This is a genomic window from Pedobacter heparinus DSM 2366 (genome assembly GCF_000023825.1).
Lineage (GTDB): Bacteria > Bacteroidota > Bacteroidia > Sphingobacteriales > Sphingobacteriaceae > Pedobacter > Pedobacter heparinus.
Genome location: NC_013061.1, coordinates 4,210,022 through 4,325,364 on the forward strand (window position 1 = coordinate 4,210,022; position 115,343 = coordinate 4,325,364).

Annotated in this window: 79 protein-coding genes, 5 tRNA genes and 6 rRNA genes (2 of these 90 running past the window's edge); 28 read left to right on the plus strand and 62 right to left on the minus strand. The window is 42.4% G+C overall.

The features are described from left to right. From leuS to PHEP_RS17615, 4 genes are all read right to left on the minus strand, one after another. Positions 1–2,245: the 5' portion of a leucine--tRNA ligase gene (gene leuS, locus PHEP_RS17600; protein ID WP_015809338.1), read on the minus strand. 566 nt of this gene lie to the left of the window's left edge; only the first 2,245 of its 2,811 coding nucleotides appear in the window; its start codon is at positions 2,243–2,245; its stop codon lies beyond the left edge, outside the window. 87 nt (positions 2,246–2,332) lie between these two features. Beyond that, positions 2,333–3,580: a chloride channel protein gene (locus tag PHEP_RS17605; protein ID WP_015809339.1), complete on the minus strand. Its 1,248-nt coding sequence runs from the start codon at positions 3,578–3,580 to the stop codon at positions 2,333–2,335. A 67-nt stretch (positions 3,581–3,647) separates the two neighbouring features. Then, entirely contained in the window at positions 3,648–4,055 is a 408-nt protein-coding gene (locus PHEP_RS17610) for a lipocalin family protein (RefSeq protein WP_015809340.1), read from the minus strand. A 123-nt stretch (positions 4,056–4,178) separates the two neighbouring features. Continuing rightward, a complete protein-coding gene (locus PHEP_RS17615) occupies positions 4,179–5,408 on the minus strand; it encodes an exo-beta-N-acetylmuramidase NamZ family protein (protein WP_015809341.1) in 1,230 nt (409 codons plus the stop codon). A 328-nt stretch (positions 5,409–5,736) separates the two neighbouring features. Between PHEP_RS17615 and PHEP_RS21760 the strand changes: the two genes are divergently transcribed. Then, a complete protein-coding gene (locus tag PHEP_RS21760) occupies positions 5,737–7,707 on the plus strand; it encodes an ATP-binding protein (RefSeq protein WP_015809342.1) in 1,971 nt (656 codons plus the stop codon). A gap of 140 nt (positions 7,708–7,847) precedes the next feature. On the opposite strand, the gene PHEP_RS17625 is transcribed toward PHEP_RS21760, so the two are convergent. After that, entirely contained in the window at positions 7,848–8,744 is an 897-nt protein-coding gene (locus tag PHEP_RS17625) for a DUF4886 domain-containing protein (protein WP_015809343.1), read from the minus strand. Between the two features lie 263 nt (positions 8,745–9,007). Between PHEP_RS17625 and PHEP_RS17630 the strand changes: the two genes are divergently transcribed. From PHEP_RS17630 to PHEP_RS17665, 7 genes are all read left to right on the plus strand, one after another. Beyond that, positions 9,008–9,886 (plus strand): cell division protein FtsX, encoded by an 879-nt coding sequence (locus tag PHEP_RS17630; RefSeq protein WP_015809344.1) that lies wholly within the window; start codon positions 9,008–9,010, stop codon positions 9,884–9,886. Further along, on the plus strand, positions 9,886–10,110 hold the full coding sequence (locus PHEP_RS17635; RefSeq protein WP_015809345.1) for a DUF3098 domain-containing protein: 225 nt from the start codon (positions 9,886–9,888) through the stop codon (positions 10,108–10,110). Before PHEP_RS17630 ends, PHEP_RS17635 begins: the two co-directional genes overlap by 1 nt. Before the next feature lie 9 nt (positions 10,111–10,119). Continuing rightward, complete coding sequence (locus PHEP_RS17640) at positions 10,120–10,914, plus strand: undecaprenyl-diphosphate phosphatase (protein ID WP_015809346.1); 795 nt, start codon at positions 10,120–10,122, stop codon at positions 10,912–10,914. Next, positions 10,911–11,597 carry a tRNA pseudouridine(55) synthase TruB gene (gene truB, locus PHEP_RS17645; protein WP_015809347.1) on the plus strand — a complete coding sequence of 229 codons (687 nt, stop codon included), beginning with the start codon at positions 10,911–10,913 and terminating at the stop codon, positions 11,595–11,597. The genes PHEP_RS17640 and truB overlap by 4 nt, the downstream gene beginning before the upstream one ends. Before the next feature lie 47 nt (positions 11,598–11,644). Next, complete coding sequence (locus PHEP_RS17650) at positions 11,645–12,463, plus strand: YitT family protein (protein WP_238326498.1); 819 nt, start codon at positions 11,645–11,647, stop codon at positions 12,461–12,463. Between the two features lie 15 nt (positions 12,464–12,478). Beyond that, on the plus strand, positions 12,479–13,414 hold the full coding sequence (locus tag PHEP_RS17655; protein ID WP_015809349.1) for a bifunctional riboflavin kinase/FAD synthetase: 936 nt from the start codon (positions 12,479–12,481) through the stop codon (positions 13,412–13,414). Between the two features lie 485 nt (positions 13,415–13,899). Beyond that, on the plus strand, positions 13,900–16,125 hold the full coding sequence (locus tag PHEP_RS17665; RefSeq protein WP_015809351.1) for a cation:proton antiporter domain-containing protein: 2,226 nt from the start codon (positions 13,900–13,902) through the stop codon (positions 16,123–16,125). Between the two features lie 6 nt (positions 16,126–16,131). Here PHEP_RS17665 and PHEP_RS17670 read toward each other — a convergent pair whose 3' ends face one another. Together PHEP_RS17670 and uvrA are read right to left on the minus strand one after the other, a co-directional pair. Beyond that, a complete protein-coding gene (locus tag PHEP_RS17670) occupies positions 16,132–16,752 on the minus strand; it encodes a LysE family transporter (RefSeq protein ID WP_015809352.1) in 621 nt (206 codons plus the stop codon). A gap of 46 nt (positions 16,753–16,798) precedes the next feature. Next, entirely contained in the window at positions 16,799–19,606 is a 2,808-nt protein-coding gene (uvrA, locus tag PHEP_RS17675; RefSeq protein ID WP_015809353.1) for an excinuclease ABC subunit UvrA, read from the minus strand. A gap of 265 nt (positions 19,607–19,871) precedes the next feature. Here uvrA and PHEP_RS17680 point away from each other — a divergent pair, with 265 nt between their 5' ends. The 4 genes from PHEP_RS17680 (at position 19,872) to recA (ending at position 22,675) form a co-directional block, all read left to right on the plus strand. Next, positions 19,872–20,447 (plus strand): RNA polymerase sigma factor, encoded by a 576-nt coding sequence (locus tag PHEP_RS17680; RefSeq protein ID WP_015809354.1) that lies wholly within the window; start codon positions 19,872–19,874, stop codon positions 20,445–20,447. Between the two features lie 133 nt (positions 20,448–20,580). Further along, a complete protein-coding gene (locus PHEP_RS17685) occupies positions 20,581–20,772 on the plus strand; it encodes a hypothetical protein (protein WP_015809355.1) in 192 nt (63 codons plus the stop codon). A gap of 102 nt (positions 20,773–20,874) precedes the next feature. Beyond that, positions 20,875–21,552, plus strand: a complete 678-nt coding sequence (gene nth / locus PHEP_RS17690) for an endonuclease III (protein WP_015809356.1) — start codon at positions 20,875–20,877, stop codon at positions 21,550–21,552. A 109-nt stretch (positions 21,553–21,661) separates the two neighbouring features. Then, on the plus strand, positions 21,662–22,675 hold the full coding sequence (gene recA / locus PHEP_RS17695) for a recombinase RecA (protein WP_015809357.1): 1,014 nt from the start codon (positions 21,662–21,664) through the stop codon (positions 22,673–22,675). A gap of 56 nt (positions 22,676–22,731) precedes the next feature. Here recA and PHEP_RS17700 read toward each other — a convergent pair whose 3' ends face one another. Next, entirely contained in the window at positions 22,732–22,953 is a 222-nt protein-coding gene (locus PHEP_RS17700; RefSeq protein WP_015809358.1) for a hypothetical protein, read from the minus strand. 11 nt (positions 22,954–22,964) lie between these two features. Next, positions 22,965–23,966 (minus strand): tRNA (adenosine(37)-N6)-threonylcarbamoyltransferase complex transferase subunit TsaD, encoded by a 1,002-nt coding sequence (gene tsaD / locus PHEP_RS17705; protein WP_015809359.1) that lies wholly within the window; start codon positions 23,964–23,966, stop codon positions 22,965–22,967. A gap of 153 nt (positions 23,967–24,119) precedes the next feature. Between tsaD and PHEP_RS17710 the strand changes: the two genes are divergently transcribed. Continuing rightward, the gene (locus PHEP_RS17710) at positions 24,120–28,484 is read left to right on the plus strand and encodes a translocation/assembly module TamB domain-containing protein (protein WP_238326500.1); all 4,365 of its coding nucleotides are present in this window, start codon (positions 24,120–24,122) and stop codon (positions 28,482–28,484) included. Here PHEP_RS17710 and PHEP_RS17715 read toward each other — a convergent pair whose 3' ends face one another. From PHEP_RS17715 to PHEP_RS17725, 3 genes are all read right to left on the minus strand, one after another. Then, on the minus strand, positions 28,485–29,696 hold the full coding sequence (locus PHEP_RS17715; protein WP_015809361.1) for a bifunctional 3,4-dihydroxy-2-butanone-4-phosphate synthase/GTP cyclohydrolase II: 1,212 nt from the start codon (positions 29,694–29,696) through the stop codon (positions 28,485–28,487). A 129-nt stretch (positions 29,697–29,825) separates the two neighbouring features. Beyond that, positions 29,826–31,268: an LptF/LptG family permease gene (locus PHEP_RS17720; protein WP_015809362.1), complete on the minus strand. Its 1,443-nt coding sequence runs from the start codon at positions 31,266–31,268 to the stop codon at positions 29,826–29,828. A 30-nt stretch (positions 31,269–31,298) separates the two neighbouring features. Continuing rightward, positions 31,299–31,679 carry an START-like domain-containing protein gene (locus tag PHEP_RS17725; protein WP_015809363.1) on the minus strand — a complete coding sequence of 127 codons (381 nt, stop codon included), beginning with the start codon at positions 31,677–31,679 and terminating at the stop codon, positions 31,299–31,301. 104 nt (positions 31,680–31,783) lie between these two features. Between PHEP_RS17725 and PHEP_RS17730 the strand changes: the two genes are divergently transcribed. After that, positions 31,784–31,857, plus strand: a tRNA-Met gene (locus PHEP_RS17730). A 283-nt stretch (positions 31,858–32,140) separates the two neighbouring features. Here the strand turns inward: PHEP_RS17730 and PHEP_RS17735 are convergent. The 16 genes from PHEP_RS17735 to PHEP_RS17810 all read right to left on the minus strand — a co-directional run bounded on the left by PHEP_RS17735 (position 32,141) and on the right by PHEP_RS17810 (position 50,814). Then, positions 32,141–33,019, minus strand: a complete 879-nt coding sequence (locus tag PHEP_RS17735; protein WP_015809364.1) for an aldo/keto reductase — start codon at positions 33,017–33,019, stop codon at positions 32,141–32,143. A gap of 12 nt (positions 33,020–33,031) precedes the next feature. Continuing rightward, a complete protein-coding gene (locus tag PHEP_RS17740) occupies positions 33,032–34,339 on the minus strand; it encodes an aspartate aminotransferase family protein (RefSeq protein ID WP_015809365.1) in 1,308 nt (435 codons plus the stop codon). A gap of 33 nt (positions 34,340–34,372) precedes the next feature. After that, positions 34,373–35,641 carry a spinster family MFS transporter gene (locus PHEP_RS17745; RefSeq protein ID WP_015809366.1) on the minus strand — a complete coding sequence of 423 codons (1,269 nt, stop codon included), beginning with the start codon at positions 35,639–35,641 and terminating at the stop codon, positions 34,373–34,375. Positions 35,642–35,668: 27 nt separating this feature from the next. After that, the gene (locus tag PHEP_RS17750) at positions 35,669–36,457 is read right to left on the minus strand and encodes an SDR family oxidoreductase (RefSeq protein ID WP_015809367.1); all 789 of its coding nucleotides are present in this window, start codon (positions 36,455–36,457) and stop codon (positions 35,669–35,671) included. 12 nt (positions 36,458–36,469) lie between these two features. After that, positions 36,470–37,411, minus strand: coding sequence for an aldo/keto reductase (locus PHEP_RS17755; protein ID WP_015809368.1), 942 nt, complete (start codon positions 37,409–37,411; stop codon positions 36,470–36,472). Between the two features lie 10 nt (positions 37,412–37,421). Next, positions 37,422–38,450, minus strand: a complete 1,029-nt coding sequence (locus PHEP_RS17760) for a hypothetical protein (protein WP_041534523.1) — start codon at positions 38,448–38,450, stop codon at positions 37,422–37,424. A gap of 66 nt (positions 38,451–38,516) precedes the next feature. After that, a complete protein-coding gene (locus tag PHEP_RS17765; RefSeq protein WP_015809370.1) occupies positions 38,517–39,323 on the minus strand; it encodes an SMP-30/gluconolactonase/LRE family protein in 807 nt (268 codons plus the stop codon). 19 nt (positions 39,324–39,342) lie between these two features. Continuing rightward, positions 39,343–40,809, minus strand: a complete 1,467-nt coding sequence (locus tag PHEP_RS17770; protein ID WP_015809371.1) for a M81 family metallopeptidase — start codon at positions 40,807–40,809, stop codon at positions 39,343–39,345. Positions 40,810–40,812: 3 nt separating this feature from the next. Next, the gene (locus PHEP_RS17775; RefSeq protein WP_015809372.1) at positions 40,813–41,193 is read right to left on the minus strand and encodes a RidA family protein; all 381 of its coding nucleotides are present in this window, start codon (positions 41,191–41,193) and stop codon (positions 40,813–40,815) included. Between the two features lie 9 nt (positions 41,194–41,202). Continuing rightward, positions 41,203–42,129, minus strand: a complete 927-nt coding sequence (locus PHEP_RS17780) for a dihydrodipicolinate synthase family protein (protein ID WP_015809373.1) — start codon at positions 42,127–42,129, stop codon at positions 41,203–41,205. Beyond that, positions 42,129–43,229: a pyridoxal-phosphate dependent enzyme gene (locus PHEP_RS17785; protein ID WP_162141668.1), complete on the minus strand. Its 1,101-nt coding sequence runs from the start codon at positions 43,227–43,229 to the stop codon at positions 42,129–42,131. Before PHEP_RS17785 ends, PHEP_RS17780 begins: the two co-directional genes overlap by 1 nt. A 1-nt stretch (position 43,230) precedes the next feature. Beyond that, positions 43,231–44,046 carry an SDR family NAD(P)-dependent oxidoreductase gene (locus PHEP_RS17790; protein ID WP_015809375.1) on the minus strand — a complete coding sequence of 272 codons (816 nt, stop codon included), beginning with the start codon at positions 44,044–44,046 and terminating at the stop codon, positions 43,231–43,233. Continuing rightward, positions 44,036–44,971: a succinylglutamate desuccinylase/aspartoacylase family protein gene (locus tag PHEP_RS17795; RefSeq protein WP_015809376.1), complete on the minus strand. Its 936-nt coding sequence runs from the start codon at positions 44,969–44,971 to the stop codon at positions 44,036–44,038. The genes PHEP_RS17790 and PHEP_RS17795 overlap by 11 nt, the downstream gene beginning before the upstream one ends. After that, positions 44,961–46,112: a sialidase family protein gene (locus tag PHEP_RS17800; RefSeq protein WP_015809377.1), complete on the minus strand. Its 1,152-nt coding sequence runs from the start codon at positions 46,110–46,112 to the stop codon at positions 44,961–44,963. The genes PHEP_RS17795 and PHEP_RS17800 overlap by 11 nt, the downstream gene beginning before the upstream one ends. A gap of 29 nt (positions 46,113–46,141) precedes the next feature. Next, positions 46,142–47,611: a RagB/SusD family nutrient uptake outer membrane protein gene (locus PHEP_RS17805; protein WP_036674241.1), complete on the minus strand. Its 1,470-nt coding sequence runs from the start codon at positions 47,609–47,611 to the stop codon at positions 46,142–46,144. Positions 47,612–47,634: 23 nt separating this feature from the next. After that, a complete protein-coding gene (locus PHEP_RS17810; RefSeq protein WP_015809379.1) occupies positions 47,635–50,814 on the minus strand; it encodes a SusC/RagA family TonB-linked outer membrane protein in 3,180 nt (1,059 codons plus the stop codon). A 122-nt stretch (positions 50,815–50,936) separates the two neighbouring features. Here PHEP_RS17810 and PHEP_RS17815 point away from each other — a divergent pair, with 122 nt between their 5' ends. From PHEP_RS17815 to PHEP_RS17835, 5 genes are all read left to right on the plus strand, one after another. Then, positions 50,937–51,659: a FadR/GntR family transcriptional regulator gene (locus PHEP_RS17815; protein ID WP_015809380.1), complete on the plus strand. Its 723-nt coding sequence runs from the start codon at positions 50,937–50,939 to the stop codon at positions 51,657–51,659. A 244-nt stretch (positions 51,660–51,903) separates the two neighbouring features. Continuing rightward, positions 51,904–52,764: a dihydrodipicolinate synthase family protein gene (locus tag PHEP_RS17820; protein WP_015809381.1), complete on the plus strand. Its 861-nt coding sequence runs from the start codon at positions 51,904–51,906 to the stop codon at positions 52,762–52,764. A 17-nt stretch (positions 52,765–52,781) separates the two neighbouring features. Further along, positions 52,782–53,507, plus strand: a complete 726-nt coding sequence (locus PHEP_RS17825) for an SGNH/GDSL hydrolase family protein (protein ID WP_015809382.1) — start codon at positions 52,782–52,784, stop codon at positions 53,505–53,507. A gap of 6 nt (positions 53,508–53,513) precedes the next feature. Continuing rightward, positions 53,514–54,683 carry a sialidase family protein gene (locus PHEP_RS17830; RefSeq protein ID WP_015809383.1) on the plus strand — a complete coding sequence of 390 codons (1,170 nt, stop codon included), beginning with the start codon at positions 53,514–53,516 and terminating at the stop codon, positions 54,681–54,683. Then, the gene (locus tag PHEP_RS17835; RefSeq protein WP_015809384.1) at positions 54,655–56,406 is read left to right on the plus strand and encodes a sialidase family protein; all 1,752 of its coding nucleotides are present in this window, start codon (positions 54,655–54,657) and stop codon (positions 56,404–56,406) included. The genes PHEP_RS17830 and PHEP_RS17835 overlap by 29 nt, the downstream gene beginning before the upstream one ends. A 9-nt stretch (positions 56,407–56,415) precedes the next feature. Here the strand turns inward: PHEP_RS17835 and ppsA are convergent, their stop codons facing one another. After that, positions 56,416–58,854, minus strand: coding sequence for a phosphoenolpyruvate synthase (gene ppsA, locus PHEP_RS17840; protein WP_015809385.1), 2,439 nt, complete (start codon positions 58,852–58,854; stop codon positions 56,416–56,418). A gap of 126 nt (positions 58,855–58,980) precedes the next feature. Between ppsA and PHEP_RS17845 the strand changes: the two genes are divergently transcribed. Next, the gene (locus PHEP_RS17845; RefSeq protein ID WP_015809386.1) at positions 58,981–59,865 is read left to right on the plus strand and encodes an AraC family transcriptional regulator; all 885 of its coding nucleotides are present in this window, start codon (positions 58,981–58,983) and stop codon (positions 59,863–59,865) included. Between the two features lie 36 nt (positions 59,866–59,901). On the opposite strand, the gene PHEP_RS17850 is transcribed toward PHEP_RS17845, so the two are convergent. The 10 genes from PHEP_RS17850 to PHEP_RS17895 form a co-directional block, all read right to left on the minus strand. After that, positions 59,902–61,572, minus strand: a complete 1,671-nt coding sequence (locus tag PHEP_RS17850; protein ID WP_015809387.1) for a sodium:solute symporter family protein — start codon at positions 61,570–61,572, stop codon at positions 59,902–59,904. A 2-nt stretch (positions 61,573–61,574) separates the two neighbouring features. After that, complete coding sequence (locus PHEP_RS17855; RefSeq protein ID WP_015809388.1) at positions 61,575–63,869, minus strand: FAD-dependent oxidoreductase; 2,295 nt, start codon at positions 63,867–63,869, stop codon at positions 61,575–61,577. Between the two features lie 15 nt (positions 63,870–63,884). After that, positions 63,885–66,614, minus strand: coding sequence for a hypothetical protein (locus tag PHEP_RS17860; protein ID WP_202901254.1), 2,730 nt, complete (start codon positions 66,612–66,614; stop codon positions 63,885–63,887). A gap of 124 nt (positions 66,615–66,738) precedes the next feature. Then, positions 66,739–68,565: a glycoside hydrolase family 97 protein gene (locus PHEP_RS17865; RefSeq protein ID WP_143715772.1), complete on the minus strand. Its 1,827-nt coding sequence runs from the start codon at positions 68,563–68,565 to the stop codon at positions 66,739–66,741. Between the two features lie 62 nt (positions 68,566–68,627). Continuing rightward, positions 68,628–69,989, minus strand: a complete 1,362-nt coding sequence (locus tag PHEP_RS17870) for an SGNH/GDSL hydrolase family protein (protein ID WP_202901255.1) — start codon at positions 69,987–69,989, stop codon at positions 68,628–68,630. Beyond that, positions 69,976–73,386, minus strand: coding sequence for a hypothetical protein (locus tag PHEP_RS17875; RefSeq protein ID WP_015809392.1), 3,411 nt, complete (start codon positions 73,384–73,386; stop codon positions 69,976–69,978). Before PHEP_RS17875 ends, PHEP_RS17870 begins: the two co-directional genes overlap by 14 nt. A 12-nt stretch (positions 73,387–73,398) precedes the next feature. Further along, positions 73,399–75,978 (minus strand): hypothetical protein, encoded by a 2,580-nt coding sequence (locus PHEP_RS17880; RefSeq protein ID WP_015809393.1) that lies wholly within the window; start codon positions 75,976–75,978, stop codon positions 73,399–73,401. Beyond that, the gene (locus PHEP_RS17885) at positions 75,975–76,874 is read right to left on the minus strand and encodes a DUF5017 domain-containing protein (RefSeq protein ID WP_143715773.1); all 900 of its coding nucleotides are present in this window, start codon (positions 76,872–76,874) and stop codon (positions 75,975–75,977) included. The genes PHEP_RS17880 and PHEP_RS17885 overlap by 4 nt, the downstream gene beginning before the upstream one ends. A 17-nt stretch (positions 76,875–76,891) precedes the next feature. Beyond that, entirely contained in the window at positions 76,892–78,463 is a 1,572-nt protein-coding gene (locus tag PHEP_RS17890) for a RagB/SusD family nutrient uptake outer membrane protein (RefSeq protein ID WP_036674243.1), read from the minus strand. 18 nt (positions 78,464–78,481) lie between these two features. Beyond that, positions 78,482–81,661 carry a SusC/RagA family TonB-linked outer membrane protein gene (locus PHEP_RS17895; protein ID WP_015809396.1) on the minus strand — a complete coding sequence of 1,060 codons (3,180 nt, stop codon included), beginning with the start codon at positions 81,659–81,661 and terminating at the stop codon, positions 78,482–78,484. A 282-nt stretch (positions 81,662–81,943) separates the two neighbouring features. Between PHEP_RS17895 and PHEP_RS17900 the strand changes: the two genes are divergently transcribed. Continuing rightward, positions 81,944–82,969 (plus strand): GntR family transcriptional regulator, encoded by a 1,026-nt coding sequence (locus tag PHEP_RS17900; RefSeq protein WP_015809397.1) that lies wholly within the window; start codon positions 81,944–81,946, stop codon positions 82,967–82,969. 83 nt (positions 82,970–83,052) lie between these two features. Here the strand turns inward: PHEP_RS17900 and PHEP_RS17905 are convergent, their stop codons facing one another. The 14 genes from PHEP_RS17905 to PHEP_RS17970 all read right to left on the minus strand — a co-directional run bounded on the left by PHEP_RS17905 (position 83,053) and on the right by PHEP_RS17970 (position 100,434). Continuing rightward, complete coding sequence (locus PHEP_RS17905; RefSeq protein ID WP_015809398.1) at positions 83,053–84,813, minus strand: S8 family peptidase; 1,761 nt, start codon at positions 84,811–84,813, stop codon at positions 83,053–83,055. A 181-nt stretch (positions 84,814–84,994) separates the two neighbouring features. Continuing rightward, positions 84,995–85,106, minus strand: a 5S ribosomal RNA gene (gene rrf / locus PHEP_RS17910). A 139-nt stretch (positions 85,107–85,245) separates the two neighbouring features. Beyond that, positions 85,246–88,124 (minus strand): 23S ribosomal RNA (locus PHEP_RS17915). A 224-nt stretch (positions 88,125–88,348) separates the two neighbouring features. Further along, positions 88,349–88,425, minus strand: a tRNA-Ala gene (locus PHEP_RS17920). Positions 88,426–88,443: 18 nt separating this feature from the next. After that, positions 88,444–88,518 (minus strand) — tRNA-Ile (locus PHEP_RS17925). Between the two features lie 176 nt (positions 88,519–88,694). After that, positions 88,695–90,216, minus strand: a 16S ribosomal RNA gene (locus PHEP_RS17930). The 16S, 23S and 5S rRNA genes sit together here with 2 tRNA genes alongside, the layout of an rRNA operon. A gap of 715 nt (positions 90,217–90,931) precedes the next feature. Next, the gene (locus PHEP_RS17935; RefSeq protein ID WP_015809399.1) at positions 90,932–92,053 is read right to left on the minus strand and encodes a Fic family protein; all 1,122 of its coding nucleotides are present in this window, start codon (positions 92,051–92,053) and stop codon (positions 90,932–90,934) included. 262 nt (positions 92,054–92,315) lie between these two features. Next, a 5S ribosomal RNA gene (gene rrf, locus PHEP_RS17940) occupies positions 92,316–92,427 on the minus strand. 139 nt (positions 92,428–92,566) lie between these two features. Then, positions 92,567–95,445: ribosomal RNA gene (locus PHEP_RS17945) — 23S ribosomal RNA — on the minus strand. Positions 95,446–95,669: 224 nt separating this feature from the next. Continuing rightward, positions 95,670–95,746 (minus strand) — tRNA-Ala (locus PHEP_RS17950). An 18-nt stretch (positions 95,747–95,764) separates the two neighbouring features. Next, positions 95,765–95,839, minus strand: a tRNA-Ile gene (locus PHEP_RS17955). A gap of 176 nt (positions 95,840–96,015) precedes the next feature. Further along, positions 96,016–97,537: ribosomal RNA gene (locus tag PHEP_RS17960) — 16S ribosomal RNA — on the minus strand. A 902-nt stretch (positions 97,538–98,439) separates the two neighbouring features. Further along, positions 98,440–98,799 carry a CoA-binding protein gene (locus tag PHEP_RS17965; RefSeq protein ID WP_015809400.1) on the minus strand — a complete coding sequence of 120 codons (360 nt, stop codon included), beginning with the start codon at positions 98,797–98,799 and terminating at the stop codon, positions 98,440–98,442. Positions 98,800–98,892: 93 nt separating this feature from the next. Continuing rightward, complete coding sequence (locus PHEP_RS17970) at positions 98,893–100,434, minus strand: NAD(P)/FAD-dependent oxidoreductase (RefSeq protein ID WP_015809401.1); 1,542 nt, start codon at positions 100,432–100,434, stop codon at positions 98,893–98,895. Between the two features lie 129 nt (positions 100,435–100,563). Here PHEP_RS17970 and PHEP_RS17975 point away from each other — a divergent pair, with 129 nt between their 5' ends. The 4 genes from PHEP_RS17975 to PHEP_RS17990 all read left to right on the plus strand — a co-directional run bounded on the left by PHEP_RS17975 (position 100,564) and on the right by PHEP_RS17990 (position 103,008). Then, the gene (locus PHEP_RS17975; protein ID WP_036675215.1) at positions 100,564–101,145 is read left to right on the plus strand and encodes a LemA family protein; all 582 of its coding nucleotides are present in this window, start codon (positions 100,564–100,566) and stop codon (positions 101,143–101,145) included. A 73-nt stretch (positions 101,146–101,218) separates the two neighbouring features. Further along, complete coding sequence (locus PHEP_RS17980) at positions 101,219–101,662, plus strand: TPM domain-containing protein (RefSeq protein WP_015809403.1); 444 nt, start codon at positions 101,219–101,221, stop codon at positions 101,660–101,662. Positions 101,663–101,665: 3 nt separating this feature from the next. Next, positions 101,666–102,445 carry a TPM domain-containing protein gene (locus PHEP_RS17985; RefSeq protein WP_015809404.1) on the plus strand — a complete coding sequence of 260 codons (780 nt, stop codon included), beginning with the start codon at positions 101,666–101,668 and terminating at the stop codon, positions 102,443–102,445. Between the two features lie 17 nt (positions 102,446–102,462). Beyond that, complete coding sequence (locus PHEP_RS17990) at positions 102,463–103,008, plus strand: NUDIX hydrolase (protein WP_015809405.1); 546 nt, start codon at positions 102,463–102,465, stop codon at positions 103,006–103,008. Here PHEP_RS17990 and dnaA read toward each other — a convergent pair. From dnaA to PHEP_RS18005, 3 genes are all read right to left on the minus strand, one after another. After that, on the minus strand, positions 103,005–104,435 hold the full coding sequence (gene dnaA, locus PHEP_RS17995; protein WP_015809406.1) for a chromosomal replication initiator protein DnaA: 1,431 nt from the start codon (positions 104,433–104,435) through the stop codon (positions 103,005–103,007). The genes PHEP_RS17990 and dnaA overlap by 4 nt on opposite strands. A gap of 193 nt (positions 104,436–104,628) precedes the next feature. Continuing rightward, positions 104,629–106,176 (minus strand): acyl-CoA mutase large subunit family protein, encoded by a 1,548-nt coding sequence (locus PHEP_RS18000; protein ID WP_015809407.1) that lies wholly within the window; start codon positions 106,174–106,176, stop codon positions 104,629–104,631. Positions 106,177–106,178: 2 nt separating this feature from the next. Further along, positions 106,179–106,709 carry a DUF7935 family protein gene (locus PHEP_RS18005; protein WP_015809408.1) on the minus strand — a complete coding sequence of 177 codons (531 nt, stop codon included), beginning with the start codon at positions 106,707–106,709 and terminating at the stop codon, positions 106,179–106,181. Between the two features lie 184 nt (positions 106,710–106,893). On the opposite strand from PHEP_RS18005, the gene PHEP_RS18010 reads away from it, so the two are divergent. Further along, positions 106,894–107,244, plus strand: a complete 351-nt coding sequence (locus PHEP_RS18010) for a HesB/IscA family protein (RefSeq protein WP_015809409.1) — start codon at positions 106,894–106,896, stop codon at positions 107,242–107,244. A gap of 105 nt (positions 107,245–107,349) precedes the next feature. Further along, positions 107,350–108,582 (plus strand): ABC transporter permease, encoded by a 1,233-nt coding sequence (locus PHEP_RS18015; protein ID WP_015809410.1) that lies wholly within the window; start codon positions 107,350–107,352, stop codon positions 108,580–108,582. A gap of 40 nt (positions 108,583–108,622) precedes the next feature. Here PHEP_RS18015 and rfbB read toward each other — a convergent pair whose 3' ends face one another. From rfbB to PHEP_RS18040, 5 genes are read right to left on the minus strand one after another with little or no spacing between them, the layout of a single operon-like run. Next, on the minus strand, positions 108,623–109,675 hold the full coding sequence (rfbB, locus tag PHEP_RS18020) for a dTDP-glucose 4,6-dehydratase (RefSeq protein WP_015809411.1): 1,053 nt from the start codon (positions 109,673–109,675) through the stop codon (positions 108,623–108,625). A 15-nt stretch (positions 109,676–109,690) separates the two neighbouring features. Then, a complete protein-coding gene (locus tag PHEP_RS18025; protein ID WP_015809412.1) occupies positions 109,691–110,257 on the minus strand; it encodes a hypothetical protein in 567 nt (188 codons plus the stop codon). Then, positions 110,258–111,280 carry a UDP-glucose 4-epimerase GalE gene (gene galE / locus PHEP_RS18030; RefSeq protein WP_015809413.1) on the minus strand — a complete coding sequence of 341 codons (1,023 nt, stop codon included), beginning with the start codon at positions 111,278–111,280 and terminating at the stop codon, positions 110,258–110,260. A gap of 8 nt (positions 111,281–111,288) precedes the next feature. Continuing rightward, positions 111,289–112,278, minus strand: coding sequence for a UDP-glucuronic acid decarboxylase family protein (locus PHEP_RS18035; protein WP_015809414.1), 990 nt, complete (start codon positions 112,276–112,278; stop codon positions 111,289–111,291). Beyond that, a complete protein-coding gene (locus PHEP_RS18040) occupies positions 112,278–113,591 on the minus strand; it encodes a UDP-glucose dehydrogenase family protein (protein ID WP_015809415.1) in 1,314 nt (437 codons plus the stop codon). Before PHEP_RS18040 ends, PHEP_RS18035 begins: the two co-directional genes overlap by 1 nt. A 156-nt stretch (positions 113,592–113,747) precedes the next feature. Here PHEP_RS18040 and PHEP_RS18045 point away from each other — a divergent pair, with 156 nt between their 5' ends. Next, positions 113,748–114,977 carry a 3-deoxy-D-manno-octulosonic acid transferase gene (locus PHEP_RS18045; protein WP_015809416.1) on the plus strand — a complete coding sequence of 410 codons (1,230 nt, stop codon included), beginning with the start codon at positions 113,748–113,750 and terminating at the stop codon, positions 114,975–114,977. Here the strand turns inward: PHEP_RS18045 and hemH are convergent. Continuing rightward, positions 114,967–115,343 carry the 3' end of a ferrochelatase gene (gene hemH, locus PHEP_RS18050; RefSeq protein WP_036675219.1) on the minus strand. The gene runs 637 nt beyond the window's last position, so only the last 377 of its 1,014 coding nucleotides appear in the window; the start codon falls outside the window, past its right edge — the gene reads right to left on this strand; its stop codon occupies positions 114,967–114,969. The genes PHEP_RS18045 and hemH overlap by 11 nt on opposite strands.

Below are 115,343 nucleotides of genomic sequence, written 5' to 3' on the forward strand. Positions count from 1 at the left end.
TCCATGGTTTGCTCTGTTCAAGCGGCCCCAGAAACATTTCATACATGCGCAAGGTATCAGCACCGTAACTCTCTATCAGCACATCGGGATTTACCACGTTAAACTTGGATTTGGACATCTTCTCTACTTCAACACCACAGATGTATCTGCCATTCTCCAAAATAAATTCTGCATCTGCAAATTCGGGTCTAAACAGCTTAAACTGCTCAATGTTCAGGACCTCATTGTCTACAATATTCACATCTACATGCAATGCCGATGTTTTATAATCTTTTCTTAAGCCATAGGAAACCAGCTTATTTGTACCCCTTCCCTCTTCATCAATTACCCGGTATACAAAGTTGCTCCTGCCCTGGATCATACCCTGGTTAATCAGCTTTTTGAAAGGCTCTTCTTCCTGCACGTAGCCCAGATCTTTTAAAAACTTGTTCCAGAAACGACTGTACAGCAGGTGGCCTGTAGCATGTTCAGCTCCGCCGATATACAGGTCTACATCCTTCCAGTATTTAATGGCTTCTGCTGAAGCAAAATCCGAATCATTTTTTGCATCCATATAACGGTACCAATACCAGCTGGAACCAGCCCAGCCAGGCATGGTGCTCAGCTCGTACTCGTATTCATCCTCATATTTCCAGTCCTCAGCTCTGCCCAATGGCGGCTCGCCTGTCTCTGTAGGCAAATACTTATCAATTTCGGGCAGCAGTAAAGGCAATTCTTCTGCTTTAATTAAATAGGGCAGGCCATCTTTAAAATATACCGGGATTGGCTCGCCCCAATAGCGCTGGCGACCAAATATCGCGTCGCGCATGCGGTAATTTATTTTCGCTTTACCTTGCCCCTGCTCTTCCAGCCAGGCATTTAAAGTAGCCGTAGCCTCCGTATAATTCATTCCGTTAATGAAACCGGAATTGATGTATTTTCCGTCTTTAGTAGCATCGGCCTGATGCTCAATATCCTGTTGTGCATCCAGGATCTGCACAATTGGCAGGTTAAAATGCGTAGCAAACAACCAGTCGCGCTGGTCGCCGCTCGGCACACCCATTACCGCACCGGTTCCATAACCAGCAAGCACATAATCGGCAATCCACAGCTGGATGCGCTCACCGCTTACCGGGTTAATCACATAACTTCCTGTAAAAGCACCCGATACGGTTTTGGTATCGGCCATACGGTCCAGTTCAGATTTCTTTTTGGTCTGGGCGATATAACTGTTCACCGCATCAAGTTGTCCGGGCGTAGTTAAGGCCGTCACCAGCTCATGTTCAGGCGCCAGTACCAGGTACGAAACTCCGAAAATGGTATCTACGCGGGTAGTAAAAACTTCAATGGCATCTACACCAGCAGGCAATGCTTTGCTGACTGCAGCTTCAATTTTAAACTTCACAGCGGCACCGATACTTTTACCTATCCAGTTGCGCTGCATCTCTTTAACCGGCTCAGGCCAGTCTATCGTATTTAAACCCTGCAGCAAACGCTCTGCATAAGCAGAGATCCGCATGCTCCATTGCATCATCTTTTTCTGTTCTACCGGATGCCCTCCACGCTCAGAAAAACCATCTTTTACTTCGTCATTGGCCAGCACTGTACCCAATGCAGCACACCAGTTTACAGTGCTTTCCTTTAAATAAGTGAGTCGGTATTTTAACAGTTCTTCCTGTTTTTCCTCATCAGTCATAACAGCCCAGTCGCTCGGCATAAAGGTCTTTGTGTCTTCATCACAAACGGCTTTTACGTCGGCACTGCCCGAGGCATTAAATTTTTCTATCAGCGTGGTTATATCTTCTGCCCTGTCCGTTTCCAGGTTATACCAGGAGTTAAACAATTGCATAAAAATCCACTGTGTCCATTTATAATATTCCGGATCACTGGTACGCACTTCCCTGCTCCAGTCGAAAGAAAATCCAAGCCCATCCAGCTGTTTACGGTAAGTATTGATATTGGCTTCGGTTGTTAATGCAGGATGCTGCCCGGTCTGTATTGCATACTGTTCGGCCGGCAACCCAAAAGAATCATAGCCCATGGGATGCAGCACATTAAAGCCCTTTAACCTTTTATATCTTGAAAAGATATCGGAGGCAATATATCCCAGCGGATGACCAACATGTAACCCGGCCCCGGAGGGGTAAGGAAACATATCCAATACATAAAACTTAGGTTTATTACTGGCATCAGCTGCCTTAAATGTTTTATGCTGCGCCCAGAATTTCTGCCACTTTTGTTCTATCTCTTTAAATTGGTAATCCATTATTGCTGTTCCTTTTTGTAGCGCGAAAATAAAGAAATAAAGGTTGTTAGCGAAACGGTTTTACAAATAAGCCTTTGCAGGCTGCCTTCAGAAAAAGAGATTCCTGATTTTACCAAACAGGAAATGCCTGGGCGTCTTGTTTTCCGGTGCATTGTAAATGCTGTGCCTGCCCGAAATAAAAAAGGAAACGGTACAGGCAATGGCTACATATATGCCGCAGGAAAGACCAAACAGTTCCATGGCCATTAGGCAACATGCCAGCGGTGTTTTAGCTGCACCGGCAAAAACAGCTACAAAGCCCATTCCGGCAAGCAGGCCGACAGGGAGTGGAAGAAATACAGATAAGGCACTCCCCAAAGTGGCACCAATAAAAAAGAGGGGGGTAACCTCGCCACCTTTAAAACCCGAACCCAGGGTGATGGCCGTGAACAGGATTTTTAAGGCAAAATCAGAACCCTGGCTTGCTGTATTGAAGGAGTCCAGTATTGCAGGAATGCCAAGGCCTGCAAATTTATAGGTGCCGGGCAGTAAAAAAAGCAACAACACCAGCACTCCACCCGCAAAAGGTCGTAAAGGCGGGTAACTGATCTTTTTAAACCCATGTGAAAAAGCTTCTGTCAGCTTTACAAAAGCAATGGCGGCCAGTCCGAATGCCAGACCGGCTATCACGCTGTAGGCAATGCCCCTGAATGTTAAAGGCAATATAAAAGCTATGCTGTAATGTGTATGGCCTACACCCCAGAGTTCAGTAACATAAGCCCCGATAAAAGCAGTGACTATTGCCGGCAAAATTGCTTTTACTGGTATTTTTCCAAGTAACAGTACTTCAACCCCAAAAACAATTCCGGCCAGGGGAGTTCCAAAAACCGAGGCAAAACCCGCACTTAAACCTGCAATCAGTAAAATGGTCCTTTCGGCAGCATTCAATTTAAAAGGCTTGTGCAGCTGATCGGCGGTAGCTGCGGCCATTTGTAAGGCCGTGCCCTCTCTGCCTGCAGATCCGCCAAACAGATGGGTAACCACTGTTCCGGTCAGCACCAATGGCACCATTTTAAAAGGGATTATAGCTGCAGGGTTGTGTACCGTATCAAATATGAGGTTATTTCCTCTTTCCACCCCTTTCCCCTTATGGTGGTATACAAACCCGATAACCAGACCCGCAAAAGGTAACAGATACAACATCCAGTTATGGTTATCCCTGAAAATGGTAACCAGGTTTAAAGCCGCCAGAAACAGGGCCGATAATGTGCCTGCAGCCACCCCAACAATCAGGATTAAAACCAGCCATTTAAAACCATAAGCAATAAAAGAAGCCTTAACTGTTGTTTTAGCCATAAATTATATCATACCACGGGTTAAATGGCTCATGGCAAATATAAAAGATTTTAAAGCAACCAGCCCGTTATCTGGTCAGGTAGTATTTTTCTGTAGTTTTTACAGTTGCACCCTCTACGTTGGCAGTAAATTCCAGTTTATTGGCGGTAAGGGTATTCACCTGTGCGGTATACAATTTGCCACCGTAACTAATGTTTAAGCCGGTTCCTTGCAGCACGGCATAAGTTCCGATGTAGTTATTGCCTTTCAGGTTTACCACTACTTCGTCCTCTTCATTATTACGAAACTCTAAGTAATCTGATGAAACACCGGTATAAGTGACCAGTTCGGCCCCGGCAACACTGGTCTCAATTTTGGCCACCTGCCACTTGCCGGTCATATTTTTCTTATTGCTGGTATCTTCATCTTTCTGGCAGGCGCTGATGCCGGTAACAATCAATAATAAAGTAAGCGCGAAAGTAATTTGTCTTCTCATAGGGACAAGATTTAGGGTTATTTCATTCCGGTTTAAAACTTTTTTAACCGTAGTTAATTAGAACTGTAACGGAAAAAAAAATGTTTTGGTACAAAAATGTTACACAAAATCTACCCACAACAATTACGGATATAGGAGATACTTCGCCCGTATAGCCTTAAACTTCTGCAATCCAGGCTCCCAGCTTTTTCTGATGTCAGCTTCTGATACTCCGGCTATGATCTGTTTTCTTAATTGATCGGTACCTATACGCAGATCAAAGGGAGATACACCTGTACTGGCTCTTTCCTGACCAAAAAAGCGGGCTTTATCCGGATAAGCATTGTACAATTCAATTAACCACGATAAATTAATCTGGCGGCTCTTCCGAAGCTTGCTGATATCATAATTGCGAAGGTCAAGGCCATAGCAAACGGAGTCTTTGTGATTTGGCCGCTCACTCATTCCGGGAATGCTTACCGGTTTGTAGGAAAATGAATACTTGCCTTTCAATGCAGGTGCTCCCAATATAGTAAATGGCATATAAGTTCCCCGACCTTCATTGATCGCTGTTCCCTCAAACATACATAAGCTCGGGAAAAGCATTACAGCCTGCTGGGTATTTAAATTTGGTGAAGGATGTATGGGTAATACATAAGACATGTCATGGTTATAGTTGGCAACTTTTATAATCTTTATGCTGCATCTTTCTTTCAGGTATCCCTCGCCGTTAAGGTATTGTGCAAACTCACCGATAGTCATGCCATGCGTCATGGGTGTATAATGAATCCCTATGGCAGATTTAAATTTATCATCAGTCATTACCGGGCCGTCTACTACATATGCATTAGGATTAGGTCTGTCAAGAATCAGGAGTTCTTTGTTGTTTTCTGCACAGGCTTCCATCACATACTCAAGTGTATTAATATTGGTATAATAGCGACAGCCCACATCCTGAATATCAAAAACCATAAGGTCTATATCCGCCAGCTGTTCTTTTGTTGGCTTCTCGTTTTTGCCGTATAAAGAGATGATGGGAATGCCGGTTTTCGCATCTATCTCGTTGTTTACCACGGCTCCATTACTGGCATTGCCCCTAAAACCATGTTCAGGTCCAAACACTTTTACAATTTTAATTCCAAGGCTCTTTAAACTATCTACGCTGCTTTTTTTGCCGATAATGGAACTCTGATTTGCAACCAGGCCAATTCGTTTTCCTTTTAGATAAGGCAAATATTTTTCAGTCTGGTCGGCACCTGTGACAATTCCCGACTTTTTGGATGTACCTTGCTTTGACGATGCAATTTGTGCGGTAGATTTGATGTTGCTGATCGCCAGAAGCGTTAAAAAAAGTAAGGAAGTAAATTTCATCATTTTTGGAAGGGTTAAATTTCTATATTATCAATTAGTACTATGCAGGATGCCTCCAACCGCAGGGTCTAAATTAGTAAATTTAGCCAAAGTATCATATAGCTTGGGTGACAAGCAGGTTAAGCATTTCTTCCTTCTGTGGGATTAGCTACATTACCAATTAAAATATTGAACGTGATCTTTAGATACGATTCTCAAAGCGATATGAACACTATGGCCCGAAAATCGGTGTTATTTATTCAATTTATTCATTTACAAGTAAGGCGTGTTTTTTTGCATAGCTGTAATTATATTGGTAATTTAACGAAATACATCCCTAATGTAGCATTTCATGAATAATACAAGCATTTCAGATAAAAAATTAGCAGAAATACAGAAGATCCTGGAAATTAGTCCGATGGGTGCTTTTCAGGCTGATACAGTAGGTAATTGTTTGTTTCTAAACCGGCAATGGGAAAATATCTCAGGATTAAGTGTGGAGGAATCGCTTGGGAAAGGTTGGATGAGCATCGTTTATGAGGATGACATTGTGCTTATAAACAATCTGTTAAAGGATGTGATGGCGGAAGGAAAAGAAATATTCGATTTTGTTTATCGGATTCATCATCCTTCTGAAGGACTACGCCAGCTTAAAGTGAACGCGAAATTTATTTTTGATGACTATGGTGTTATTTCCTACTACATCGGTTTTTTAGAGGACATCACAGATCGCACCCAAAGCGAACTGGCGTTTCAGGAAATCAAACAAAACCTGGAGCGCAGCAACCTGATTCTGGATGTGAGTCAGGAATTGAGTACCACGGGTGGCTGGGAATTTAATTTACTGACAGGAGAAGTGTTCTGGACAAAGCAGGTTTATGAAATTAATGGCGTTGATGAGCAGACTTTTGTTCCTACTTTTGAAGGCGTACTTTCGCGCTACGAAGAAGGTTATGCCCAGATAATGGAACAACAAGTAAAAGAGGCGATTGAAAAGCAAATACCTTACGATCTTGAACTCAGACTATGTACGCCTGCTGGTGTAAGAAAATGGGTTAGGGCCGTTGGTACACCCATTGTAGCAGACAATAAGGTGGTGGTGTTAAGAGGAGCCATTACAGACATTACCCAAAAAAAGGAAATTGAATTGGAACTACTTCGGGCAAAGGATATTGCCGAACATTCGGCAAAGGCAAAAACGGATTTTCTTTCGGTAATGAGCCATGAAATCCGCACACCTTTAAATGGAATTATTGGTATTGCCAATTTGTTGAAACTTAAACATACCATGGACCAGGAAGAGTATGTGCGTAGCCTGATCTTTTCGGCCGACCATCTGCTGCAGCTCATTAATGATATCCTGGACCTTACCAAAATAGAAAGTGATAAGCTGGAACTGGTTTTGGCAGAAGTGAACATTTTTGAGCTGGTAAGGAATATCAAAAATCAGTTTAAATCGCTGGCCGAGGCTAAAGGCATTGTGGTGAAAAGCTTTATTGATGATGATATTCCACAAAGACTGATTGCCGATCCGGTAAGGCTTGGGCAGATTTTGAACAACCTGATCAGCAATGCTATTAAATTTACAGAAAGTGGAGCGGTGACCATTACATTGAGCCTTGTGGCATTGACAGCTAACAAAGCTAATGTACATTTTTCTGTAAAAGATACCGGAATGGGTATTCCGGAGGAGTTACATGAAACCATTTTTGAAAGCTTTAAGCAAGTACAACAGGATGTGCACCGTAAACATACGGGAACAGGTTTAGGTTTGGCTATTACCCAGAAATTGGTGGAACTACACGATGGGCGCATTTTGCTTAAAAGTACAGCCGGCCAAGGAACAGAATTTTATTTTGAACTGAATTTTGATTTAGCTACTGACGAGAATTCGCCAGGGACTTTCAGGCCTGGGCCTGAAATTACGGTATACGAAGGTAGGTTAAAAGGTTTGCGCATTTTATTTGTCGAAGACAACCCAATTAATGTAATGGTGGCTAAAAACCAGCTGGAATACTTCGGCAGCGTACCAGACTGTGCTTATAATGGAAAGGAAGCTCTTGCGTTGTTAAATGACAACCAGTATGATGTGGCCTTGCTGGACCTGCATATGCCCGAAATTGATGGTTATGCTTTGGCGGATCTTATACAGCAGCAGTACCCCGGAATACACATTGTTATTTTTACTGCCGATATTATGACAGAGGTGAAATTGAAGCTGGCTAAAATGCATATTTTTGACATTCTGAACAAACCTTTTTCACCCGAAAGAATGTTTGAAGTGTTATACAATGTAGCTAAGAACCGGGGTGTTTTAATATGATATAGCAACATTGATGGGAACTTAAAAAAGCATGTAAATAGAAGACAAGAAGCGATTCAAAAGTAGCTTACTTCTTTATTCAAGAAACAGAAAGAGACCTGAACGACATGTGGAAATTTGAAGATGGCCTCTTTGGAACTTTAATTCTTCGAAGCTGTTGCTTTCAGGAATGCGGCAAATTCATCCGACACAGCAGCTGGTTTAAACTTCAGTTTGGTTGGATCTCCCTTCAACAAATGCTTGTACCATACCAAACCTGCCAGATAGCACCCTGCTTCATTTGCATGATTGGGATCAAACTGTAGTTTCTTGTCTTTCCCCCAGCTATAGCCTACATTGATCGAGTTTTGCTGTGAAGGCAGTGCAGGATAAACAGGGTTAGCATAATCAAATGCAGTATCTTTTTTAAAACCCCATTTGCTGTCGGTGGCAACCTGATAAAAAGCATCACCGGATGGGATAATTGGCAAATTACCGAGGTTCTTTGCCATAAGGTGATAGGCTGCCCTCGATTTTTCCCACATTTCTCTATTGTTTTCTGCACGTTTTTCTGAAGCGATCATTCCCCAGTTTACTGCATCTGCACGGTAGGCCCAGGTTTGATGAACAAATACCTTCGCATCTGGCTGATACTTTTTAACCAGGTCATAAATTTTCGTTGCATAGGGCTGGTAAGTGCCTTCATCACCAGACAATAAAGAATATTGCTGCATGGTCACGATATCCCACTTTTGTGATTGCAACAGCTGTCTTAGTGATTGACCTTTATAAGCCTTACCCCTGTTGGTATCGATGTCATTTACCAAAACCGAATCCCAGTGGCGTTTTAAAGAGCAACCGCCCATTTCTGCCCTGCCTAAAACCAATTTTACATGCGCTTCTTCGGCCATTTGAGGCAAATAACGCGAGGCATTCTGTGAAAAACTATTGCCAATCAGCAATACTTTTAAAGTTTTACCGGCCTGCTGTGCATTCAGTTGTAAACACATGGTTAATACCAGTACTATAACAAGTTTGGTTTTGATTAAAATTTTCATCTATTTATAATTTTATACTCAGTTGAGCTAAAACAGCTCAGTGGTTTACCAGGGCTAATATTAGTCAATAAGTCCGAAAAAAAAAATTCAGGTCAATCAAATAATCAGGCAGAATTCATTATTTATTGGATTATCCATTAAAGATATCCCTGAAAACCATCACCTCAAACCAGGAAAGAAAATAAAAACAAACGATTTTACGTTGTAGCTTTGTACTTTAGTGGCTTATATTTTTTATTTTCGCAGAACATAAATAAAATTACATGGAAGAATTTGAAGTTAGCGATGCTTCTAAGAAGACAAAGACCATATACATTTCTACTATTTTCAGTATTGCCCTGGTTTTACTGATGCTGGGTATGCTCGGGTTGATTTTAGTGCATGCTAAGAACCTTTCTAACTACGTAAAGGAAAATATTGTTTTGAACATTATTGTGGATGAAGGCGCGAAAGAGACAGAAGTTCTTGCCTTTCAGAAAGAGCTGAACGCCAACCCTGCCATAAAAAGTACAGTATATGTAAACAAAGAAATGGCTGCAAGGAACCTGACAACTGATTTAGGAGAAGACTTTGTGAACTTTTTAGGTTACAATCCATTGCTATCCACTATTGATGTTTATTTAAAGGCAGATTATGCAAACAACAAGGGCATTGATGCACTGAAAGCCAATATTGGTAAAAACCCAATTGTAAAAGAAGTGATTTACCAAAGCTCACTGATTGATATGGTAAATAAAAACATCAATACGATCGGACTCATCATCCTGGGCTTTGCTGCTATATTACTGATCATTTCTATTGCATTGATCAACAATACCATCCGGCTGGCCATTTATTCCCAGCGCTTCCTCATCAAAAGCATGCAGCTGGTGGGTGCCACCCGTAATTTTATACGTAAACCTTTCATTTTGATTGCTGCATTACATGGCCTCATTGCAGCTTTTATAGCCATTTTAATTTTGCTGGGCATTCTTTATTACGCCCAGAAAGAAATTCCTGAAATGGTGATCCTGAGAAACTACAGCGAATTTGGCATTGTCCTGCTGGGCCTGGTGGGTGTGGGGATCTTTATTACCGCCATCAGCACTTCATTTGCAGTGAGCAGATATTTAAATTTAAAAATTTACGACCTTTACAGATAATGGTAGAAAAAAAATCATCTCCTGCAAGTCAGGATGCAAAAAATGAACTGGTGTTCAGCAAAAAGAATTACCAGTTGTTACTGATCAGCATTGCAATTGTGGTACTCGGGTTTATCCTGATGATCGGCACTACAGATATTTACGATTTCAGAAAAACCTTGCTGGCCCCTATGGTTGTTTTATTCGGGTTTGGATTTGGCGTGTATGCCATTTTAAAGAAATAAGCTCTTTTCATGGATTATTTGCAGGCCTTTATTCTGGCCGTAATAGAAGGGTTAACAGAGTTTTTACCTGTTTCATCAACCGGACACATGGTGATTGCCAGTTCCTTTATGGGGATTGGAAAAAATGATTTTGTAAAGCTTTTTGAAGTAGCCATACAGCTAGGGGCCATTTTAGCAGTGGTAGTACTGTATTGGAAAAAATTCTTTGATTTTAGCAAGTGGCAGTTTTATGTAAAGCTGATCATTGCTGTAATACCAGCCCTGTTTTTTGGCTATCTGCTTAATGATTTTATAGACGAAACTTTAGGTAATCCCGTATTTATAGCAGTAGTATTACTGCTCGGTGGAATTGTTTTGTTGTTTATAGACCGGTTCTTTAACAACCAGACCATCGATAAAGAAACAGATATCAGCAATGTAAATGCCTTTAAAATTGGGTGTTTCCAGGTACTGGCAGTTGTTTTTCCAGGCTTAAGCAGAAGTGCAGCCACCATTATTGGGGGTATGCAGCAAAAGCTGACCAGACATGCGGCAGCCGAATTTTCATTTTTTCTTGCCGTACCTACCATGTGCGCTGCAACAGGCTATAAACTTTTGAAGGGTTATCACCTTTTAAATACGGAAAATATAAAACTGCTGCTTTTTGGCAACCTTATTGCCTTTATTGTAGCCATAATTGCCATTAAATCTTTTATAGGCTTTTTATCTAAACACGGGTTCCGTATTTTTGGCTGGTACAGAATAATCATTGGTGTGGTATTAATTGCACTGTATTATTCGGGGATTGAAATAAACGTAATATGAGGGAATTCAATTTTGTTGAGGGAGAGTTACTGCTCATCAATAAGCCCTATAAATGGACCAGTTTTGATGTGGTAGGAAAGATCAGGAACTCGCTGAAACCATTAAAGCTAAAGGTAGGACATGCCGGAACTTTAGATCCGCTGGCCACCGGCCTGCTGATCTTATGTACCGGAAAACTGACCAAACAGATCGATACTTTTCAGGCTGAAGAAAAAGAATATACCGGCACAATGGTGCTTGGGGCCACTACCCCATCTTATGATCTGGAAACGGTGGTTGACCAGGAATTTCCATTGGATGGGATTACTGAGGGTGCCATTTATGCTGCCACAGCGCCTTTTATTGGCGACATACAGCAATACCCGCCTGCCCATTCGGCTGTAAAGGTAAACGGTGAGCGCCTTTATGTAAAAGCGCGCAGGGGGGAAGAAACAGAACTGCGTTTGCGTAACGTTACAGTATCTGCTTTTGAAATTACCCGGATAGCCCTGCCGGAAATCGACTTCAGAATAGTGTGCAGTAAGGGCACCTATATCAGATCGTTGGTTGCTGACTTTGGGAAACAGCTAAACAATGGCGCCTACCTGTCTAAACTGGTACGCACGCGCAGCGGAAACTTTTTATTGGAAAATGCGCTTGAAGTAAATGATCTTGTTGATTACCTTAGAGCGAAAAAAGCATAGAGATGCGGGGGCATATCAAAACTAAAAAACTAAACTTTACCAAAAACATGTTTTTAATTACATGCGGTATTGTGTCGGCCTGTTTTGGATTAAAAAGTTTTTTACTGCCCAGTGGTTTTATTGACGGTGGGGTTACCGGGATCTCGCTGCTGATCAGCAACATCACCGGACTAAAACTCTCCTACCTCATCGTGGTCATCAATATTCCCTTTGTAATTCTGGGTTACAGGCAAATAGGTAAAGTTTTTGCTATCAAAACTTCTGTTGCGATTGCTTTGCTGGCCATTTTACTGATCGTTGCCCCTTTTAAATCCATTACCCATGACCCTTTACTGATTGCCTTTTTTGGTGGATTGTTTTTAGGTGGTGGCATTGGCCTGGCCATGCGCGGTGGTTGTGTAATTGATGGCACCGAAGTATTGGCGTTGTACATCAGTAAAAAAAGCACCCTTACCGTTGGCAACATTATCCTCATCCTGAACATCCTTATTTTTTCGGTAGCAGCCATATTTTTAGGTATGGACAAGGCTTTATATGCCATTCTTACTTATTTATCGGCCTCAAATACGGTTGATTATATTGTAAACGGAATTGAGCAGTATACCGGCGTTACCGTGATCTCGGAGAAAAACGAGAATATTAAAAAATTCATTATCCACCAGATGAAAAGGGGGGTTACCATATATAAAGGCGAAGGTGGCTACGGTATAAAAAAAGATATCGATATTCTATATACAGTGGTCACAAAGCTGGAAATGGGAAAACTGCAGACCGCTATCAGGCAAATTGATCCGGATGCATTTGTTATACAACAGCAGATTGCCGATATCAGAGGCGGGGTAGTAAAACGCCAGGCCTTACATTAAAGCATACATATACCAATGAACATATACCATCATTTTTCTGAGTTTAAAAGATTAAACAATGCTGTTGCTACCATTGGCACTTTTGATGGGGTACATTATGGCCATCAGAAAATTATTAAAAGATTGTGTGAACTGGCAAGGGCTACTGGTGGTGAAAGCGTGATCCTTACTTTTTTTCCGCATCCGCGACTGATCATTGACCCTGAAAACCAGGATCTCAAAATGATCAATACCATTGACGAGAAAGCAAAAATACTGGCCGCTTTGGGTGTTGACCATCTGATCATTACGCCTTTTACCCGCGATTTTTCTAACCTGAGTGCTGAGGAATACATTAAAAACATTTTGGTGGATACCATAGGCATCAAAAACTTAATTGTAGGTTACGACCACCGTTTTGGGAAAGACAGAAAAGGCGGTATGCCCGAACTGTTGGCCTTGGCCAGGACCTATAGTTATCAGATTGAAGTAATACCGGAACAGGACATTAACGATGTGGCCGTAAGTTCTACCAAAGTACGCAATGCCCTGTTAAACGGGCAGGTTGCCCTGGCCGCGGAATACCTTGGCTATAATTTCTCTTTACACGGCAGAGTAATAAAAGGGGATAAAATTGGCAGGACCATAGGTTTTCCAACAGCCAACATCTTTATTGAAGAGACTTATAAACTGATCCCCTCTGATGGGATTTATGCAGTAACGGTGGACATGGAGGAACAATCTTTTAGGGGCATGGCCTATATTGGGCAGCGCCCTACGATTAATGGCATGACCCGTAATATTGAAGTCAATATTTTTGATTTTGACCGTGAAATTTATGGCCAGGATATAACCATGACCTTTCTGCAATTTTTAAGGCATGATGTGAAATTTACAGGCCTGGAGGCCTTAAAAATACAATTGCAAAAAGATAAAGAAGATACCCTCGCTTACTTTGCCACACTGGAGTAATTTAAATTTAATGCCTTAATTATTCGGATAAAAGGCCTTTTTTTTGCTATATTTACAGCAATGAGGTGTTTTTATGGTATCATAATGCTCGTTTTTATACAAGTGCTTTCCCTGCAATTTGCATTGGGAAAAACACACAGCGCATTAAAAAATAAACCTCAAAAAAAAACGGTCATTGTAGATACCTACCTGTACAAATTCAGCAAAAAACAACATACTACTGTTAAAAAGATACTTTTTGAAGATCTACCTTTTGTACAGCATACGGTTAAAAAACCCGGACTGGGCTGTTGCCTGTTTTCAGCAACACTACAAAAGCCTGGTAACTATCAATTGCTGACAACCAGGACATACGGTTGTTTTACCAGTAGCTGTTATTCCTTCATATTTGATCATCTATACCCCAAACATGTTTTTTGGTAAAACAATTATGCTAAACCCATTTTGACATAATATTTATACCCTAATAAAAATACACGTTTCTTATGATACACTTACCAGTATTGATTACTGATTTAGGTTTGATACTTGCAGCCGCAGGAATAACTACCCTGCTTTTTAAAAGAATTAAGCAGCCACTGGTTTTGGGCTACATCCTGGCTGGTTTACTTGTTGGTCCGCATATAAAATTTATTCCAACTGTTACTGACAATGAAAGCATCCACATCTGGGCAGAGATTGGTGTAATCTTTTTGCTTTTTAGCCTGGGGCTTGAGTTCAGTTTCAAAAAGCTGGTTAAAGTGGGTGGTTCGGCCTCTATTACCGCAATTGTTGAGGTGGTATTTATGCTGCTAATTGGTTTTGTAGCCGGTAAAGCGATGGGCTGGGCTACTATGGACAGTATATTTTTAGGGGGTATCCTCTCTGTTTCTTCCACTACCATTATCATCAGGGCCTTTGAAGAACTGGGTGTAAAACACAAAAAGTTTGCCGGCCTGGTATTCGGAGTACTCATTGTAGAAGACCTGGTGGCCATTTTGTTATTGGTATTGTTGTCTACCCTGGCAGTAAGCCAGCAGTTTGCCGGTGCAGAAATGCTGGTATCTATTTTAAAACTATGCTTTTTTCTTGTCTTATGGTTCATTGGGGGCATATTCCTGGTACCTACCTTTTTAAAGGCCACCAAAAAGCTGATGAATGATGAGACCATGCTGGTGGTATCGATAGCGTTATGCCTGATCATGGTATTACTGGCCGTTAAGGTTGGATTTTCTCCTGCCCTGGGGGCTTTTATTATGGGTTCCATTTTAGCCGAGACCACTCAGGCAGAACGCATAGAGCACCTGACCAAATCTGTTAAGGATCTATTTGCAGCTATATTTTTTGTTTCGGTAGGGATGCTGATAGATCCAGGGATCCTGGTGGATTATGCGGTGCCAATCCTCATCATTACACTTGCAACCATCCTTGGCAAATTTTTAAGCTCGGGTATGGGCGCACTGCTTTCCGGTCAGCCGCTTAAAACTTCGGTACAAACGGGCCTGAGCCTGGCTCAGATCGGTGAATTCTCTTTCATCATTGCCACCCTGGGGGTAACCTTAAAGGTAACCAGCGATTTTCTTTATCCAATTGCTGTGGCAGTATCGGCCATTACAACCTTCACCACCCCCTACCTGATCAAAGCCTCGGAACCATTCTATTTCTTTTTAGAGCGTAACCTGCCTAAAAAATGGGTAGAGGGCCTAAACAGATACAGTTCCAGTACAGCCGGAATTACTACTTTGAGCGATTGGAAAATACTTTTAAAATCCTATACCTTTAATACCATTATCCATTCTGTTATCCTGATTGCACTGGTTTTTCTGGGAGCTAAGTATCTTCAGCCATTTATTACGGGGAACATCATCAATGGAAATAAGGGTATCATCATTAGCCTGGTGGTGACCTTAATTTTTATGACACCTTTTTTATGGGCCCTGGCCATACGAAGGATTGAAAGAAAAGCCTATTCGCATTTGTGGCTGAATAAAAAATATACCCGTGGGCCGCTGATTGCACTGGAGATTTTGCGCATTGCCCTGGCCATTTTCTTTGTAGGCTTCCTCATTTTCCAGTTTTATAGTACATGGCTGGCCATTACCATTGCTGTTGTGCTGATTGTTTCGGGTATGGTGATCTTTTCAAGAAAGCTACAAGGTTTTTACAACAGACTGGAAAGCCGCTTTTTACTGAACTTAAATGCCCGGGAAGCCCAAAATGCACAACCCGAGATTTTGCCCTGGGATACCCACCTTGCTGAGCTGGTGGTAGCGCCAGAGTCTAAACTGGTAGGCCAGACGCTCATAGAACTTTCCATCAGGGAAAAATACGGGGTGAATATCGCCCTGATAGAGCGTGGCAAGATTATGATTCCTACACCAGGGCGCGATGAAAGATTATATCCCAATGATAAGGTATTGGTGATTGGTACTGATGCACAGCTGGCCATGATCAAGGAACTTTTTGAAGGAAGTGTGGATGAGCATGAAGAAGCGGCCAATTTCCCGAAGAAGGACATGACCTTACAAAAGATTGTGATCAATGCAAATTCGCCGGTATACGGACAAAGCATCCGCAGCTCGGGTATCAGGGAAACTACGCAGGGCCTGGTGGTAGGAATAGAACGCAATGGTGAGCGCATATTAAATCCAGATTCGAATATGGTTTTTGAAAATGAAGATATTGTCTGGATAGTTGGGAACAATAAAAAGGTTCCTGAACTGCTGAAATAATTGTTTTTATTTGATCCAGTGGATATACGTGATCTTTCCTATGTGATAGGCAGAAAGCGCAAAGAAAAGTAGGGCAATACTTTTGTTGACAATATAGCTGCTTAAGGCAAACTTTTCCTGTATATACTGGGCAAAACGCGCAAAACCGTATAGGGCAAGTGCGGCGCCAACGCCCGAGCCAATACTAAAAACAGAAAGGGAAAGGTAACCGATATCGATCCATTCATGCGAGATCAGGTAAGTGCCTACAAACAGCCAGTAAGGGATTTGCATAGGGTTAATAACCCCCAGTAACATGCCATACCTGATGCTGTCCTTTTTAGAATAATCGGCCTTGGGCATTTCTTTTCTGGACTTCCAGGTTAATACCCCCAATATCCCAAACATGAATACCATAACTACATCAATGGTGTTTTCCAGGTTAATTTCGCTCGACAGCCATTGTACAAAACGCATAACACCAAAGGTGAAAAGGATTTCTACAGTAGAGAAGGCAAAGATAAAATACAATGCCTGACGAATGCCCCTGGTAATGGTAATCTGAACCACTGTAAGGTTAATGTTTCCCGGGGGAATATAACCGACCATATTTAAGACAATTCCCAGAAAGAGTGTTAAAAAAAGCATGCGCGAAGATACAATGATTTCATAGGATTCATAACATTCGACAAACTTATGCTGGTTTCATATGGTCTTTTAAATACCTGGCCGTGTAGGACGATCTGGCAGAAAGCAATGCTTCCGGGGTACCTTCAAAAACAACATTGCCACCTTTATCCCCGCCTTCCGGGCCAATGTCGATGACCCAGTCAGCTGATTTGATCATGTCCATATTGTGTTCTATCACCAAGACAGAATTGCCTTGCTCGATCAGGGTGTTCAGTGCGATCAGCAGTTTTTTAATGTCGTGAAAGTGCAGGCCGGTGGTGGGCTCATCAAAAATGAACATGGTTTTATTGGCATTGTTTCCTTTAATTAAAAAGGAAGCCAGTTTAATCCGCTGGGCCTCACCGCCCGAGAGGGTATTAGAGGACTGGCCCAGATGGACATAGCCCAGGCCAACATCAACCAGGGGTTGCAGTTTATGCAGTATTTTAGGCTCATTGCTAAAGAAAGCTACAGCCTCTTCTATGGTCAGGTCCAGTATATCTGCTACATTTTTATCCTGGTAGGTTACATCCAGTACCTGCTGCTTAAATCTTCTGCCGCCACAGGTTTCGCAGGGCAGGTAAATATCAGCCATAAACTGCATTTCTATCTTCACCTCTCCTTCTCCCTGGCAAACATCACAGCGCCCGCCTTCCACATTAAAAGAAAAGGCAGCTGGCTTCAGTCCTGCAGCTTTTGAGGCGGGCAGGGCCGAAAACAAGGCCCTTACATCATCCCATGCCTTAACATAAGTAACGGGGTTTGACCTGGACGAACGGCCAATAGGATTCTGATCTACCATTTCCACCTGGCTCACCAGGTCGTAATTGCCATAAATACCATCGTATGCACCGGTCTGCTCACCGGAATAGTTGCCTATCGCTTTTTGCAAGGCAGGATAAAAGATTTTTTTGATCAGACTGGTTTTTCCGGAGCCCGAAACACCACTGACTACTGTAAATATACCCAGTGGGATTTTTACATCGATGTTTTTAAGGTTGTTCTCTCTTGCCCCTTTAATTAAAACATGGTCTTTCCAAGCTCTGCGTTTGGCAGGGATGGCTATTTTTTCGGCACCTGAAAGGTAACGGCCGGTTAAACTGTCTTTATCCTTTATAATTTCTTTATAAGTACCACTGAATACGAGGTTGCCCCCATGCGTGCCTGCCTCGGGGCCTATATCAATGATGTGATCGGCAGCCTTCATCATTTCTTCTTCATGCTCTACAACCAACACAGTATTGCCCACATTACGGAGGGCCTGCAGTACTTCTATCAGTTTATTGGTATCCCTGGGATGCAGGCCTATACTGGGCTCGTCGAGCACGTAAATGGAGCCCACCAGACTGCTGCCTAAAGAAGTGGCCAGATTAATTCGTTGCGATTCTCCTCCCGAAAGGGTATTGGAAAGACGGTTTAAAGTCAGGTAGCCCAGGCCCACATTGTTTAGATACAGTACCCTGTTTACAATCTCGGCCAGTAAGCGTTTGGAGATCTTTTGCTCTGTATCAGAAAGTTTCAGGTTTTCAAAAAAATCAAGTATGGTAGCCAATGGCATCAGTACCACATCCATGATAGATTTATTTTCTATTTTAACATAGGCAGCATCCTTGCGCAACCTTGACCCTTTACAATCCGGACAGATGGTTTTTCCTCTGTACCTCGAAAGCATTACCCGGTACTGGATTTTATAGGTCTGCTCTTCCAGCTCTTTAAAAAAATCATCCAGTCCGCCAAAATACTTGTTGCCTGCCCAGATCAGTTTCTGTTCCTTTTCTGTAAGCTCGCTATAAGGGCGGTGGATCGGGAAGTCAAATTTCTCGGCATTTCTGACCAGTTTGTTCAGCCATTCGCGCATTTTTTCTCCCCGCCAGGGTGCAATAGCATTATCGTAAACACTTTTACTCTTATCGGGGATCACCAGATCTTCATCTATACCGATCACGCTGCCATACCCTTCGCACCTTTTACAGGCACCATAAGGATTGTTGAAACTAAAAAAATTAGGCGTGGGCTCTTCAAAGCGGATCCCATCCAGTTCGAACCTATCGCAGAAATGGTTTAACTTCCCCTCGTGTTCTACATAACAATCGCCTTTTCCTTCAAAAAACGCAGTTTGTACAGAATCGGCAATACGGCTTAACGTTTCTTCTTCTGGGTTGACTACAATGCGGTCGATCAATATCTGCACAGTTTGTTCATCCTTAAGTTCAAAATCCTTAAAATCCTTATCTTCCAGGATATCCTCTATTTTAAGTACCTTCTTTTTATAGGAAACCCTGAGGAAACCCTTTTGTAAAAGCACCGCCAGCTCTTCTTTTAAGGACCTGTTGTTGTGTGGGAATAAGGGGCAAAAGATGGTAACCACACTTTCATTGCCCAGTGCAGATATAAAATCAACAACAGTGGTAACAGTATCTCTTTTTACAACTTTGCCCGATTGCGGCGAATAGGTTTTGCCGATCCTGGAAAAAAGGAGTTTCAGATAGTCGTATATTTCTGTTGAAGTACCAACGGTGGAGCGCGGGTTGGAGGTGATCACTTTTTGTTCAATTGCTATTGCCGGTGCTATCCCTTTAATATAATCCACATCGGGCTTGTTCATCCTTCCCATAAACTGCCTGGCATATGAAGACAAACTCTCTACATAGCGGCGCTGCCCCTCTGCATACAAAGTATCGAAAGCCAGCGAAGACTTGCCCGAGCCCGACATTCCGGTAATCACTACCAGTTTATTTTTAGGTATGGCAACATCTATATTTTTAAGATTATGAACTCTGGCACCTTTTATGATAATGTTTGTATGTGGATCTTTATTGATTTCTTTATTCATTGATTTCCGGATAGAATGACGCTAATATAACCCAAATAACACAATATTGGTTTTTTGTGGAAATGCAAAAATAAGGCTCTGAGACCACTTTTAATTTTTTTTAACACTTTTTATATGGTTTTATGATAAAAAAATCCTTCTTTTGAAATATTAACTGATAAATCAAACCACTAACAAACAAACTGATAGGAGAACTCATATAGAAGAAAACATCTACTAAATAATTTTTTAGCAAGCAGCAAGGGAATTTAGTAAGGATACTCCTATGAAATTACAACAATACAGTGATCAGGAATTAATTAAGTTATACCTTAATGGTGATGAGACCGTTTTGGAAGAACTTCTGAAAAGACACAAGTCTAAAATTTACACATCTATATATCTTTTGGTAAAAGATCAGTATTTAGCTGAAGATATATTTCAGGATGCTTTTATAAAAGTGATCAACACGTTACGGTCCGGGCGCTACAATGAGGAAGGCAAATTTTTACCATGGGTGATGCGCATTGCACACAACTTGGTGATAGATTATTTCAGACGTGAAAAACGGGCCCCGGTAATTACAAGTGCCGATGGCACAGACGTTTTTAACCTGCTTCAGTTTCATGAAGAAAGTGCAGAAGATAAAATGCTGAGGGAACAGACCCATTTTGACCTGAGGACAATGATCCATTTATTGCCCGACGATCAGAAAGAGGTTTTAATTATGCGCCATTATGCAGACCTTAGCTTTAAGGAGATTGCAGACCTGACGGAGGTGAGCATAAATACCGCACTTGGAAGGATGCGTTATGCACTGAATAACCTCCGTAAGATGATGAAAGTGAAAGAAATCTCTTAATAAAAGAGCATTATCACCTTAGAAGGGCATTTTTCATTTGTAAAAAATAAATTACAAATAATTATAGTTAGGGTTAAAATAAATTAACAGCAATTGCGTTTATTAATAAAAAAACAATACACGTTATTTGCTTATGATGGAAACCTTTACTTCAATTGACAACTTAAATTACCAGCAACAAAAGCAGGACGGTACTCCTGCAGATGAAACTGAAGGAATCGACGCCATGTTTTATGATCATATTAAAACACAATTGGATTCGCTGAAAAAAGACCCGGCAGATGAAAGCATTGCCAGGATCCTGGCTTACTCAAGAAGCTTGTAATTTAAAAAAGAATTAAGCTGTCGGGAAACCGGCAGCTTTTTTATGACAAAGCATTTCCTCAGCATCCATTGAAAGAACAATATTATTTATCTAAGTTTGCCTATGCTCAAAAAAGAAAGATACCGGCTTTTTGTGGCCCATTTTTCTGCCAGGCAACCCAATGCTGAAACAGAACTACATTACAACAATCCCTTTCAACTGTTGGTTGCAGTGATTTTATCTGCACAATGTACCGACAAGCGCATCAACCAGGTTACCCCTGCCCTATTCCAGCGTTTTCCAAATGCAAAAGCACTTGCAGAAACGACCCCTGATATAGTATTTGATTACATCAGAAGTGTAAGCTATCCGAATAATAAGGCCAAGCACCTGGTAGGAATGGCCAATATGTTGTTACATGAGTTTAACAATGAGGTACCATCGGATGTTGACCAGCTGCAGAAAATGCCCGGAGTTGGCCGCAAAACAGCCAATGTGATTGCTTCCGTAATTTATAATGCACCCGCAATGGCCGTTGACACCCATGTTTTCAGGGTAGCCAACAGAATAGGGCTAACTAATGGAAAAACCCCCTTAGCAGTAGAAAAAGACCTGGTTAAAAACCTCCCGGAACACACCATCCATGTAGCCCACCACTGGTTAATATTGCATGGCAGATATGTATGTGTAGCACGCTCACCTAAATGCAGTATTTGTGAGATCGCACATTTTTGTAAATATTATCAAAGCAACAATAAAATAACTAAAATAATTAGTGATATTACAGGTCAGGTAAAATAAAACAACTTTATTTATTGATTTAAAATTAAATTACATTATATTTGCTAATATAATTAGCACTAAAGCTAAGCATATAGCTAATGTTTAGCCTAACAAGAATTATAATACTATGAGCACAAACGCAGACAAATTAAAAGCACTACAACTTACTTTAGATAAGTTAGAAAAATCATACGGTAAAGGTACTGTGATGAAACTTGGGGATAATGCTGTAGAGCCTATTGAATCCATTTCTACCGGATCTATCAGCCTTGACATTGCTTTGGGTATTGGGGGTGTACCAAAAGGAAGGATTATTGAGATATACGGGCCTGAATCTTCAGGTAAAACAACCTTAGCTACACACATTATAGCTGAAGCACAGAAAAAAGGTGGTATAGCTGCAATTGTGGATGCGGAACATGCTTTTGATAAAGGCTATGCCAAAAAATTGGGTGTTGATGTAGACAACCTGCTGATCTCTCAGCCGGACAATGGCGAACAGGCCCTGGAAATTGCAGATAACCTGATCCGCTCTGGTGCGATTGATGTAATCGTGATCGACTCTGTAGCCGCATTGGTACCAAAAGCAGAGATTGAAGGCGAAATGGGTGATTCTAAAATGGGCTTACATGCGCGCCTGATGTCTCAAGCCTTACGTAAATTAACAGGAACCATTTCTAAAACCGGATGTTGCTGTATTTTCATCAACCAGCTGCGTGAAAAAATTGGGGTAATGTTTGGTAATCCTGAGACTACAACCGGTGGTAATGCCTTGAAATTCTATGCCTCAGTACGTCTCGATATCCGCAGGACTTCCCAGATCAAAGATTCTGATGAAGTTTCCGGGAACAGGGTAAAAGTGAAAATTGTAAAAAATAAAGTTGCCCCCCCTTTCCGTATTGCTGAATTTGACATTATGTTTGGTGAGGGAATCTCTAAAACGGGTGAGATCATCGACCTCGGTGTTGATTTTAACATCATCAAAAAAGCAGGTTCATGGTTCTCTTATGGTGATACCAAGCTTGGACAAGGTAGAGATGCCGTGAAACAACTGTTAATGGATAACCCAGAATTGTCTGAAGAAATTGAAGCAAAAATACGTGCTGAAGTAACCGGAGAAAAACTGGAAGAAAAAGTTTAAACATCGATTGCCTAGCATAAAAAGGCTGATGGTGTAAAAAACATCAGCCTTTTTTATTACCTGTAACTCGGTGGCTGCGATTTTAATGTACTACCCGCCCCTGTTTCCATAAACTTACTGTCATATTTCAGAATAGCAATCAACGCGATCACAGCCATTGCAATCAGCACAAAGAGGCCTATATAATTCTTTTTTTTATCCTTTTTGATCAACCAACCTAAAAAAACTATCAATGGGATTAACAGTAATCCAAAAAAAACATAGCTAGCTGCATTCATAATCTCTTATTTTAAAATTCCATTCGTGAAAGTGGAGCCACATCCTGGCCAACAAAATCACCGTTTAAATATTTATGATATCCTGCAATGGCAATCATAGCAGCATTATCTGTGCAATACTGAAATGCGGGGATATAAACATTCCAACCCTGCTGTCCCGCCATTTTTTGAAGTGCATGCCGCAGGCCACTGTTTGCCGAAACCCCACCGGCTATTGCAATTTCTTTTATTCCATATTGCTGGGCCGCCTTTTTTAATTTATTGAGCAAAATGTCAACAATACTATGTTGTACAGATGCGCAGATATCATTTAAATTGCCGGCAATAAAATCAGGATTTTCTTTTTCCTGCGCCCTGATAAAATACAAGATAGCAGTCTTTAAGCCACTAAAACTGTAATTTAAATCTTTTATCTGAGGTTCAGGGAACTTAAAGGCCAGCGGATTTCCTTCTTTTGCATGTTTATCTATCAGTGGTCCGCCCGGATAAGGAAGATTCAGGATTTTGGCAGTCTTGTCAAAAGCCTCGCCAGCAGCATCATCAAGAGTTTCCCCCACGATCTCCATGTCAAAATAACTCCTAATCAATACAATCTGGGTATGCCCTCCCGAAACCGTAAGGCATAAAAAAGGAAATGCAGGTTTGGGATCATCAATAAAATGTGCCAGAATGTGTGCATGCATGTGGTTAACGGCTATTAAGGGCAAATCAAGCGCCAAAGCAAATGATTTGGCAAATGAAACACCAACCAGCAATGACCCCAAAAGACCTGGTCCCCTGGTAAATGCAACGGCACTTAATTCCTTTTTGCTTACTTTAGCATCAGTTAATGCCTGTTGTATAACCGGAACGATATTTTGTTGATGTACCCTTGATGCAAGTTCAGGTATTACGCCACCATAATTTTCATGAATTGTTTGGTTTGCAATAACATTGGCAGTAATTTTGCCGTTGTTACATATAGCAACTGAAGTTTCATCGCAAGAAGATTCTATAGCAAGTATTACAGACACGGTTATTTATAATTAAGCTACAAAACTATTAAAAAACTATTACAAATACTGCTTTGGCTTGTTGCATCGGTAATATTACTTGTTGCGGTCATTCTTTTTGCCCTTCAGTTCAGACCTGTGCAGACCTACGTGGCTAAAAAAGCTGCCGCTTATTTGTCAAAAGAACTGAATACAACCATCTCCTTAAGTGGCATTTACATCAAACCTTTCAAATCTGTTGTGATTGAGGACCTGCTGGTTCTTGATCAGCAAAAGGATACTATACTCAACACACCAAAATTTCTGGTCGACATGAACCGGTTTTCTTTAAAAAACCGTATCATCGCCGTTAATACAATACAAATTAATAACGGCACTTTCTACCTGAAATCATATAAAGACAGGTCTACCAACCTTGATTTCATTATTGACTATTTTGATTCGGGCCCACCCAATGTAAAAAAGAAAAAAAAGCCTTACCAGATTTCCTTCGACAGGATTATCCTGAACAACTTTGGTTTTAAGTATAAAAACTACAGACAAAAGGATACCGCTATGAAAGGTATAAACTTTGACGATGTAGCCCTCAGTAATCTGAATGGAATTTTCGAGAAGCTAAATACAAAAGATCATATCCTGCAAACCAAAATAAAGGATCTTACCTTTAAAGAAAAAAGCGGTTTCTATTTAAAAAACCTCACGGCATTTACCACCATTGATACCAATAGCATTGAACTAAAGAAACTGTTGCTGGTAACCAACAGAAGCCGGCTGTCTGATTATTTTCAGATGCGCTTTAAACGCTTTGCAGATTTTGATGATTATATCAATAAGGTAAGGATGAATGCCAATTTTGTAGATAGTCACATTTCATCCCGTGATGTCTCTTTTTTTACTTCCGAACTGGACCAGATGCACCTGGATATTGATATAGATGGCCGAATTACCGGTTTGGTTAATAATTTAAGGGCAAAAAAACTGGCTGTTAAGGCCGGAAAAGCTACCTATATTAAGGGCGATTTTATGTTAAAGGGGCTGCCTTATATCAAGGAAACTTTTATGGACCTGAAGATAGAGATGGCCGGCACAAATAAAACAGACCTGGATGAGATCGTATCCAGTATTACCGGCAAAAATGGAACCGTTGTCCCAAAAGTGGTCAATAAATTTGGAAACATCAATTTCAATGGATCTTTTACAGGCTTTAAAAACGATTTTATTGCTTATGGCGAATTCAAAACCCGCCTTGGCAGATTGGTGTCTGATGTAAACATGAAAATAGACAGGAAGGGAATCCCTTCTTATACAGGAAATGTTAAAACTTACGATTTTGACATCGGTACGCTGATAGACGAAAAAACACTGGGCAGGCTCTCGGCCTCTTTATATGTAAAAGGCCGGGGTACAGAGGTCAACAGTCTTTCTGAAAAACTAAATGGAGATATCGATTATATTGATTTTAACAGCTACAGATATAGAAACGTTAAAATAGATGGCACTTTCGACAAGAAATATTTTGATGGAAGACTCACCATTAACGATAAAAATGTTCAGCTTGCTTTTGATGGCGGTGTTAACCTGAACCCAAAACTTCCAGTGTTCAACTTTAAAGCAACTATAAAAAATGCCAAATTAAGGGCACTCAAATTATATAAGGATTCTTTAAAAATTGATGCTGTATTCAGTACCAACTTTTCTGGTAACAATCTGAACAACATACAGGGAAATCTGAGGCTACAGGAAATAAGATTAGATAATGTTAAAGGGATTTACAACATAGATTCTGTAGAGCTGCAGGCTAGTGGACTGGGCAAAGAACGCAGTTTAACCATAAAATCCGATATATTTGATGCCAGCATTAAAGGTCAGTACGACTTAAATACTATCCCATCCTATTATAAAGCATTGGCTAAAAAGTATATCCCATCTTTAAAAGCTGATATTGTAAAGTATGGGGATCAGATATTTCAGTTTAACCTCGTTATAAAAAGATTTGAACCTATTGCCGAATTACTGGTACCCGGACTGGAAATTGAAGATCAGGCCATATTGACCGGCAATTTCGATTCTCCAAACAATACTGCCACTTTAAATGGTTTTATCAAAAAACTTAAGTATAAAGGGATAGTTGTAAACAACATCATTATTGACGAAAATACAAGTACGAATCAGCTGCAGGCTATTTTTACCTCAGACAGGGTTGACCTGAACGACAGCCTGCATATTAAAAATGTAAACATCTCCAATATATTGCGGAATGACAGCCTCTCCTTAAACGTTAAGCTTTCTAACGAGGATGATGTTAACCAACTGGATTTAAATGGATTGATTGAATTTGCCAGTGATACAACTGCACGCATAAGTATACTTCCTTCTATTTTGGTTGTCAACAACGAAGAATGGAAAATCCAGGAAAAAGTGAGGATAAATTTTCATGAAGGAAAAACGGAGATCAGCAATTTTGACCTTAACAATGGCCGGCAGCTGCTTACTTTGGATGGAACACTGTCAAGTGATCCTAAAGATCTGCTACTGGTAGGTTTTAAAGATTTTAGCCTGACTACATTAAATCCTTTTGTGAAAACACTTGGACTAAAATTGAGCGGAAATGTAAACGGTGAAACAAAATTAGCCAACATTCTTAAATCGCCCGAAATTCATGATAACCTTAAAATCGATTCTCTGGTTTTTAATGACACTTACATCGGGACCTTGACAGACACGTCATCGTATGACAAGGCTAAAAATACAGCCAATATATACACCAAAATTGTGACTACAGACAGAGAAACTTTAAGGGCCACCGGAAATCTGGACCTTGAAAAAAAGGAAATTGACCTGAAAGTAAGGCTGGATAAAAGTGAGCTTGCTGTTTTTGAGCCCTTCATTAATAACCTGGTATCAGATCTGAAAGGTCATGTCTCCTCTGATCTGACTGTGACCGGTCCTTTTGACAAACCATCAATTAAAGGAAGCCTTACACTGGATGAGGCTGCCATGACCATCAATTACCTTAAAACAAGATATACAATTTCTGATGAGGTTGGGGTTAACAATAGTGTGATTGACATTAACGACCTCAAATTGTTGGATACAGATAATAATGAAGCGATAGCAAATGGAACAGTGGATTTAAATGACATCAATAACCCTACGCTTGATGTTGTTGTAAATGCCACCAATTTCATGGCCTTAAACACGACCGAGAAAGATAATTCCCTCTATTTCGGAGAAGCTTATGCCACTGGTACTTTTAAATTTAAAGGTCCGACAAATAAAATGTTTATTGACATTGATGCTAAAACAGAAAAGGGAACTGTATTTAATTTACCCTTAAATAGCTCTGAAACTGTTTCAAGTAAAGACTTTATCACTTTTATAAGTAAAGACACTGCCAGCTATGTAAAAAAACAGACCAGTTTTGATGGCCTGACCATGAGCTTAAAACTAAATGTAGATGCCAATAGTACTGCAAATATTTTTACAACATTGGGTAACCTGAGTGGTAAAGGTTATTCAAAAAACCTGGCCCTTAAAATCAATAGCTTCGGCGATTTTGAAATGTCGGGCGACTATATCATTGAAAGTGGCAGTTTTGATTTTACAGCTCAGGAAGTCATTAATAAGAAGTTTACCATCCGACAGGGGGGAACAATCAGGTGGACAGGAAACCCCTCTGCTGCGCAGATCAACTTAAAAGCTATTTATGCACTCAGGGCGAGCACCAGCGATCTTTATGCGGCTGCCAACAGAGAAAGCAGTAACGCCAATCAAAGGGTGCTTACTGAGGTTGAAATGGGCCTTACCGGCCTGCTATTAAAACCTGACATTAAACTGGATGTTTTTTTTCCTTCCAATCCTGCTATTAAAGAAGAAATGCAGACGTATTTTAATGATGATAACAACCGGAACCTGCAGGCCTTAAGTCTGATTATCAGACGTAGTTTTGCGCCCGGAAGTGGAAAAGAAGACCTAGGCAAACAGTTAAAATCCGGAGTAGCCAGTACGGCAACAGAATTACTGTTTAACCAGTTTAACAATGTACTTTCCTCACTGAACCTGGATTTCGTAGACATCAACATCCGTTCGTTGAGCGAGGCCAATGCATCCTTCAGGTTTTTTCAGGACAGGATTGTTTTAAATGCAGGGATTGTAGATAAGAACAGCACCAACGATCTGTCGCCAATTGGTTTTTCAAGAGACAATGTAGGTAGTGAAGTTGAGGTGCTGGCACTGATCAAGAAAGATGGTACACTGGTAGGTAAGCTGGCCAATAAACCTCCAACACAGCAAAGCATTTTCAACACCGGCATACAAAACACCAATGTAACCTCTTTGGGTCTGATCTATACCCAGCAATTTGACAGCTTCAGGGAATTTGTTCAAAAAATCTCAGGAAAACTGCGCAGGGAAGAAAAACAAAAGAAACTGGAACTTGAAAAAAAGACGGCAGAAGAGGAAAAAAAACCTTCTGCCGTCCAGCCTCCCCAAAATAAGGAGGGTATAATAAATAATCAGAAAAATCCTAAAAGGAAATAATTAGCCTTTCATAATCTGATGGCCCATCTTATCCCGCTTTGTTTTTAAGTAAAGCTCATTGTGGATATTGCTCTCTATTTCAATAGGAATGTTCTCCACAATTTCCAGACCATAACCAATTAAACCTGCCCGTTTTGTAGGGTTATTAGACATTAAGCGCATTTTAGTTACCCCCTGCGCCCTTAATATCTGAGCCCCAACACCATAATCCCGTTCATCTCCTTTAAATCCTAGTTTAATATTGGCTTCAACGGTATCAAAACCCGCATCCTGAAGATTATAAGAACGCAATTTATTGATCAGGCCAATTCCCCGGCCCTCCTGGTTCATGTAAACCACTACCCCTTTGCCTTCTTTATCGATCATTTCCAAAGCTTTGTGCAGTTGCGGACCGCAATCGCAGCGGCATGATCCAAAAATATCTCCTGTAACGCAGGAACTGTGCACTCTGGCCAGTACAGGCTCATCGGCAGCCCATGTTCCCTTACTGATAGCCAGGTGAGTTGCATAGTTGTCTATCTGTGTATAAGCTGTCATCTTGAAATCGCCCCACTGAGTTGGCAAATTAATCGTAACTTCTTCCTTAATCAAGCTCTCTTTGCTCAGTCTGTAGGCAATAAGGTCCTTTATGGATATGATTTTAAGCTGATGTCTTTCTGCAATCTTAATCAGATCCGGAAGCCTGGCCATTTCCCCATCTTCTTTTAATATTTCTACCAGCACTCCTGCCTCTTTCATTCCTGCCAGTCTGGCCAGGTCAGTAGAAGCTTCTGTATGGCCAGCGCGTCTTAAAACGCCCCCATCTTTTGCCCTTAACGGAAAAATATGTCCTGGTCTGCCCAGTTCTGAAGGATCTATTTTAGGATCGATCAGTGCAAGTATAGTTTTTGATCTGTCAGATGCTGAAATTCCGGTTGTACAACCATGACCAAGCAAATCGACGGATACCGTAAAATTTGTTTCATAGGCAGCAGTATTTTTCCCAACCATAGATTCTAAACCCAGTTCATCGCATCTTTGCTCAGTTAGCGGTGCACATATTAATCCACGGCCATAGGTAGCCATAAAGTTAATTACCTCTGGCGTCGCATTCTCTGCGGCGGTTAAAAAGTCTCCTTCGTTTTCGCGGTCTTCATCGTCGACAACAATAATAACCTTCCCTGCTTTTATATCCGCAATAGCATCTTCTATTGCATCAAGTTTAATTTCCATTTTATGAGTATATCAACCTTCAAATCATCGATTTGAAGGTTCATTTAAATTACAATACAAAGTTACAACCTTCAAAGACAATTTTATGTCTTAAATATCATAAATAAGTAATGAATAAATTATACCTGCTTAAACCTTTTCCGCAGACACTTTTGACTTATTCTTTTTAAAGAAATTGATAATGAGCTGCTTAAAATAATTTACATCAAATAAGGCCGAATCTACGGTTGCTTTATAGGTTAAAAATGCACCCAAAGGAGATAAAATAATAAATGCAAGCCACATTCCGAAAAAGGGGGTTAGTGAGCCCTGGGTTGCCGACTTCTCTGAAACTGTAGCAATAATATGGTAAAAAAGGAAAAATACAATGGCCATTACAACAGGCAAACCCAGTCCCCCTTTTCTAATAATGGCCCCTAGCGGTGCCCCAATAAAGAACAGCAACAAACACGAAGCCGCCAGGGTAAACTTCTTCTGGAATTCAATCTCTACCTTTATAATGTTCCTTACACGGTCTGCATGGTCCTGAAGTCGGCCTGATGTAGTTTGCAAAATAGAATTTGCCTGATCCAGGGCATTTTGAAGAACGGTTAAGCGTTGAGCTTTAGGGATCGTGTTCAATACAGTTCCTTCAATTTTTTTTGCTTTGATTTTAACTTTTGTATAGCCTTTGGTATAATTATTCTGTTTGTAATAACTGCTCAGATTTAACGCAGCAAACTTGTTTACACTATCCAGTTCCCGAGTTAGTGAATCCTTCTTTTTTGTGAGCCCCTTTAGGTTAAGCATTTGCGTATTCCCTCTAAAACCCTCTTCATCGGTACGGTTCATCTTAAAACTGGATATGTCAAACTTCTGGTCAGTTTCTTTAAACCGCATCCTGGTTAATTCCTGTCTTGGGTTATAGGAAGAACTTTTACCATTTGATTCCTCATATCTTACTCCATCATGTAAAGTTAGCAGCAGATAATCATCATTTTTTGACATCTTCCCACTCTTCGCAATGATGATCTTTGCAATTCCGTTGTTGCTGGTATGGTCATAGATCATTACATTGTGTAAAGAGATGCCATCACTTCCCTTCTTGTCTACCCGAATGGAATATCCCGGGATGCTATTGTTAAAGACTCCCTCTTTAATTAAAAAAGACAGTTTTTTATTCCTGATATCCCACAATAAAGAACCAAACTTTAGATTTGCTTTTGGCAACATGTATTCAGAAAACAGAAAAGAACTGATGGCCAGAAAAATAATGAGTACCAGCAGGGGCATCATGGCTTTTTGTAAAGATACCCCCGCCGATTTGATGGCGACCAGCTCATAGTTCTCTCCTAGCGTGCCAAATGTCATGATAGAAGATAATAATATTGAAAGTGGAAGTGCCATTGAAACATTTGCAGCAGATGCATAATACATCAATTCCAGTATTACGTACCACTCAAAGCCCTTTCCAATCAAGTCGTCAACGTACTTAAATAAAAAAAGCATTAATAAAATAAACATCACTATAAAAAAAGTGACGAAGAAGGGCCTTATAAATGCTTTGACAAGTAGTAAATGAATCTTTTTCAATATACAAATGTAGGCAAAGCCAGCGAAAATTTAAGCACCTAATACACTATGGAGATAGTTGATCTGGTTATCCCAGATTTGTGTACGTTCGGCAAGCGTATCATCGGTAGCAAAATCGGTGATGGCCAGTGCCACATCATTGGTCAGTTCGTCCTGAACAATTTCCATTTCAAAATAACAATGCGGTTCATCATCAACCCATTTAAATTTAACCAGCTTATTTTCTTTTATGCTTAACAACTTTGCTTTTTGTATTTCATCATCCCATGTAAATGTATATACCTGATCACGGAAAATTACATCGTCGGCAAACCATTGCGATAAGCCATTGGGCTCACTGATAAAGCTAAATAAAATACGTGGAGACGATCTCAATTCATATTCTAAGGTAAATTTTTTCTTTTCTGACATCGTTAAGCACTTATATCCTGAATTTTTTAGACTATTTTTAACATTTGTTTCTAAAGAAAAGTAATTTATTCTATATTTGCAACTCTTTACAAAAAAGACCTACCGGCGGGGTAGCTCAGATGGTTAGAGCGCAGGATTCATAACCCTGAGGTCGGCAGTTCGATCCTGCTCCCCGCTACTGATAAAAGCTCACTAAAAAGTGGGCTTTTATTGTTTTAAGGGTCTTTTAGAAGCTCTTACGCGTATGCTCAAATAAAGCTTTTCAGAATATTTACAGCAGTCTGAAAACAGATGAGACAGTTGCCGAGCACCCCCACACAACTTGTTCCAAATACGCCGGGCTTTAAACATAATATTATCAATACCTCATAAAATTCTCTATATTTTGGCAGAAACAATAGGGCAAAAATTTAACGATATTTATAAGAACTGATGGGGATGTAAAAGTATCTTCAGTGAAATCAAGTGTCTAATGCCTGAAAAATATCTTTGTCATAAAACCCTTGTGCAATAAAAGCCTTTTCAACTTGTTCCCACGATCGTCCTCCTACCAGAGCATATTTAACTCCTGATTGATGTAAAGCCCATGACATAGCGATATGCTCCATACTATAACCAGTAAGAAGAGAAACTTTTCTAAGGCATTCACATTTTTTTAATGCCTGATCAGTAAAATATATTTTCTGATGTCCGGGGACTACCCTGAAACGAGAGTCATCCGGCATGCTGTTTGTATATTTTCCAGTAAGAAAACCAGCACCAAGTGGACTGTATGTAACAATATCTATTTGATTTACATTACAAACATCCATTAACTTTTTAGTTAAATCGCTAACAGCAAGATTATGATTATTCTGAATATATTTAAATGACATCAGGCCATTTAATTGCTGCAATTGAATCACTTCTTCCAGCTGGTCTGCAGTAAAATTACTGGCACCAAGCGCATTTGCTTTCCCTTGTTTTACACATTGATCAAGCGTCCTTAACACCTCCAAATTTTTAACAGAGCCATCCCAGGAGTGGAGGTAAAATATGTCCAGGGTATCCTTTTCTAAACGATTAAGGCTTTCGTCTATTGACTTGAGAATACTTTGAGCAGAGTAAGGTGGTGAAACTTTTGTAGCCACCCGCACCTGGCTTTGGTCTGGCTGCCGCGAAGCCAGCCAGCTGCCTATAATAGATTCAGATGCCCCATGATGATAAGCTGCAGCGGTATCAAAAAGTTTAATGCCTCTACCCAGCGCATAATCCATCATACTAAAAGCACTCAGCCGATCGATTTCTCGCCCAAAAGTTACACAGCCTAATCCAATATCAACTCTTCTATCCCCAATCATCCTTAAAAAACATTAATGCATTTCCTTAAGTACTTTTTGAGCTTTATGCAATGCAAATTCTATATCCTCCTCCCGATGTGCTGCACTGATATACCATAACCCACGACCAATAATCCTTACCCCCTCATTGTGCATACCAGAAATGAATTTTCCTAATTTTAAGCGATCAGATTGAAGTGTATCCCGATAATCCTTTATCTGATCCAACTGCGTAAAAGCAATGCTAAACATAGGCCCAGGTCCCTGGACAAGTAATTGCTTACCTGTATCTTTCGCCGCTTTACACAAGCCTTCCATTAACCTCTCACCCAGCAAAAACATATTTTCATATGGATCTTCGCGTTCCAGCACCTGAATTGTAGCCAATGCCGCTGCTATAGAGGCATTTCCCGAATTCATGGTACCAGCATGAATTACGCGTGAATCGGCAATTAAACGCATCCATTCATTTTTTCCAGCCACCACACTAATTGGATAACCGCTCCCCATTGCTTTCGCAAAAATAGACAGGTCCGGACTGATATTAAAATAACGCTGTGCACCACCTAGCGATAGTCGAAAGCCAGTGATCACCTCATCAAAAATAAGCGCTATCCCAAATCTGTCGCAAAGATCCCGCATACACTGTAAAAACCCATTATCTGCAACGATACAGCCATTATTACACATCACCGGCTCGGTAATAATTGCAGCCAGTTCATGGTGATGTTGCTCAACAGTTGCGATCAATAACTCAGGATCGTTCCAGGGGATGATCAAAAATTCTTCCCGGGCACGGGCTGGCAGGCCTTCAGACCAGGGATATACCTCTGGATTTTCCCTGCTGCCTAAAAATCCATCAGGACCGGCAGATATGCCCCAACTTACATTGTCCAGCCAACCATGATAATGTCCCTCAAAACGCAGAAACTTTTGTTTACCTGTTTTAGCTCTGGCCACGCGAAATGCCGTTTGAACAGCTTCAGAACCATCTAAACAAAACCTCATCAGCTCAGCGGAAGGAATGAGCTCCTGGATTTTTTCAGCCAATTCCAGCTCGCGAATGTGTTGCCCTGCAAAAAGCTGCCCTAGCTCCGAATAATCATTTATCGCGTGCAGTACTTCCGGATGGGAATGTCCCAGAATGAGTGGCCCCTGGCTTAAAGTAAAATCAAGATACTCGTTCCCATCCGCATCATAAACCTTAGCTCCCCTTCCATGGGTATAGAACAGTGCATGTGGATGATTATACTTTCTGAACTCTGAGGAAACACCTCCGGCCAATACCTTTTTTGCCCTCGCTAATAAAGCGCCAGATTCGATATATTTCTTATTTTCCATTGATATAAAATTTCAAATTATGTTGTCAAGTATTTATTGATTTTCGCCTGAGTTTATTTGTTTTGGCCTCGCCATAAACAAAAGAGCCGCGCATATCAGCATCGTTAAGGCAGCAAACTGATATACACTGCTCAGGTTTACATTCGAATCGCGTAAGGCACCTCCGGCAAATAAGCCTATTCCACCAACAATACAGCTAAACATATTAAAGATACCGTAACCCGTGGCGCGGTAACGATCGTCCACAACCATACAAAGTATCGGCATCATATTGGTGTCGCAAAATGCCCTGGTTAACGCATAAAACACGAAGAATAAAATCGCGAGCGACAATACCGTAGTGCTGCTTGCAAAAAAAATACAGGGTGCGGATATACAGAGACCAATAAGCGGCACATAAATTCGTGCCCGGGGATTTACTCTGGCCCATTTGTCTGCCAGATAGCCACCTAGCAATACACCCACCAATGAAGCAGGATACAGATAGCCAGTGGCATAAAGACCTGCAAGCGCCTGCGACAGGTCAAAATGTTCCTTATAATAAGTGGGAAGCCAGCCCATAACACTCCAGCTAACCACACCAAGCAAACTCCAGTAAGCCAACAGGATATTAAATGCTTTACCTGTAAACAATGCCTTAATACCCTGAAAGAAACTAACATTTGTATTTATCGCTGCCAGCGGCTTTGACATTACCTCGCTGCTCTTTGGCACATCTCTTAAGATGAACAATAGAACAAACGTATATACGATTCCGGCACCCCCTAAAATAGTAAATGCAGTGGTCCAGGCATACTTTTCAGCAATCCAGCCACCCAAAAACCCCAGACTCTGGCCAATCATAATACCTGCCATATGAAAACCCGTTGCCAGCGACCTGGTTGGCCCTCGGTGGTAATCCGTAATTAAAGCCAGGGCAGCAGGAATATAACAGGCTTCACTGATTCCCATTAATGCTCTAGTTGCCAGCAACTGATCAAAAGTTGTGGCATGCGAAGTGAGCCAGGTTACTGCCGACCACACAAACAAACTCAGCATAATTACCAGGCTCCTGTTAAACCTGTCCGCCAGGTAGCCCGCCACCGGACTTGCAAAACCATATACCCATAAAAACACGGATGTTAACAGCCCAAACTGAGCATCAGTCATGGGAAGGTCTTCTATAATGGACGAGCGCATGGTCGTAATAACAGTACGATCCAGATAGTTTAAACATCCCACTATGCATAACAACGCTACAACCAGCCATGCCCTTGACGGCAATTTAGATTCCTTACCTGTTATTTCTGTTGCTATATTCATGTATTTATTACTTAAAAAAAATTAACACTACCAACTTGTCCAACCACCGTCTACCAGCAAATTATGCCCTGTTATATACGCCGAGGCTTCTGAAGCCAGAAAAATGACAGGGCCTTTGATGTCATCATCTTCCGCAAACCTCCCCAGTGGGGTCAGCTTCTTATAGTTCTCTACAAATTCGTTTTGTCCAATAAGTTCCGCCACCCCAGGGCCATACCCCCCCGGACTGATGCAATTGGCTCTGATATTAAACTTGCCATAAAAATTTGCAAGCCATTTAGTAAAACCAACCATTCCCCATTTATCATAGGTGTAGTTTAAAGGACTTGTCATCCCTGTATCGCCATAAACTCCAAAGTTTGGCCCCACAACTCCCTGTATAGAGCCAATGTTGATAATGTTACCAGAGCCCCGCGCTTTCATTTCCAAAACCACCGCTTGGGTTATTAGCATTAGTCCCGTGGAGTTGATTTGCTGCGAACATTCCCATTCTGTTTTGCTCACCTCCTCTAAATCTTTAAACCCCTCCCTGGATACCGCATTGTTTACCAGTATATCTATTTGTCCATGCCTTTCGATGATCTTTTTTGTAAAATCCCGAATGCTTTGTTCGTCCGCCATATCCAGGAACATTCCCTCCGCTTTTAAGCCTTGTAGCCTAAGCGTCATTGCATAGGCATCGCATTTTTCCAGATCGCGAGAAGCCACAAGGACCAACGCGCCAGCTTCAGCCAGTGCTAATGAAATAGGCTTCCCATACAATCCCGCACCACCTGTTACGATGGCCACTTTGCCATCCAGCTTAAATATTTTCATCTTAATTATGATTTAATTGCTCCAAAGTCCTGGTGTAATCATCACTTCTGGCACATCCGTAAATAATTCATTAATTGATTTTTTAACCTCATCCGGAATAGGCATTGCCCTTAAAAGCTCAACATTTTCCTCTACCTGTTTGGCACTTACTGCTCCAAATACGATACTGGTAATCCCTTCCAGTCCGTTTACATAAGAAAAAGCCAATTCTGCTACACTCCTATCCGCTTGCAAGGCAAGTTCCTTAAGCTTATCTATATAGGGACCCGCAGCAGCCAATTTGCCTTTTAAATTTTCTTTTGGTACAAAGAACAATCCCTGTAAAAATACACTACGTGCAAATACAATCTTTTTTTTCAATTGCATACGTGCCAACAGTCCATTAACAACTATTCGCTGGTCAAATACATTTACCGGCACCTGTATGGCGTCCATCACGGGGTGCTGAAGGAATTCTTCCGCCTCATCCGGATGGTTTACCGAAATCCCTGCCAGGTCAATAAGCCCATCCTCTTTCAAACTTTCAAAAATTTCAGGCAATACCCTCATTACCTGGCCCATTGGCTCATCCATCGTCTTATGTAGTAAGCAAACCGGGATACGCTCAAGCCCAAGGAAATGTAATGACGACTTAACACTGTCGTATACCTGAGCCCTTACCTTATCCGGATTTAACAAATTCTCTTTACCAATTCTAAATTTTGTAACCAGGTTCACCTGAGCTGTATTTGCTGTACGCTTTAAAAAATCACCGATCAACAGCTCTGCATCACCATAATCCCTTGCTGTATCTATAGTATTAATCCCTAAGCTTAAAGCTGTAGCAAGTATATCTGAACTATCAGATTTTCCGGGCTTACCTTTATTGTTAGATATGCCATAATCCAGGCCTAACGCTACCGTCCCCAAAGCCAGTTTCGAAAATTTATAACCTCTTAATTCCTGATATTCCATAACTATCCTTCTATTTCAACTCATAAATTTTATTGGTCCTTATCCCAGGTTTTATTTCCCCGCTAATGTAAAGCCATCGCCCGTTCCAGTTTACAACAGGCAAAGTAACAGGAGCAGCAATTCCCAGTTTTTTACCTGCATATTTCCAGGTATCGCTATTAAGGTTATACAACTGCACATCGGCCGATATTCCAGGATGTGAAAGCGGATCAGTATGCAAAGAGGTTAACGCATCAACACCACCCCAAAACACTACGTCACCATTTTCCAATACGGGTAATGGACTACCACCGGCTGACAGCCCTTTAGGCATACGAGAAAGTGTAGTCCAGGTCCCGGTCCATCTTCCATCCACCTTTTTTGGTTTAAAGCTGTAGGCATCATCCAGGATAAGCCGGTAATGTTGACTTAAGGAATTAATCCCAGTAGTTTCTCCGCCAAACAAATAAAACATACCACCATACACAGCACATAGAGGTAACATCCGTTCCCTTCCTGGCCAGGATGGCAATGCAGACCATCCACTGTCAATCGCTTCAAGATCCAGCACATAACACTGTTTACCTGCCCTGCCTGTAGCAGAGCTATTCCCCCCGGCAAGGATGATTAGCTGGCCAACAAGTGTTCCTGCCATATTGGCTAGGGGAACAGGCAATTGCGGATAATGGACCATTTTTAATCTGCCATCCGTCCATTCATATCCATATACTTTGTCCGAAAATCCTGCTGCATGGTTACCACCCACAATTATAAATTGATTTTTATAGCTGACAGTTATTCCATAACCAAGTGGAGATGGTAGTTTATCAGCCAGCTTTACCCAGTCCTTGCCTTCCTGAAACATGTAGATTTCATCATACCACTTCTTTTTACCGCCTTCCCAGGGTCGTTTATCAGGAAAATTGGCACCGCCAAGGCAAAATAACCTTCCATTGCTAACCCCGGCAAACATTCCTGCATAGCCCTCGGAATCGGGTAAAGATGTAAGCTCACTGAACACCGGCATAACCTGGGCTTTTGAATTTATAGTAGTCAACATTATATTTCCCAATAAGAATAAATAAATAGATAGCAGTTTCATTGACGATTGATCATGTGAAAAAAGTTAAAAAAGTATTTTAAACAACCCTCCGGGGCCAGGTTCACCAAATCCTCCGGTTACCAGCAGACTTTTATCATTTAAAAAACAAACGTTACTGGTTAAGGGCATCCCCGATTCGATGGAACTCTCCAAAAGCCCTTTTGCCGAAAGTATTTGAACAGCCTGCATACCGTAATGCGCCACCAGGAGTTCGCCATTCTTCCCTAAAGCCAATCCGTCTGGCAGGTTTTTTTGTGGATCTCCCGAAACATGTACAGGTAGATCCGCAAAAACCTCATACCCCCCATCTTCCAGACCAGGTATTTTCAGTTTTATTTTTATAATTCTGTTGCGGTAGCTTTCTGCTACATATAAGTATCGTTCATCATGCGACAATACCAACCCATTGGGATAATCAAGATTAGCGATCAGGACCTTTTGTTCTCCCCCTATGCCAATAAAAAAGACCTTACCTGTATGCCTTACCGAATCAGTAAAATATAAATTACCTTCGCTATCTACAACCAGATCATTAGGTGTAAAAATACGTTCATCTGCGCAAAAACCTTTAATTTCATTTCTTAAGAAAGTTCCCGCTGCATTAAACCTCAGCACCGCGCTCAGCTCACTGTCACAAATCAGATGATCACCATCAGGTAAAATAAACTGTCCATTCGGACATGCACATCTCGCCCATTCAACAAATTTGTTTCGGTTATCCACTTTCAAAACCAATCCTCCGTTAAGGGTGGTACAATAAAAATCCCCACGTCTGTCCACAACCGGTCCCTCAGTATAAAAAGGTAAATCAGCAATTTTAATACGCTCCATTTCTATATCTTTATTTTTTTCAAATCTCTTCAAAAGGAAATATAGGCCTCCTTCTGTTCATATAATTAAAACGGGTCATATCTGCACAGGTAACCCCCGGTGTATTAACCTGTAGCAAAGTCTTGCAAACTGTAGCATAAGCGGCAATTGGCGCATTTACCCCTTTAGCAACAAGCACATCAAACTCCTCAGGCATTATGTTAAAACTGGTCAATTGCTTCAAACTAAAAGGAGGAACACGCAGGGAAGTCAGCATTATTGTATTTCCTGCGGATGTAACTACGAGAGCAATTTTACCCATATCAAAATTAACCTGCCCCCCATGCCGGGGCACAGTTTCCTTAAACTTTCCATCGCCAGTATAAAGTAATTTTACCCGGCTGGTATAGTTCATTGTTAAATCCTCATGATCTCCTGTAACCATCTCAAAAGTATCTCCCACAGCATGCCGGGTTGCAAGCTGCACTGCTGTAGGATCACAAAGACATATAAATGATCTGATCTTACCCCTAGCTTCCAACGCTTTCAGCAAATAGGCGCTGTTTCCTGGGGCTCCTCCTCCCACATTATCTCCCATATCGAGTAGTAAAACAGGTTTTTCACTCTTTTCAATCCTCGGCAATAAATCCTCTATATCTTGTTTAAGCCCAAAAAATTCTTGTTTATGTACCATCATATAAGCTTCGAGCGTTTTACCGGTGCCTATGGCCAGCTGTTCGTCGTCATCAGTAACCACAATGATAGAAGAACCCATTTCTTCCACATCTGCATAAGGAAAGCCCAACATGATACTGACCGACAAAATACCTTGCTGCCGGCTAAGCACATCAGCCAAAGCATATAAACTTTTACATGGCGCTTTGCCCGTAAACTGCTGCTCTATACTTATGGCCATCGGTAGCTGAATTAAGTGCTGAAGGGGTCTTATTTTTTTCTTCAGCGTACTTACCAATAATTTTGCGGCCAAACGCCCAGTTTCCCGCTGGTCGATGTGCGGATTGGTCTTATATGCAACCAATGCATTGGTTGATGCAATCATCTGATCACTCACATTACCATGTGGATCAAGCGTTCCAATAATGGGAATGCCATCGCCCAACTTTTCCCGGACAAGGCTTAACCAATGCCCATCCATATCCCGAAATGATTCGGATACCCCGGCTCCATGCGGAACCACCAGGCATCCATCCACCGGAAGCGCACTATCCAATGCTGTAAACAACTCCTGCAACAAAATCTCGTAAGTAACCGTCGAAACTATACCCCCTGGTGTTGCTTCCGCATACATCACCGGAACAATCTCAATACCTTCCTGTTCCAGCACTTCGATCATGCCACCCAGTTCATGAAACGCACCACGGTATTCATTCAGCAAAGCTTCGCCCTTCATCCAGTGTCCTTCTCTAAACTGACGAAGCGTTGTAGGTTCTTTTACAAACGTATTGGATTCGTGGGTAATCCCCATCACGGCTACTTTTAATCTCATCTGTTACTTTTTATCGTAGGCTACCACATCCACTTCAAACTTTAACAACTCACCCAGACACCCAATTAAAGTTGTCCTTGCGGGATAAGGCTCGCCAAAAAATTCTTTATAAATGGCATTAAATTCTGCAAGGTATTCTTCCTTACCTACATAGTTCCTTACCTGAACAACGTCTTCAAATCCAAGTCCCGCAGCCTGCAAAATGAGCCTCAGATTTTCAAAGGACCTCCTGCATTCAGCAGCAAAGGAATCCTTAACAATGTTGCCAGCCTTATCTACTGAAGCCTGTCCTGAGATAAACACAAAATCACCACACTTTAAACCGGGCGAAAAAGGCAGGAAGCTTTGGGGTACGTTAGTCCCCCTGATCACTTTTTTTTCCATGATAATGCTTTATAAATTAGGTTTAACTTTATTTTTAAAATCATCCAGGCCATTTACCATGGCCAATATTTCATCATCGCTCCATGGTAATGCCGGGGCCAGCAATGGTGCTTTTGGATCTCCGATGGTAATGCCATACTTAAGTTGCATAGCCCTATTAAAAAACGGCCATATCACTGGAATTATCTTTTCAATCAGGTTCTGCAAATACAGCATAAACGCTATCCCTAAAGTAACATTACCATTTAAAAACTCCTGCCTGACATATTTACAGGTGCTTCCGGCCAGGTTATAAGTTGTACCGATTGCTCCAGCTGTACCGCACATAGCCGCCTGGCACAACAACTCGTCCGCACCACTAAAGAGTTTCCATGTACCAACCGATTTATGGTAAATAGAACTGATATCCAGCAAATTGGCAGTTGTTAGCTTTAAACCTCTGATATTCGGGATCTGCATCAGCTGTTTAACCATTTCGTCATTCATAATGGCGTTACCAATCTGGTAAGGAAAGAAGGGAAGATCAGTAGCACCCGCAATCTTTGTGTAATGTGCAATACCCATCGCAGCAGATGCAGCATAATAAATAGGGCCAACCGAAGAAATGCCATCTGCTCCATGCTGAGCAGCATGTTTTGCAAGCCTTACCGATTCGTCGGTGCTCAATGCACCTACCTGAACCATAACAGGTAGACGTTTATTGTTGATTTCAAGCGCTAATGCCGCAATTTCTTTTCTTTGCTGCTCATTAAAAAGAAAGCCCTGGCCTGTAGAGCCCAATAGATAAAGTCCATCTACCCCTTCTGCAATAAGCATTTCTATTAACTTTTCAAGCTCCCCCGGAACCAGTTTCCCATCTGCATCTACAGGACTGAACATCGCAGGCCATACCCCTCCGAAAATACTGTTGTCATGATTTATCATTGTGTTTTTCATTAAATTTTTCCTTTTTTCATCTTTTCAATCCAAACTGCAAAAGCTGCTTTATCAATTGCTTCCAAAGCAGGTAGACTAAATTGTTTTTCTACCGTTAACATATCTTTAAAACCGCTGCCCGTAACCAGACAAACGACTTGTTCTCCATCCGCTACTTCTCCTTTTTCAACTGCAAGTGCTAGCCCCGCAAGTGCTACAGCACCTGCCGGCTCACAAAATATACCCTCCTGCTGGGCCATTTTTTTATGCCAGTTAAACACCTCGGTGTCTGTTACAGCATATCCTGTCCCGCCAAGTGAACGACAAGCTGTAATTACCTCATTGCCGTCTAACACATTTGGCACCTGCAAGCCACTGACGGCTGTGGTAGAACGTGCTCTTTGAACGGCAACATTCTCTTTATTTCTCAGCGGACCAGCCATCGTATCGTTACCTTCGGGCTGGACACAATGCACTCTGGGCAAACCAGAAAGCTGATATCTATGTCCATATTCCATTACGCCTTTGGCCAAAGACAAAGTCAGCCCACCTCCCCCTGCCGGACAGAAAATATGCCGAACAGCATTGGCGGTTTGTTCAAATATTTCATATGCTATGGTTTGAACCCCCTGCATTCCTTCCGGACAATAGCAATATGCACTTACGGGTAAGGGCAGATCTAAAGAAAGTGCGAAGCTGTTCAGTAAAGAAAAAACTTCAGCACTTAGTTCGGGATCCTTGCCAAAATCTTTTACCATGAACATAGACGCTCCATACACCTGCATCTGCTTAATCTTCGCATCAGGAGCCCCGTCAACCACGGTTATTATGCATCTGATATTGGCCGCGGCACAATAAGCCGCTAACGCCGCACCCGTATTGCCACTGGATGTTGCTATACAAAGATCCTGTTTCCGACTTTTCATCATACTTACAAAAGCGGAAGCAAAACGGTCCTTGTAGGAACCTGTTGGATTAAGGTTTTCCAACTTAAAATACAAGTCTGGTATGCCCAGCGCCGGGCCTATGGATCTGGACTTAACAAGAGGAGTTTGCCCCTCGCCCATGCTGATACGATTGGCCTTACTTAACAGCGGTAAAAAAGGTTGATACTTCCACATGTTAATATTCTTTTGGGAATTGAATTTTTTTAATGGCATAACTGCTCATATTGTGCTTAAACCCACCGTCAATAAGCAAGGTTGTTCCGCTGATAAAGGCAGCATTTTCCGCACTCAGCCAAAAAATAGCTTCTGCTACTTCTGCGGCTGTACCACCCCTGGCAAGTGGCGTCATGTCTATCATTTGGGCAGTCATTGTATTGCTGATGTTTGCTCCCTCCGGATCCAGGTAGTCACTGCTCAGTTCAGTTTCAATAAAACCCGGCTGTACCCCAACAACCCTGATGTTACTTCTTCCGTAAGTAACGGCCAGCTCATAGGTTAAGCTATCCAGTGCGCCTTTTGCAGCAATATAGGCCGGACTACTTCCTCCTGCCCTGGCAGACATCACACTCGATACGTTGATAATTACACCGCCCTCCTGTATACGCTCCATAATTTCTGCACACTGCCGCGACAAAAATGCCGGTGCAGTCAGGCAAACCTTTAGGGTCCTTTCCCATACCGCTCTGCTCATCGTCCGCATGGTTTCCAAAGTACGCCAGGCAGCATTATTGATCAATACATCCACACGTCCCCATTTTGCTACGGTCTGTTCTACAATTAAATTTAAGAAATCTCCTTCCGCCAGATCACCAGCGCAAACCAGGCATTCTGTGTCATAAAGTGCAGCGAGTTCCCCGGCCACAGCCTCCAGTGCCATGTGCTCCAGATCAACTAAAACCAGTCTGCATCCTTTTTCTGCAAATTTCAGGGCTGTTGCACGTCCAATGCCACCTGAAGCCCCCGTTAAAATTACAACGCTGTTATTTTCCATTGATGATCAATTTTCCTGATGCTGAAACCGGCAGTATGCCCCCCAGCGCTTCTCCTTCTTTTACATAGGCAGCATCCCTTACGAAAAGTGCAATTCCCGCTTCAGCTACTATAATTTCAGTTCGCTGATGCGTAACCGGATTAACTACATTGCCCCACAACTGCCCTTTGTTTACATTTGCACCGACTACAGTTGCTGCTATAAAAATGCCTGATGCCGGGGAGGGAAACTTGCCTTGCAGGTATCCACCACCTGGTGTATAATCTTCTACCCAGTACTTTAAGCAGGAGGAATTCTCGCCCTCCAGCTTGATCATAGAAAGGCTGTTCAGTACGTTCAGGCATCCTTCCTTAAGCAGTGCAGCAATTTCCTCTTTCACACTATTCCCGCCCCCGTATTCTATATAGATTGCAGGAACATTTGCATCCCTGGCAATGGATAACGTTCTGCCATCCGGCGAGCCTTCCGTGCCCCAGATCAGTGGCAAATTAAATGCCCTGGCCATATTCCGTTGTTCTTCCAGTACTGCTGCAACCGGATGTAACATATAACCCGCTAATGGATAAATATTAAATAACTTACCCCCCGTATGCAGGTCTATGTAATAGTCAGCCTGTTGAATATGACTACTGATCATGGCTGCTGCAGTTTCTGAACTACTCCCATCTGCCCGTCCCGGACAAATCCTGGCCAGGTCAAGACCATCTTCTCCGTAGCGGCTGTTTGTCTGATAAGCAGTAGCATTTACTACCGGAATAAGGGTTACACTTCCAGCTCGCAATAGCGATGAAACTTCCGTAGCCAGCTCCATAACCGCAAGCATTGGCTCGTACTCGTCACCATGTACCCCTGCAGATATCAATACCCCCGGCCCCGGTAGCCCGGAGTCGATAAAAATGATCTGTTTATGGTCTTTATTTTCCATATACCCAATCCAGGCTTAAACGTTTAATATCTGTCACGGTTAAGTGCGAAAATCTGGGCTGCACCCCGCTACAATAGCTTAAAAGCACATGCTTACCTGAAAAACAGATCGCGATATAGCAGTACCATCCATTCGGATCATCCTCTACCGTTTTAATATTTTGCCAGGTTTTCCCCTCATCTTTTGAAATGGCCACATTAAGGGGTGTCCTTTTTCCCTTAATCAGCGGGTTGTCGCCCCCGTTATTGTTCCAAACCAATATCAGGTCGCCTGTCAACGGAATCCTTTTAATAGAAGCCGGAGAAACAGGTGATTTAATCGTAGAAGGCTGCGCAGGGCTCCAACTTTGTCCCTTGTTTTTTGAATAGGACAAATACTGGACTCCCGCATCTGTCCTGATGAACATTAAAACATTTCCGTTTTTCAGTTCCACCACACCAGGCTCCTGTGTCACCACCCCATCTGGATTGGCCACCTGCTGCCCCGGCTTCCAGGTTTTTCCATTATCGTCCGAGTAATAACTCCATAAAGTACCGCTGTTAGACCATTTGGCTTGTTCTGGAGTCTGGTGCAATGCTACCGCCAAAAGTATCCTCCCACTTTTTAATTGAATTACCCGACTGTTGTTCAGCACAAAATAGCCCTTTTTATCTGTAATGCAGGCTATTGGATCAGTCCAGGTTTTAGCTTCATCACTTGAAAAACGAACCATAGGTATACAGTCGGAAGTAGAATTCTTTTTCAGGTAGAACAAAGCGATTTTCCCATTTTTTAACCTCAATAGAGAAACAGACATTACGTTCATCGTACCTTCCTTTTCTACGATTACCCTATCGCTATTGGTCCAGGTTTTTCCACCATCAGCAGAATAGCGGGCCGCCAGGAAAGCCGAAGCATGATCACTGGAAGATGTTCCCGTATAATGACTATATACAAACATGACCCGCCCATCCTTTAAAGTCAAAAAATCCCCTTCACTGTTTCGGGGGTTATCCTGCCCGGGATTTAAAGTAAGAACCGTTTCCTTTCCCGGGCCTGTTTGTGCCAGCAGGTTACCGGCCAGTCCAAAAAATAACATACATAACAGACATGCAGCACCTAAACTGAAGCCGGTAAACGGGTGTTTTTTTTCTTTTTTCATTAGAGAAGTTTTATAACAATTAAAAAATATTATTTATAACCTGGGTTTTGTTTTACTTTTGGTTCCAGGCTTAAAGTAGTTTCCGAAATGGGGAATAACAGCAAATCATTCTGTCCGGCCCTATCCACAAGTGAAGGAATCTTTTCAAATGCCTTTCCAAACCTCACAAGGTCCCACCACCTCTTCCCTTCAAATGCGAGTTCCAAGAGCCTTTCTTTTAAGATGGCCTCATCGTTTTGCACATCAGTTCCCCTGACAAAAAAATGGTCATTGTATTTGGCCCCATAAGCCCGTTTCCTAACCAGATTGATCTCATCACTCGGATCTTGCCCCAATGCATTTTTTACCTCAGCCTTCATCAGCAGGATATCCGCATACCGGTACAAGATCACATCATCCAGAAATTGTCTGGCACCTCCTATCACCGTTCCCTTAAACTTATAAACGATAGAGCCATAATAAGTACCTGTAGTAGTATAAATTTCAATAAACGAAGGTTGCTTGCGTAAGTCATCAGCAGTAAACTGTGCCCTTACACCATTGGAAACCGTCCAGTAAGGATTGCCCCCAAATGCACCAATTAAAGCTTTAGTTGCTGCGTCTGTATTATTGGTCATAAAAGCGCTCGACATGTACATATCTGAAAAAATGGTCGATGTTGCCTCAACATCCTGAAAGCGCACCGCCATAAGAATTTCCCTATTCCCCTTATTTCCATAATCAAATATGCTGGCATAATTGTCAAGCAATCCAACATCTCCGGCTTGTGCATCGTTAAGTGCAGCTAAGGCAACGTTTAGATCGGGTCTGCCTCCATTCTCCCTCTTTGCTGTCCACAAATAAACATCCGCTTTTAGTGCATTTGCAGCCGGCTTTGACCAGATGCTCCTGCCCGGACTGAACGTGTTTGCTGAATAAAGATTTAAAGCTGCATCCAGATCCTGTTTTATAAATTTAAACAGCTCGATCTTCGAGGTTCTTTCCTTCTGAATAGCATCGGCACTAAATCCCTCAATCGGTTCCGTTACCAGGGGCAGATCACCCCAGGTTTTCACCATAGTAAAATACACATAGGCGCGCATGGTATATGCCTGCGCCAAAATGGCATTCTTACTGGCCTCAGAACTGAATTTAATTCCAGGCACATACTTCAGCAACAAATTGGCATCATGAACAACGGTATACATGCCCTGCCAGGTAGGACCAGAATTGGTTCTGTCCAAGGCATTGTCATAGTAATAATTGTATCCGTTTAATGCGGCAAGACTACGGTTCATGACCTCACTTCTAGCTTCTCCCCATAAAAAAAGATTATTTTGCGCCTGTCCCCTAAACCTTACATACATACCATACAATCCTCCGTTGGCATCATTTTCTGTTTTCCAGAAAGAAGCATTTGAAATCTGACTAACGGGATCAAGGTTCAAATCCTTGGTACAGGATAACATTGAACAGGAAATAATTAGCGAGAACAGCGATATTCTATATAAATTTTTCATGATTATCTCAGTTAAAGAATGAATTAAAATGTAATGTTTGCTCCGAAGATGATGTTTCTGGGAATTGGATATCTGCCCCGGTCATCTCCCCCCTCTTCAGGATTCAGTCCTTTAAATTTGGTGAAATAATGAAGATTGCTACCTGTAGCATTTAGCCTCAGGTTCGCTATTTTTATTTTCTTCAAAAATTCCGGAGAGAAATTATAACTGAGTGTGACTTCCCTTAAAGCCAGGAAGTCACCCGCTTCGTAATATGCTGAATTACCCCTGAATAAATTATTTTGCGCCTGTTGGTCAGCCCAATAAATTCTCGGAATATCTGTCTGCTGTCCCTGGGTTTGCCAGGATCGGAGGACATCAGAAACAAAACCGTTTTCTCCAACAAACTGCCCTATCATCATTGCCCGGGTATAGTTATAAATGGTATGCCCCGTGGTATAATCCATTCTCACATATAGATCGAAATTTCTATAGGTCATGGTACTGGCCATCCCACCAGTCCATTTTGGATAAATATTACCCACAAACACACGGTCCCTTTCATCTATTACCCCATTATTATCTGCATCTTGCCAATTTACGTCACCACCAAATTTTGTTTTGGCTGTCCCTACCACCAACATGTCTTTCGGGCCTCTTTGGGCTTCGGCATCTGTGGCATAGATACCTAGTTGCTTATAAGCATATAAATCACCAATCTCTCCGCCCTCCTGCAACCCTCCTAACCAAGCGTAATCGTTTCTGGATGAATCCCAAACATATACACCCCCAATGCGATTGTTCTCTATACCATTGTTTGGAAGTTTAAGTATTTTATTCTTAACCCTGGACGCATTTAAAGACAAAATCCATTGAAAATCAGACTTTTCAGGAAGAATCTTCGCACTCAGCTCTAGTTCTATACCTTTGTTCTGGAGGCTACCTAAATTGGTTAACACACTGGCAAAGCCCGTAGATTGTGGCAAACTGAAATTGGTCAGCAGGTTATCCGTCCTGCGTCTGTAATAATCAAACAATATATTAATTCTGTTATTTAATACCCCAAGATCAAATCCCACATCGAAGGTCTTTGATTGCTCCCAACGCAAATCTGCATTAGCCAGCGTTGTATTTTGAACTGCGGCTATTCCATTGTATTGAGCACCTACACTATACTGCCCTTGCGACTGGTAAGGGCCCAAACCACTGATGTTTCCATTTACGCCATAACTTCCACGTAGTTTCAGCGTGAATAAACGTTCAGGCAATGCAGTCCAAAAATCTTCTTTATGAATATTCCAACCTACAGATACCCCCGGAAAAAGACCCCATTTGTGCGTAGTCCCCAGGTTAGAGGCCCCGTCGTACCTGGCGTTTAGTGAAAGCAGGTATTTCTCTTTATAATCATAATTAATTCTAGAAAAGTAGCCCAAAATCAATTGGTTAGTTTCATCACCACCAACCGATACGGGTACGGCAGAAGCATTTAAAGTTGGGATCAGATCCGTAGATGCCCCCCTTCCGCTTGCATTTAATCCCGCAGTCGTTCTCCAGAAAGCAGAAAAACCAATTTTCGCTTCTAAATGGTGTGCATCTTTAAGGTTTTTTTTATAAGTAAAAACCGCATCCGCCTGTTCCTGAATCTGTTTGGCATAACTACCGGTGGCGTTTCTTGAATTCACCAGTTGCCCTGGTCCGTTAAGGTAAGCCTTTTGAAAAAAACGTCCGTCCGAGGTAATTTTATATAAAGAGATTTGCGGGTCAAAACTTAGCCCCGGCAAGATATCAAAATGTGCACCTGTAACCATCGTCAGATTTTCCAGGCTGTTTTTCAAGTCCTGTGTATTAAAAAAATACTCCAGGTTACCTAAACTTGAATTTAAACCAGGGGCTAGTGTTCCATCCTCAAATTTATATTTAGTGGTTGCCGGTATAGTCGCAGATCTGGCAAATACATTACTCACATTACTTCCGGCATCCGTAACTGTCCTTCCGGAGGAATTGGAGTACATCACCCTGCCAAAGATCTTAAGCTTTTCGTTTACCTTAAAATCACCATTTAAATTAAATGAAAGTCGTTTATAATCCGTAAAAATGGCAATCCCCTCATTAGACTGGTATCCAAGGCTCGCACTGAAAGTAGCTTTATCAGTCCCTCCCGAGCCCGACAAGGTATGGTTGTTAGAAAGCGCCGTCCGATAAACAACATCCTGAAAATCTGTATTTTTAAAAATAATAGTTTTAGTAGGGTCTATCGGATCAGGCATACTTTCCCAACCCTCATTGAGTTTATATCGGTTCGCATCAGATAAATACTGTGGTGTAAATGCCGTATTATTGGTAAGGTCATTACCGGTACCCGCACTACTGGCAAGACCAAGTTTTGTCAACTGGCTGGGATCGGCAGTACCTCTTGCCCCAATTCCTAACCTTTGAAAATAAATATAATCTCTGGCAGATACCATATCGTAGCCTTTCCCAAGATCAGAAATGGTAAGATCATAATTATAATTAATCCTGGCTATACCGGATTTACCTGATTTAGTTACCAGGATCACTACTCCATTTGAACCTCTGGCCCCATAAATAGCAGTAGCCGCCGCATCTTTCAGCACCTGCATAGATTCTATATCCTGTGAATTGATATCATTTATATTTGATTTGATTACCCCATCTACAATATAAAGTGGTGCGGCACCATTCGGATTATTAATAGAGGTTCCGCCTCTGATTACCACACGGGAAGCATCTCCGGGTTGCCCCGAGGTACTTTGCACCCGAACACCTGACAGGGTTCCCTGCATGGCAGATGTTAAATTGGCATAAGGCACGTTTTCAAGCACCTTATTATCCAGCTTTGTCACCGACGTGGTAACTGTCTCTCGAGATTGAGAACCGTAACCAATTACCAATACTTCCTTTAGTGCCGCCATCTGCTCAGTAAGTACAACGTCAATTGTCCTTTTTCCAGACACCTGGATTTCCTGGCTTTCCATGCCGATAAATGAAAATACCAGCACTGCACTGGCATCAGGTACACTAATACTATAAGTACCAGACGAAGTTGTAGTTACTCCAGTGGTAGTACCCTTTAGCTTGATACTTACACCAGGCAGAACACCTCCCTGTGTATCTTTAACAGTTCCGGAAACCGGAACCTGAGCGTATCCTTTAAAGAAAGGAAAGAGAATTAATGGCAACCAACAGAGTAAAAGCTTTTTCATAATAATTGGTTTAGTGATTACACGATTTTTTTAAATATGTCTTACATATTACAATAATACAAATTATACCAGAATATCCAAACGATATTAAAAAAAGTATTACATATTAATTTTCAACAGGAATGATTACATTTGGACAAAAATTGAAATTGAAAAAGATAGCCACTCCAAAAATAAGACCCGTTGAAAATCTGACACAAGTTGACAAGATCGAGATCAATCTTCAGGAATATTTTAAAAATGGAAATTTCTCTCCAGGCGATGCTATTCCTAAAGAAACAGAACTGGCATTGGCCATGCATGTTAGCCGTACCGCTATCAGAGAAGCATTATCCAGGTTTAAAATCTTAGGTATAATTGAGTCCCGTAAAAATAGAGGCATGATCATTACACGTCCGGATATTCTAACCAATATGCAAAGGGTAATGGATCCTAAATTACTGGATGGCGAAACTATGAAAGAAATCTTTGAAATGAGATTAGTTATCGAAATGGGCCTTGCAGATATACTTTTTCTTAGAAAAACTGAAGCCAACCTGGTTAAGCTGGAAGAGATTGTAGCTAAAGAAGAGCAAACGGACAATAAAATTGAAAGGTTAAAATATGATGTGGAGTTCCATTCCATGCTATATGAAATATCAGAAAACGAGACCATTCAGCGCTTTCAGAAAATGCTATTACCCATTTTCGAATATGTAGATAATGGCTTACATATAAAGAGTCAGGTTCAGGATGCAGAATATGCCTCTCACAGGGTCTTGCTAAATGTCCTGAAGAACGGCACACCGGAAGAATTTAGAAACAAAATGCGGAAACACCTGTACAACTATTTCGAGAAAGTATAGCATAACACACTTTCATAAAAGACAGCTACTGTAAAGAGTAGCTGTCTTTTTTTTGCCTTGGCAAAATTCTGATGCCATTAATTATACTGATCTGTAAATTTTATAAATTAAATATGTATTACTTATTAAAATTTATATATTTACACTACAATCAAATGTAAACTGTCAAAAAGTAGATGAGTTAAAGCTGAAAAATTACTCCTGTAGTAAAGAAACTTATACGACATATATATAAAATAACCAAATGAGCTCAGAAAAACTTGAAGGTGTAATTATAGCCATTCCTACCCCACTTACAAAAGAAGAAAATATTGATGTCTGTTCTCTTAAAAACCTGCTCGAATATTGTGTAGGTGAAGGAGCAAACGGGATTATGATCCTCGGTACCATGGGCGAAGGTGCCGCCTTATTAGACAAGGAAAGAAAGACTTTAATCAATACCACAGTGGAACAAGTTGGAGGCAGAATCCCTATTTTAGCGACTGCTTCTGCAGTTTCTACCAGAAAGACCATTCAGCAAGCCATTGAAATTGACCGTAGTGGCGTAGACTATATTGTATGTACCAGTCCCTTTTACTATAAATATCCAGATCCGGAAAGTTTGTTAACACATATGGAAAGGATCGACGACGCTGTTGAAAGGCCATTGATATTTTACAATGCGCCAATATTTACCGGCAACCCTGTTAGCACAGACCTATTGGAGAAGATCCTGAACATGAAAAATGTGGTGGGTATAAAAGATTCCAGTTGCAACTATTCAAATTTTGTCCAGTTGCTAAGAAACTATCCTGACAAAAACCAAAGACCAGGAACCATTATGCAGGGAGATGAATCTGTATTCGATTCCAGTCTGCTATTTGGTGCTGATGGTATTATTTCTGGTGGAGGCGTCGCATTTATCAGACTGCTAAAGCAACTCTACACTGCGGCTATCACTAACGACAGATTAAACGCAATGAAACATCAGAATAATTTTACAACCCAATTACTTGAACTATTGTCACCAAATCCCCAGCGCAACTGGGTTTACAGCATTAAGAAACGACTCGCTGACGAAAATATAATAACCAATCCCTATGTAACCGCACCTTTTTTAAGCTAACCCTTAACCTCAAAGCGATGGTAAGAACTGAATCCCATTGTGTAAAAAAGATCCGTTTCAGTATCTCATTATTACTGATAGCCACTATTTGGACCAATTCACAGGCACAAGACACCTTAAAAATTGTGGCTTTTGGTAATTCGACCACTGCCCCCAGAAAAACTGTCAGCAAAGTGTATGCTGTCAGGCTTCAGGATACCTTATCACAGCTGGGCATAGCTTCTTGTGTAATCAATGCCGGTGTACCTGGTAGCCATTCCGGCTACATAAAAGACAATAACCTCCACAGGGTAGCTCATGGAATGGATAGATTTGAAAAAGATGTATTGACCAACGCACCCAGCTGGTTAGTCATCAGTTTCGGGATCAACGATGCCTGGCAGGATAATGGTAAGGAAAGCCCTTCCCGGCTATCTATAGAACAATACTGCAACAACCTCTCCTATTTTATTGACCAGGCAAAGAAAAGTAAGATCAAGCCCATCCTGATGACGCCGAACCCAATTGGAAAAAAATATGAAAGCTGGCGCCATAAAAGGTTAAAAAAATACATGAAGGCAACCAAACGCCTGGCTAAGCAACAAGAAATACCCCTGGTGGATGTATGGGCCTTGTTTTATAAAAATGCTTTTCATCAAACTGATGGCGTAGACGTCTTGTTGCTTGATGGCATGCACCCCAATGATGCAGGGCAGAAAATAATGTCTGATGCATTGATAAAAATCATTAATCAACAAAAATAACATGGTATGAAAACAAAACTTATCCTGGCATCCGTTCTGATCATTGTGTCTTTCGGTTTAAGGCCTCTAAAAAGTAATGCTGCCCTCAACTTTGTATTTGCTGATACCGTCAATACAAAGGGCGGAAAGTTAACCACAAATGGAGTATGGATTGCTAAAAATGTGAAAGAAATAAATGGCTTAAAGATGGGCCCTTTTATAAATTTACCCGATGGGAGCCTGCTTACCGTAGACAGCATATACAGTTTTATAAGTAAAGACAATGGGAAAACATGGAAATCGTACCCTATTTTTAATGAACCGGATAAATTTGCCATCCGGATTGAAAGAGCACTGGTATATACCAAAAGTGGTACCATAATACTCGCTTTCGCAAATGACAAAGAAAAGGCAAACTGGAACTGGCAGAAAGATATCAGAGACTCTCCAGGGGCAATCTTACCAACTTATGCAGTAAGAAGTCTGGATGGAGGTAAAACCTGGACTAACCTTCAGAAACTGCATGACGATTGGACTGGAGCCATAAGGGATATGATCGAAACAAAAGATGGCAAAGTTGTTTTTACCTCGATGATGATGCGCCACAATCCCGGCAGACACGCTGTGGTAACTTATACCAGCAGTGATGATGGTAAAAACTGGAAAAGAAGCAACATTATAGACCTTGGCGGCGTAGGAAACCATGGAGGAGTAACAGAGTCCACATTAGAACAACTTCGTGACGGACGTCTTTGGATGTTATTGCGTACCAATTGGGGTAAATTCTGGGAAACCTATTCCAGTGACAACGGTATAAATTGGGGAGCTTACAAAGCAACAGATTTTGATGCCAGCTCTGCTCCCGGTATGCTAAAGCGATTAAAGAGCGGTCGTCTGGTACTCATATGGAACAGATACTACCCCCAGGGTAAAACGGACTACCCTTTAAGAGGCGGTGACAACCAGTGGTCTGAAGTGCCGGTAAGTAACCATCGGGAGGAATTAACCATCAAGTTTTCTGAGGATGACGGAAAAACATGGACGAAACCCACTGTCTTTGCAAAAACAACAAAAAAGGGCACCCAAATATCTTACCCCTATCTTTTAGAACGAAATCCGGGCGAATTATGGGTTACAACAATGTTTGGTGATCTTAGAGTTAAATTATATGAAAAGGATTTCATCAACAAAAATTAGACTTTCTTTCATTCTGTTATCCATTGGATTGATATCATTCTCTATCGACAGAAATTATGATAGTGGAATAGCTTCATTAAAAGATTCATTCCCGGAAGAAAACTCATTTGGAATGCGGGTAAGAAAAGTACCTAAAAAAGCCGGTAGTATTCATCAGCCAGTTATTGTTGCTAAGGGACCTGGCAATGAAGCGACCATATTACGTACTTCGCAAAACGAGATTAAAGTTTTTTTTGTAAACAGACCAGGAGATGCTAACAAACTCATGTCGGTTTCTTCTGCAGACAATGGATTATCCTGGACTGCAGCACGAAAAGAATTTGACCTGCCAGGACAGGCTTATTATGCCAACGCCCTACTTAAAGATGCCGAAGGCAACTTGCATTGTATCTTCCACATCTTCGGCGAAGGCAAAAACGGTTATCGAGGCAGGCATCTCAATTTGTGGTACTGCCATACGCTTAACAATGGCAAAGATTGGTCGGAACCAACAGAAATTTACCATGGTTATGTTGGTTCTATCAGGGGTTTCATTCAGTTAAAGAATAAAAGATTTTTATTGGTCTTTGCGAAGGCAATACCGGCAAGAAGCCAGAAACCAAGCAACAATAGTACTGATTATGGTTTACATGACATTGGTGCCCTTTATTCTGACAACATGGGAAAAAGCTGGCAATCTTCTGAAAATGATTTAAAAATACCCATAGAATCAACACAAACCACCCGATATGGCGGTGTTGAACCAAATATTATAGAACTATCTGACGGAAAAATATGGATGCTGATCCGTACCAATAAAGGTGTTACCTACCAGTCTTTTTCCACTGATTCAGGTACAAGCTGGCACCAACCAGAGCCTACAAAGTTTATTTCTTCAGACTCACCGGCCGCCACCTTGCGACTTGCAGACAACCGGATTGTTATGTTTTGGAACAGCAACCAGCGATGGGATAACAAAAGAACCTATGCACTTGGTGGCCGGGAAACACTACATGCTGCCATATCATCTGATGAAGGAAAAACATGGAAAGGGTTTAGAGAAGTACTCACAAGCCCATCGACAAAACAGATGGAAAAAGGTGACAGGGGCACTGCATATCCATCTGCCATACAATCTGCCGATGGGAAAATCGTATTGGTTTCGGGCCAGGCAGAAGAACGAGCTATTGTTAAGTTTGATCCAAACTGGCTTGAGCAAACTACGCAAACTGATGATTTTTCTGAGAACTTAGCCAAATGGACATTTTTTAATAACGATGGTTTGACAAGCATGGGATCCGCTTTTTCTTTAAGCCAAAAGGGATTGCTGATCCGTAAAACTGATGGAACTCAAGATGCCGTTTGGAATTTCCCAATAGCCACAAAAGGTAAACTGCTTATCAATGTCATCAGTAACCCTGGTAATAAGGGGATCATACTGGCAATAACCGACAATTTTTCGGTTTCTTACGATTCATTGGCATCCAAAAGTGCAGTAATTTATCACACCATAAAACCGCAAGATATGCCGTTTATGGATAAACCATTTAAAATCAGGCTGACATGGGATATGCAAAAAGGAAAGTCCTGGTTATACTTAAACGATCACCTCATTACTGAAAAACCGTTTGAACGCAATACCTATTTTGGCCTTAATTATCTACGTTTAGGGATACCAGGAGGAAACATACAAGATCATAATGGTTTTCTTGTTAGATCTGTAAAAATGTCCCCCTCCTGGTAAGATAACGTTTTAGCCCATCACTTTAACAGCCAATTTATCCTCGATTTCCTTTATTGCATTTACAGTTTTCATAAAGGAATCAGGAGTAACTGATATAGAGTCGATCCCTTCTTCTACTAAAAATTGTGCAAAATCCGGATAATCAGACGGTCCCTGTCCGCATATCCCAACTTTTACGTTCATTTTTTTTGCTGATCTGATCAGGCTGGAGATCATTATTTTCACTGCATCATTTCGTTCGTTGTATAGGTTGGCAACTAATGAGGAATCTCTGTCTAGCCCCAATATCAATTGGGTAAGATCGTTCGAACCAATAGAAAAGCCATCAATCTGTTCAGCAAATTGTTCTGCTAAAATTACGTTGGAAGGAACTTCTGCCATCAGATATACTTCCAGCTTATTTTGTCCACGTTTTAAGCCAAACTCTTCCATTGTTTTATACACCAATGAAAGTTCATCAACGGTTCTGCAAAATGGAATCATAACAATTACATTGTCCAGGCCCATGTTTTCGCGTACGTTTTTAATAGCTTTACATTCCATCCCAAAAGCCGCTTTATACACGTCCGAATAATATCTGGAAGCCCCCCTCCATCCAATCATCGGGTTTTCCTCAGCAGGTTCAAAATACTTTCCCCCTGGCATGTTATAATACTCGTTGGTTTTAAAGTCAGAAAAACGAACTACAACCTTATTTGGATAATAAGCAGCTGCAATTTTTGCTATTCCGTAAGATAGTTTTTCAATGAAATACTGCTCTTCGCTCTCATATCCCGAAATTGTTTCCCTGATCAGTGTCGTTAGCCCGGCATCTCCTAAATATTCATGTCCGAGAAGTGCCAATGGATGAATTTTGATGTAATTGTTAATAATAAATTCCTCGCGCGCAAGTCCAACCCCTTTTGCAGGATAATGGGCATAACGAAACGCAATATCCGGAGACCCTATGTTCATCATAACCGGAGTATTGATTTCTGGTAAATCAGAAATGCGATGTTCTTTCTTTGTAAAGGCAATTCTGCCTCTATATACAATACCGGTTTCTCCCTCTGCGCAGGAAACGGTAATTTCTTCGCTCGTTTTCAATATTTCTGTAGCATTATCACACCCTACTATGGCGGGCACCCCTAATTCCCGCGCAACAATCGCAGCATGGCAGGTCCTTCCGCCTTTATTAGTAATAATTGCAGCGGCTTTTTTCATCACAGGTTCCCAATCCGGATCAGTCATTTCGGTTACCATAATATCTCCTGGTAAAAAATTGATTTCATGAATAAGGTGTTTTTCAAGCCCCACCAAATTGTGTACCCTACCAGATGCGATTTTATTACCAACAGCTACACCAGTCAGTATAATTTTTTGCAGGCGCTCGGTATCATTAATCTGGTATTCCGTAATATAATCAACCTTGTTACGGGAATGTATGGTTTCCGGTCTTGCCTGTACAATAAAAAGCTCGCCGGTGATGCCATCCACCGCCCACTCCACATCCATTGGACACCAGTGACCTTTCAACTTTGTATAATATGCTTCAATCATCATCACCCAATTGCTAAGCTGAAGTATTTGGCGATCAGTTAAACAAAATCGTTTTGCATCTTTAACAGGTGTTCTGATCACTTCAACAGCTTTCCCTTGTTGCACTCCATAAACCATCTGTTCTTGTTTTTTACCCAGTTTTTTCTCTATGATAGCCTTAAATCCTTTTTTAAGCAGTGGTTTATAAACAATAAATTCATCAGGATTAATTGCCCCCTGCACAATCATTTCACCTAAACCATACGAACCATTAATAATGACAGCATCTTTAAAACCACTTTCCGTATCAATTGAAAATGCAACACCAGAAACGCCTATGTCAGAGCGCACCATTTTTTGGATACAAACAGAAAGACCAATATTAAAGTGACCGAAGTCAAAAGATTCCCTATAGCTAATCGCCCGGTCTGTAAATAGTGATGCGAAACAGTTTTTAATTGCAATAAGCAGCTTTCCAGTCCCTCTGATATTTAGAAAAGTATCTTGCTGCCCTGCAAAAGATGCGTCTGGAAGATCTTCAGCAGTTGCGGATGAACGGACAGCAACCCCCAGCTTATCTTCGTTATCACCTATCAATTTTCTATAAGCACCTGTAATTTCAGTTTCCATTTGTGAAGAAAACTGTCCGTTTTGTATCAATTGCCTGATTTGATTGCCGCATGATGACAGCGCTTTCAGCTGATCAATATTTGCCTGTTCAACAATATTTTTTATTTGTTGCTCCAAACCATTGTCTTTAATAAATTGGAAATATGCTGAACTGGTTACAATAAACCCATCAGGTATGTTTACACCTAAGGGCGTAATTTTCTGCAACATCTCTCCAAGTGATGCATTTTTACCACCTACTAAATCAATGTCCTCAATAGAAGCTTCAATAAGCTCCATCGTAAATATGTTACCTTTCATCTCTTAAATATTTAATACAAAGCTATACACCTGCTTACAGCTTCCTTTGTTAAATTTTAAGCAGAACTAATATTATATTAATAATATTAGTTCTATTTTTACTATTTTTATATAGATATAGTATAAATGAAGGATTTTATTGAACAAGTATTAAAAGCTACAACTTCTACAATCACATTGGCAGAAGGAAGCGCTTATCATGCACTGAACAACTTCCACAATCATCAGGAAATAGAACTCGTTTATGTTAGGTCGGGTGAAGGGACTTTCTCCATAGGGCATACCTCAAAAAGGATTTCAAGCGGCGCGATGATTCTGATAGGTACAAATATCCCGCACATGTTCAAATTTGAAAGCAACAGATATTATGATTATGCCATGAAACACGCAAAAAGAATTGTTCCACTGCAATTGTTAACCCTGCATTTTGATCCTTATAAACTAGGGAATGATTTCTTGAAGCTTCCTGAAAATATCGTTATCAAAGACCTGCTTGATAAAGCAAAGAAAGGTCTTTTAATTCCTGAACAAACAAAACTGGCTGTGATTGAATATTTAAAAAAAATCGAATCATCCCTTCATTACGAGCAGCTACCTTTAGTCTTACAGCTCTTAAACAAAATTGGTGTATCTGAAGAAATAGTGGGCCTATCAGCTTACAATGAAAAAAAAACTTTTAAAAAAATAGATGAAACCAGGTTAACCATGGTTTATCTATATACAATGGATAATTTTTATAAAGAAATCAAGCTGGAACAAATTGCCAATGTAATCCATATGGTCCCTAATGCATTTTGTCACTATTTTAAATCACGTACCGGCAGAACTTACTTCGATTTTTTGATTGCGGTAAGAATCGAACATGCCTGTAAATTGTTAAGGGAAAGCAACGACAGTGTAAATTCAGTTTGCCGCGACTCAGGTTTTAGTAATTTATCAAACTTTAACAGATACTTTAAATTGCAAACCGAAAAATCGCCTTTAGAATATCGGCGGAGTTTTAGAAATTAATCAAATCTTGCCAATACATGATGGCCAACTGCAACATCATGCCGCTTTACGTCTTGAAGCCCTCCAGGGAATAATTGCACCAAACATGATGACAATAGCAATGATAACCACTAACCCATTTCCTTTTGAAGTAATAAAAGCCAGCAGCAACAGTAAAACAGACATAAACAATAAGGAGAAGCTGATCATTTTTAAACCAAATACATTTTGCTTTTTTATCATCTGCAGCTCTTCATCGTCAATAGCTACAGCGGCCTGCTTCTTGTCTGCTTTATATACCAGGTAGTTCTCGTAATCCTGACTTACTTTAGTCTTTCTTCTGACGATCTCATAAATCAACAACATGAAAAACGGCAGTAAAACCCCCACCAACATTTCATTGGCCCTTGATAATTTATAACCATCTATAAAAGGTATGATCATCTTAAATACCACATTTACCGAAAGTGATATCAACGTGATATAAATAGTTGCTTTCCCGGACAGGCGCTTTGAAAACAGGGACCAGATTGGCGGCAGCAGTAACGGCCCTCCCGTTAGGGCCCCCACACTTAATGTAAACTCAACAATACCACCTATATAGGGAACGCCCAGCGCAATCACGATCATCAGCAGACCAAAAAACCAGGAAGAAGCCCGCGCTACGAACATTAGTTTTTTATCATCGGCATCAGGATTTACAGATCCTTTGTAGATGTCATTGGTAAATACTGCCGATACCACATTAAGTGCTGTATTGGCAGATGCCGAAGTGGAGAAATACATACCCGTCAGCATTAAGCCCAGGAGCCCTGCCGGAAGCACCTGTTTACAAACCATAATGTAGGCATTCTCGGCATCCAGTCCCGAAAGTGCCGGATTAATAACCCGGTAAGCCATCGGTGGCAACATCCAAAGCACAGGGCTTAAAATATACAGGCCGGCAAAAAGATAAGCTACCTTTGAAGCACTTTTAGGTGAATCTACACTGGTATAGCGCTGTACAAATGTCCAGTTGCCACCAATATAAAAGATATGGTATATGGCAAAGGCAAAGATAAAACCCCAGGTATATTCGCCATGAACCAGGTTGAAAAAATCATCCGGAGCTTTGTCTATAAAGCCCTGCACACCACCTACCTCGTTAAATACCATGGGCAAAATAATCAGCACCGCAGCTGTAAGCACTACGAATTGTAAAATATCTGTAACCATCACTGCCCATAAGCCGCCTATAGCCGTGTAGGAAATCATTAAAATTCCCAGCACAACTGTAACCTGCATCAGCGGATAGTCCAGTGAGCCAGAAACCAGTTTGGCCACAGAGTATAGAACTGACCCTTTAATAAATACTGACACAATGGTGAATATAAAAATGTAGCTTTTCTGAACATTGCTGCCCAGTCTTGCCTTGATAAACTCGGCTGCGGTAAGGTTGCCGGTGGCTTTCCACCTTGGCGCAAGGTAAAGACCGGTAATTAACGCGCCGATACACATCGTCCATTGAATAGTAACCGCTACCCATCCGTGTTGATAGGCAATTGCACCCCAGACAACAAAAGTTCCTGCAGAAAAAAAACTCATGAATAAGGATAAACCACCAATAAACCAGGGAACAGATTCGCCCCCTGCAAAAAAGGATTTTAAGTTTCTTCCCGTTTTGGAAAAACTGATGCCTACCAGCATGATGAAAATAGAAAAAACGACTACGACTATTGTATCTATCATGATTAAAATTGATTTGGTGAATAACATCTCAAAGAGAACAAGGACGCTGGTACATGAACTGATGGATGCGTCAATATAACTTTTAGTTTTTTAGTTTGTAAAGGCGTGTCAAATATGATTTCGTTCCTTGTATGATAATTGCCGGTTTTTTGGTAAATAACCTTTCCATCTCCATCTTCAATATGATAATCCCTTACGCAAAAAGGCATTACAGTTTCGGGATGTGTCATGAGTACCGACTCCATAGCATGATCTGTATCTGTGTCAAAGACCAGGTCAATCCGGTTAATAAACCTTGTCTGTTCCCATGCCAATTCAATGGCAGGCGCAGGATCACTGGGATCTGCCACCCAGGCATTGGGTTGTACGGTTGGCCGGTCAGTTCCGTTTCTGATATGGCCAACTACAAAAGTATGAATGGCTTGTTTAAACTGCAAAGCGATATTCTGGCCTTCCGGCCTCCTCTGTGGGCACCAAAACTCAAAACTCTCAACTCCAGATCCATCGGGAGCCAGCTGTTTGCCATTGTTGGAAACAGCCTTGTTCACTCCATTAAAAACAGAGAGCATACCGGTAATTCTTTGATCGGAATAAGCCAGCTGTACTTTGCTGTTGATCAGGAAGCAAACAAAAACATACTGCTCTTTATCCGTACTAATATCAAAACTTATATTTACTTCCTGTTCTCCCGCTTGCAGTTCTATGTGCTTTACTGCAAGAGTCGTATCAGGTGTAAAACCACCTGTTTTGTTGCTCACCCTTAATTCTACAGCCAATGTAGTAGGTATGTCGGCCCTCAGCAATACGCTAAATGATGGAAATTTACCGGCTTGTAAAGGTAGCAATTGGGCAGCAGCAGTAGAAAGTACTTTAAATATGCAATTTTGCCTGCTAAAACCTTTAAATTCCAGATTTGAGCTGGACCGCAGCCCTGCATACTGAAGCAGGTCTTCTTTATCTTCCCAGCTTACACCCGGAATATACTGACCCGTTTTTATCAGCTCCTTCTGTAAAAGCGGCAAATAGTTTTCCTGATACAATTCGGCTGGCAACTTTTTATATTTCAGACATAGCGCCGCTGCTACCGCCGCTGCCTGTGCCACATAAGCGCACGTGGCCATAACCCGGGTACCACCAAAAGCCACATGGCTAACACTGATGATACGCCCGGCAAGGAACAGGTTCTTGATGTTCCGGCTGTAGATGCAGCGGTAGGGGATCTGAAAGATGCCTTTGCTATGCCATTGATTGCAGGGTGATCGATCACTGAACACTCCATCAGCAGGGTGGAGATCAATAGACCATCCTCCATAGGCTACCCCATCACTATGGAGTTTTTGCGCTATTAAATCTGACTGCGAAAGGATATAGTCGCCTTCAAATCTGCGGCTCTCCCGTTTGCCAGGTATTGTCCCTACCCACTCCAGCGTATAGTTTTCTGCTTCAGGAAAATTACCTGAGTTTTTGATATAGTCCCACACCCCATAAATCACTTTCCACAGTTCCCATTTGATCTGTTCGGTATCGTGTACAGTATCCATACGCCCCCCATGTTCTACCCACCACAGCTTACAACCGTGCTCCTTTGCATTAAAGCTTTTATATCTTGGTATTTCTTTCTGAACATCAATTGCAAAGGCCGGTGCGGTAAATTGAACGGGTTTGCCCATGTCTTTTGTATAAAAATAAAGGGAATGCCCAAGCAGTTCACCATAGCTGGCATCTGGTGCCATCGGCTCATTAAATTCGTCAGCTAACTCTGCACCCATTCTAAATGCTGCCCCCGAAAGAAAGCCTGCAATACCATCACCAGAGGCATCGCAAAACAATGGGGCGCTAATTATATATTCAGTAGCATTCTGGCTGCAGAAAGCCTTTATACTGTCAATCTGATCTGCTTTAATTTTATTTACTTCATATACGGCAGTGTTAAGCAGCAAAGTAATATTACTTTCCTGTTTCACTTTGTCCAGCAGGATCATGTCTAATATCACAGGGTTCCCTTCAGGATTTCTATAAGTATTTTCTACAAGCAGTTCATCTATGATGCCCCCTTCCCTGCTCCAGCGGTTGTTATTGCCCATGTGCGAAGTAGCACCCAGTATCCAAAGCCGGACCTCGCTGGATGCATTACCCCCCAAAACTGGTCTGTCCTGCACAAGCACTACTTTTAAGCCCTGCCTGGCTGCCGTTATTGCAGCGCATACCCCAGACATCCCGCCACCAATTATGGCAAAATCTGCATTATACCTTTCAATTCTTAAACTGCGGCTTTCTTCTGCCTCTTTTCGTATCATTACTTTATTTTTTAGTTATCTGCCTAATTCCGTTTCTTTTGACCTGATCAGTTTTCCATGGATATCTGTTAATTCCAGGTAAAAACGAATTGGTTTATCTTTATCAACGGGCAGGGTAAATTCAAATGGGTATTCATTTTTATCGATCACCTGTTTCCTTTTCCCATCAATCTTATAAATCATCCTGGCCTTCCTCCATCTGGTATCGTCTTCCTGAAGAAATACAAAAAGTTTTTGTGCATAAGCACCAAGCTTAAACAATAAGGCCTTTGTATCTCCCTCCGGGATATGTGTATAATCGCTCCTTTCATCTTTTTTCACATTCAGGATCTGGTCCTGAAAACCACTGCTGATTTTTACACCGGCAATAGCCACAGCAACAATACCACCCGCAGGAACATTGATCCGGAAAGAGCCGTCTTTTAAAGGCAAAGGTTGCTCAGAAGGATATAAAATGCGCAAACCGGTATTGTCCGAAAAATTAACCCTCGAGGGATCTATAGAAACTTGTGTACTTACTTCCTTCTGCGACTGGTTCATAAAAGCCAGAAATAGTGTATCTCCTTTTTTTGCACTGATATAGTTTAAAGCAATATCATCTATGTGCAGCAAACGGGATGGCATCCACAGCTGAACATTTTCAAACTGAAAAAAACTGCCCTTTTTAGCTCCGTAAAACTTATTCTGCAGATAAGCATAACCCTCTATATAATCACTTGGAAAGTCAATCCTGCCATTGCTTTTTACATAAGCATCTGAAACCAGATAATCGACAAACATAGAGGCCATTGGCAGAATATGATTGTAATGAAAGGAGTTTACACTCTGGTCTTTATGTTCATGAAGTGGAAAATCTACTTTTTCATAGGCAGTAGTCCTTTCGGTGTTGATATGATAACCCGGAAAACTTTCGGAACGCCCCACAATAGAAGCTTTGGCTACATTCATCAAAAAAGGATCTTTTGTTTGATAGCCTATCCTCAGCAGCCAGGGTGCATAGGTAGACATAAAAATAGCGCGGTGACCAGTTGAAGTACCTGATGATTCAGGTGTTAATCCCATTTCAGAGAGTCTCCATGCAGGGACTTTTTCTTCAGGGTAATACATCTGATGGTGCCCTTTTGATTTCAGGTACCAATACATGGGTGCTTTTCCCCCTTTATTCACTGTAATCGCATCATTTGGTATGGCAGGGGCCATCCAGGTAAACAAGGTATAATGCCTGGCCCCGTCCCTTGCTGCCTCCAGATATCGCTGATCGGCAGTAAGTTGATATAACTCCAGCAGGGCCGACCAGTTATTGGTAAATGTTGGCCAGAAAAAATTGGAGCTGAACAAGGGATCACCAAATTGGCTTATCCTGGTATTTACTCTTTCTTTCAGATATTGGTCTGCCAGCAACTTACTTAAACGCAAATAAGACGAATCGGAGGTCAGCTTAAACATAAACATTGCATTTACCCAGTTCCGGCCTTTCTGCTCCTCATCAAGATTTCTGACGCGTGCAGTTCCAAATTCCTTTTTTGCCATGGTAGCATAAAAAGAGTTGTTCTTACCAAAAACATCAGACAATACCTGTAATTCGGATAGGGGAGCAATCGGGCCCCTTAGTTTTCGGGAAGGGGATTGGATTTTCTGATTGCTGTCAATCGCAAACAGAAATTTCTCGCGTGACAGCATAAACTCCATTAACGGGTATGCCCTTTTATCAAACATCTCCTGATCATCCCTCACAATAGACAGTTCCAAAGGGTTCAGGCTCGAAACATTTTTCACTGCCCCCGGTACATCTGTAGCATAAGCAAAGCCTTTCAGGCTATCAATAAACCAGGCGTAGCGTGTTTTCGAATAATCAATCAGGTTATCCAGAGTTGTATTCATAGAAACAGTGGCGTTGCTCCGGTAATCCTTAAACCCGAATACAGAGGTTGCTATCTGCTCATATGTTTTAGTGATACTCAATGGTTCAACAATAAGGCCCATCGAAAACTCAAAAGAATGTCCTGCCTTCATCTGCGAATTCATTCCACCCGGCATAGGGGCAAAAACCTGGGGCTGTAATTCAGATCTGTCATTCAGCAATGCAATTCCAAACTGGCTGTTACTTAGCAGCGGCAAGGGCTGAAAAGGCAAATACCTGGAAGCTGTCAGTACGCCTATTGAATTGTTCCCGTCATTTACCAGCGTAGTGGGTATTGTTGCCATAAAAGACGCGGTAAGATAGGGTTGCAATGGAGCCCTTTTTTCTGTCCAGATCAGCGGCTGCCATAGTTCATCAACATCACCATTTTTAAAAGAGGGTGCCCCAATATACCCTACACTATAAAAGCCGTCTTTTTTAGGTATAAATAAAAATTCTATCCTGGGATAAGGTGTACCACTTTTGATGATCCATGCCTTTAGCCTGAACATGGCATGTTCCGGAAAGATAAAGCAGATGGAATCACCGGAATTTACTGTTTTGGTTGCAGTAAGAAAGTATGTTTTTCCTGCATGATAGATATTGGCTGTTCTATCTTGCTTTGCACTCCTCAATATTTTATCATCAAATCCATCGCCGGCAACACTGGCGCTAACTGACTGCTGATGATAATCAGCCAGGTTAGGATCACTTGTTTTCCAGGTTGGGACATTGTAGGAAACTTTTTTTAACCCTGAGGGTTTTAATGCCAGCTCTGGATCTTTTTCGTTGCAGATTACTACAAAATCGGGTTTAAACAGGTACGTTTTACCCTTTGAGCTCATTTTAAACCCCTTACTGTCAGTTGTCTTTTGCCCATTCGCCTGCATACATGAAAAACAAGCAATTGAAAAGCAAATGATTTTAATATAAGTGTTTATTGTACTGCTTACTATTTTCATAAATACACTATTTATCTTTCCGTTTCAAATGGACTACAAAACCTCCCGCAGGGGGAATGGATATATTCTTTTCATCTAACATGGCAGGAATTACCGATGAAGCGGAAAATGCACCCTTAGCATCGCAGATAACAATTGCCGTATAGGCCGACAGGTCTTTTATAAAGGATAGATCCAGGGTTATGGAATTTTCTGCAGCAAGCCCGTTAATTGCGGCTAAATACCAGTCATTCCCTTTCTTTTTGGCTGCAATGGCGCAATGGCCTATCCTGCTTCCATTTAGGACCAATGTACTGTCCCAGGTTGTTGGTAAATCCCTTATCAAAGGAAGTATAGGACGATATAAGGTATCTTTTAAAAGTGTTACCGGATTTTCGGCAATGCATTGAAAAGGTGAATCAAACAAATAAAGTAGGGCCAGCTGATGCGTAAGTGTTGTTGCCCCTCTTTTGGAAAAAAGTCCAGGTGTATAATCTGCAGGTCCCATGATAAACCTTGTAAAGGGCAACGCCGCATTGTGCCATGCTGGAATGGGTTCATTCATGATGTTCAGTTCCATTCCCCTGATACCTTCCCTGGTCATTTCATTGGGATAGGTACGATACTCCCCTGTAGAGGTCTGGCAGCCATGAAAGTTGACCATCAGCTTTTTTTTAGCGGCAGCTTTTAAAAAGCTGGTCTCAAAATCTATCAGCTCCTTTGCTTCACTGTTCATGAAATCTATTTTAATTCCTGCAACACCTAAACGGCCCAAGGTATCCAGAAAAGCATCACGATACACCACATCCCTTAAAAACTTGGAATCCTTCCACACCCAGACCTTTATCTTTTTTTTACGGCCATATTCTACCAGATCTTTCAGCACCTCCCATTTTTGTTTCCATTTTTCCTCCCAGCCATCGTCAATTAATGTATAGGTATAATTTAGCCGGGCAGCGGCATCGATGATACTTTTTTCTGTAACAGGATCCAGGTAGTTCCCATCCTTTGTAATCCAGCTCCAGGCACTTTTTCCCGGCATTATATAATCCGTATTTTTAAACAAAGCACTATCGGGGTTTGCATTTAATGTTTCAACCAGGGGTTGATTAACCAGCTCATTCAGGTTTGCTGCCCAGCCGATGATGCGCCAGGGGGTAAAAGGAAACTGGTTCGGCTGGACATAAAAACCTTTATCTCCTTCGGTAAAATCTACCGTAAGACTGTTTTTATTGGCTTTAAGCCGCATCCCGCTGTACCCCTGCAATGCAGCTTCTGCAATAAACAAATAACTTTTATCTGCCAGCTGGGCCACAACAGGCTTTCCCTGTACAGGGCCAGTAGGGCTAATTTTATCCAGACTGTCAATTCGCGTTTCAGTCCACAAGCCGGCGTAAGATTTAAGCTTCCAGTTATTTGTGCGCTCAAAGAACCAGGCACCTGCACTTCCATCCAAAACAAAACTCGTTTGCTCTGCTGTAATGTGTACCTGCTTAGCAGGTAAATGATAACGGATAGCGCAACCCTGATCAAATACAGCAAACTCAATCAGGCTTTTGCCAATGCCAATCCGGTAACTTTTGTATGAAACATTTTTAACCTTATAGTTGTGACGGAGCAGTGAAAAGGATTCTGCTATGCTATTGCTGCTGATCAGTTTCAGTTTAGCTGCAGGATTCAAAAAGGGCCTGCCTGCAATACTTAAACCTAGATGAGAAGCATGTATTAGCGTCCTGTTTTTCAAAGAAAGCGTATAAAAAAACCCTTTATCCCCCCCCTTAAAAACACGAACCGTTAAAGAAGATGAGGGACTTTTAAGTACCAGAACCTTTTCCGCACAACGGACGGAATGCATAAAACAACTTGTTAAGCACAACACAAGCCCAAATGTTATTCTTATTTTCTTACCCATCTGTCTCATTTCAGTAATGTTCCTCTCAATAAGATCCGCCCCAGGTAGGCCACTGTCTGATCGTATTTTTCTGGGTGCTCAATTATATCTGCTCTCTTGTCTTCAGGCAGTATCATGAGTTTATCAGCCTTTTGGCGAGACAGAACGACCTTTACCAAATGGATGCCTTGTGGCACATTAACTACATCAAACTGCCCCCGGTATCGGTTATTGCAATAGCTGTTGAACCTGTTCATAATTTTTACCGGTTTTCCGTCTATAATCCATTCCAGCTGTCCAGCCTCTGGTCCGCCTATATCAAATACGCCCAACATATCTCCCTTAAAACGAAAACTAAAGGTAGCTCCGGGCGTACTTGCGGTAAACACGCTTGAAAACCAGGGATTGAACTTTTTAAGATTAGGATTGGCATCTGTCGGCATTAATTGCCAGGCATTGTCCAGCCCCTCCAAAGCCGATGGGTCAACCATCGTTGCCTCATCCCAGGCTGCTGTAATTAATGGTTCCGGTAGTTCCTTCTTTTTTAATTGTTTTGCTGCCGCTATTTTTTTGAAGGCGCGTGCTATAGCCGCTGCATACAGGTTCCCTCCTGCCGTTGTTGGATGAATTCCATCCTCAGAAAACAAAATTTTACCCTCATCAGTCTGAGTACCTTTCCAGACCAACTTCCCCTCTGCTTCCAGGCTCGCCGCCTCCATACCTAAATTAACAGCAGGAAGGTTGTAATGTATGCCAACCTGTTCCAGCCCTTTAATATTTGGCGGTAGTTCATTCTTTTGATAAAAAACTGTCTGACCGGTTAAAATAGTGTAGATCAAACAAATAGACGCATTAGGGTTTTCTCTGATCGTTTGGCGGATCATCCCCTCCATCCCGGGAGCATAGGCGCCATTAACTGCAAATTCTATAAAAATAAGATCAGGCCTATGGTTGAGTACCTGTTCTTTGATCCGGAAAGCACCCAGTTCCGTTCCGGTACCGGAGACCCCCGCATTGATCCATTGAAACCTGGCCTGAGGATAAGCCTGCTCGAGGTACCTTGCTGTCTGGAGGCGGTAGCCAAAATTTGCCTGGGTGATGCTCCCCCCGATAAAAGCGACCACAACCTTTTTACCTTGATTTACCTTTTCAAAAAAACCCGGAAAACCTCCCCTGACATTGCATTCCAACTCATTGTTAAAATTACCAGGTTCAATGGCTGGAATATTGAAAGCAGAAACCTCAAAATAAATCGGAGAAGCTCCAGCCTGAGAAGCCGCAATCTTATCGCGGTCACCTCGTGCTGGCCCGGTTTGGGAAAATACTGTAGCAGACATCATTAAACAACCAAGTAATATAGTTCTTACTGCAATTTTATTCATTGCCATTGAGTACAATTTTTTTTGATTTTGTTTTTCCATCATCGCTTTTAAAAATAAGTTCCAGTGTTGCACTTTCACCCATAGCCAGTTTGTTAAAACCCCATTCATAAGGATACTGGTTTATTTCCTGCACCTTATTATTACAGTTAACCTTTACAGAATAGCCATTTAAAGGGGCCGTTTCTGCAAATCCGTAGCAAGTATCCCATCCAAAGGGAGAGCGGATGCGGAACAGGAATATCCGGCCCCAGGGCGCCCCAAAGTCTATCACTTTCATCCCGTCCTTAACCGGCTGATATTTCTTTAATGCTGGTATCGCTGCTAAGGGAATGGAAATTGCCCTGAATCCCTTTGCAGGCACAACAACATCGGCTTTTGCCGCTTTAAAATCCAGCGAAATGGACTGACCATCCGGCAGATAGCAGAGCCCTTTCCCTTCTTTCAGTGCACCTGTAGCATCACTCCATTGTATAGTTACTTTTTGTTCAGTCCCGGCCTCCGAGGAAAGCAGGATCCAGAAGTTTTTATCGGAAACTGCTGTAACATAATTCATTCCCGGATGCTGAATACTGACCAGGCCTTTATGCATACGCAGTGTCGCTCCTGCCTCTCCAAAAATCTTTCCTTTCCCACCGCCATATACCCGGTTATTAAACCAGACAAATCCTTCCTGCTTACTGTATGGGAACATTACATTTCCGTTAGAGCGCTGTATGGTTTCTGTGATCAGGTAATCAAGACTAAATGCAATATGCGGAGGGATGTGGTGATAATAAATAGAGCTCACATCTGGGCCTTTATAAGGGAAATCTGCCGACATAGGCACATCTGTAAAGCCGGTAGCATAATAGCCTGGATAATTGGTATAACGACCTATAACCGCGTTACGGGCATAGGTTTCGTAAATAGGCTTGTTTGCATATTGGAACACGCGCAAAAGGTGTGGTGCCCAACTGCTCATAAACACGGGATGAACAGTCTGGCCTTTTACCCTGGTAAAATAAGTACTGGGCTGCTCCAGTCCCAGACCTACAGGCGACACGAGCCATTCCGGAACTTTCTTTTCCTGTACATCACCTTTTTCTCTGGGGAAGCCCAAGCGGTAAGGCCGATTGCCTTTCCACCAGATACGTGTAACACCATCGTAGTGATTCCCCTGATGAATGGTTTGCAGACTGTCTTCCACTTTGGGATAGCTGCGTATTCCCGCAATGGTAAAGTAAGCGCCGTATTCTGCAGCTTTCAGATATTTTTCATCTTTTGTTGTCTCATACATATCCAGCAAATCCCACCAGGGTGCATAAAAAGTGGCATTGTAAAAAGGGATATGGCTAAGCAACTTATTGGTATTGTTATATATTTTATGCTGAATAAAAAGATCTGCATCTCTTTTTGCCAGTTGCAGCCATTTGGCCTGTCCGGTAAGCCGGTAAGCCCAAAGCGCCTGGTTCCAGGGAAGAAAATCGGTCGAATAACCCTTTACTGCTCTCAGGCTATCTCCCGGCAATGCTATACCTTTCAGCCAGGGATTCAACCCTTCCAGCAAACGGTCTAAACCGGCGTAGTAAGAGGTGGTAAACTGGGACCTAAAAGGGTTCAGTTCCAGCGTTTTTCGCGTGGCATTAAATGCTGTTGGAACAATGTCAGTGGCCCAGCGGTATCCGCTCCTGGAAAGTGTAAATTCTATTGTTGGCAGCGACCGGCTAATGTAAAATTCTTCGTCATTTTGCAGTACAGAGAGCGCAATATTAGTCAGCGGCGTAGCATTTACCACTGTAGGAGCTGTTTTAGGATCTCCTTCGATATCATAAAAACCCTTTAATCCTGGAGCCCAACCTGCAGCATTATCATTTTTAACCAGTTCAATCATGCTAAATACTGCATCGGTAAGCGAGGATTGTTCCTGTTTTCTGTAATCCTTTACCTCAAATACCTCCTTCGATACATAATCCATGGCCGAGTCCCAGTTGCCGGCCCTTACACCAATAACAAACCTTCTTTCAATCAGCTCACCTGCGCTACATTTCGAATCGTTCATTCCCAGCACTGGTGAAAACATAACCGGCTGTATCTGGTTGTTATGGTTTTTTAGTGTAAACCCCGCAGGGGCATAATCTACCGACCCCCAGTCCTTTTTAAACAATTCAGGACCTGCGGCAACGTAGCTCGAAAAAATACCTTGTTGTGTTTTCGATGAAACTATGGCAAGCGGTTGCTGCATCATAGAAGTGACCATCATCTGTGGGCCATCAGAGAGCCGTTTATATTGAAACATCGGCGCCATCAGCACGTTTTCCAGCTCCTGATCAACAACAGGTTGAAAGGCTGCAACACCCATGCTGTAATATCCCGGCCGGGCAACCTTACAGATCAGACGCAGATCAATATGCTGTTGTGCAGGAAGTAGCGACCAAAGGCCGGTGATGCTGGAACCATTGCGGGTAACATACTGTACTTTCAGGATTTGCTTGTCAATAGTTTCTGCCGATACAGGAATGGCTTCACTAAGATTCCCAGCTTCAAAAGGATCCATATCAGCGCCCGGCTTTTGCACTGCATGCTTCCGGCCATTAAAAACAAAATAGGCGTTCGGTGTTTGGCTGTCCCAGGTCGGATAATACTTAATAAAGCGGACGGCAGTAGCATCAGTACTGATTAAAAAGATCCTGTGGTCTTCCATGTTTGGAATGCCTGCCTGTTGCCACCGTCCGTCCTTTTTTACTTCTGTTTTACAGGCAATAGCCTTATGATCCGCACCCGTCCTTACAAATTGTACACGTAAGGCGTCGTTTTCAATTCCTGCAATTACCTTGTCTGCAGGGCTCAGTTGCAGTGAGGGGCTTGTGCGCTTCTTTTCTTCGCTAAGCACTTCCTGTAGGGCAGGAGCTACTTTCCAAGACAGAAGCACCTTCTTGTCCAGGTTATTTGGATTAAGGGTGCTATCCTGTACAAACAGGATGGCATCACACCTGCCAAAATTAAAATTGTGGAGACGTAGCAGCACATTGCTACTCTTCAGATCTGCATACCCCAAACGTTCCCAGGCATATCCGGGCTTCCCATGTCCGCCCGCTTTTTTTAACCTGGCATTCCCAACTGAAAGCTGGATCAACCGGGTTCGCGGAGAGGTTTCAAAATCAGGGGTCCTTATCCAAATGGTATAGCGGCCTGCCTTCCCTATGTTCATTACGGTTAGCGCATCGGATGTGCTGTCCAGCTCCCCTTCCATAAACCTTAAAATGTTGCCACCAATGCCATCTTTATTTACTTCAGTAAACCATTTACCCTTAAACTGGAAATCGGTTCCCAGCAACAGGTATTTTTCCTGCTGGGCTATAGCCGTTCCTGTTATTAAAAACAAGAATGCTGTTAGCAATAAACATAGGCCGGTTTTCTGGTACATCTTCTTTAAGATTTATTTATATTTAAGTGCATAGACCTGCAAGCCATAAGGTTTTATTTCGATGTGATCACCTATAGAAAAAGGAAGCTTTGAGCCTGAAGCAGAAAGGCGCACAGCAGTTTTCAGGTCCAGACTATACCCTTGAATAAAACCTGACTGGTCTAGGTGAATAGCACCTTTCTGTATTTCATCATCGTTATTCAGTACAAACAGATAAAATACCTTATCCTGCTTATTCATGGCGCATAAATAGTCCATATTGGGATTGTTTAATGACACGAGCTTTTCGATTAAAGTCAGATCCCCCTGCTGATCAAATATTTTTCCCTGCCGGAACCCAAATGTTTTATGTGGGCCAACCTTAGGTGCAAGAAAACCTGAAGGAAAATCAATCCGCCCCTGCGAGCGCAATGAAAGTTCGGCCATCAGGTAATCGGTGATCCACCCTATCTGCCACCAGGCATGATGAGGAAAAGGCCCGGCACCCTTGTTCATAGCACTCCAGTAATAAGATGCAACTCCTGTGGCCGGGTCTACAAAAGCATTCTTACTCAAAGCTGCTGTCCTCGCCATTTTAAGATACAGGGAGTCTTTTGTCAGTTGAAAAAGCCTGACAAACATGCCTGCATGACTAGCCAGTAAAATTGGGCCGCTGTTATTAGCAGAGCCTAAAACACCCCCATGTTCAAAACTTAGACCTACCTGGCTGATCTGCCAGTCCTCCAACTGCCTTGCTCCATTTTTTTTGCCCTTCCGATCAGGAATCGGATGGGAATATATGGAAGTTGTGTAGAATTGGGCCGTTTTAACAGCAGCCTGTTTAAACCTTGGTTCTTTTGTGATCTCAAACAGATCCAGCAATGCCTGGGCGCTTTGACCGGTTGCAAAATCGGGTGCAAACCTGGCATCTCCGCAAACTCCTAAAAAATAACCTTGCGCTACCGCATTTCTAATATACCAGTCGGCCGCCTTTACAGCGGCATCCAGATATTTTTTATCCCTTAGTATCTGGTATGCAATCAGCAGCCCGTAAAAAGTAGGCCTATAATCTTTCAGGTCCTCAAACATGGGTTTCTGCGTGTGGTTGTTGTAAGCTACTTCCCAATAACCTTCCGGCTTCATTTTAGTCAGCAGCCAGTCGGCCGCCAAACGGATCCCCGATTTGAGCTGCTGATTGCCGGGTTCAAATAAAGACACATTTCCCATATCCTGCAACATATAATAGGTGGTCGCTATTGGCTCGGTATAGGGGCCCCATTCTTCGGTAAAGCGTTTTGAACGATAAAGATAATATTGCCCTGCAGCTGCTCCGTTAAAAAATCCAACGGCTGTATTTTGCTGTGCCAGTTTAAAGTTCAGTGCATCTTTAAGCCGTTTATGGATAAGGACAGAATCCTGTGTAATATTGGCCAGCATCCACATTGCACCATAGTCGGCATTTTTTACGGCATCTTTTTCCGATTCATATACTCCACCTAAATATTCCTGGGCACCAATAGTACCACCGTTATAGTCAAAAGTCCGCCAGCGGGAAGTACTGTCCTTTTTTACATAGTTTAAAAGCTGTAGCATGCGATCAGATAAGGACTGCTTGCTTTGTTTTAAATGCAGCAGTTCATCAAAGCGGTAAACATCATTCACTATATGCTGGTATACCTGGTACCAGTTTGAAATATTGATGGTGTACCTGAAACTGAACGAAATGCTTTCCCCCTTTTTTAAATAGGATTTTTGCTGCCCCAATACCGGATGATATAAGGTTGGGCTCAGTTGCTCCTGACGGTTAATGAGGGACAGGCCAAGTAACCAGTTCGACTGGGTAGATCTATCATATTCCCATGGGTCCCTGCCTGTTCCCGGCTCGGCTGTAACGGCCAGCGTAATCCCTTCTTTATTGGTAAGCATGGCCGTAAGTGCTGCTGCTGTTCTTTCTCTTACAACAACTGGTCTGTCAGGAATTCCGTGGCCATAAGCATAAGCATCAGTAAAATCGCTGTTGATTGTGTTGCCCTGAAACACGCCGGGAATACAGCCCCATTCAAAGTGGTTTTTATCATTTGCACTAACTGCCGGACTCGCTATTGAATAATACCCGTCCTTAACAGCTGTTAAGCGGATAGAAACGCGAAGATCATTTTTGTAGACAGGGTCAAGTTTCCAGGTAGCTTCAATGGTGGCGACATCTGTTTTTTGTTGAAATACGATGGTATTCCCAACTTTTTTATACCCTTGCGGATAAAATAATATGGAACGCCCTTCTTTATTCAAAGAAACTGCAGAAGTATTGGCTTTCCAGGTAGGGATGATATAACGGTACTCCGGCTCAGGAAACTGAATTTCTTTCCCGTCCTTATCTTTAACCTCAGAGTCCATCTTAGGTTCACCTGCGCTGTAAAGCAGGGTATATTGCCCCAGTGTGCCCGACAATGCGCGCCATCCATTTTGGCCTTTCACCGATAGCTGCTTTATTTTATACCCATTGCCGGTATCTTCCCAATTCAGACGAAGCACCTGATTTGTCAAAGCAGCTTGCTGGGCATAACTATTGCCTGCAAAAGCAATCAGCATCACGATTAAACTGTTCAATCTCATTGGGTAATGTTTAATTCTATTTCCTTTACAACTGTTGCTGATCGCTCCAAATTGGCATTGGTTGCCACAAACGTCACTTTGTAAACGCCAGCCTTGGTATATACCCTGGTATAATTGGTCAGGTTTTGGGAAATGTTCTTAATGGATTCCCCTATATCTGGTGTAGTACTGTTGGGATTAAACTGTTTGGTTACCACCCAGTCGTCATCCAGTTCAGTGCTGTTCCTTACGGTAAGCAGCTGGGCCGAGGTAATGCTCCAGGTGGTAGCAGGACCACTAAAGTTAAAAGCAGTCCAGCCCGCCGTAGCCATGGTAGCCAGCACGGTTTCTTCTCCCTGCTGGTTGGTGCTCTTAAGATCAAAAGAACGGACTACCCAGCGGTTTTGCTGTGCTTCCGGCTTTATAACGCTGGTCTTATAAGCCAAAGCCAATACCATGCTTTTATTACGTGCAGCAAAACTGTTCAGGTCAATGTTCCCCGAAGGCGTCTGGTCCAGACCGGAAGAAAGAACAGCCTTATCAGTAATGTCTTCCCAGGTAGCCGCCCTAACACTTGCAGCATCATATTTTCCACTGAAATCGGTTGATACATATACCTTTATTACAGACTGGTCGATAGGCATGAGCCCGAACTGGGCGAAAGTCTTAAAATTGAGGGAAATGGAATTTCCTTCCACTACGGTTCTTTTTCTAAACTCATATTTACGGCCTACTTCACCCGACCAGAATACAATGTTCTCCGGTTTTCCGTTTATGACAAACCGCACAGAATCACCTATTTTATAACTGGTTTTTTCCGGTTCAACGGAAAAATCATCCGGAGCAGCCAGTTCATAGGTCTTCTGGCAGGAGGCCAGAAAAAAGCATACGATAGATGCAATTAATAACTTATTCATCTGATACAATTTTGTAGTTACCATCCTGTGTTTTGTTTAATATTAGGGTTAACGGCCAGCTCGCTGTTAGGAATCGGGAACAGCACGGCCCGTTCTGTTACACGTTGTGCCTGTGCAATAGCAGGGTCTTTTAAAGCCGCAGGCATATTGGCCTGGTACTCTCTAACCTGCGCCTGCATCACAGAAGGATAAATGCCCCATCTTACAAGGTCATGTTTCCGGAGTCCTTCGAAAGCAAGCTCTCGCAGACGCTCGTTCCTGATCAGGTCCAGAAAGTCCGGCTGGGATAAACCAGCAGCAGCATCTGCCTGGACATCTGGCAGGAGTACATCTTTTCCATATCCCCTGCGCCTTACCATATTGATGGCTTTGTACGCGTCGGCAGATGGACCATTGTTTACATAATTATCAGCTTCTGCAAACATCAGCAATACATCCGCATATCTTAACAAAGGCCAGTTGGTACCGGTATAGTTTTGATTTCTTGGCAGAAGAAGTTCATACTCCCGCCTCCATTTCCCATTGCTCCTGTCGTATATCTGATCTGCCGCCCAATTGGTCTTTACCGCCGTTTGTCCGGTAGTTACATATCTGAAAGGTGCAACCGTCCAGTCCTTTCTCTGGTCGCCAGCTGCATAGGCATTGTAAAGCTTTGCAGTAGCATGCACATAATCATAACCATAGCCCATCTCAATGTTTCCACTGGTAATGCCATTATAACTGCCAATCATACCACCCTCCTGTATTTCACCCTGGTTCGTTCCTTTAAATTCGACTTCCCATAAACTTTCTCTTGTGTCAAATATTTCCTGCACATGATTGATATAGACCTGTTTAAAATCAGGGTTCAGCCCGTGCAATCCAGATAGCATTACTTTTTCTGCATAGCTTCTGGCATCAGCATATTTTGCAACATCATTTAGTGGAAAACCCGCCATAGTCAGATAAACCCTGGCCAGTATACCTTGTACTGTCGTTTTCGTAATTCGCGTATTATAGCCATAGTCAGAAACCGACTTTACCAACTCCTCTGCCTGTTTCATATCGGCCACTATACGCGCATAAATATCTTTTACAGGAGTACCCGGAAGTGGGGCTTCTTCAGGCGATTTGCTGGATTGAAGCTTTAAAGGTACCGGCCCAAACTCATCTGCCAGCATAAAATAATAGTAAGCCCTTAAAAAAAGTGCCTGCCCTTTTATTTCGTTACGCTTTTCTTCAGTTACCTTAACCGCCTTATCTATGTTCTCCAGTAACATATTTGCGCGTTCAATGCCGGTATAAATCGCTTCCCAGTGCCTGTTTAGTTCCAGGGTAGAAGCATCTACAATATTGGCATTCATTCCCGATGTCTGACTTTTCATGAAAAACTCGTCACTAAAAACCATATAGCAGGCCATACCTTGTGAATAAACCCTGTTATCGCCCAAACGGTCGTATACTCCGGCCAATGCAGATTGCAGTTCGCTTTCTGTATTGTAATAATTTATTGGTGATACAAAATCCTGTGGGGTTGTGTCCAGGATCTTTGAACATGAGGTGACAACCAGTGCCAGCATCATAGCGATATAAAATAAAGTTGTTTTCATTTGTAAAAACATTTATCGTTAAAAAGTTAGGTTCATACCAAAGGTGATGGTCCGTGCCCGTGGATACGCGCTCCAGTCAAAACCAGGTGTAAGCGAAGAATGCCGCACTGAAACTTCAGGATCCAGACCCGAATAATTCGTCCAGGTTACCAGGTTTTGTGCCGAAACATGGATGCGGACCGACTGTATCTTCAGTCTTTTCATCAGTTCGGGGGATAGGTTATAGCCAAGAGAAACCGTCTTTAAACGAAGAAATGAACCATCTTCAATATTTCTGTCAGAGAATACATTGGGGCCATAACCACCGGCAACCGGCAGCACACTATTCTGATTTTCTACAGACCATCTGTTTTCATAGGTCTTAAACATATTCAGGCTTGGTCTTGCTTCCGCTCCTTCAAATACGATCCGGTTTGCATTTAAAATATCATTACCGTACGACCACTGTAAGAAAACGTTGAGGTCGAATTGTCCATACCTGAAATTATTGGTCAATCCGCCAATGTGCAAGGGATTAGGATTACCTATGATCGTCTGGTCATTTGCGTCGACAATACCATCTCCATTGATGTCTTTGTATTTAATGAACCCTGGCTTAATCAGCGAACGTGCACTACCATTGTTAGGCACTTCCCCTTTCAGCTCGTAACTTCCGTTCGACAATACATTAAAATCGTTCAATTGGTATAGTCCATCAAAAACATAACCGTAAAATAAAGCTACCTGCCGCCCTGGCAAAGCAATATAGGGCAGTGAATTATTAAAATTGGCATTCCAGCTGGTAACCCGCGTAATCAGGCTTGGTTGGTTGCCATTCAGTTCATCAATTTTGTTCTTATTGAAGGCAATGTTGAAACTGGATGTCCAGTTAAACCGCTTTGAACTCAGGTTTACCGTATTTAGGGTAAACTCAAATCCCTTGTTTACCACAACACCTATATTTTTAAAGGCAGTAAGGTATCCTGTTGATGTAGGCAAAGAAGCATTCAGTAGTAAATCAGAGGTTCTTTTATGATAGAAATCAGCAGTAATACTCAGACGCTGGTTAAAAAAGCTGAGATCGAGTCCCGCGTCAAAACTGCCGGTAGGTTCCCATTTGAGGTCTTCATTTCCTACCCCAATTGGAACCGTTCCTTTAATGTATTGACCGTTAAAATAATAACCACTTTTGGTATTCCCGGTATTGGCACCTACTTCCATACCTAACACAGGTAGATAGGCAAAATCCGAAACCCTGTTGTTTCCGGTAATCCCATACGACAACCTCAGTTTTGCAGCAGAAATAGCTTTAATGTCCTTCAAAAATTTCTCTTCCCCTATATTCCAGGCAAAGGCCCCGGAAGGAAAATATGCCCACCTGCTTTCCGGAGCAAATTTGGAAGAGCCGTCGGCACGTAAAGATGCGGTAAATATATAGCGGGAGTTAAACGTATAATTAACCCGGCTAAGAAATGATACCAGTGTGGAATAAGTACCGGTAGTTGTTTTTGAAAGTATAGTACCCTGGCCAAGCCCTCTCACGCCCAGTACTTCATTTGGCAATAAAATAGAAACAAATCCATCCCCCTCCATACTATTCCTCTGCATGGTAAAACCACCTACAGCGTCTAAACGGTGCTTCTTGTTAAATGTTTTGTTAAAGGTGAGCAGGTTCTCGTTCAGTAAACTGCGGATATTCTGGTTTTCAAGTGAACCGTTGATACCATAGTTTTGCCCATAAACGGTCCGCGGATTTCCGGCTGCCGTATTGGAATTGTTAAAACGTTCGAACGCAAGACGAGTATCTGTCATTCCTCCACTTACCTTAAACTTAAAATACTTCAGAAAAGAATACTCCACAAAAGCATTGGCACTAAGCGATTTATTAAAAGCATACTGATACATGTTGTTGGAGTTTACCACAGGGTTGATCCTTAAATCTGTATTGGAAGCAACATCATCATCAAAAGGTTGGTCAAGGAAATTCCCATCATCCCCGCTACCCGTTACCGGCCTGTATCCCCAGGTGCTGTACATCAAATATGAACTGGCATTTCCTGCCGAACTGCTGTTTAGGTTATCACTGGTTAAATTGGCAATCTGACCTTTTTTGATTCCGTATGTATAATTGGTATTAAGGCCAATTCTTATATTTTGTCCCACACGTTGATCTATTTGAAACCGGCCCTGGTATCTTTTATATCCACCATTAATAACAATTCCATTTTGATTTAAATAAGAGCTGCTCACCGAATACTTTGTGGCCGCAGTTCCACCTCTCATAGAGAAGCTATGATTTTGCATAAATGCGTTCTGCATTACATGGTCCTGCCAGTTTATTCCCTGCTCATTCCGGTATGCATCCAGGGTTTTTCCATCCTTAAGATACAAAGCGGTAGCGGACGTCTTATTCAAGTCCAACTGATATTTCACAAACTCATAAGGGCTCATCACCTCTATCTGTTTACCTGGGTACTGATAGCCCAGCCAATTGTTATAGGTAACCACCGGCGCGCCTACCTTACCCTCCTTAGTTTTGATCATGATCACCCCATTAGCCCCCCTTGCCCCATAAATTGCCGTAGAAGATGCGTCTTTCAATATATCTATTGACTCGATATCGTCCGGATTAATGGTATTGTTATCTGGGCTTTCCAAAGGAAAGCCATCAATCACATAAAGTGGTGAGTTTGATTGGGTAATTGAATTTCCACCCCGGATGGTGATGTTACTGATACTACCCGGTTGGCCATCGCCGGATCCGACCTGTACACCAGCCACACGTCCTGCCAGGGCATCTTCAAAAGAAACCACCGGCGCCTTTTCCATATCTTTTATGTTAACAGAGCCCACTGCACCGGTAAGGTCTTTTCGCTTTACTTCCCCATAACCAATAATGACCACATCATTTAAGGACGTACTACTGGTTTCCAGTTGGATTTTATACTGATTTTGGCTGCTTACGATCACTGTTTTGCTGGTGTAGCCAATCATGGAGACCAGCAGCAAATCGCCTTCTTTGGTATTGGAAAGGCTAAAGTGGCCCTGGCCATCTGTTACCCCCGATGTAGCTTTTCCCTGAAGGACTACTTTTACGCCGGGTAAAGGACCTCCTTTTTCATCAATAACAGTTCCGGTTATGGTTTTTACCGCCTGGGCCAGACCGGCCAGCGGAATACCCAGAACCAATAACATGGTAAAAAGTAAGTTTGGTTTCATATTTATAATTTATATTTGGTTTGGTAGTATTACACGCATTCTCTTTCCCTCCACAAAAAGCCACAAAACAGATCGCTCTGGTTCTATAAATCAATCTTAAAGTGATCTAGTATGGTATGGTCTGGTCTGCTAAACAAATATAAAGCATTTTATTTCTATTAAAAAAATAAAATTTTACAAATACCTTTTTAATACTCCAAAAAAGCGTTTACATAAAATTTGATAGCTTGTCTGGTTTGGTTTGTATGGTCTATTAGTTACATTTGTCTAAATAATATCCACATGACAGAAGTTTTAACTGAAAATGCGCATCAAAAAGGTGGTCATGGTAAAATGAAATACCAGCAACTGGCCGATCATATTATGTCATTGATTGAAATTGATCAGCTCCATATCGGAGATCAGCTACCCTCGCTCAAACAACTGCAGCAACAATTAAAAATGAGTAAGGAAACTTTACTCAAAGGCCTAAATGAACTTGTAGAAAAAGGTATTGTAGAATCTGTATACAGGAAGGGATATTACGTACGCAAAAAATCTATCCATCACTCATTTCGTGTTTTTTTACTGCTCGATAAAATGAATATCCTGCGTGAGCAGTTCTATCGTACTCTTTTTAACCAATTGGAAGACCGGGCCGATATAGACATTTACTTTCACCATCATAATTACCAGGTATTTGAAAAATTAATCAAAGAAAACCTGGGAACATATACGCATTATGTCATTGCAACTTTTCTGAAGGAAAATGTAGCCCCACTCCTAAACCTAATTCCGGATAAAAAAAGAATAATCATTGATTTAAACGAACAAGGTTTATCAGGCAACTATAGCAGTATATACCAGGATTATGGTTACGACATTTACCATAGCCTTCATAAGTTAAAAGATGAATTGAAGAAATACGACCGGCTGATTTTGGTTGCACATCCCGAAGCTGTGCATGCCAGATTGGTTATTGAAGGTTTTTTACATTATTGTACGGAAATTGAACACCCTTACTTGATACAATCTGAAATTGATGAAAAGACCTTCCAGAAAGGTAATGCATATGTAACCTTTAGCAGATATGATACGGATGATGTGATGTTAATTAAACTGGCCCGAAAAAAGAAACTTAAACTCGGTAAAGATATAGGGCTGATCTCTTACAACGATACCCTGGTGAAAGAAGTACTTGAAGATGGGATCACAGTCATTTCAACAGATTTTGAAGCGATGGGTAAAACTGTAGTACAAGCAATTCTGGAAGACAAAACCATTGTAAAAAGAAACCCCACAAAAGTTATAAAACGGCATTCACTTTAACTTTAACAGTCACTGATTCCCCTGAAAAAAGCATAATTAAAGATGCTTTTACCACCTCATGACTATAGGTCGTGTCCACCGGACTATTTTGTTTTATAATGTTCTGCCAATTTTAAGGCTTCATAAGCATTAACAACACCCCCGCTTACACACAGTTCCTTAAAACTGATCCGTTCACTTTCACCCCTTGAATTTTCATGCTTTACCTTCTGCTCAACCTTAACCACAGATTTCATAATGATCTCTCTTACTTCACGCGGTTTAAGTTCAGGATAATAGCTCAAAATTAAGGCAGCCAGGCCAGAAACAACAGGAGCAGCCATACTGGTACCGTCAAACTCTTCGTACTTAGATCCCGGAACAGTTGATTTAATCATGAAACCCGGCGCAAAAACATCTACGGTATATTTGCCGTAATTAGAAAAAGACGCCTTCAAACTCGCATCGTTCTTATAAGCACTTGCACCAACCTCAATCCAGTTATTGGCATGGGGCAAATTAAACTTAGCGGTATCAATTACCGGTTTCAAGGGCAGTGTCGGCACATTACGCCCCATGCCAGGGCCTTGCTGCTGATTGGCATTCGGCCTGAACAACATTGCACTAAGGTCTGGCTTCTTATGGGCCTTTTTATAGGCTATGGCTTCCGGACTGTCATAATATTTAGTAGGATAATTTTCTTCCAGGTCATTATTCTGGTTATCATTACCGGCTGCATGTACCAGCAATACGCCTTTTTTCTCAGCATATTTAACAGCATCATCAACAACCTCCTTATTCCATTTAAAGCCTTTTCCAAAGCTCATATTAATTACTCTTGCACCATTATCTACCGCATATCTTATCCCATTGGCAACATCCTTATCGCGCTCATCACCTTCCGGCACTACTCTGATGGCCATAATACTCACATTATCGGCCACACCGTTTATGCCTATGTTGTTCTTTCTATTTGCAGCAATTATACCGGAAACATGTGTGCCATGCTCCGCATTTGGTCCGGCTACATCATTATTTCCATAAAACCGCTCTTTTGCATTCGAATAGTCATCCCCCACCAGTGCCCCACGTTCATCATATTTAGGATTTAGGTTATACTTCAGCATCACATCATACTGTTTATAAGCATCCTTCATTTCCTTGTGGAACTTCTCTATAGATCCGCTTTCCCTGGCCCCTTTCCTGATAATCTTTTTGCATTGTTCCTCTTCTTCACTGTCGGCCTTATAACGCTCAATATCTTCCAGTGAAGGAATTGCCTTATGGTTGATCTGCCCTACAGAATCCAGCACTTTATTGATCATAGCCACAACTGCAAAAGTCTGGTGTGCTTCATCGTATTTTTTTCCAAATGCCGCAGTTACCTTGGTATACAAGGCAAATTCCTCTTTTTGCGTGCTGTCCAAAATTGTTGATTTAATTGTAGACCTGTATTTTGGCTGATACTCCCTGAAAATCCTTACCAGCTCCAGATTGTCATAAGCCAGGTTCCCCTTTTTTGAGCCTATAAAATTCCAGCCATGTACATCATCCGCATATCCATTGCCATCATCATCTATGCCATTTCCTGCAATCTCCTTTTTGTTTGTCCACAGTACATCCTTCAAATCTTCATGGCTAATGTCCACTCCACCATCAATCACCGCCACAATGATCTTCTCTTTTGGCTTTCTATGCTGTAAAAGTTCAGTATATGCCTTTTCAGTACTGATACCAAAATATCCGTCTTTTATCAGGTCCAGATTATACCAGTTTGCCGGAAGCTTTACATTCTTGTCCTGCGAAAAAACTGCGGTATGCAGGAAAAAGCAGGCAATAAAAAATACTATAGATCTCAGTTTCATTGTTCAGCGCTTCTATAAATTAACGTAAAATACAATAATACGGTTTTATTGACTTCAGGATAAAGATTTAGCATATTTTAACAAACTTGGGTTTAAACAAGTTTTTGGTTTTGGCCCAGGTGTTTGGGGGGCTTGAAACAAGAAAAGCCGGTAGTCATCTGGACTACCGGCTTTCTTTAAGATTTGGCACCGACCTACTCTCCCACGTGTTACCGCAGTACCATCGGCTCTGGTGGGCTTAACTTCTCTGTTCGGAATGGGAAGAGGTGGACACCACCGATATAGGCACCTAAATATTTTTAATGTTATTCAGCTTTTATATCTTTTAGCTTTAATCCCTGATCTCAATTTCAGGAACCGCTTGATTCAGCAGGATAACAATGACATATTATTGAAAGAAGTTTTTAGGAAGAACAAACAACAGTGTTCTGCTTTTGAAAGCTTCGGATGATTAGTATTACTCGACTTTGATGTCACCACCTTTACATCTGTAACCTATCAACGTAGTAGTCTGCTACGGTCCTATATGGAATTCTCATCTCGTGGCTAGTTTCGCACTTAGATGCTTTCAGCGCTTATCTATTCCCAGCGTAGCTACTCTGCAATGCCCCTGGCGGAACAACAGATTCACTAGAGGCTAGTCCAACCCGGTCCTCTCGTACTAAGGTCAGCCCCACTCAAAATTCCTACGCCCACAACAGATAGGGACCGAACTGTCTCGCGACGTTCTGAACCCAGCTCGCGTGCCACTTTAATCGGCGAACAGCCGAACCCTTGGGACCTTCTCCAGCCCCAGGATGTGACGAGCCGACATCGAGGTGCCAAACCTCCCCGTCGATATGAGCTCTTGGGGGAGATCAGCCTGTTATCCCCAGCGTACCTTTTATCCTTTGAGCGATGGCCCTTCCATGCAGAACCACCGGATCACTATATCCGTCTTTCGACCCTGCTCGGCTTGTATGCCTCACAGTCAAGCAAGCTTATGCTATTGCACTCCTCATACGGTTACCAAGCGTATTGAGCTTACCTTTGAAAGCCTCCGTTACCTTTTTGGAGGCGACCACCCCAGTCAAACTACCCATCAAACAATGTCCTTCACTAGGTGAAGTTAGACACCGAATACAGAAAGGGTGGTATTTCAACGTTGACTCCACGATGCCTGGCGACACCGCTTCATAGTCTCCCACCTATCCTACACATCCTGTATCCAATGTCAATGTTAAATTGTAGTGAAGGTGCATGGGGTCTTTCCGTCCCGTTGCGGGTACCCGGCGTCTTCACCGGGACCACAATTTCACCGAGCTCATGGCTGAGACAGCGCCCAGATCGTTACACCATTCGTGCAGGTCGGAACTTACCCGACAAGGAATTTCGCTACCTTAGGACCGTTATAGTTACGGCCGCCGTTTACTGGGGCTTCAATTCAATGCTTCGGTTTAACCCTAACATCCCCTCTTAACCTTCCAGCACCGGGCAGGTGTCAGGCCTTATACTTCATCTTTCGATTTTGCAAAGCCATGTGTTTTTGTTAAACAGTCGCCTGGGCCTTTTCACTGCGGCTGATATTGCTACCAGCGCCCCTTCTCCCGAAGTTACAGGGCCATTTTGCCGAGTTCCTTAGCCATGATTCACTCGAGCGCCTTAGAATTCTCTTCCCGGATACCTGTGTCGGTTTGCGGTACGGGTTTTTATAACCTGAAGCTTAGCGGTTTTTCTTGGAAGTCTGATTACCTGCACTATCCACGCCCCCGAAGGTTTGCGGTACTATCAGCCTTTAGCAAGACCGGCGGATTTGCCTACCGGTCCTATACCTACAGCCTTCAACGATCTATTCCGTCAGATCGCGGCAGTGTCACTACTCCGTCCCCACATCGCAGTTATAAAAAGTACGGGAATATTAACCCGTTGTCCATCGAATATCCCTTTCGGGTTCTCCTTAGGCCCCGACTAACCCTGATCCGATTAGCGTTGATCAGGAAACCTTATCCTTTCGGCGGGCAGGTTTCTCGCCTGCCTTATCGTTACTTATGCCTACATTTGCTTTTCCAGAAGCTCCAGCAAAACTTACGTCATACCTTCGCTGCCGCTGGAATGCTCCCCTACCGTAATATTAATATTACCCATAGCTTCGGTGTACAATTTGATGCCCGTTTATTATCCATGCCCGATCGCTCGACTAGTGAGCTGTTACGCACTCTTTAAATGAATGGCTGCTTCCAAGCCAACATCCTAGCTGTCTGTGCAATCGGACCTCGTTAGTTCAACTTAACTGTAACTTGGGGACCTTAGCTGATGGTCTGGGTTCTTTCCCTCTCGGCGCGTGACCTTAGCACCCCGCGCCTCACTGCCGTGTATATTAAATAGCATTCGGAGTTTGTCTGGATTTGGTAGGATTTGACTCCCCCGCACCCAATCAGTAGCTCTACCTCTATTTAACTCTACCACGACGCTGTTCCTAAAAACATTTCGGGGAGTACGAGCTATTTCCCAGTTTGATTAGCCTTTCACCCCTACCCACAGATCATCCGGAAACTTTTCAACGTTTATCGGTTCGGTCCTCCAGTACGTGTTACCGCACCTTCAACCTGTCCATGGGTAGATCACAAGGTTTCGCGTCTACCTCCCCTGACTATACGCCCTATTCAGACTCGCTTTCGCTTCGGATCCGTGTCTTAAACACTTAACCTTGCCAGAGAAGAGTAACTCGTAGGCTCATTATGCAAAAGGCACGCCGTCACGCCACCTGGACGCTCCGACCGCTTGTAAGCACACAGTTTCAGGTTCTATTTCACTCCCCTGTTCGGGGTTCTTTTCACCTTTCCCTCACGGTACTGGTTCACTATCGGTCTCTCAGGAGTATTTAGCCTTACCGGATGGTGCCGGCAGATTCCCACAAGGCGTCTCCGACCTCGCGGTACTCAGGATACTACTAGACTAATGGTACTTACGTGTACGAGGCTCTCACTCTATTTTGCCAGGCTTCCCATCCTGTTCCACTTCATTGCATTATAATCATATCGTAGTCCTACAACCCCAGTCTTGCCGTAACAAGGCTGGTTTGGGCTCTTTCCCTTTCGCTCGCCACTACTTAGGAAATCATTATTATTTTCTCTTCCTCTGCTTACTTAGATGTTTCAGTTCGGCAGGTTTGCGTACTTTGTACGACTAGTCTTCAACTAGCCAGGTTTCCCCATTCAGAAATCTACGGATCAATTCATATTTGCTAATCCCCGTAGCTTATCGCAGCTTATCACGTCTTTCATCGCCTCTGAGAGCCAAGGCATCCCCTGTGTGCTCTTATTTACTTTCTTCTCTCCATAGCCTTTTGCGCCTATGGAAATGCTTTTTTTGATTTGTTGTTAAACCTTCAGTTGGTTTGTCGTAATTGCTTACTTCATCCCTTCATCCAATCAAACAACGTCTCTATTGTTGTTTGCTCTTCTTTTTAACTTCTTCCAATATGTCAAAGAACTTTTCTATCCCGGGTTGCATTCCTGCTACCTATTTCTGTACCTTTTATCTTAGGCACCGGTGATGGTGGAGAATAACGGAGTCGAACCGTTGACCTCCTGCGTGCAAGGCAGGCGCTCTAGCCAGCTGAGCTAATCCCCCTTAAGATTATTCTTAATGTAGTCCCGAGCAGATTTGAACTGCTGACCCCTACATTATCAGTGTAGTGCTCTAACCAAACTGAGCTACGGGACTATGGATTCCTTAAGGTTTATGAGTACTGATTTCTCATTTTCACAAATCTTTTGATCTACTCATGTCCCCTTTTCAGTATGGAGCACTAAACCATGCTTCATCCTATGGGTTGTCTTGTTTTGAGATATATAGTCATTTATATCATTTAGCGTAGCGAGTAGTCAAACCTACTCCAGAAAGGAGGTATTCCAGCCGCACCTTCCGGTACGGCTACCTTGTTACGACTTAGCCCCAGTTATCGGTTTTACCCTAGGACGCTCCTTGCGGTTACGTACTTTAGGTACCCCCAACTTCCATGGCTTGACGGGCGGTGTGTACAAGGCCCGGGAACGTATTCACCGCGTCATTGCTGATACGCGATTACTAGCGAATCCAACTTCAAGAGGTCGAGTTGCAGACCTCTATCCGAACTGTGAATGGCTTTTTGAGATTCGCTTGCTGTTGCCAGCTTGCTGCCCTCTGTACCATCCATTGTAGCACGTGTGTAGCCCCGGACGTAAGGGCCATGATGACTTGACGTCGTCCCCTCCTTCCTCTCTGTTTGCACAGGCAGTCTGTTTAGAGTCCCCACCTTAACGTGCTGGCAACTAAACATAGGGGTTGCGCTCGTTGCGGGACTTAACCCAACACCTCACGGCACGAGCTGACGACAGCCATGCAGCACCTAGTTTCGTGTGATTGCTCACTTAAATATCTCTATCTAATTCACTAACTTTCAAGCCCGGGTAAGGTTCCTCGCGTATCATCGAATTAAACCACATGCTCCTCCGCTTGTGCGGGCCCCCGTCAATTCCTTTGAGTTTCACCCTTGCGGGCGTACTCCCCAGGTGGAATACTTAACGCTTTCGCTTAGCCGCTAACTGTATATCGCTAACAGCGAGTATTCATCGTTTAGGGCGTGGACTACCAGGGTATCTAATCCTGTTTGATCCCCACGCTTTCGTGCCTCAGCGTCAATCACACCATAGTAAGCTGCCTTCGCAATCGGTGTTCTGTGACATATCTATGCATTTCACCGCTACTTGTCACATTCCGCCTACCTCTAGTGTATTCAAGCCCGTCAGTATCAAGGGCACTGCGATAGTTGAGCTACCGTCTTTCACCCCTGACTTAACAGGCCGCCTACGCACCCTTTAAACCCAATAAATCCGGATAACGCTTGGATCCTCCGTATTACCGCGGCTGCTGGCACGGAGTTAGCCGATCCTTATTCCTTCGGTACATTCAGCTACTTACACGTAAGTAGGTTTATTCCCGAATAAAAGCAGTTTACGACCCAGAGGGCTGTCTTCCTGCACGCGGCATGGCTGGTTCAGAGTTCCCTCCATTGACCAATATTCCTTACTGCTGCCTCCCGTAGGAGTCTGGTCCGTGTCTCAGTACCAGTGTGGGGGGTCATCCTCTCAGATCCCCTAGTCATCGTCGCCTTGGTGGGCCGTTACCCCGCCAACTAGCTAATGACACGCATGCCCATCTTAATCCTATAAATATTTGAACATTGGATAATGCTATCCTGTGTTTTTATGCGGTGTTAATCCGAATTTCTTCGGGCTATCCCCCTGATTAAGGTAGGTTGCATACGCGTTACGCACCCGTGCGCCACTTTCATAAGGAGCAAGCCCCTTAATCTCGTTCGACTTGCATGTATTAGGCCTGCCGCTAGCGTTCATCCTGAGCCAGGATCAAACTCTCCATTGTAAATGTGTTGTTTGAACGCTGACCATTCTTAACTTAATTAATAATAGTCTTATTCTAATTGTATTGTCCAGTTAGAATTCAACTCGAAAAAATAGCTCCGTATTCATGTACTTTGAAATCGTACTATCTTACCTCGCTACGCTTTATAAATGACATCTCTTTAATGAACTTCTCGAATCGCCTCACGGGTCTCCTGTATATATCTTCGCTTCCTTTTTCAGTTTCGGCCTGGTCTTATTATTCCAGATCTCTGTTTCAAATCTCAGCGCTTCAATCTTTTTTATTCCCCTGATCAACTCCGTCAATCAGGCTCCCTGTGTTTGGGATTGCAAAGGTAGAAATCTTTTTAGTATTGTCAAGCTTTTTTTAAAACTTTTTTTCCTTTTTTTCTCATGGCGTTAAACCAGTCCTAAAGAAATACAAATCTCTACTCATCATCTCCTCAAATCAACCTCCTAAACATCAACCTCACCTTTTCCCTTCCTCCGAAGCGGGTTGCAAAAGTAGGAAAATTATCAACCCAATCAAACTATATCACACCATTAAATCAACTTTTATCCTAACTGCCTTAATTACAATCAGAAAAATTGAAAAAAACAGCCAGATTATTTAGCCCTTAACCCTTACATCAGTTATTTCTTCCTTTCTTCATACACCTGCTCCTTTAAAAAAACAGGTTCTTGATTATAAAAACAACAGAATTATAATGACCAGATCATTCAGAAAGTATCCTGTAGAGTTCCAGATTCAGGTAATAACTTCCGCCCTGGATCATTCTTTTTTCAAGAATACCCATGTTGGCCAGTTGGTCCAAATACTTTCTTGCCGTATTTTCCGAATACAATCCCGAATTGGTGAAATGTTTTACCCTGGTAAAGGGCTGCGTAAACAAAGCATTGACCAGAGATTCAGGCCTGGAAATATTTCCATCTTCAACAATAGCATCAAGGATGGCTTCTTTAGCTGATATGATGTCATTGATTTTATTGTAGGTAAGGTTAGAAGTTACTTCAACAGCCTTTAATATATATAACAACCAGCTTTTCCAGTTCCCCCTTTGTGTAACTCCCGCCAGTCCGGCATAATATTCCTCTTTATGTTCCATAATATAGCTGCTCAGGAATAAAATAGGATAATCCAGCAAGCCTTTTTTGGTCAGATAATGAATGTTAAAAATTCTGCCCGTTCGCCCATTTCCATCCCTGAAAGGATGTATAGCTTCGAACTGAAAATGTCCGATGGCCATTTTCAGTAAGGGATCTAAGGGATACTTTTGATCATCATTCAAAAAATCGGTTAAGTTGTTCAGTTTATCTTCAATGATTCCCTTGCCCCTGGGCGGGGTATAAAATGCCTTCCCTGCATTTGGCCCAGTACCACCTTCTTTAATGTATATCTGGGCAATGGGTGTTCTTATGCCATCATTAAACTGGCTAACTACCCTGTACATTTTTATAAAATAGTGTGCATCGAAAATCTGGTTTTCCTGTAAATATTGATAACCCAGCCATAAAGCTTCCCTGTAATTAAGGATTTCCTTTGCCGGCCCATCCAGCTGTTTTGCCTGGTCCTCACTATAGGCTTTATACAGTTCATCATCTGTAGTAAATATATTTTCAATTGCACTGGAAGCCTTAGCCTCCTGTAAACTGATAGAGTTGATCAGCAAGCCCTGATTGGGTATGGCTATACTTCTTCCCTGCAATCTGCCCAGTGCCGCTTTTGCATTGCCAAGCTGGCTATAGATTTCCAGGTCTTCATAAAGCTTAGGGTCTAAAGGAAGATCGGGTAAATCGTTCCAGGGTTTATTTCGGTCCGAGTTAATGCGATAAGTCATATTTCAAATATACATAAAAGCCAGTAACTCACCTTAAAATTATTGAGTTTTTAAGGTTAAGTGCAATTCTTACCTTAAAATATCTTCAAGCAGACAGAGCTACCTCAACATTTATAAGGTTTTCAGGTCATTCGCGATCTGTTGAGCAGAAGGGGGTATTGTAATTTGGAGGTTTAAACAAGTTTTTGGTTTTGGCCCAGGTGTTTGGGGGGCTTGAAACAAGAAAAGCCGGTAGTCATCTGGACTACCGGCTTTCTTTAAGATTTGGCACCGACCTACTCTCCCACGTGTTACCGCAGTACCATCGGCTCTGGTGGGCTTAACTTCTCTGTTCGGAATGGGAAGAGGTGGACACCACCGATATAGGCACCTAAATATTTTTAATGTTATTCAGCTTTTATATCTTTTAGCTTTAATCCCTGATCTCAATTTCAGGAACCGCTTGATTCAGCAGGATAACAATGACATATTATTGAAAGAAGTTTTTAGGAAGAACAAACAACAGTGTTCTGCTTTTGAAAGCTTCGGATGATTAGTATTACTCGACTTTGATGTCACCACCTTTACATCTGTAACCTATCAACGTAGTAGTCTGCTACGGTCCTATATGGAATTCTCATCTCGTGGCTAGTTTCGCACTTAGATGCTTTCAGCGCTTATCTATTCCCAGCGTAGCTACTCTGCAATGCCCCTGGCGGAACAACAGATTCACTAGAGGCTAGTCCAACCCGGTCCTCTCGTACTAAGGTCAGCCCCACTCAAAATTCCTACGCCCACAACAGATAGGGACCGAACTGTCTCGCGACGTTCTGAACCCAGCTCGCGTGCCACTTTAATCGGCGAACAGCCGAACCCTTGGGACCTTCTCCAGCCCCAGGATGTGACGAGCCGACATCGAGGTGCCAAACCTCCCCGTCGATATGAGCTCTTGGGGGAGATCAGCCTGTTATCCCCAGCGTACCTTTTATCCTTTGAGCGATGGCCCTTCCATGCAGAACCACCGGATCACTATATCCGTCTTTCGACCCTGCTCGGCTTGTATGCCTCACAGTCAAGCAAGCTTATGCTATTGCACTCCTCATACGGTTACCAAGCGTATTGAGCTTACCTTTGAAAGCCTCCGTTACCTTTTTGGAGGCGACCACCCCAGTCAAACTACCCATCAAACAATGTCCTTCACTAGGTGAAGTTAGACACCGAATACAGAAAGGGTGGTATTTCAACGTTGACTCCACGATGCCTGGCGACACCGCTTCATAGTCTCCCACCTATCCTACACATCCTGTATCCAATGTCAATGTTAAATTGTAGTGAAGGTGCATGGGGTCTTTCCGTCCCGTTGCGGGTACCCGGCGTCTTCACCGGGACCACAATTTCACCGAGCTCATGGCTGAGACAGCGCCCAGATCGTTACACCATTCGTGCAGGTCGGAACTTACCCGACAAGGAATTTCGCTACCTTAGGACCGTTATAGTTACGGCCGCCGTTTACTGGGGCTTCAATTCAATGCTTCGGTTTAACCCTAACATCCCCTCTTAACCTTCCAGCACCGGGCAGGTGTCAGGCCTTATACTTCATCTTTCGATTTTGCAAAGCCATGTGTTTTTGTTAAACAGTCGCCTGGGCCTTTTCACTGCGGCTGATATTGCTACCAGCGCCCCTTCTCCCGAAGTTACAGGGCCATTTTGCCGAGTTCCTTAGCCATGATTCACTCGAGCGCCTTAGAATTCTCTTCCCGGATACCTGTGTCGGTTTGCGGTACGGGTTTTTATAACCTGAAGCTTAGCGGTTTTTCTTGGAAGTCTGATTACCTGCACTATCCACGCCCCCGAAGGTTTGCGGTACTATCAGCCTTTAGCAAGACCGGCGGATTTGCCTACCGGTCCTATACCTACAGCCTTCAACGATCTATTCCGTCAGATCGCGGCAGTGTCACTACTCCGTCCCCACATCGCAGTTATAAAAAGTACGGGAATATTAACCCGTTGTCCATCGAATATCCCTTTCGGGTTCTCCTTAGGCCCCGACTAACCCTGATCCGATTAGCGTTGATCAGGAAACCTTATCCTTTCGGCGGGCAGGTTTCTCGCCTGCCTTATCGTTACTTATGCCTACATTTGCTTTTCCAGAAGCTCCAGCAAAACTTACGTCATACCTTCGCTGCCGCTGGAATGCTCCCCTACCGTAATATTAATATTACCCATAGCTTCGGTGTACAATTTGATGCCCGTTTATTATCCATGCCCGATCGCTCGACTAGTGAGCTGTTACGCACTCTTTAAATGAATGGCTGCTTCCAAGCCAACATCCTAGCTGTCTGTGCAATCGGACCTCGTTAGTTCAACTTAACTGTAACTTGGGGACCTTAGCTGATGGTCTGGGTTCTTTCCCTCTCGGCGCGTGACCTTAGCACCCCGCGCCTCACTGCCGTGTATATTAAATAGCATTCGGAGTTTGTCTGGATTTGGTAGGATTTGACTCCCCCGCACCCAATCAGTAGCTCTACCTCTATTTAACTCTACCACGACGCTGTTCCTAAAAACATTTCGGGGAGTACGAGCTATTTCCCAGTTTGATTAGCCTTTCACCCCTACCCACAGATCATCCGGAAACTTTTCAACGTTTATCGGTTCGGTCCTCCAGTACGTGTTACCGCACCTTCAACCTGTCCATGGGTAGATCACAAGGTTTCGCGTCTACCTCCCCTGACTATACGCCCTATTCAGACTCGCTTTCGCTTCGGATCCGTGTCTTAAACACTTAACCTTGCCAGAGAAGAGTAACTCGTAGGCTCATTATGCAAAAGGCACGCCGTCACGCCACCTGGACGCTCCGACCGCTTGTAAGCACACAGTTTCAGGTTCTATTTCACTCCCCTGTTCGGGGTTCTTTTCACCTTTCCCTCACGGTACTGGTTCACTATCGGTCTCTCAGGAGTATTTAGCCTTACCGGATGGTGCCGGCAGATTCCCACAAGGCGTCTCCGACCTCGCGGTACTCAGGATACTACTAGACTAATGGTACTTACGTGTACGAGGCTCTCACTCTATTTTGCCAGGCTTCCCATCCTGTTCCACTTCATTGCATTATAATCATATCGTAGTCCTACAACCCCAGTCTTGCCGTAACAAGGCTGGTTTGGGCTCTTTCCCTTTCGCTCGCCACTACTTAGGAAATCATTATTATTTTCTCTTCCTCTGCTTACTTAGATGTTTCAGTTCGGCAGGTTTGCGTACTTTGTACGACTAGTCTTCAACTAGCCAGGTTTCCCCATTCAGAAATCTACGGATCAATTCATATTTGCTAATCCCCGTAGCTTATCGCAGCTTATCACGTCTTTCATCGCCTCTGAGAGCCAAGGCATCCCCTGTGTGCTCTTATTTACTTTCTTCTCTCCATAGCCTTTTGCGCCTATGGAAATGCTTTTTTTGATTTGTTGTTAAACCTTCAGTTGGTTTGTCGTAATTGCTTACTTCATCCCTTCATCCAATCAAACAACGTCTCTATTGTTGTTTGCTCTTCTTTTTAACTTCTTCCAATATGTCAAAGAACTTTTCTATCCCGGGTTGCATTCCTGCTACCTATTTCTGTACCTTTTATCTTAGGCACCGGTGATGGTGGAGAATAACGGAGTCGAACCGTTGACCTCCTGCGTGCAAGGCAGGCGCTCTAGCCAGCTGAGCTAATCCCCCTTAAGATTATTCTTAATGTAGTCCCGAGCAGATTTGAACTGCTGACCCCTACATTATCAGTGTAGTGCTCTAACCAAACTGAGCTACGGGACTATGGATTCCTTAAGGTTTATGAGTACTGATTTCTCATTTTCACAAATCTTTTGATCTACTCATGTCCCCTTTTCAGTATGGAGCACTAAACCATGCTTCATCCTATGGGTTGTCTTGTTTTGAGATATATAGTCATTTATATCATTTAGCGTAGCGAGTAGTCAAACCTACTCCAGAAAGGAGGTATTCCAGCCGCACCTTCCGGTACGGCTACCTTGTTACGACTTAGCCCCAGTTATCGGTTTTACCCTAGGACGCTCCTTGCGGTTACGTACTTTAGGTACCCCCAACTTCCATGGCTTGACGGGCGGTGTGTACAAGGCCCGGGAACGTATTCACCGCGTCATTGCTGATACGCGATTACTAGCGAATCCAACTTCAAGAGGTCGAGTTGCAGACCTCTATCCGAACTGTGAATGGCTTTTTGAGATTCGCTTGCTGTTGCCAGCTTGCTGCCCTCTGTACCATCCATTGTAGCACGTGTGTAGCCCCGGACGTAAGGGCCATGATGACTTGACGTCGTCCCCTCCTTCCTCTCTGTTTGCACAGGCAGTCTGTTTAGAGTCCCCACCTTAACGTGCTGGCAACTAAACATAGGGGTTGCGCTCGTTGCGGGACTTAACCCAACACCTCACGGCACGAGCTGACGACAGCCATGCAGCACCTAGTTTCGTGTGATTGCTCACTTAAATATCTCTATCTAATTCACTAACTTTCAAGCCCGGGTAAGGTTCCTCGCGTATCATCGAATTAAACCACATGCTCCTCCGCTTGTGCGGGCCCCCGTCAATTCCTTTGAGTTTCACCCTTGCGGGCGTACTCCCCAGGTGGAATACTTAACGCTTTCGCTTAGCCGCTAACTGTATATCGCTAACAGCGAGTATTCATCGTTTAGGGCGTGGACTACCAGGGTATCTAATCCTGTTTGATCCCCACGCTTTCGTGCCTCAGCGTCAATCACACCATAGTAAGCTGCCTTCGCAATCGGTGTTCTGTGACATATCTATGCATTTCACCGCTACTTGTCACATTCCGCCTACCTCTAGTGTATTCAAGCCCGTCAGTATCAAGGGCACTGCGATAGTTGAGCTACCGTCTTTCACCCCTGACTTAACAGGCCGCCTACGCACCCTTTAAACCCAATAAATCCGGATAACGCTTGGATCCTCCGTATTACCGCGGCTGCTGGCACGGAGTTAGCCGATCCTTATTCCTTCGGTACATTCAGCTACTTACACGTAAGTAGGTTTATTCCCGAATAAAAGCAGTTTACGACCCAGAGGGCTGTCTTCCTGCACGCGGCATGGCTGGTTCAGAGTTCCCTCCATTGACCAATATTCCTTACTGCTGCCTCCCGTAGGAGTCTGGTCCGTGTCTCAGTACCAGTGTGGGGGGTCATCCTCTCAGATCCCCTAGTCATCGTCGCCTTGGTGGGCCGTTACCCCGCCAACTAGCTAATGACACGCATGCCCATCTTAATCCTATAAATATTTGAACATTGGATAATGCTATCCTGTGTTTTTATGCGGTGTTAATCCGAATTTCTTCGGGCTATCCCCCTGATTAAGGTAGGTTGCATACGCGTTACGCACCCGTGCGCCACTTTCATAAGGAGCAAGCCCCTTAATCTCGTTCGACTTGCATGTATTAGGCCTGCCGCTAGCGTTCATCCTGAGCCAGGATCAAACTCTCCATTGTAAATGTGTTGTTTGAACGCTGACCATTCTTAACTTAATTAATAATAGTCTTATTCTAATTGTATTGTCCAGTTAGAATTCAACTCGAAAAAATAGCTCCGTATTCATGTACTTTGAAATCGTACTATCTTACCTCGCTACGCTTTATAAATGACATCTCTTTAATGAACTTCTCGAATCGCCTCACGGGTCTCCTGTATATATCTTCGCTTCCTTTTTCAGTTTCGGCCTGGTCTTATTATTCCAGATCTCTGTTTCAAATCTCAGCGCTTCAATCTTTTTTATTCCCCTGATCAACTCCGTCAATCAGGCTCCCTGTGTTTGGGATTGCAAAGGTAGAAATCTTTTTAGTATTGTCAAGCTTTTTTTAAAACTTTTTTTCCTTTTTTTCTCATGGCGTTAAACCAGTCCTAAAGAAATACAAATCTCTACTCATCATCTCCTCAAATCAACCTCCTAAACATCAACCTCACCTTTTCCCTTCCTCCGAAGCGGGTTGCAAAAGTAGGAAAATTATCAACCCAATCAAACTATATCACACCATTAAATCAACTTTTATCCTAACTGCCTTAATTACAATCAGAAAAATTGAAAAAAATGCTGCCTTTTTTATTGTTTTACTGCTTATGCTCCCAAAAACAACATTCTATACCCCGCCAAACCAGGCAATCCCTGAAGGCAAAGCCCGCTCCTGGTAAGGCCATGTCCTCACATCATCCACACATTCTACACACTTTCTTCACAAAAAGGTACCTGTTTGTGGGTTTGGTGTGAAGGAGATGTGAACCAGGTGTGAACAATCACACTTCTTGTGAACAACATGGCCTAAAAAAAGCCCCTGCAGTATTGCTACTACAAGGGCATATCTATCAATCTGATTGTAAATCAGCTACAGGAAGACAATTAATACTGTCCGGTCGACAACAATACCAGTGTACAGGCTTCTACCGGCTCAATAGCATTGGCTTTAAGTAAGCTTTCCAATTCTTCGTTCTCCGTTCCCGGATTAAAAACAACCCGTTTTGGATGGGTTTCCAGGATATAATTGTAATACTGCTTTTGCAGATGAGGGCCTATATATAAGGTAATGGTATGAATATCCGGATGAATACTACCCGGCTCTTCTATTTCCACATCTGCCACTGTCCCTTTCTTTACGCCTACATTCACAATTTCATGTCCTTTAGACTTGAGCATGTTTGCTGCCAGGTAAGCATATCGTGCGGGATTCGGACTTGCGCCTATTATTAATGTCTTTTTCATCAGTATATTTTTTTAATGGGGATGAAGCTATTCGTCGTTCCAAAAGAAGACAGCTAACCTATATATAACAAGGTTCAACAAAATCTGTTTGTATTAAACTGTCCTGAGTACGGCGTTGGCACAATTTACCCCATCAATAGCCGCCGAAACTATTCCGCCTGCATAGCCTGCACCTTCTGCGCAGGGATATAGCCCGGCAACCTGAGGATGCTGAAAGGTTTCCCGGTCTCGGGGAATACGCACAGGAGAGGAGCTTCTGCTTTCCACACCTACTAAAATTGCTTCATTGGTATAATAGCCTTTCATCTTTTTCCCAAAAACAGGCAGGGCATTTTTTAAACTCGATGAAACAAAATCAGGCAGCGTATCTTTAAGGATTGCACTTTTTGTTCCCGGAAGGTATGAATTTTTAGGAAGATCGGCCGAAAGACGGCCTTCTACAAAGTCGACCATCCGCTGTGCAGGTGCAACCAGCTTGCCACCACCCAAATTAAAGGCAGTTTGTTCCAGCCGGGCCTGGAAATGCATCATCCGTAAAGGATCGTCACCTTTTACATCCTCCAGCATGATCTGTACCACCGTTCCTGAATTCGCAAACGGATTGTTTCGCTTTGAGGGCGACCAGCCGTTTACCACAATCTCGTTTTTATAAGTAGCACAGGGTGCTATAATACCCCCCGGGCACATGCAGAAAGAAAATACTCCCCTGCTGCCTACCTGTTCTACCAAACTGTAATAAGCCGGAGGCAAAAATTCACTGCGAACATCACAATGGTATTGTGCAGCATCGATAATGGCCTGTGGATGCTCAATCCTAACACCCAAAGCAAATGGTTTGGCTTCAACCAAAATGCCTTTATGGTGTAGCAATTCGTATATATCACGTGCAGAATGGCCCGTAGCCAGGATAACAGCATCGGCCAGCAAGCGGTTCGTACCATTAACCACTACGCCTTTGATCTGCCCAAAACTAACCAGCAAATCCGTTACTTTCTGATCAAAATGCATTTCCCCACCCGCATTTAAAATGGTTTCTCTGATGGCAGTGATGATATGGGGCAGCTTATTGGTTCCGATATGGGGCCTGGCATCTACCAGTATATCAGCTGTGGCCCCATGCTGTACAAAAATTTGCAGCACTTTATTGATGTCGCCCCTTTTATTGGAACGGGTATACAGTTTTCCGTCCGAATAGGTTCCGGCACCGCCTTCGCCATAACAATAATTAGATTCTGTGTTAACCAGGCCTTCTTTGTTAATGGCAGCCAGATCTCTCCGGCGTTGTTTCACATCTTTGCCACGTTCCAAAACTATGGGCTTTAACCCGTTCTCTATACATTGCAGTGCAGCGAAAAGGCCGGCAGGCCCGGCACCTACAATAATCACAGGCCTGGCATTACTGACATTTTGATAGTTTATGGTAAAAATATCTGCCAAAGCCGGTTCATCAATAAATGCCTTTACCTGCAAACGATATATTACTTTTCTGGAGCGTGCATCAATAGAGCGTTTAAGCACCTTATAGCCCTTTATACGTGCTAAATCGACTTTAAGCGCCGCTGACAGCGCTTCTTTAACAGCAGTTTCAGACCCCATACTTTCCGGGGCCATTGTAATTTCTATTTCCTTTTGCATAAACCCGTCAGGTTTTTATCCTGAAAACTGTAACAAAGGTACGAAAATTGAGTTCTAATGTGTAAATTAACCTTATTAACAAAAATGGCCGGTAAAACGGCCGGTAAAAAAACTAAAAAACAAAAGCATATGAAAAGAACAGTATTGACAATAGCAGGTCTTCTGGTCCTGGTTGTATCTATGAGTGGATGTGGCTATAACAGCATGGTTAAACTTGACGAAGATGTAAAAGCAAAGTGGAACCAGGTAGAAACCCAGTACCAGCGCCGGTCAGATCTGATCCCTAATTTAGTGAATACCGTTAAGGGTGCTGCAAAATTTGAGCAGAGTACCTTAACCCAGGTAACAGAGGCACGCGCCAAGGCTACACAGGTTACTGTTGATCCTGATAAATTAACACCGGAAAATATAGAGAAATTCCAGGCCGCACAAGGCCAGGTAAGCCAGGCTTTGGGCCGTTTACTGATGGTAACAGAGAATTACCCTGAATTAAAGGCCACAGAACAGTTCAGGGATGTTTCGGCCGAATTGGCAGGAACGGAAAACAGGATAGCCGTTGCACGTAAGGATTTTAACGAATCGGTTCAGACTTACAATACCAAAGTAAGGTCTTTCCCCAACAACCTGATGGCAGGAATATTTGGTTTTAGTCAAAAAGCAGGCTTTAAAGCAGACCCAGGTTCAGAAAAAGCACCTAAAGTAGAATTCTAATATACCTCAACACATTTAAGGGTGATGCGTGTTTATAATCAAAACATACATTACCCTTATTATTAATCCTATTATGGGCATATTTTCAGAACAAGACCAGGAGCTCATTGCAAATGCAATTGCAGAGGCCGAAAAAGGTACATCAGGCGAAATCAGAATAGCCGTAGAAAAACATTGCAGTGGCGATGCTATTGAACGCGCGACTTCTTATTTTGCGAAGTTGGGCATGGATAAAACAGCAAAACACAATGGTGTGCTGATCTATCTGGCTTATATTGACCATAAATTTGCGATAATTGGCGACAGTGGCATTAACAAAGTAGTGCCCTCCGACTTCTGGGAAACTACTCAGATTGCCATGAAAGCACATTTTGCAGGCGGCAATATTGTGCAGGGAATTATAGCCGGTATAGTACTGGCAGGCGAAAAACTGGCCTTATATTTCCCATTTGAAGGAGATGACATCAATGAGCTGCCCAATGAAATTATTTTTATGGACCAACACAAAACAAATTAGGCAATGAAAAAATCAATCATAGCCTTTTTACTTATTTTATTCGCTACAGCGGGCTTTGCTCAGGACTTTCCGGCGAAGCCCAATACCCTGGTCAACGATTATACCGGGACACTTTCTGCAGATCAGCTGCAAAATCTGGAACGTAAGCTGGTTGCTTTTGACGATTCAACCTCTATCCAGGTGGCTATAGCGGTACTCAAGTCCGTGGGCGAATACGACATCAATGAATATGCGCTGGAACTAGGCAGAAAATGGGGAGTAGGCACCAAGGGCAAGGACAATGGTGTAATGATTGTAGTTGCGCTGGGCGACCGAAAAATAGCCATCCAGACGGGCTATGGCGTTGAGGGTGTATTGCCAGATATGTATACCCGGCGAATCATTGACAATGAAATTAAACCTTATTTTAAGGCAGGTGATTATTATAGGGGCCTGGATGCAGGAACCGATGCCATCATCAGCGTAACCAAGGGTGAATATAAAAACGATAAACCTAAAGCTGGTAAAACCGGTAGCGGCGCTTCAGGTGTACTGATCATTATCATTATTGTGGTGGTCGTAATTATTGTGCTGAAAAGAGGCGGTGGCGGTGGCGGTGGCAGTCAGGTTATTGGTGGCCGTGGTGTTGCCGACGCACTGTTCTGGAGTATGCTGCTGGGCGGCGGAAGAAGTTCAGGCGGTGGTGGAGGCGGCTGGGGTGGCGGCAGTAGCGGCGGCGGCGGTGGCTTCGGTGGTTTTGGCGGCGGTAGTTTTGGCGGTGGCGGAAGCAGCGGCAGCTGGTAATTTATACCTCTTATCTTATGGAAATACTAAAATGGAAAAAGCTTTCCTCAAAATACCTGGTGCAAGAAAAATGGGCTACTTTAAGGGTAGACACCTGTGAGCTGCAAAATGGAGCTATAAAGGACGACTATTATGTACTTGAATATCCAAACTGGGTAAATGCCATAGCACTCACGGAAGAAAATAAAGTAATCATGGTACGTCAGTACAGACATCCCGCCGATATTATATCACTGGAAATACCTGGTGGTGTAATTGATGGGGAAGAGCTCCCTGAAGCTGCCATAAAACGGGAACTGCTGGAAGAAACCGGTTATTCTTTTAAAAGCGCAGAACTGATTGCAACATTATATGCCAACCCTGCAACTGCAAATAATGTAACCTATACCTATTTACTGAAGGGAGGCACAAAAACTGCCGAGCAGCATCTGGATGATCATGAAATCTTAAATGTGGAAGAATATACGATTGAAGAGCTGAAGCAATTGCTTGCGGAGCATAAAATAGATCAGGCTTTACATTGTGCCGCCTTGTTTTACGGCTTAATGAAGCTTGGGCTTTAACTCATTTTTAGTTTCTTCTGGATGTCGTGCACGTAGCCTTTAAACTTTTTATCGGTATCGATAAGGTCTTCAACAGTTTGGCAGGCATAAATTACGGTAGAGTGGTCCCTTCCGCCAAAGAAAGCGCCAATTGTTTTTAAGGATGATTTGGTGTGACTTTTTGAAAGGTACATGGAAATCTGACGGGCCTGGACAATCTCACGTTTACGTGTCTGCGATTTTACCATATCAACCGGTACTTCAAAATATTCACATACCAGCTTTTGGATATACTCCATTGAAATCTCTTTGGAGGTATTTTTAATAAAGTTCTTTAACATCTGCTTGGCCAGTGCCAGATCGATGTCCTTTTTATTTAAGGTAGACTGCGCCAGCAAGGAAACCATGGCCCCCTCAAGTTCCCTGACGTTATTGTCTATATTGTGTGCTACATATTCTACTACTTCTGCCGGCAGCTCTATACCATCTGCATACATTTTTTTTCGCAGGATGGCTATCCTGGTTTCCAGATCGGGAACCTGCAGATCGGCAGAAAGCCCCCATTTAAACCGGCTCAGCAACCGCTCTTCCAGTCCGGCCAGGTCTTTAGGCGCTTTATCGGACGATAAAATGACCTGTTTACCCGATTGGTGCAGGTGATTGAAAATATGGAAAAATATGTCCTGTGTTTTTTCCTTACCAGCAAAATTGTGTACATCATCCATGATGATCACATCCATTGCCTGGTAAAAGTTCACAAAATCATTGATCGTATTGTTCTTTAGGGAGTCTACAAACTGCTGGCAAAACTTCTCACAGGAAACATAAATGACCAGCTTATCGGGCATATTCCTTTTGATCTCGTTACCGATAGCTTGGGCCAGGTGGGTTTTACCCAGTCCCACCCCACCATAAATCATCAGTGGATTAAAAGATGTGCCTCCTGGTTTTGCGGCAACAGCATAACCTGCAGAGCGGGCCAGACGGTTACAATCTCCTTCAATATAATTTTCAAATGTATAATTGGCATTCAGCTGAGGATCTACATTCAACTTTTTTAAGCCAGGTATGATAAAAGGGTTCTTAATGTCTTTGTTGATAGAAACCGGAATGGGCATCGATTGCTTCTTGGCATCAGCACCGTTGCCATTACTCGGCATATTGGTGGTGTAAGGTGAACCTGAATTGGAGGACTTGTCGACTACGATATTGTATTCCAGCCGCCCCTCATCTCCCAACTGTTTTTTAACCGTTTTTCTGAGCAGTCCAACATAATGTTCTTCCAGCCATTCGTAAAAGAATAAACTAGGCACCTGTATGGTCAAAACATTGCCTTCCAACTTAAGTGCAGATATAGGTTCGAACCAGGTTTTAAAACTTTGGGTCGGAATATTATCTTTTATAATTTGGAGACAGTTTTTCCATACTTCGATGCAAGTTTTTTCCATTGTCATTCTATAATTTGTTGGTTTACAGTAACGATTTGAGCACATAAAATGAACTCCTTCGAGAGATCGAATATTCAAAAAATTATCAACAAAAAAAACTTAATTTTCATTTATTTGGTAAGTGCTTATATTGCAATATCATACCCCAGTTAACCTCAATTTTTTATGTGGATAACTATTTATTAACATCATTTCAATATTCTCCAAAAACATTTCGCAGCACATTGGCAATTTCGCCAAGACTGGCATATTCTTCCACCGCTGCAAGAATAAACGGCATCAGATTGTCAGTTCCTCTGGCAGCCTGCATCAGGTTGTTTAATGCCTGCTCAACTGCAACATTGTCCCTTTCTGTTCTCAGCTTTTGCAGTTTTTCTGTTTGTATCGTCCTGATGGATTCATCAATGGTAAATACATCATCGATCGCCTCCTTATCCTGGGTAAATTTGTTCACACCAACAATTACTCTGCTGGCCTGTTCTACCTCCACCTGGTACTGGTAAGCCGCATCAGCAATCTCGTTCTGGATATAGCCATTTTCAATGGCATTTACTGAACCGCCCATAGCGTCAATTTTATCAATATACAACTGGGCAGCAGCTTCAATATCATTGGTCAGCGCCTCTACAAAATAGGAACCTGCCAAAGGATCAACCGTATCCGTTACCCCGCTTTCAAAAGCGATCACCTGCTGGGTACGCAGGGCAATTTTTGCCGCAGCTTCGGTAGGTAAGGAAAGGGCCTCATCATAACCATTGGTGTGCAGGGACTGTGTTCCTCCTAATACTGCGGCCATCGCCTGGTTGGTTACCCTGATTACATTGTTCAGTGGCTGTTGCGCAGTTAAGGTAGAGCCTCCTGTCTGTGTATGGAACCTAAGCATTTGTGCCTTTTCATCAGTGGCACCCAATTGCTTTGTGATCTTCGCCCACATTCTTCTCGCAGCCCTGAATTTTGCAATTTCTTCAAAGAAATTGTTGTGGCAGTTAAAAAAGAAGGAGAGACGTTTTGCAAAAATGTTGATGTCGAGTCCTTTTTCAAGGGCCGCATTTAAATAAGCTTTTCCATTGGCCAAGGTAAACGCCAGCTCCTGTACTGCTGTAGAGCCGGCTTCCCTGATGTGATAACCTGAAATTGAAATGGTATTCCATTTTGGGACCTCCCTGCTGCAATATTCAAAAATATCGGTGATGATACGCATAGAAGGCTTGGGCGGATAGATGTAGGTGCCCCTTGCTGCATATTCTTTTAAGATATCGTTCTGTATTGTCCCAGAGATCTGTTTAATGTCTGCGCCCTGTTTTTTAGCCAAAGCAATGTACATGGCCAGCAAAATAGAGGCCGTGGCATTAATGGTCATAGAGGTAGTGATCTTTTGCAGTTCAATCCCATCAAACAAGATCTCCATATCCTTTAAGGAATCGATGGCTACACCAACCTTACCCACTTCCCCTTCCGACATTTCATGATCGGAATCGTAACCGATCTGGGTGGGCAGGTCAAATGCTACCGAAAGTCCCATTGTACCCTGTTTCAACAGATAGTGATAGCGCTTATTGGATTCTTCAGCTGTAGAAAATCCGGCGTACTGGCGCATGGTCCACAACCGCCCCCTGTACATGTCCTTTTGGATTCCCCGGGTATACGGAAATTCGCCAGGCCCTTCTAAAGGTGCGCTGGCTGTATTATACACTTCTTTTATTTCTATACCCGATGTGGTGGTGAATTTTTTATTGCTCATATTTAAAACAAAAGATGTATGTCATTTTTGATCAGATCAAGGGTCAAATCGTAAGGGTTATTTTCAATTCCGGTCATATGCTGCAATATTTTACGGCTTAAATCCACACCTGTAGCATCCGGAGACAGATTTTCAACACCATTGTTGACCATGGCTATGGTATCGTCCTTGAGCTGTTTTACCACATTCCATGTAGCCGAACTGATGTACAGTTGCTGCGTTACATTGTGCTGGTATTCTGCCCTGATCTCATTTAATATAGTAGCCTGCAATTCCTGTACAGATATTCCTTGCTGATGCAGGCGGATAAACAAATTGGAAGGATTGATGCGCTCTATAAATACAATCAGGCGTTCGTGGGCCTGAAGACGTAAAGAAAGCAATTGCGGGTTTTCTTCTTTTTTCTGTGTAGCAAACTTTAGCCTGAAATAATTACGGATATCATCCCTGATGAGGTAATAACCAGCTGAAACAGTAGCTACCCCTCCTATTACCAGCACTGCTGCATCCGTTAAAAATTTTTGTAAGTCCATAGCTTTGTTTGAATACAGTAATAATTAGTGTTAGTACCGACAAAAATGTACATTTTGATTTATATTTGCTCTATTGATAGTTTTTTTATCAAAGGTTGGGCAAAGTTGCCGCAATTGTTTTAACAACAATTATAGTTATTTTGCCCTATGATATTAATAGATTTTTTAACGGTATAGGAATGATATGAGTACTGTAGATACGGCATTTGCACCAGTAACATTTACAGAAACAGCTGTAAAAGAACTTTTTAAATTAAAAAACCAGCAGGAAATTGCAGAAGATTTTGGCCTGCGCGTAGGTGTAGAGGGTGGCGGCTGCTCCGGCATGAATTACGTTTTGGGCTTTGACCAGAAAAAAGAGGGCGACCAGGAATTTATCATCGAGGGCATTAAGGTTTTTATGCATAAAGCACATCAGATGTATTTGCTGGGTATGCAGGTTGACTGGCAGGATGGCCTGAACTCCAGGGGTTTTACTTTTAGCAATCCGAATGCCGCCAGTACGTGTGGTTGCGGAACCAGCTTTTCGGTATAACCGGATAGCCTAAGCCTTTCAATTATTTATATCCTATTGTAACATTATAGCAAGTCCTGTTGTCTTAACAACAGGACTTTTATTTTAGCCCCAAATTACACTGTAATGACCTATACCGAAAACGTACGACTAGCTATACAATCCATTACCAGCAACCGGTTACGCACCATGCTCACGGCATTGATCATTGCCATTGGTCTCTCGGCCCTGGTAGGGATATTAACCACACTTGATGCGGTAAAAAAGAGTATGACAGAAGCGTTTTCGAGCATGGGGGCAAATTCCTTTAACATCAGAAACCGTGGTACTGGAATCAGGATAGGGGGCTCCGGACAAAGGCAAAAACCTTTTAAATCTATACGTTATGAGGATGCGCTGGCTTTTAAAGAACGGCTGAATACACCGGCCAAGGTTGCTGTAAGTGTAGTAGCCACCCGCGGGGCAACCGCTAAATTTGGCGCAGAAAAAACAAATCCAAACATCAACATTCAGGGCATAGATGAAAACGGGTTAAATTCCCAGGGCCTGGAACTGGCTTTGGGCCGCAATTTTAGCTTAACTGAAGCGCAGTCGGGCAATAATGTTTGTATTATAGGTAGTGAGATCAGTGCTAAACTGTTTAAAAACCAAAGTCCTTTAGATAAGATCATCAATGTAGGCAATACCAGGCTTAAGGTAATCGGGGTATTGGTATCTAAGGGTCAGAGCATGGGTTTTAGTGGCGACCGCTCTATATATGTGCCGCTGTTAAAAGCAAAACTGATCAATTCCAGCTCAAATCCTTCTTATACGATTACAGTAATTGTTCCGAATAATGACATTATGGACAATGTAATTGGCGAAGCTACTGCCCAGTTTAGAAATATACGGAAGGTAAGGGTTACAGACCCCAACAATTTTGAAATTACCAAGAGTGATGCCATGGCACAAACACTTTTTGAAAATTTAAGATACATTGTCTGGGGTGGAATTGCCATTGGGGTCATTACGTTAATAGGTGCTTCTATAGGATTGATGAACATTATGCTGGTCTCGGTAACTGAACGGACAAGGGAAATCGGCATTCGTAAAGCTATAGGTGCCAATCCTGCCGTCATCCGCAAACAGTTTCTGATAGAGGCTGTAATGATCTGCCTAATGGGTGGTACCTTTGGTATATTTCTGGGCATTGCCATAGGCAACCTGATATCGCTGGCCATGAGCGGGTCCTTTATTATCCCCTGGCTATGGATTTTTGGTGGCTTTGCCCTATGTGTGCTGGTGGGAATAATTTCGGGATATTATCCCGCAAAAAAAGCCTCCAAACTGGATCCGGTAGAGGCTTTAAGATATGAATAAATAAAAAAGCTCCTTAAAAATATTAAGGAGCTTTTTTTATTTATCTTCCGTGGTACTGTGTATCATAATAAGCCTGATAATTCCCCGAAGTTACGTTGGAAAGCCATTCTTCATTTTCCAGGTACCAGGCTACCGTTTTTTCCAGGCCTTCTTCAAACTGCAGACTTGGTACCCAGTCCAGTTTATTTTGCAGCTTGGTAGAATCTATCGCATAGCGCAGGTCGTGCCCAGCCCTGTCGGTCACAAACGTAATCAGTTTGGCCGATTCACCAGGTTCGCGCCCAAGCTTTTTATCCATGATATTACACAGCAAGTTAATCAGATCGATATTTTTCCATTCGTTATGCCCGCCAATGTTATAGGTCTCCCCGGTTTTGGCCTGATGAAAAATAACATCAATAGCCCTGGCATGATCCTCTACCCACAGCCAGTCGCGCACATTTTCTCCTTTACCATAAACAGGTACAGACTGGTTATTTTTGATATTGTTAATGGCCAGGGGGATCAGCTTTTCCGGAAAATGGTGTGAACCATAATTATTGGAGCAGTTAGAGATCACCACATCCAATCCATAAGTATCGTGATATGCCCTTACAAAATGATCTGATGAAGCTTTAGATGCTGAGTATGGACTGTGCGGATCATAAGCAGTGGTTTCGGTAAACATACCGGTTTCCCCTAAAGCACCATAAACCTCATCTGTAGAAACATGATAAAAACGTTTGCTGTCATAAGCCCCTTTCCAGAATTCCCTTGCCGCATTCAGCAAATTGACCGTACCGATCACATTGGTCATCACAAAAGCGATCGGATCACTGATAGACCGGTCGACATGAGATTCGGCAGCCAGATGGATCACAGCGTCAAACTGTTCTTTTTTAAACAGGCTGTTTATCTCGGCGGCATTGGTAATGTCAGCTTTGATGAACCTGTAATTGGGCTGATCCTCAATATCGGTCAAATTAGCCAGGTTACCCGCATAAGTTAACTTATCCAGGTTTACAATTTCATACTGCGGATAATTGTTTACAAATCGCCTTACTACATGAGAGCCGATGAATCCTGCACCGCCAGTTATTAATATCTTCTTCATTGATTCAAATTGTTATTATAGGTATTCCGGTAAATTGAGTGTTTTGGCAACAGCCGCTGTCTGATGCGCATAAATTTTAGCCAGCAATGCATTTATAGATTCCTTAAGGTCAAACTGCAGGTCTTCATGCATTTTATAATATTTATTTAGCAGTGATGCCGTTGTTTTCACAAAATAAACGTTCAGCTTTTCATTAAACTTATAAAGTGATGAAAAAATACTTTCATTAAATTCAATAGGAATTTGCAGCAATAAATGTATCCTGAGTTCCATTTCGCTATTTAAATCCCTTGTTACTTTAAAATGATGGTTAATGCTGCCATTTAGTTTCCGCATTTTTAGCAAAACATCTTTGGAAGTTGCTTTTTTTCCGGACAGTAATTCGGAAATCCCTGCATCCATAAGCTCCATCAATTGTTCCTGCCGCTTCACCAGATCATTCTCATCTTCAAGCAATTTAAAATGGAGGTGCTCAGTCAGCACTTTATCTTTGGCAATCAACCTAAGCAACAGCTTGTCCTTCTCCTTTGCAGGAAGAGATTTGATCTCCAGTTTCAATGCCGAATGCTCACTTAACAGCATTTAGAAAGGATTATCCTGTAAATACTTTTCCCATTTCCAGGCAGATGACATCATTTCGTTCACATCCAGCTCAGCTTTCCAGCCCAGGTCTTTTGCCGATTTGGTTACGTCGCCCCAAACTTTCTCAATGTCCCCTTCCCTTCTGGCGCCTATGGTATAGTTTAATTTTACACCGGTCGATTTTTCAAATGCGGCAATGATCTCCAGTACGGATGAGCCTTTACCTGTTCCCAGGTTAAACACTTCATAATTTGTTGCTGCTTTATTGCTTTCCAAACGTTTTATAGCTGCAACATGGGCCTTTGCCAGGTCTACCACATGGATATAGTCTCTTATCGCACTACCATCCGGTGTATCGTAGTCATTTCCATAAACGGTTATCGGGCCACGTTTACCAATTGCAGACTGGGTGATAAAAGGTACCAGGTTTTGAGGTACGCCAATAGGCAGCTCCCCGATCAAAGCCGTATGATGGGCGCCTACGGGGTTAAAATACCTTAAGGAAGTTACATTTAAGTCGGGCGTTACCGCACAGGTTTCCTGCAAAATCTCTTCTGCAATCTGTTTGGTATTGCCATAAGGTGATTCTGCTTTTTTTGTAGGCGCATCTTCTGTTACCGGCAAAACATCGGGCTGCCCATATACCGTACAGGAAGAAGAGAATACCAGGTTAACTTTACTGTTAAAGGCATTGATCAGGTTGATCAGTGAATAAAAATTATTCCTGTAATATTTCAATGGTTGCTGTACCGATTCACCAACGGCCTTAAAGGCAGCAAAATGAATTACACCGGTAATGTCGTTGTTTTTAGAAACAAAATCGGCAACCTTAGCTTCATCACAAAGGTCAAGCTCCACAAATTCCGGTTTGTTCCCCGTAATTGTTTCAATTTGCTGCAATATTTTAGGGTTGGAATTCGAGAAATCATCCACAATGATTACTTCATAGCCTGCATTGTATAATTCAACTACGGTATGCGAGCCAATAAAACCGGTTCCACCGGTTACTAGTATTTTAGACATGCTTATTATTAACGGTTATATCCTGTAAAATCTTTATGTTCTTTGTTTGTTAAAGCTTCCTGGGGCAGGGATTTAAAATACTCATAAGTAATTTTTAACCCTTCGGCACGGCTTACTTTCGGTTCCCAGCCCAGTATCGCTCTGGCCTTGGTAATGTCGGGCCGCCTTTGCTTAGGATCGTCTACCGGCAGGTCTTTCAATACCAGTTTCTGGCTTGTACCGGTAAGTTTGATGATCTCTTCTCCAAATTGCCTGATGGTGATCTCATCCGGGTTGCCAATGTTCACCGGAAGGGCATAATCACTCAGCAATAGCCTGTAAATACCTTCTATCAGGTCATCCACATAGCAAAATGAGCGGGTCTGCGAGCCATCCCCAAATACGGTCAGGTCTTCTCCGCGCAGGGCCTGGCCAATAAAGGCAGGCAAAACACGTCCGTCATTCAACCGCATCCTTGGTCCGTAAGTATTAAATATCCTTACAATGCGGGTTTCCAAACCATGAAAAGTATGGTAAGCCATGGTCATGGCTTCCTGAAAACGTTTTGCTTCATCATAAACACCCCTTGGACCAACAGGGTTTACATTGCCCCAGTATTCTTCAGGCTGAGGGTTTACACTTGGGTCACCATAAACTTCTGAAGTAGAAGCGATCAGCATCCTTGCATTTTTATTTTTCGCCAAACCAAGCAGGTTGTGTGTGCCCAATGAGCCAACTTTGAGGGTTTGAATAGGAATTTTTAAATAATCAATCGGGCTGGCGGGTGAAGCAAAATGAAGAATATAATCCAGCTCGCCAGATACATATACATATTTGGAAACATCGTGATGTGCAAACTCAAAATTTTCCAATCCGAATAAATGCTGTATGTTTTGCAGGTCGCCCGTAATCAGGTTGTCCATTGCGATCACATGATAACCCTCTTTGATAAATCTGTCGCATAAATGCGAACCTAAAAAGCCGGCAGCACCGGTAATTAAAACTCTTTTTGTTTTCATTAGTTATTGATAAGCTTACGGCCCACACTGTTATAATAATATCCAAGGTCGATCATCTTTTGCAGGTCATATAAGTTACGACCATCAAAAATAACTTTATTGCTCAGGGTTTCTTCCATTCTTTCAAAATCAGGGTTCCTGAATACCGACCATTCTGTTGCAATCAATAAAGCATCTGCACCGATCAGTGCATCGTACTGGGTTTCAGCATATTTTATTTTATCGCCAACAAGCGCTTTAACATTGTTCATTCCTTCAGGGTCGAAAGCAGCTACAGTAGCCCCGTGTTTAAGCAACTCATCAATGATATACAAGGAAGGTGCTTCACGGATATCATCCGTTTCGGGTTTAAAGGCCAATCCCCATAAAGCAAAATGCTTACCTTTTAAATCACCTTTATAATATTTCAGCAATTTATCCACCAATAAAGTTTTTTGCTTTTCATTTACCTGCATCACAGACCTCAGGATCTGGAAATCATAGTTATGTTCATCAGCCGACTTTGCCAAAGCCTGCACATCCTTAGGAAAACAGCTGCCGCCATACCCTATTCCGGGGAAAAGAAAGCGCTTACCAATTCTTGCATCAGAACCTATACCTTTACGCACAGCATCCACATCGGCATTTACAATTTCGCAAAGGTTGGCTACTTCGTTCATAAAAGTGATCTTTGTAGCCAGAAATGAATTGGCAGCATATTTGGTCAGCTCAGAAGAGCGCTCGTCCATAAACAGAATCGGATTTCCCTGACGTACATAAGGACCATACAATTCATTCATTAACTTCTGTGCTTTCTCGCTCCGTGTTCCGATCACCACCCTGTCCGGTTTCATAAAATCTTCCACGGCCACGCCTTCACGTAAAAATTCGGGGTTAGAGACCACGTCTATTTCTACATCCGTGTTTTCTGCAAAAACAGCCTGCACCTTATCTGCTGTTCCTACCGGAACGGTAGATTTGTTTACAATAACCTTATAATTGGTCACCAGTTTTGAAATGTCTTTCGCTGCCCCTAAAATATAGGACAGATCGGCAGCACCATCTCCACCCGGAGGCGTTGGCAGCGCCATAAAAATGATCTGGGCATCCTTAACCGCATGGGCAAGATCTGTTGTAAAGGTTAAGCGGCCCTGGGCAATGTTCCTGTGGAAGAGCACATCCAGCCCGGGCTCATAAATAGGCACTTCACCAGCCTGCATTTTTTTTACTTTGGCTTCATTAATGTCTACACAAATTACATTATTTCCTGTTTCAGATAAGCAGGTACCTGTAACCAGACCTACATACCCTGTTCCAATAACGGCTATTTTCATTGTTTATATTGTTTTGTTTTTTAAGGTGACAAATGCAATTACGAACCATATATCCTGTTTTTTTTCAGATACTGGCCCATAATGGTTTTATATATTAATCCCGTGTTTTAATTATAATAAAGTATCTTCGGCTAAGATAATAAATAAACACACAAAATGCTTTGGCTTTATAACATCGCAATACATCTTTACGCACTATTAATCAGGATATTTTCTACATTTAATACCAAAGCATCACTTTTCAGTAAAGGCAGAAGAAATATTTTTGCCCGGATTGAACAGAAAATAGCAGCCAAAGACCGTCCTGTCTGGTTTCACTTTGCTTCTCTTGGCGAATTTGAACAGGGCCGCACAGTGCTCGAAAAAATAAAAGAAAAGTATCCCCTTAAAAAAATTGTGGTCACCTTTTTTTCTCCATCCGGATATGAGATCAGAAAAAACTATGCCCTGGCAACAGGTGTTTTTTACTTACCTCTGGATACGGCCTCAAATGCAAAGAAATTAATCGAAGCTTTCAACCCCGAGCTTGCAATTTTTACCAAATACGAATATTGGTACCACTATTTCAAAGAATTAAACAACAAAAATATCCCACTGATAATTATATCCGGAATATTCAGACCAAACCAGATATTTTTTAAACCTTACGGATCTTTCCACAGGAAAATCCTGACTTATGTAAGCCATTTTTTTGTACAAAATGAACAAAGTATACAGTTACTTAAAACGATAAATATCCGAAACGCTACATTAAGCGGCGACACCAGATTTGACCGTGTAGCTGAAAATGCAGCATCAGCAAAAAAGCTGCCGCTGGTTGAGCTCTTTTGTGGAACTGCAAACGTATTTATTGCAGGCAGCACCTGGCCTGAAGATGAGGCCCTGATTGCGGGGCTTTGCGATCAGCATCCCGGCTGGAAATTTATTATTGCCCCACATGAAATTGATCAGAGCCATATCAGTGCCATAGAAAAGCTGTTTCCACAGGCAGTAAAATATTCTTCACTTACTGTAGAAGGAACTGCTAATGGTTATGGACAGGTACTTATTATTGACAATATAGGTATGTTATCTGCACTTTATGCCTATGGCCGGATTGCTTATATCGGTGGTGGATTTGGCGCCGGCATCCACAATACACTGGAAGCCGCGGCCTTTGGCATTCCTGTTATATTCGGTCCCCGGTATGACAAATTCCAGGAAGCAAAAGACCTTATTGCCCTTGGTGCAGCAAAAAGCATTGACAACATGGCCGAACTGACTGCTGCGGCAGAAACGCTGATCAGGGATCAAGAAGCAGGAAAAATTGCAAAAGAGTATGTAATTTCAAAAACCGGTGCTACCGATCAGATCCTTAATTATATCAGCCGGTATTTTAAGCTTTAGCCATTTCTACCAGGGCCTTAATAAATTTGGGATCGTCATTCAGGCTTTCTACCAGCTGAACATGTTCGCCGCCAAGCGCCTTAAATTCTTCATGATATTCTACCGTAATTTCATAAAGGGTTTCCAGACAATCCGCCACAAAAGCAGGGCTAAAAACCAGCAGTCTTTTCTTTCCTTCAGCAGCCAGTTTCTTTAAAACATCGGTGGTATAGGGCTGTACCCAGGGTTCTTTCCCTAATCTGGATTGAAAACACACTGTGTAATCTTTTCTGGCTATATTCAGTTTAGCAGCAATTAATTTTGCTGTATCGTGGCCCTGCGCAGAATAGCAGAATTTGTTGGTATCATTCAGGGTATCACAGCAAT

Coding starts and splice junctions, on each gene's coding strand:
- PHEP_RS17605 (WP_015809339.1), bottom strand. CDS start 3,580: ATGGCTAAAACAACAGTTAAGGCTTCTTTTATTGCTTATGGTTTTAAA.
- PHEP_RS17610 (WP_015809340.1), bottom strand. CDS start 4,055: ATGAGAAGACAAATTACTTTCGCGCTTACTTTATTATTGATTGTTACC.
- PHEP_RS17615 (WP_015809341.1), bottom strand. CDS start 5,408: ATGATGAAATTTACTTCCTTACTTTTTTTAACGCTTCTGGCGATCAGC.
- PHEP_RS21760 (WP_015809342.1), top strand. CDS start 5,737: ATGAATAATACAAGCATTTCAGATAAAAAATTAGCAGAAATACAGAAG.
- PHEP_RS17625 (WP_015809343.1), bottom strand. CDS start 8,744: ATGAAAATTTTAATCAAAACCAAACTTGTTATAGTACTGGTATTAACC.
- PHEP_RS17630 (WP_015809344.1), top strand. CDS start 9,008: ATGGAAGAATTTGAAGTTAGCGATGCTTCTAAGAAGACAAAGACCATA.
- PHEP_RS17635 (WP_015809345.1), top strand. CDS start 9,886: ATGGTAGAAAAAAAATCATCTCCTGCAAGTCAGGATGCAAAAAATGAA.
- PHEP_RS17640 (WP_015809346.1), top strand. CDS start 10,120: ATGGATTATTTGCAGGCCTTTATTCTGGCCGTAATAGAAGGGTTAACA.
- truB (WP_015809347.1), top strand. CDS start 10,911: ATGAGGGAATTCAATTTTGTTGAGGGAGAGTTACTGCTCATCAATAAG.
- PHEP_RS17650 (WP_238326498.1), top strand. CDS start 11,645: ATGTTTTTAATTACATGCGGTATTGTGTCGGCCTGTTTTGGATTAAAA.
- PHEP_RS17655 (WP_015809349.1), top strand. CDS start 12,479: ATGAACATATACCATCATTTTTCTGAGTTTAAAAGATTAAACAATGCT.
- PHEP_RS17665 (WP_015809351.1), top strand. CDS start 13,900: ATGATACACTTACCAGTATTGATTACTGATTTAGGTTTGATACTTGCA.
- PHEP_RS17670 (WP_015809352.1), bottom strand. CDS start 16,752: ATGCTTTTTTTAACACTCTTTCTGGGAATTGTCTTAAATATGGTCGGT.
- uvrA (WP_015809353.1), bottom strand. CDS start 19,606: ATGAATAAAGAAATCAATAAAGATCCACATACAAACATTATCATAAAA.
- PHEP_RS17680 (WP_015809354.1), top strand. CDS start 19,872: ATGAAATTACAACAATACAGTGATCAGGAATTAATTAAGTTATACCTT.
- PHEP_RS17685 (WP_015809355.1), top strand. CDS start 20,581: ATGATGGAAACCTTTACTTCAATTGACAACTTAAATTACCAGCAACAA.
- nth (WP_015809356.1), top strand. CDS start 20,875: ATGCTCAAAAAAGAAAGATACCGGCTTTTTGTGGCCCATTTTTCTGCC.
- recA (WP_015809357.1), top strand. CDS start 21,662: ATGAGCACAAACGCAGACAAATTAAAAGCACTACAACTTACTTTAGAT.
- PHEP_RS17700 (WP_015809358.1), bottom strand. CDS start 22,953: ATGAATGCAGCTAGCTATGTTTTTTTTGGATTACTGTTAATCCCATTG.
- PHEP_RS17715 (WP_015809361.1), bottom strand. CDS start 29,696: ATGGAAATTAAACTTGATGCAATAGAAGATGCTATTGCGGATATAAAA.
- PHEP_RS17725 (WP_015809363.1), bottom strand. CDS start 31,679: ATGTCAGAAAAGAAAAAATTTACCTTAGAATATGAATTGAGATCGTCT.
- PHEP_RS17735 (WP_015809364.1), bottom strand. CDS start 33,019: ATGATTGGGGATAGAAGAGTTGATATTGGATTAGGCTGTGTAACTTTT.
- PHEP_RS17740 (WP_015809365.1), bottom strand. CDS start 34,339: ATGGAAAATAAGAAATATATCGAATCTGGCGCTTTATTAGCGAGGGCA.
- PHEP_RS17745 (WP_015809366.1), bottom strand. CDS start 35,641: ATGAATATAGCAACAGAAATAACAGGTAAGGAATCTAAATTGCCGTCA.
- PHEP_RS17750 (WP_015809367.1), bottom strand. CDS start 36,457: ATGAAAATATTTAAGCTGGATGGCAAAGTGGCCATCGTAACAGGTGGT.
- PHEP_RS17755 (WP_015809368.1), bottom strand. CDS start 37,411: ATGGAATATCAGGAATTAAGAGGTTATAAATTTTCGAAACTGGCTTTG.
- PHEP_RS17760 (WP_041534523.1), bottom strand. CDS start 38,450: ATGTTGACTACTATAAATTCAAAAGCCCAGGTTATGCCGGTGTTCAGT.
- PHEP_RS17765 (WP_015809370.1), bottom strand. CDS start 39,323: ATGGAGCGTATTAAAATTGCTGATTTACCTTTTTATACTGAGGGACCG.
- PHEP_RS17770 (WP_015809371.1), bottom strand. CDS start 40,809: ATGAGATTAAAAGTAGCCGTGATGGGGATTACCCACGAATCCAATACG.
- PHEP_RS17775 (WP_015809372.1), bottom strand. CDS start 41,193: ATGGAAAAAAAAGTGATCAGGGGGACTAACGTACCCCAAAGCTTCCTG.
- PHEP_RS17780 (WP_015809373.1), bottom strand. CDS start 42,129: ATGAAAAACACAATGATAAATCATGACAACAGTATTTTCGGAGGGGTA.
- PHEP_RS17785 (WP_162141668.1), bottom strand. CDS start 43,229: ATGTGGAAGTATCAACCTTTTTTACCGCTGTTAAGTAAGGCCAATCGT.
- PHEP_RS17790 (WP_015809375.1), bottom strand. CDS start 44,046: ATGGAAAATAACAGCGTTGTAATTTTAACGGGGGCTTCAGGTGGCATT.
- PHEP_RS17795 (WP_015809376.1), bottom strand. CDS start 44,971: ATGGAAAATAAAGACCATAAACAGATCATTTTTATCGACTCCGGGCTA.
- PHEP_RS17800 (WP_015809377.1), bottom strand. CDS start 46,112: ATGAAAAAAGAAAAAAAACACCCGTTTACCGGCTTCAGTTTAGGTGCT.
- PHEP_RS17805 (WP_036674241.1), bottom strand. CDS start 47,611: ATGAAAAATTTATATAGAATATCGCTGTTCTCGCTAATTATTTCCTGT.
- PHEP_RS17810 (WP_015809379.1), bottom strand. CDS start 50,814: ATGAAAAAGCTTTTACTCTGTTGGTTGCCATTAATTCTCTTTCCTTTC.
- PHEP_RS17815 (WP_015809380.1), top strand. CDS start 50,937: ATGATTACATTTGGACAAAAATTGAAATTGAAAAAGATAGCCACTCCA.
- PHEP_RS17820 (WP_015809381.1), top strand. CDS start 51,904: ATGAGCTCAGAAAAACTTGAAGGTGTAATTATAGCCATTCCTACCCCA.
- PHEP_RS17825 (WP_015809382.1), top strand. CDS start 52,782: ATGGTAAGAACTGAATCCCATTGTGTAAAAAAGATCCGTTTCAGTATC.
- PHEP_RS17830 (WP_015809383.1), top strand. CDS start 53,514: ATGAAAACAAAACTTATCCTGGCATCCGTTCTGATCATTGTGTCTTTC.
- PHEP_RS17835 (WP_015809384.1), top strand. CDS start 54,655: ATGAAAAGGATTTCATCAACAAAAATTAGACTTTCTTTCATTCTGTTA.
- ppsA (WP_015809385.1), bottom strand. CDS start 58,854: ATGAAAGGTAACATATTTACGATGGAGCTTATTGAAGCTTCTATTGAG.
- PHEP_RS17845 (WP_015809386.1), top strand. CDS start 58,981: ATGAAGGATTTTATTGAACAAGTATTAAAAGCTACAACTTCTACAATC.
- PHEP_RS17850 (WP_015809387.1), bottom strand. CDS start 61,572: ATGATAGATACAATAGTCGTAGTCGTTTTTTCTATTTTCATCATGCTG.
- PHEP_RS17855 (WP_015809388.1), bottom strand. CDS start 63,869: ATGATACGAAAAGAGGCAGAAGAAAGCCGCAGTTTAAGAATTGAAAGG.
- PHEP_RS17860 (WP_202901254.1), bottom strand. CDS start 66,614: ATGAGCTCAAAGGGTAAAACGTACCTGTTTAAACCCGATTTTGTAGTA.
- PHEP_RS17865 (WP_143715772.1), bottom strand. CDS start 68,565: ATGCATTCCGTCCGTTGTGCGGAAAAGGTTCTGGTACTTAAAAGTCCC.
- PHEP_RS17870 (WP_202901255.1), bottom strand. CDS start 69,989: ATGGCAATGAATAAAATTGCAGTAAGAACTATATTACTTGGTTGTTTA.
- PHEP_RS17875 (WP_015809392.1), bottom strand. CDS start 73,386: ATGTACCAGAAAACCGGCCTATGTTTATTGCTAACAGCATTCTTGTTT.
- PHEP_RS17880 (WP_015809393.1), bottom strand. CDS start 75,978: ATGAGATTGAACAGTTTAATCGTGATGCTGATTGCTTTTGCAGGCAAT.
- PHEP_RS17885 (WP_143715773.1), bottom strand. CDS start 76,874: ATGAATAAGTTATTAATTGCATCTATCGTATGCTTTTTTCTGGCCTCC.
- PHEP_RS17890 (WP_036674243.1), bottom strand. CDS start 78,463: ATGAAAACAACTTTATTTTATATCGCTATGATGCTGGCACTGGTTGTC.
- PHEP_RS17895 (WP_015809396.1), bottom strand. CDS start 81,661: ATGAAACCAAACTTACTTTTTACCATGTTATTGGTTCTGGGTATTCCG.
- PHEP_RS17900 (WP_015809397.1), top strand. CDS start 81,944: ATGACAGAAGTTTTAACTGAAAATGCGCATCAAAAAGGTGGTCATGGT.
- PHEP_RS17905 (WP_015809398.1), bottom strand. CDS start 84,813: ATGAAACTGAGATCTATAGTATTTTTTATTGCCTGCTTTTTCCTGCAT.
- PHEP_RS17935 (WP_015809399.1), bottom strand. CDS start 92,053: ATGACTTATCGCATTAACTCGGACCGAAATAAACCCTGGAACGATTTA.
- PHEP_RS17965 (WP_015809400.1), bottom strand. CDS start 98,799: ATGAAAAAGACATTAATAATAGGCGCAAGTCCGAATCCCGCACGATAT.
- PHEP_RS17970 (WP_015809401.1), bottom strand. CDS start 100,434: ATGCAAAAGGAAATAGAAATTACAATGGCCCCGGAAAGTATGGGGTCT.
- PHEP_RS17975 (WP_036675215.1), top strand. CDS start 100,564: ATGAAAAGAACAGTATTGACAATAGCAGGTCTTCTGGTCCTGGTTGTA.
- PHEP_RS17980 (WP_015809403.1), top strand. CDS start 101,219: ATGGGCATATTTTCAGAACAAGACCAGGAGCTCATTGCAAATGCAATT.
- PHEP_RS17985 (WP_015809404.1), top strand. CDS start 101,666: ATGAAAAAATCAATCATAGCCTTTTTACTTATTTTATTCGCTACAGCG.
- PHEP_RS17990 (WP_015809405.1), top strand. CDS start 102,463: ATGGAAATACTAAAATGGAAAAAGCTTTCCTCAAAATACCTGGTGCAA.
- dnaA (WP_015809406.1), bottom strand. CDS start 104,435: ATGGAAAAAACTTGCATCGAAGTATGGAAAAACTGTCTCCAAATTATA.
- PHEP_RS18000 (WP_015809407.1), bottom strand. CDS start 106,176: ATGAGCAATAAAAAATTCACCACCACATCGGGTATAGAAATAAAAGAA.
- PHEP_RS18005 (WP_015809408.1), bottom strand. CDS start 106,709: ATGGACTTACAAAAATTTTTAACGGATGCAGCAGTGCTGGTAATAGGA.
- PHEP_RS18010 (WP_015809409.1), top strand. CDS start 106,894: ATGAGTACTGTAGATACGGCATTTGCACCAGTAACATTTACAGAAACA.
- PHEP_RS18015 (WP_015809410.1), top strand. CDS start 107,350: ATGACCTATACCGAAAACGTACGACTAGCTATACAATCCATTACCAGC.
- rfbB (WP_015809411.1), bottom strand. CDS start 109,675: ATGAAGAAGATATTAATAACTGGCGGTGCAGGATTCATCGGCTCTCAT.
- PHEP_RS18025 (WP_015809412.1), bottom strand. CDS start 110,257: ATGCTGTTAAGTGAGCATTCGGCATTGAAACTGGAGATCAAATCTCTT.
- galE (WP_015809413.1), bottom strand. CDS start 111,280: ATGTCTAAAATACTAGTAACCGGTGGAACCGGTTTTATTGGCTCGCAT.
- PHEP_RS18035 (WP_015809414.1), bottom strand. CDS start 112,278: ATGAAAACAAAAAGAGTTTTAATTACCGGTGCTGCCGGCTTTTTAGGT.
- PHEP_RS18040 (WP_015809415.1), bottom strand. CDS start 113,591: ATGAAAATAGCCGTTATTGGAACAGGGTATGTAGGTCTGGTTACAGGT.
- PHEP_RS18045 (WP_015809416.1), top strand. CDS start 113,748: ATGCTTTGGCTTTATAACATCGCAATACATCTTTACGCACTATTAATC.